The organism is Tannerella forsythia (genome assembly GCF_001006485.1).
Taxonomy (GTDB): Bacteria; Bacteroidota; Bacteroidia; order Bacteroidales; family Tannerellaceae; genus Tannerella; species Tannerella forsythia.
Genome location: NZ_JUET01000058.1, coordinates 403,701 through 487,253, shown reverse-complemented (window position 1 = coordinate 487,253; position 83,553 = coordinate 403,701). Strand labels below are relative to the sequence as shown.

General features: G+C 48.4%; 58 protein-coding genes and 1 tRNA gene (1 of these 59 cut by a window edge). 24 read left to right on the top strand and 35 right to left on the bottom strand.

Annotated elements, in window-relative coordinates; genetic code table 11:
• Positions 1 to 903: 903 nt before the first annotated feature.
• Both Tanf_RS05015 and Tanf_RS05010 read right to left on the bottom strand, forming a co-directional pair.
• Positions 904 to 1,653 carry a LytR/AlgR family response regulator transcription factor gene (locus Tanf_RS05015; protein ID WP_014225368.1) on the bottom strand — a complete coding sequence of 250 codons (750 nt, stop codon included), beginning with the start codon at positions 1,651 to 1,653 and terminating at the stop codon, positions 904 to 906.
• Positions 1,654 to 1,671: 18 nt separating this feature from the next.
• On the bottom strand, positions 1,672 to 2,769 hold the full coding sequence (locus Tanf_RS05010; protein WP_014225367.1) for a sensor histidine kinase: 1,098 nt from the start codon (positions 2,767 to 2,769) through the stop codon (positions 1,672 to 1,674).
• Between the two features lie 373 nt (positions 2,770 to 3,142).
• Between Tanf_RS05010 and Tanf_RS05000 the strand changes: the two genes are divergently transcribed.
• The 4 genes from Tanf_RS05000 to Tanf_RS04985 all read left to right on the top strand — a co-directional run bounded on the left by Tanf_RS05000 (position 3,143) and on the right by Tanf_RS04985 (position 9,732).
• Entirely contained in the window at positions 3,143 to 3,538 is a 396-nt protein-coding gene (locus Tanf_RS05000; protein WP_046825124.1) for a hypothetical protein, read from the top strand.
• Positions 3,539 to 3,710: 172 nt separating this feature from the next.
• Positions 3,711 to 6,101 carry a ferrous iron transport protein B gene (feoB, locus tag Tanf_RS04995; RefSeq protein WP_046825080.1) on the top strand — a complete coding sequence of 797 codons (2,391 nt, stop codon included), beginning with the start codon at positions 3,711 to 3,713 and terminating at the stop codon, positions 6,099 to 6,101.
• Positions 6,102 to 6,320: 219 nt separating this feature from the next.
• Positions 6,321 to 7,808, top strand: coding sequence for an IMP dehydrogenase (locus Tanf_RS04990; protein ID WP_046825079.1), 1,488 nt, complete (start codon positions 6,321 to 6,323; stop codon positions 7,806 to 7,808).
• A 34-nt stretch (positions 7,809 to 7,842) separates the two neighbouring features.
• Positions 7,843 to 9,732, top strand: a complete 1,890-nt coding sequence (locus Tanf_RS04985; protein ID WP_046825078.1) for an ABC-F family ATP-binding cassette domain-containing protein — start codon at positions 7,843 to 7,845, stop codon at positions 9,730 to 9,732.
• A 5-nt stretch (positions 9,733 to 9,737) separates the two neighbouring features.
• On the opposite strand, the gene Tanf_RS04980 is transcribed toward Tanf_RS04985, so the two are convergent.
• The 4 genes from Tanf_RS04980 to Tanf_RS04965 all read right to left on the bottom strand — a co-directional run bounded on the left by Tanf_RS04980 (position 9,738) and on the right by Tanf_RS04965 (position 14,922).
• Complete coding sequence (locus Tanf_RS04980; RefSeq protein WP_041591249.1) at positions 9,738 to 11,024, bottom strand: M64 family metallopeptidase; 1,287 nt, start codon at positions 11,022 to 11,024, stop codon at positions 9,738 to 9,740.
• 246 nt (positions 11,025 to 11,270) lie between these two features.
• A complete protein-coding gene (galK, locus tag Tanf_RS04975) occupies positions 11,271 to 12,410 on the bottom strand; it encodes a galactokinase (protein ID WP_046825077.1) in 1,140 nt (379 codons plus the stop codon).
• 75 nt (positions 12,411 to 12,485) lie between these two features.
• Positions 12,486 to 13,793: an MFS transporter gene (locus tag Tanf_RS04970; protein WP_014225360.1), complete on the bottom strand. Its 1,308-nt coding sequence runs from the start codon at positions 13,791 to 13,793 to the stop codon at positions 12,486 to 12,488.
• Positions 13,794 to 13,839: 46 nt separating this feature from the next.
• Positions 13,840 to 14,922, bottom strand: coding sequence for an aldose epimerase family protein (locus tag Tanf_RS04965; RefSeq protein ID WP_046825076.1), 1,083 nt, complete (start codon positions 14,920 to 14,922; stop codon positions 13,840 to 13,842).
• A 183-nt stretch (positions 14,923 to 15,105) separates the two neighbouring features.
• Here Tanf_RS04965 and lpxZ point away from each other — a divergent pair, with 183 nt between their 5' ends.
• A complete protein-coding gene (gene lpxZ / locus Tanf_RS04960) occupies positions 15,106 to 16,350 on the top strand; it encodes an LpxZ family protein (RefSeq protein WP_080948556.1) in 1,245 nt (414 codons plus the stop codon).
• A 203-nt stretch (positions 16,351 to 16,553) separates the two neighbouring features.
• Here lpxZ and Tanf_RS04955 read toward each other — a convergent pair whose 3' ends face one another.
• Together Tanf_RS04955 and Tanf_RS04950 are read right to left on the bottom strand one after the other, a co-directional pair.
• A complete protein-coding gene (locus Tanf_RS04955; protein ID WP_046825075.1) occupies positions 16,554 to 18,674 on the bottom strand; it encodes a Tex family protein in 2,121 nt (706 codons plus the stop codon).
• A 24-nt stretch (positions 18,675 to 18,698) separates the two neighbouring features.
• On the bottom strand, positions 18,699 to 20,240 hold the full coding sequence (locus tag Tanf_RS04950; RefSeq protein WP_014225355.1) for a phosphomethylpyrimidine synthase ThiC: 1,542 nt from the start codon (positions 20,238 to 20,240) through the stop codon (positions 18,699 to 18,701).
• 213 nt (positions 20,241 to 20,453) lie between these two features.
• Here Tanf_RS04950 and Tanf_RS04940 point away from each other — a divergent pair, with 213 nt between their 5' ends.
• The 5 genes from Tanf_RS04940 to rseP all read left to right on the top strand — a co-directional run bounded on the left by Tanf_RS04940 (position 20,454) and on the right by rseP (position 25,240).
• The gene (locus Tanf_RS04940; protein WP_014225353.1) at positions 20,454 to 21,062 is read left to right on the top strand and encodes a DUF4290 domain-containing protein; all 609 of its coding nucleotides are present in this window, start codon (positions 20,454 to 20,456) and stop codon (positions 21,060 to 21,062) included.
• A 193-nt stretch (positions 21,063 to 21,255) separates the two neighbouring features.
• The gene (rimM, locus tag Tanf_RS04935; RefSeq protein WP_046825123.1) at positions 21,256 to 21,777 is read left to right on the top strand and encodes a ribosome maturation factor RimM; all 522 of its coding nucleotides are present in this window, start codon (positions 21,256 to 21,258) and stop codon (positions 21,775 to 21,777) included.
• A gap of 4 nt (positions 21,778 to 21,781) precedes the next feature.
• Entirely contained in the window at positions 21,782 to 22,660 is an 879-nt protein-coding gene (locus tag Tanf_RS04930; RefSeq protein WP_014225351.1) for a M23 family metallopeptidase, read from the top strand.
• Between the two features lie 6 nt (positions 22,661 to 22,666).
• On the top strand, positions 22,667 to 23,821 hold the full coding sequence (locus tag Tanf_RS04925; protein ID WP_014225350.1) for a 1-deoxy-D-xylulose-5-phosphate reductoisomerase: 1,155 nt from the start codon (positions 22,667 to 22,669) through the stop codon (positions 23,819 to 23,821).
• Positions 23,822 to 23,920: 99 nt separating this feature from the next.
• Entirely contained in the window at positions 23,921 to 25,240 is a 1,320-nt protein-coding gene (gene rseP / locus Tanf_RS04920; RefSeq protein ID WP_046825074.1) for an RIP metalloprotease RseP, read from the top strand.
• A gap of 42 nt (positions 25,241 to 25,282) precedes the next feature.
• On the opposite strand, the gene Tanf_RS04915 is transcribed toward rseP, so the two are convergent.
• Entirely contained in the window at positions 25,283 to 26,323 is a 1,041-nt protein-coding gene (locus Tanf_RS04915; RefSeq protein ID WP_046825073.1) for a 6-bladed beta-propeller, read from the bottom strand.
• Between the two features lie 125 nt (positions 26,324 to 26,448).
• Between Tanf_RS04915 and Tanf_RS04910 the strand changes: the two genes are divergently transcribed.
• Together Tanf_RS04910 and Tanf_RS04905 are read left to right on the top strand one after the other, a co-directional pair.
• Positions 26,449 to 26,691, top strand: a complete 243-nt coding sequence (locus tag Tanf_RS04910) for a DUF4834 family protein (protein ID WP_014225346.1) — start codon at positions 26,449 to 26,451, stop codon at positions 26,689 to 26,691.
• Between the two features lie 134 nt (positions 26,692 to 26,825).
• Complete coding sequence (locus tag Tanf_RS04905) at positions 26,826 to 28,259, top strand: S41 family peptidase (protein WP_046825072.1); 1,434 nt, start codon at positions 26,826 to 26,828, stop codon at positions 28,257 to 28,259.
• On the opposite strand, the gene aroC is transcribed toward Tanf_RS04905, so the two are convergent.
• Positions 28,236 to 29,324 (bottom strand): chorismate synthase, encoded by a 1,089-nt coding sequence (aroC, locus tag Tanf_RS04900; RefSeq protein ID WP_046825071.1) that lies wholly within the window; start codon positions 29,322 to 29,324, stop codon positions 28,236 to 28,238. The two genes, Tanf_RS04905 and aroC, sit on opposite strands and share 24 nt — an antisense overlap.
• Positions 29,325 to 29,342: 18 nt before the next feature.
• Positions 29,343 to 29,933, bottom strand: coding sequence for an FKBP-type peptidyl-prolyl cis-trans isomerase (locus Tanf_RS04895; protein ID WP_041590824.1), 591 nt, complete (start codon positions 29,931 to 29,933; stop codon positions 29,343 to 29,345).
• Between the two features lie 147 nt (positions 29,934 to 30,080).
• On the opposite strand from Tanf_RS04895, the gene Tanf_RS04890 reads away from it, so the two are divergent.
• Together Tanf_RS04890 and Tanf_RS04885 are read left to right on the top strand one after the other, a co-directional pair.
• On the top strand, positions 30,081 to 31,904 hold the full coding sequence (locus Tanf_RS04890; protein ID WP_080948555.1) for an LTA synthase family protein: 1,824 nt from the start codon (positions 30,081 to 30,083) through the stop codon (positions 31,902 to 31,904).
• Positions 31,905 to 31,952: 48 nt separating this feature from the next.
• Positions 31,953 to 33,299 carry a methyltransferase RsmF C-terminal domain-like protein gene (locus Tanf_RS04885; RefSeq protein WP_046825070.1) on the top strand — a complete coding sequence of 449 codons (1,347 nt, stop codon included), beginning with the start codon at positions 31,953 to 31,955 and terminating at the stop codon, positions 33,297 to 33,299.
• On the opposite strand, the gene ppk1 is transcribed toward Tanf_RS04885, so the two are convergent.
• From ppk1 to Tanf_RS04870, 3 genes are all read right to left on the bottom strand, one after another.
• Positions 33,296 to 35,335 (bottom strand): polyphosphate kinase 1, encoded by a 2,040-nt coding sequence (gene ppk1 / locus Tanf_RS04880; protein WP_046825069.1) that lies wholly within the window; start codon positions 35,333 to 35,335, stop codon positions 33,296 to 33,298. The genes Tanf_RS04885 and ppk1 overlap by 4 nt on opposite strands.
• A 300-nt stretch (positions 35,336 to 35,635) precedes the next feature.
• The gene (locus tag Tanf_RS04875; protein WP_014225339.1) at positions 35,636 to 35,842 is read right to left on the bottom strand and encodes a hypothetical protein; all 207 of its coding nucleotides are present in this window, start codon (positions 35,840 to 35,842) and stop codon (positions 35,636 to 35,638) included.
• A gap of 10 nt (positions 35,843 to 35,852) precedes the next feature.
• Positions 35,853 to 36,716, bottom strand: a complete 864-nt coding sequence (locus Tanf_RS04870; RefSeq protein WP_014225338.1) for an SDH family Clp fold serine proteinase — start codon at positions 36,714 to 36,716, stop codon at positions 35,853 to 35,855.
• A gap of 252 nt (positions 36,717 to 36,968) precedes the next feature.
• Between Tanf_RS04870 and Tanf_RS04865 the strand changes: the two genes are divergently transcribed.
• Positions 36,969 to 37,733: an SDR family oxidoreductase gene (locus tag Tanf_RS04865; RefSeq protein ID WP_014225337.1), complete on the top strand. Its 765-nt coding sequence runs from the start codon at positions 36,969 to 36,971 to the stop codon at positions 37,731 to 37,733.
• A 157-nt stretch (positions 37,734 to 37,890) separates the two neighbouring features.
• On the opposite strand, the gene Tanf_RS04860 is transcribed toward Tanf_RS04865, so the two are convergent.
• The 5 genes from Tanf_RS04860 to Tanf_RS04840 form a co-directional block, all read right to left on the bottom strand.
• Positions 37,891 to 39,150, bottom strand: coding sequence for a glycosyltransferase WbsX family protein (locus Tanf_RS04860; RefSeq protein ID WP_046825121.1), 1,260 nt, complete (start codon positions 39,148 to 39,150; stop codon positions 37,891 to 37,893).
• Between the two features lie 42 nt (positions 39,151 to 39,192).
• Complete coding sequence (locus Tanf_RS04855) at positions 39,193 to 40,965, bottom strand: RagB/SusD family nutrient uptake outer membrane protein (protein ID WP_046825068.1); 1,773 nt, start codon at positions 40,963 to 40,965, stop codon at positions 39,193 to 39,195.
• Between the two features lie 24 nt (positions 40,966 to 40,989).
• A complete protein-coding gene (locus Tanf_RS04850) occupies positions 40,990 to 44,361 on the bottom strand; it encodes a SusC/RagA family TonB-linked outer membrane protein (protein ID WP_231964079.1) in 3,372 nt (1,123 codons plus the stop codon).
• Between the two features lie 181 nt (positions 44,362 to 44,542).
• Positions 44,543 to 45,538 carry a FecR family protein gene (locus tag Tanf_RS04845; RefSeq protein WP_080948554.1) on the bottom strand — a complete coding sequence of 332 codons (996 nt, stop codon included), beginning with the start codon at positions 45,536 to 45,538 and terminating at the stop codon, positions 44,543 to 44,545.
• Positions 45,539 to 45,721: 183 nt separating this feature from the next.
• The gene (locus Tanf_RS04840; RefSeq protein WP_014225332.1) at positions 45,722 to 46,261 is read right to left on the bottom strand and encodes an RNA polymerase sigma factor; all 540 of its coding nucleotides are present in this window, start codon (positions 46,259 to 46,261) and stop codon (positions 45,722 to 45,724) included.
• Positions 46,262 to 46,618: 357 nt separating this feature from the next.
• On the opposite strand from Tanf_RS04840, the gene Tanf_RS04835 reads away from it, so the two are divergent.
• Together Tanf_RS04835 and Tanf_RS04830 are read left to right on the top strand one after the other, a co-directional pair.
• Positions 46,619 to 47,317: a M48 family metallopeptidase gene (locus Tanf_RS04835; RefSeq protein WP_046825067.1), complete on the top strand. Its 699-nt coding sequence runs from the start codon at positions 46,619 to 46,621 to the stop codon at positions 47,315 to 47,317.
• A 134-nt stretch (positions 47,318 to 47,451) separates the two neighbouring features.
• Positions 47,452 to 48,102, top strand: a complete 651-nt coding sequence (locus Tanf_RS04830) for a BT1926 family outer membrane beta-barrel protein (protein WP_046825066.1) — start codon at positions 47,452 to 47,454, stop codon at positions 48,100 to 48,102.
• A 167-nt stretch (positions 48,103 to 48,269) separates the two neighbouring features.
• Here the strand turns inward: Tanf_RS04830 and rprY are convergent, their stop codons facing one another.
• From rprY to Tanf_RS04805, 5 genes are all read right to left on the bottom strand, one after another.
• On the bottom strand, positions 48,270 to 48,995 hold the full coding sequence (gene rprY, locus Tanf_RS04825; protein ID WP_014225329.1) for a response regulator transcription factor RprY: 726 nt from the start codon (positions 48,993 to 48,995) through the stop codon (positions 48,270 to 48,272).
• A gap of 19 nt (positions 48,996 to 49,014) precedes the next feature.
• Positions 49,015 to 50,550, bottom strand: coding sequence for a sensor histidine kinase (locus tag Tanf_RS04820; RefSeq protein ID WP_046825065.1), 1,536 nt, complete (start codon positions 50,548 to 50,550; stop codon positions 49,015 to 49,017).
• 303 nt (positions 50,551 to 50,853) lie between these two features.
• Entirely contained in the window at positions 50,854 to 54,534 is a 3,681-nt protein-coding gene (gene purL / locus Tanf_RS04815; RefSeq protein ID WP_046825064.1) for a phosphoribosylformylglycinamidine synthase, read from the bottom strand.
• A 609-nt stretch (positions 54,535 to 55,143) separates the two neighbouring features.
• A tRNA-Lys gene (locus tag Tanf_RS04810) sits at positions 55,144 to 55,216 on the bottom strand.
• Between the two features lie 167 nt (positions 55,217 to 55,383).
• Positions 55,384 to 57,543, bottom strand: a complete 2,160-nt coding sequence (locus Tanf_RS04805; RefSeq protein ID WP_046825118.1) for an HRDC domain-containing protein — start codon at positions 57,541 to 57,543, stop codon at positions 55,384 to 55,386.
• A 545-nt stretch (positions 57,544 to 58,088) separates the two neighbouring features.
• Here Tanf_RS04805 and Tanf_RS04800 point away from each other — a divergent pair.
• The 4 genes from Tanf_RS04800 (at position 58,089) to Tanf_RS04785 (ending at position 66,001) form a co-directional block, all read left to right on the top strand.
• Positions 58,089 to 58,823, top strand: a complete 735-nt coding sequence (locus Tanf_RS04800; protein WP_046825063.1) for a DNA-binding domain-containing protein — start codon at positions 58,089 to 58,091, stop codon at positions 58,821 to 58,823.
• A gap of 1,427 nt (positions 58,824 to 60,250) precedes the next feature.
• A complete protein-coding gene (locus Tanf_RS04795; RefSeq protein ID WP_046825062.1) occupies positions 60,251 to 63,721 on the top strand; it encodes a leucine-rich repeat protein in 3,471 nt (1,156 codons plus the stop codon).
• Positions 63,722 to 64,702: 981 nt separating this feature from the next.
• On the top strand, positions 64,703 to 65,407 hold the full coding sequence (locus Tanf_RS04790) for an SAM-dependent methyltransferase (RefSeq protein WP_046825061.1): 705 nt from the start codon (positions 64,703 to 64,705) through the stop codon (positions 65,405 to 65,407).
• A gap of 21 nt (positions 65,408 to 65,428) precedes the next feature.
• The gene (locus tag Tanf_RS04785; RefSeq protein ID WP_046825060.1) at positions 65,429 to 66,001 is read left to right on the top strand and encodes an acyltransferase; all 573 of its coding nucleotides are present in this window, start codon (positions 65,429 to 65,431) and stop codon (positions 65,999 to 66,001) included.
• Positions 66,002 to 66,009: 8 nt separating this feature from the next.
• On the opposite strand, the gene Tanf_RS13785 is transcribed toward Tanf_RS04785, so the two are convergent.
• Genes Tanf_RS13785 through Tanf_RS04770 form a run of 3 tightly spaced genes read right to left on the bottom strand, consistent with a single transcriptional unit; the run spans position 66,010 to position 69,971 of the window.
• Positions 66,010 to 68,703 carry a DUF5686 and carboxypeptidase regulatory-like domain-containing protein gene (locus Tanf_RS13785; protein WP_052449006.1) on the bottom strand — a complete coding sequence of 898 codons (2,694 nt, stop codon included), beginning with the start codon at positions 68,701 to 68,703 and terminating at the stop codon, positions 66,010 to 66,012.
• A gap of 24 nt (positions 68,704 to 68,727) precedes the next feature.
• Positions 68,728 to 69,576, bottom strand: coding sequence for a carboxylating nicotinate-nucleotide diphosphorylase (gene nadC / locus Tanf_RS04775; RefSeq protein ID WP_046825059.1), 849 nt, complete (start codon positions 69,574 to 69,576; stop codon positions 68,728 to 68,730).
• Between the two features lie 23 nt (positions 69,577 to 69,599).
• Positions 69,600 to 69,971, bottom strand: a complete 372-nt coding sequence (locus Tanf_RS04770; RefSeq protein WP_041590822.1) for a DUF4783 domain-containing protein — start codon at positions 69,969 to 69,971, stop codon at positions 69,600 to 69,602.
• Between the two features lie 196 nt (positions 69,972 to 70,167).
• Here Tanf_RS04770 and rlmH point away from each other — a divergent pair, with 196 nt between their 5' ends.
• Positions 70,168 to 70,641, top strand: a complete 474-nt coding sequence (rlmH, locus tag Tanf_RS04765) for a 23S rRNA (pseudouridine(1915)-N(3))-methyltransferase RlmH (RefSeq protein ID WP_046825058.1) — start codon at positions 70,168 to 70,170, stop codon at positions 70,639 to 70,641.
• 16 nt (positions 70,642 to 70,657) lie between these two features.
• The gene (locus Tanf_RS04760) at positions 70,658 to 71,791 is read left to right on the top strand and encodes a DUF1972 domain-containing protein (protein WP_046825057.1); all 1,134 of its coding nucleotides are present in this window, start codon (positions 70,658 to 70,660) and stop codon (positions 71,789 to 71,791) included.
• Here the strand turns inward: Tanf_RS04760 and Tanf_RS04755 are convergent.
• From Tanf_RS04755 to Tanf_RS13780, 7 genes are all read right to left on the bottom strand, one after another.
• Positions 71,786 to 73,123, bottom strand: coding sequence for a glycosyltransferase (locus Tanf_RS04755; protein WP_080948553.1), 1,338 nt, complete (start codon positions 73,121 to 73,123; stop codon positions 71,786 to 71,788). The two genes, Tanf_RS04760 and Tanf_RS04755, sit on opposite strands and share 6 nt — an antisense overlap.
• On the bottom strand, positions 73,099 to 73,449 hold the full coding sequence (locus Tanf_RS14175) for an acyltransferase (protein ID WP_080948552.1): 351 nt from the start codon (positions 73,447 to 73,449) through the stop codon (positions 73,099 to 73,101). Before Tanf_RS14175 ends, Tanf_RS04755 begins: the two co-directional genes overlap by 25 nt.
• Before the next feature lie 21 nt (positions 73,450 to 73,470).
• Positions 73,471 to 74,733 (bottom strand): glycosyltransferase, encoded by a 1,263-nt coding sequence (locus Tanf_RS04750; RefSeq protein ID WP_046825055.1) that lies wholly within the window; start codon positions 74,731 to 74,733, stop codon positions 73,471 to 73,473.
• On the bottom strand, positions 74,730 to 75,545 hold the full coding sequence (locus Tanf_RS04745; protein ID WP_060831211.1) for a glycosyltransferase family 2 protein: 816 nt from the start codon (positions 75,543 to 75,545) through the stop codon (positions 74,730 to 74,732). The genes Tanf_RS04750 and Tanf_RS04745 overlap by 4 nt, the downstream gene beginning before the upstream one ends.
• A complete protein-coding gene (locus Tanf_RS04740) occupies positions 75,535 to 76,518 on the bottom strand; it encodes a hypothetical protein (protein ID WP_152652239.1) in 984 nt (327 codons plus the stop codon). The genes Tanf_RS04745 and Tanf_RS04740 overlap by 11 nt, the downstream gene beginning before the upstream one ends.
• Positions 76,519 to 76,789: 271 nt before the next feature.
• On the bottom strand, positions 76,790 to 78,214 hold the full coding sequence (gene wzx, locus Tanf_RS04735) for an O-unit flippase-like protein (RefSeq protein WP_046825052.1): 1,425 nt from the start codon (positions 78,212 to 78,214) through the stop codon (positions 76,790 to 76,792).
• Positions 78,215 to 78,216: 2 nt separating this feature from the next.
• Complete coding sequence (locus Tanf_RS13780; RefSeq protein WP_052449004.1) at positions 78,217 to 79,029, bottom strand: class I SAM-dependent methyltransferase; 813 nt, start codon at positions 79,027 to 79,029, stop codon at positions 78,217 to 78,219.
• A gap of 339 nt (positions 79,030 to 79,368) precedes the next feature.
• Here Tanf_RS13780 and Tanf_RS04725 point away from each other — a divergent pair, with 339 nt between their 5' ends.
• On the top strand, positions 79,369 to 81,864 hold the full coding sequence (locus Tanf_RS04725) for an alpha-amylase family glycosyl hydrolase (protein ID WP_052449003.1): 2,496 nt from the start codon (positions 79,369 to 79,371) through the stop codon (positions 81,862 to 81,864).
• A gap of 270 nt (positions 81,865 to 82,134) precedes the next feature.
• On the opposite strand, the gene tamL is transcribed toward Tanf_RS04725, so the two are convergent.
• Positions 82,135 to 83,553, bottom strand: partial view of a translocation and assembly module lipoprotein TamL gene (gene tamL / locus Tanf_RS04715; protein ID WP_046825050.1) — the 3' portion only. Its footprint extends 891 nt past the window's final position; the window shows 1,419 of its 2,310 coding nt (coding positions 892–2,310); its start codon lies off the right edge, out of view; its stop codon occupies positions 82,135 to 82,137.

Sequence of the window (83,553 nt, the reverse complement as noted above, 5' to 3'; positions counted from 1 at the left end):
CCGAATCATGTACCCGGCATGACAATTAACCATTAATAAATAGGGGGCGAGATCATTCAGCCCAATGCGAAGCGTTGGGGAAAAAGACATCGCATCTCGGCGGAGGGCTGTAAGCCTGACGTAACCATTGTCGTACATTTGCACATCCATTATTAATGGTAAACACCAAACAGGGGATCGCGTAATTTGGGTTTATGCGGATTCCAGAGGTGAGGGAGTTTGAGTTTCAACTTTTTCTTTTTCCCAGCTTCTCGCATATCCGACATTTTTTTTATGCGTTTTTCCGTCGGGTCGGTCGTTTTCGTTTCAGGGGCGTAAAAAAGGTAGGGCTTAGGACAAACAAGGTTTTACGGCGAGAATACTACCTGCAATGAAATGGAAGTGTGGAGATTGTCGTCTAAACGGCTTGCCGCTTGACCTTTTTGCCCGTCAGACGCCGGAACTACCTTTGCCGCTGACAACGAACAACCGATCCCGATGCGAATACATAGAATGGAACGTGGAGAGGAACACCGCAGAGGACAGAGCGAAAAAAATGAAAGGCAGTCTTCACAAATAAGACTGCCACAACAATGAACAATAAGATGAAAAATAGAATCAGCTGTCTGAATAGAGAGCCGTCAGAAAAGAAAAACGGAGAAAGTTTCGTCTTTCTCCGTAGATAGTATTACCTTTGCAATAGGTTATTCGAGTTATGCAAAGCGTTGTATATCATTGCAGAAGATAGGTCGCTAAATCATTACTTATGGCATTTTACAACTTGTCAATCAGCTGATAATCAATTGTTTAAATACGAATGATGGATTTCCGATAAAAAAACAAAAAAGATGATTTTATCACGAAAGAATCCGGAAAGATTTCACGGCAAAACATCCTGAGGCAATTAATGAAGAGTGGAGGAAACTACCCGACCATCCACTTTTTAAAGTCCGACGCGCGGTTTTTGCTCACGTAAAGGCGTTCCGGCATCTGCGCATCCAAAGAGACCAGCAAGCGACTGTCAAACCAAACGGTGATGTTCGTCACGCTCTCACGCGCAATAATGAATTGCTTGTTGGCACGGAAAAACATGTCGGGATTGAGGTGCTGCATCACGCTGTCGAGCGTTTTGGCATAGGGATAAACCTTGCCGTCTCTCAGATGCACTGTCGTATTGCTCTCGGTCGTATAAAAAAATGAGACGTCCGAGAGTGTAACCGGAACGAGCTTATCCTTCACAGGGATCAGGATTTTCTGAATGTATTTCCCCGTCGGGGTCAGTTGCGCCTGCTGAGTGACGTACTCTTGCATGCCGCGCTTCGTCAGTTTACGAAATTTCTCTATCGCGCGCCTCAAGGCTTCCGTATCGACAGGTTTCAGGATATAATCGATACTGTTAACCCGAAAGGCATCGAGCGCATACTCGTCGTACGCCGTCGTAAAAATAATGGGTGTCTCGACGGTAATCATCTGAAAAATATGGAACGCCGACCCGTCCGACAGATGGATATCCATGAATATCAGATCGGGTGCATCGTGCGTTTGCAACCATTGAACCGTCTGGCTGACACTTTCCGTCACTCCTTTCACATCAAGGCTATCATCCATCTCGCTCAGTATCCTCCTCAGATTTTCACTGGCTGCTGTTTCATCTTCAACAATTAACACATTCATGGCTTATACAATGCTTTTTTAGGTCAAGGGTAAAATAACGGTAAATATATTGTCTGTCTGCTCAATACGGATATCTTTGTGTACCATCAACCGGAAACGTGCGCTCAGGTTTGTCAGTCCGGTGCCGTTTGTGACCGGCTTTTCCAGTTTCGGATAGGTGGGGTTGGAAACGGTCAGTACCGTTTCGCCCGAATCGCTGTCGCTACGGGTGGCGATAACCATGTGTATCTTATGCTCGCTGTCGATCGCGTTATGCACTACGGCATTATCAACGAGGGGGAGAAGCGACAGCACCGGCAGTTTCATGGCCGTGGCAGACGCCTCCACCCGGATGTCAAACGTCAATTTATCGGCAAAACGGACTTCGAGCAGATAGCGGAACGAATCGAGAAAATTCAGTTCTTCGTTCAGCGTTACGAGCCCTTTCTTGTCGCTCTGCAAAATGAAGCGGAATACGTTCGAGAGCTTGTTCACAAATTCCAATGTCCGCTCTTTGTCGTCGCTTCGGATAAGATACGTCAAACCGTTGAGCGAATTAAAGAAGAAATGCGGATTGATCTGGTTAGCCAGCGCGTCGCAACGACTTTGCAGCATTTCCCTCTTCAACCGCTCAATCTCCAGCTCCTTCTCACGCTGTACCGAATACAAAGCCCCCGCGTAACCGATAAGCACACACAGTACACAGGCCACGACAAACTGAAACAACAAGTGAATGGTGAAGCAATCAACATGCTTATTGATTGATAACGAAATCAGAATATAGAGGCCATAAACCAGTGCCGTGACAGCAGCCGTCAGGAAGATACGTCGGGTAAAAGCAGGCTGTTTGATTTTTTTGATGTTGATGATCAGCAGTGCCCAGATAGTAACGCTAAAAAACAGATAGCGGAAAATGAAAAAAAGCCAGAAACCAGTCAAACTTTCAAAACACACACAATTGATTTTCACACCATTTACAAAAATCTGCATCGCCGCCCCATCTGTTCCGGCACTTTGTACAAGTCTCGGAATATCCCACGGTATCTGAGCAATATTCGGATAAATGATAAAGACACCCATTAACAGTCCGAACAGGAGCAACGCTTGTACCGATGTAATTTTTTTTATTGTAAACATGACGATATTTCTTTGTTTGCAAAGATATGAAAATATTTCGCCCGTTTTTCTAAAATGGAAGGGACGATGAACAGCCTCTTTTTCGTCTTTACCGATGTTTTTTTCGCCTTTGCCTGAAAAATCCGCCAGTTATGCTTATTTCTCTATCTTTTATGGTTCAAACCGTTACAATTCAATCTAAGCCTCACGAAGCAACCCCAAGACCGCTCTTTTTTCGTAATCACTTCCTTTTTTTTCGCGATGCTGGGAAATTGGAAACAAACGCATCCTTTTCACCCCATCTTTGCATCGCAGACAAACGACAACCGGGCCTCATCCCGATAGTCTTTGAAGAATAATAAAAAAGAATATAAACAGTAAAATGAATAGAGTTATGAAACGTTTGAGTTTGGTTGTTACAGCCTTGTTAGTAAGTGTAACCATGAGTTTTGCGGGAAACAGGCATTCGGATCAGCTTCCTGTAGTTATTGATATGACACAGTTGAGTCGCTATTTACAGTTGGATGCACAGCAAGTAAGAGAAGTAGTCGAAATAAACGATTATTTTATGGAGATGCAACAGAAAAGCTTGTCCTATTCCAATAAAGATGCGAGGGAAAAAAAGATGGAACAAGCCATCTATGGTAACCTGAAACTGATGAAGGAGACACTGACCGAAGATCAGTACAGAAGCTACCTCGGATTATTGAATCTGACGTACAATAACCGCAGCAAGAGGCTTCGTGCGGACAGCTTGCAGGAGATGTATTGGGTCAATCAAACCAATTGACCGACGAAATTAAAGATTGTGAGAAGTCCGGGCTTTCACAAGCTCGGACTTTTTGGTATCCAAGAAATTCTATCTCCCTTTCTGTACACCTCTCCTTCGCATACCCCCAATAATGGGGATTGACAAACTTATAAAAGCAACTTATTTTTGCTGTGCAAAAATAAAGGAGAAAATGAAATTATCGGACTTGCATAACGGTGAATCGGGAGTGATCGTACGCGTTACGGGGCATGGCGCTTTTCGGCGACGTATCATCGAAATGGGTTTTGTTCGCGGCCAACACGTGATGTCCGTACTCAACTCGCCGCTGAACGACCCTGTGAAGTATTCCGTGATGGGATACGAAGTATCGCTTCGCCGTAGCGAAGCAGCAATGATTGAAATCCTTACGGAAGAAGAGGCGGAGAAAGCTGCTATGGAAGAAACAAACAATACCCGTCCGAATGCCGTAGCAGGCAATGATATTGTCATCGTACACAACGGCTCCCCGTCTGTAACCCAACGTAAGAACGTCATTCGTATTGCCTTGGTGGGCAATCCGAACAGTGGTAAGACATCGCTCTTTAATATCCTTTCGGGCGGACGCGAACACGTGGGCAATTACGGCGGCGTTACGGTAGCAGCCAAGAACGGACACTTTACATACAACGGTTATAAATTTAGCATCACCGACTTACCCGGTACTTATTCACTCTCTCCCTACTCCCCGGAAGAGCGCTACGTCCGACAGCATATTTTCGATCATCAACCCGATGTCATTATCAATGTCGTATCGGCATCGAACCTTGAACGCAACCTATACCTGACGACCGAGTTGATTGACTTGAGCCAGCCCACCGTCGTTGCGCTCAATATGTACGACGAGCTTGCGACCAGCGGTGCCACACTCGATTACCATCATCTTGGTGCGATGATCGGCATCCCGATGACTCCAACGGTAGCCAAAAATGGGAAAGGACTCCATGAGTTGCTGAATAAGGTCATCGACATCTTCGAGAATCGCAGTACGATCCAGCGTCATATACAGATCAATTACGGTACGGCAATCGAGCTTGAGGTCGACAAACTCTCCCAAAAGATGCAAGCGGCCGACGAACTTCCCTATCAGTTTCCTCCCCGTTATTGGGCACTGAGGATGCTGGAAGACGACAGTGAAGCCGAACGTATGCTCAGTCACTGTGGGAATTATGCCACATGGAAAGATGCGGCACACCAGGCAAAGGCACGACTCAAACGTCAGCTGAACGATGACATTGAGACGACTGTCATTGATTTCAAATACGGCTTTATTGCCGGTGCCTTGCAGGAAGTTTATATACCCGGCAATCAGGATATACAGCGAAAGACGGGCTTTATCGACCGTCTGGTAGCCAACCGATGGTTGGGTTTCCCCATCTTCATTTTCCTGATGTGGCTCACCTTCATGACTACGTTCTGGCTCGGCGCTTTCCCACAGGAGTGGATCGAAACGGGATTCGCTCGTCTCGGCGAGTGGATTGCCTCATCCATGGCAGACGGAGCATTGAAAGATTTGCTCGTGAACGGCATCATTGGCGGAGTAGGTAGCGTGGCCGTTTTCCTACCGAACATTCTGGTCCTGTATCTTTTCATTTCATTAATGGAAGATTCGGGCTATATGGCTCGCGCGGCATTCATCATGGATCGCATCATGCACCGGATGGGATTACACGGCAAGTCATTTATCCCTTTGCTGATGGGATTCGGATGTAATGTGCCCGCCATTATGGCTACACGTACGATCGAAAGCCACAGCAGCCGGTTAATCACGATTCTGATTAACCCGTTCATGTCGTGCAGTGCCCGCCTGCCCGTTTATCTTCTGCTGGCAGGAACGTTCTTCCCGAATAGTGCAGGCACCGTACTCGTCTTGCTTTATTTCTTTGGTATCGGAGTCGCGGTGGTCACGGCACGGTTGCTTCGTTGGGGCGTATTCAAAGCCGACGAAACACCTTTTGTGATGGAGCTTCCCCCCTATCGCATGCCCACCTTGCGCGCTACGCTCAGACACATGTGGGATAAAGGCGAACAATACCTGCGAAAGATTGGCGGCGTTGTACTTGTGGCATCGGTGATCATTTGGTTTCTGAGCTATTATCCGCGTCCGTCGGCCGATGTGTCGGCCGACGTAGCAGAGACCGAAGTAGCCGCTTCACAACACTATGAAAACTCATATCTCGGACAATTAGGGAAGTTCTGCGAACCGGTCGTGCATCCGTTCGGACTAAACTGGAAAGCTGCCATTGCCCTGATCTCCGGCTCTCCGGCAAAGGAGGTGATCGTCAGCACCCTCGGCGTACTGTATCGTAATGAAGATGAAACGACGCTTTCCAATACGCTGCGCACCTCCGGCGATTTCACACCACGTTCGGCACTCGCGTTCCTCGTTTTCGTCCTGCTCTATTTCCCCTGCATCGCCTCGATTGCAGCAATTGCCAAAGAAACGGGAAGCCGGAAATGGGCGGCTTTCTCCATAATCTACAACACGGGGATCGCATGGATCGCTGCTTTTACCGTCTATCACTTGGCAGGTATATTTTTTTGAAGCATTTTCTTTATTGAAGTTTCGCAAGAAAACTTGAAACGTTTGGAGGAAGGTATAAAAAAGCACAAAGAACTCTGCACCTTACAGAAAAGGGAGTCCTATTCATCTAAAAAAGCGCTTTTAAAATCAGTAACCCAATGGCAACAAACACTCCTTTTTGCATATTTGAGTAAAAACGCTATTTTTGTGCAATTTTTTTCGTCTCAAAAGTTATAGATTATGGCTGTTTATTTAGAAGATGTATCCAGAACGTTCGGAGAATACCTGTTGATTCCCGGTCTGACAACCAAACAATGCACTCCCGCGAATGTCTCACTCAAGACACCGTTAGTGAAGCACCCTGCCGGAGAAAAATCGCTTATCGAGTTAAATATCCCGTTTGTTTCGGCTATCATGCAAGCCGTTTCCGGACCCGAATTGGCTATCGAGTTGGCTCGCAACGGAGGACTTTCATTTATCTTCGGATCGCAACCGGTGGAAAGTCAGGCGGAAATGGTTCGCAAAGTAAAGAAATTCAAGGCAGGCTTCGTTGTCAGTGACTCGAACCTGACTCCGGAACATACGCTGGCCGACGTCGTCAAGCTCGTGAAAAGTACAGGACACTCGACAATCGGCATTACGGACGACGGTACGTCGAACGGCACACTGCTCGGTATCGTCACCAGCCGCGACTACCGTACCGAAAAAGACAGCCCGGACATGAAGGTCAAAGAATTTATGACCCCATTCCCCAAACTGATTGTCGGACAATTGGGAATCACGCTGAGCGAAGCCAATCAAATCTTATGGGAGCATCGTCTCAACTCACTGCCCATTATCGATAAAGACCAGAAACTGGCCTACTTTGTCTTTCGGAAAGATTATGACAGCCATCGCAATAACCCCGACGAACTTTCGGACGAAACGAAGAAACTCCTCGTTGGCGCCGGTATCAATACGCGCGACTATAAAGAGCGAGTGCCGGCACTCGTCGAAGCAGGAGTCGACGCTCTCTGCATCGACTCATCCGACGGCTATTCCGAATGGCAACAAGAGACGTTGCAATGGATCAAGAGCCACTATGACATTCCGGTAGGCGCGGGAAATATCGTCGATGAGAAAGGCTTCCGCTATCTCGTCGATGCGGGTGCCGACTTTATCAAGGTCGGTATCGGAGGCGGTTCGATCTGTATCACCCGTGAGCAGAAGGGTATCGGACGCGGACAGGCCACAGCGCTGATCGACGTGGCTCAGGCACGCGATAGTTACTTCAAGGAAAAAGATATCTACATTCCGATTTGCAGCGATGGCGGACTGGTACATGACTACCACATGACCCTCGCTTTAGCCATGGGTGCCGACTTCCTGATGATGGGACGTTACTTCGCTCGCTTCGACGAATCGCCCACGCAGACCCTGCGTATCGGTAACAACTACGTCAAAGAATATTGGGGCGAAGGGTCGAACCGTGCCAAAAACTGGCAACGCTACGACACGGGCGGAGCCGAGACGTTGAAATTTGAGGAAGGCGTTGACAGTTACGTGCCCTATGCCGGCAAGATGAAAGACAATCTCGAGATCACGCTCGGAAAAATCAAGGCTACGATGTGCAGCTGCGGCTCTATCACACTCAAGGAACTTCAGCGCGATGCCCGGATTACGTTAGTCTCATCGACCAGCATCGTCGAAGGCGGCGCACACGACGTGATCCTCAAAGAACAAAGCTGAGAACGGTCACTTTTCGCCCATCGTTACGCACACAATGACACCGTTTCTGCAGGTCGATCATCTAACGAAGAGCTTCGGCGATCTGGTGCTCTTCAAAGACATTTCGTTTGGCATCGCACAAGGCGAAAAGGTCGGACTGATCGCTCCCAACGGGTCGGGAAAAACGACGCTGCTGCAAATCATTGCCGGAAAAGAAGGGCATGACAACGGCAGCATCGTGTTCCGAAACGACGGACAAGTGACCTGGCTGGAACAGTCGCCACGGTACCCCGACGAACTGACGGTGCTGGAAGCCTGCTTCCATTCGCCCAACCGCACCGTGCAGCTCATTGCCGAGTATGAGGCAGCCCTTGCCTCCAATGCCGATGCGGAACGAATGGAAACGCTTATCACCCGCATGGAGCAGAAGAAGGCGTGGGACTATGAACGGAAAGCGAAACAGATTCTCACCGAACTGAAAATAAGACATTTTGACCAGCCGATCGGTACCCTCTCGGGCGGACAGTTGAAACGTGTCGCACTGGCCAACGTTCTGATTACCGAACCCGATCTGCTCCTGCTCGATGAGCCAACCAACCACCTCGACCTCGAAATGGTGGAATGGCTCGAAAACCACCTCAACCGGTCATCCCTCAGCCTGCTGATGGTCACTCACGATCGTTATTTCTTAGACCGTATATGCAGCCGGATCATCGAGATTGACCAAAAATCTCTCTTTTCGTACAAAGGTAATTATGCGTATTACGTAGAGAAGAAAACAGAGCATACGGCGGCCGGCCACGCGGAACTTGCACGAGCCAATAATTTGTACAAAAAAGAATTGGAATGGATGCGGCGTCAGCCACAGGCACGCGCCGGAAAAGCGAAATACCGAATCGATGCGTTTCACGAGCTGGAAGAGAAAATCAAGCAGAAACGGGAAGCCGGAAATGTCAAGCTGAATGTCAAATCGGCCTATATCGGATCAAAAATCTTCGATGCGGTAAACGTCTGCAAACGGTTCGACGATGTGCGTATTCTGGAGAATTTCAATTACACGTTCGCACGATACGAAAAGTTGGGCATCATCGGACAGAACGGAACCGGCAAATCGACCTTCATCAAGATGCTGATTGGTGAAGTCGCTCCCGACAGCGGACATTTCGATATCGGTGAAACAGTGCGTTTCGGCTATTACAGCCAGGACGGACTGTCATTCGACGAGAACGCCAAAGTCATCGACATCGTACACAACATCGCTGAACACCTGACTCTTGGCGACGGAAAAACACTGACGGCATCGCAGTTCCTCGGACATTTTCTTTTCCCTCCGGAGAAACAGCATAACTATGTGTATAAACTCAGCGGAGGCGAGAAACGAAGATTGTATCTCTGCACCATCCTGATGCGTAACCCGAACTTTCTGGTGCTCGACGAGCCGACGAACGACTTCGACATCGCCACGCTGAACGTCCTCGAAGAATATTTGCGTAGCTTCAAAGGCTGCGTGATCGTCGTCTCGCACGACCGCTACTTCATGGATAAGGTCGTCGATCACGTGCTTATCTTCCACGGCAATGCCGAGATTCAAGACTTCCCCGGCAACTACACCCAATATCGCGAATGGAAGGAAGAAAAACTGCGCCGCGAACGCGAGGAGGCCGAAGCATCCCCGAAGCAGGGAGCGGGAACAGAAACTTCGGCACAACGTCAGCGGACGAATGACAAGCGTCGGCTCTCATACAAGGAACGGATGGAGCTGGAAACACTGGAAAAAGAGATCGAAGCCCTGGAGGCCGAAAAACAAACGCTGGAAAATGCGTTATGTAGCGGCACGCTCTCCGTCGAGGAGCTGACCGAGAAATCGAAACGTCTCCCTCTACTCAACAACGAGCTTGACGAAAAATCGATGCGCTGGCTCGAACTAAGCGAAATCGAAGGATAACGCGCCTATTTGTCCGAGAGATAGTCGATCATTTTTAGAATCGCCCGCCGACAGACCGGACAGAAAGGATGATAATCACGCATCATGCAATGTACCATTGGACGGTAAACACCTTTAGCGACATAGCCTCCGCCTTCATATACTCCCGGTCTTGCTTCATTTTCAGCAACAGGCGTGGGGACAGGGGTCTTTTCAGATAACAAATCCTTCCATTTGGAGTCAAAATTTACCAGCGTAGTGATATTGGGCTCCCACGGCTCAAGTTTCACATTGTAAAAATTACCATATGCCACCTCCGATTCGAAATATTCGTCGGCCAGACCGGCAAAACTGTGCCCCAGCTCATGAACAAACACTTTCGCCGTGCGCTCATGATCGGCCGTCCCCATCGCATAGTAGTTATAGATGCCCCCACCGCCATAATCGGATGAGTTGACAAGGATAAAAATCGCATCGCAAGGTACGTTCCATAACGCATCACGGATCGATTTCATATCGGAAGTAGTCAGGTAACGATCCAGACCGAATGTATAAAAGCCCGAACCAAAAGCCGTATTCCGATAGATACCTTTACCGGACAGATCCGTACCCGACTCTTCGGAGGGTACATCAACCGCCCACACATTGAAATCCGAGCGGCGGGCATCGTAAGGAGGGATAGTAAACAGCAACTCCATAAAACGCCGTGCATCAGCTTCGAACTTACCCATTTCAGCTTCCGTATATCCCTCGGGAAGAAACACAAAATCGACTTTTTCCGCCATATCACCCTCGTCTTGCAGACGCCTGACCGGATGATTCTTCAATGCTCCCCGATCGATAAAAATACTCTGCGGATCGACTTCGATTTTCAGTAGCGGATAAAAGCGGTTATCAGCTTTATCGCGTGCCGACAATTCTATCTCAACGGGCTGTTTGGGATACGGCATGGAGAAACTGTTCGTCCACGATTGCTGTTGATTCTTTGCCTGCTCCGTCGTACGCCACTCCTCAAACAGCGTATTGAACCCTCGACTGTATATCAATTGCTTTGTCGCCCGGTCATAGACCTTGACATAATATCCGCCATAACCGAACGGATCAACCAAATTCTTCCTCGGACCACCCCACACAGGCTCCTCACGAAGTTGCTGCAATGCCGCACGCTGTTCCTGTGCATCACCGCTAAGAGCAAAGTCCACACGCAGGCGCTTGGCCTCGAAATATTTTTCAAACCCATCTTGTGAAAAAGCAGTCAGACTGCAAAGAGCCAGCCCGATCATGGCGGCAACGTTACATACCCATGTTTTCATCTTTATGTTATTCATGTTCATGTCATACGTTCGAAAAGAGACATTCTTTGTTGTGAGAATAACTTTTATCGGAAAACAAAAAACTTTTTCTGCAACCTCAAACAACTCTTACGAATCAAGAAGAAGATAAGTAAATTTTCTAACGCATGCAAGCATTTGGACAACTCACTGTTTCCCAAATGCTTGCTTTTTTTATAAAGTTAAAAGTCTGCTAATTTATGAAATTACACAAATAGCAGTCAAGTTTTATTCGCACACTTTGCGAGCCCCGTCGCCGATCACAACGTCGTATACTTTCGGACTGCGGTTATATTTGGCGCGATAAGCCTCTTTGGCTTTCGTAACGAACGGTTCGTACAATTCATCTTTTACCATATTGATCGTACAACCGCCGAAGCCACCACCCATCACACGCGAACCGGTTACACCATACTCATGGGCCATGTTATTAAGGAAATCCAACTCCTCACAGCTTACCTCGTAAAGTTTGCTCATGCCCTCATGCGTTTCGTACATTTTCTTTCCGACCGTCTCGTAATCGCCTTTTTCGAGTGCGTCGCAAACATCAAGTACACGCTGAATCTCTTCAATCACGTATTCCGCACGTATATAGTCTTCATCACTCACTTTTCCTTTCACGGCATTAAGCTGATCGAGTGTGGCGTCACGCAGAAATTCTACGCCGATGGCACGTGCCACGTTTTCGCACGACTCGCGACGTTTGTTATAGGCCGAAGATGCAAGCTCGTGTTTCACGACCGTGTCGAGCAAAACGAGTTTGTACCCTTTCGGATCGAACGGGAAATATTGATACTCAAGCGAACGACAGTCAAGACGCATCAGACTGCCGGCCTTTCCGAAGATCGAGGCAAACTGATCCATGATCCCACATTTCACACCACAGTAGTTATGTTCCGTAGCTTGTCCTATTTTAGCCAGTTCAAACTTGTCGATACCCAAATTGAACATATCGTTCAACGCATACGCGTACACACTCTCCAAAGCAGCCGACGATGACATCCCCGCGCCCAACGGTACATCCCCCGCAAACGCGGTATTAAAACCTTCGAGCTTTCCGCCCCGCTTAATGATCTCGCGACATACACCATAGATATAGCGTGCCCAGCTTGTACGCGGCGCATCGGCCTCTTCAAAGCCAAACTCCACATAGTCTTTCATATCGATTGAATAGGCACGTACCTTATTCGTACCGTTTCGTTTCAACTCAGCCATCATGACCTTGTCGATCGCACCGGGGAATACGAAACCGCCGTTGTAGTCGGTATGTTCGCCAATAAGGTTAATACGTCCCGGAGACGCATATACGGTGCCGGTAGTGCCGTCGAAATGTTTGATAAACCGGCTTCTTACATGTTCTACTTCCATACTGTTAATCCGTTATTATATGATAAAAAATTTACCGCCTCGTCCTTTGACAGGATGAAGCGGCACTTGTCTATATTAATTCACAGGAATATCCTTGTTTACATTCTTGCAACCGATCAGTGCATAGTAGAGGAGGTAAATCAGTCCGGCTACAATTACCCAGTAGCTGGCCATATACCCTATACCATCTTTCATATCCACAATTGCATTTTGCAACAACGGGAGAATACCTCCACCGCAAACCATCACCATAAAAATACCGGAGGCTTTTTCGGTGTATTTGCCTAACCCTTCTACAGCCAGATTGAAGATACCTCCCCACATTACGGAGGTACATAAACCGATCAACACCAATAAAGCTGCACTTACAGGAACTTGCACTAGTCCAAACAGCCCGCTGGCATCATTCTTGAATACAGGCAGATTAATCAACGAGCTGACAGGGGCAAACATGGCCACAAGCGTAAGCACTAATCCTAATCCCGAAGCGACGAGTAACATACTCTTAGCCGATACTTTGCTACCGATCGCCGCCCCGAGCAAACGACCGACAAGCATCAACAACCAGTACGTCGCGGTTACAGACCCGGCAATCGCTTCGGCATTCCCCATGCCACCTAATTGCAACACATCTAAATCAGGGTTTTGAAGCCATTTGTTCAATATGTTCGGGATACCTACTTCAACACCGACATATACGAAAATACCTACCGCACCGAGTATGAAGTGACGGAAAGATAGCGGACTGTATTGAGAAGATTCGGAAGATACTTGTTGTTCTTTATCTTTTTCAGGAATAGCTGTCAGCGCAATCACTAAAAAGGCAAAGGCAAAAATAGCCAGCGCCGCATACATGAGGGGAAACACGTTGCTGATTTGGGCGTTTTTGATTCCTTCCGGAATAAGGATACCTGTCAGAATAATCACAGCCGTACCGCACAACGAATTGAATGAGCCGCCGATCTGAATCAATTGGTTTCCTTTATTACCTCCTCCTCCGAGTGAGTTCAGCATCGGGTTTACTACCGTATTCAGCAAACACATGGAAAAACCTGCGATAAATGCACCCAGCAGATACACGCCAAAGCTTTCCATTGTGCCCGAAAGAGTCTGAATGCCTACACCGGCAAAGCCGATAGAAATCGCAATTAAGGCTGTCTTCTTATACCCAAATTTTTGCAACAGGTTACCAGCAGGATATCCCATCACGGCATAAGCAATAAAGTTGGCAAATACCCCTAATGTACCCATCCAATTGGGCACATTGAACTGAAACTTCAAGATGTCTCCCATCGGAGAGGCAAGGTTCGTTACGAATGAAATCATACCGAACAGGAAAATCATTACGATAATTGGTAATGTGTAATTCTTTTTGTCACTCATAATTCATAGTTCTTTTTAATTTTTTATTAATCTATTATTTTATTCGTTATTCCACAGAAAAAGCGTAGACGGTGGTACTTTCGAACACCTTGTCGGGACGAAGCACGGTCGACGGATAGTCGGGTTGGTTGGGGCTGTCTGGGAAATGTTGGGTTTCGAGGCACAAGGCCGCACGCATCGGATAGCGTTGTCCTTTCTTTCCTTCGAAATTACCGGTCATCCAGTTGCCTGTATAAAGCTGAACGCCCGGTTCGGTTGTATAGGTATTCATCACGATACCGGTCTTGGGAGAAGCACATCGGGCGCAAAACACCGGCAGGCCGTCAGATGCGGCGCGGTTCAGCACATACGTATGATCATAACCTTTTCCGATAATCAGTTGTTCAAACGGCTCATCGATCCGTTCGCCCACAGAGTGACATTCGCGAAAATCCATCGGCGTGTCTTCTACGGTTGCTTTCGGTCCGAGAGGAATAGCCGTTTCGTCGGTTGGCAGATAATAATCGGCATCGATCGCCAGCAGATGGTCTCCGATGGACGGGTCTCCGGCACCGGACAAATTAAAGTATGAATGATTTGTGAGGTTTAGTACGGTCGGCCGATCGGTTGTTGCGCGGTAGGCGATCACCAATTCGTTATCGTCCGTCCAGTGATAAGTCACTTCAACCCTCAGCGTCCCGGGGAATCCTTCCTCTCCGTCGGCTGAAACATATTGCAGCTTGACGGTTTGCCGATCGACTTGCCTCATCTCCCACACGACGGCATTGAAGCCTTTGAGGCCTCCGTGCAAGCTATTGGGGCCGTTGTTGATGGCCAGCCTGTCATAAACCGTTCCGTCGAGCGTGAATCGTCCTTTGGCAATGCGATTACCATAGCGTCCGCAAACGGCGCCAAAGTATGGCTCTTCCGAAGTGAGATAATCATGAATTGAACGATGGCCGGTAACGACATCCGTCAGTCGCCCGTTCTTGTCGGGCACCATCAGTGAGACTATTTTAGCGCCGTAGTTGGTGACGGTCACCTCGACGCCGGATTTATTCGTTAAAATGCACAGCGAAGTTTCTTTTCCGTCTATCTGCGTGCGAAAATCTTCCACACGCAGACCGGATTGCGTTTGATCATTCTCCATAATCAGTCATTTGTTAATTTCGCGTGTAAAATTAGCGTTCTTCTACTGAATGCGACAACTTAAAAAGATGTTATATAGCATGTTTTTATCAAAGTTTTTCGGACGTGTCGGCTAAATTTCTGACATTAGCATACATAGTTCGGCGTAATTTTTTTATGTTTGCACTCGTTTTTTTGAAAAGGCATGATACGATTTCACGGTTTACGAGTATTCTTTTTAAGTATGCTGTTTGCAGGAGCAAGCACGAATCTTTTTTGGTTGCACGCACAGCTTGCAGAAAAAGTGTTCCGTACCGATTACCGCATAACCTCTGAAAATGAACGCAAGCTATTTGTTACATTAGATAACCTCAGCTTCTTTCGGAATGCCGAAAGCACGAGTTTTGCACAAAAGGGATATACCTTACCGGGGTTCTGGTTGCAGCTCAAAGGCGTTTACTATCCGACGGAAAACATCAAGCTGGAAGGAGGTGTGCATTCCGTTTGGTTTTGGGGAGCAACCCGCTATCCGGCCTTCGCATATAAGGACATTGCCGTTTGGCGGGGGGAAGAATCGAAGCATAATGTACATTTATTACCTTATCTGCGGGCACATGTAGCATTGTCGGATCAGGTAGACCTGATTTTGGGCGATCTATATGGCGGAAGCAATCATGGCCTGATTGATCCGCTGTACAATCCGGAACTCAATTTATCGTCAGACCCGGAGGCGGGGGTACAGATTTTATATCATCCGCGCTGGATGGACTTGGATATTTGGCTGAACTGGGAGAGTTTCATTTACAAGCTGGATACGCATCAGGAGGCGTTTACGTTCGGATGGTCTTCGCGGTTTAAGTTCAACTCGCCGGAATCTACATTTCATGTTTATGCCTTGATGCAGGCGCTGGCACAACATCGCGGAGGCGAGCTGGATACGATCAGTAACGGCCAGTCGGTACAAACCATGCTGAATGGTGCGGCCGGCGTCGGGGTCGACTGGAATGTACGGCGCGGGGTGTTGAAGAAGTTGCAGATGGAGTTCGACGCGACCGGGTATTATCAGCATGACGGCAATCTGTGGCCGCTGAAACGAGGCTACGGCTGGTATGGAAGCATGACGGCCGACTTGTGCGACTTCCGCATACGGGCTGCTTACTGGAAATGTGATGATTTTATCTCTCTATTCGGCAATCCGTTTTACGGGGCTATCTCCACATATTTGGATGATGCGGTATACCGACAGCCTCGCATGGTGTACGCAGGAGCCGAATATACCCGCAGATTCGGCCCTGAGTTTTCGTTGGGCATCAACGCCGATGCGTTTTATCGGATCGGGACGCGAATAGTCGATCCGAAGAAACGTCATGATGCGGAGGGAGACCGGTTCAATTATTCGTTCGGAGTCTTTTTTCGCTTTCATCCTTCGTTCTTGATCAAACATTTCTGATTACAATCCAGGAAGTATTGCAATTTATTAACTTTTTATCACACAACACAATCATGATGAAAAAGACACTGTTGATTACATTTTTTTCTTTGATTCGTATGTTCATGCTTTTTGACCGCACAGGACAGTTGGATGTCTGATTTCCGAGAAGGTCGCATCCGGAGTACGTGCAAATCTGTCGGGAAGTACAAAGTAATTCCGATTTACAGCAGCAAACTCAGTCCGACTCGCTTGCGTGCTTCGTCGACTTCGATCACTTTGACGGATACATGCTGATGGAGTGAAACGACTTCCGTCGGGTCACTGACGAAACGATCGGCCATTTGTGAGACATGTACAAGGCCGTTTTCCTTGATGCCGACATCGACAAAAGCACCGAATTTCGTAATGTTCGTCACAATGCCGGGCAGCACCATCCCCAGCCTCAGATCATGGATGTTTTTTACGTTCGGATCGAACTCAAAGATCCGGATGGTTTCGCGGGGATCGCGTCCGGGTTTGCCAAGCTCGGCCATGATGTCAAGGAGGGTAGGCAGACCGACTGTGTCTGTAACATATTGTTCAAGTACGATTTGCTGACGCAATAACTCGTCAGCCAGCAGATCGTCGACACGGCAATGCAAGTCGGCAGCCATCTGCTCGACTACTCCATAACTTTCGGGATGTACGGCCGAGTTGTCCAACGGATTCTCCGCTCCGTCGATCCGCAGAAAACCGGCGCTCTGCTCGAACGATTTGGCACCCATTTTAGGAACTTTCATCAAGGCTTTACGTGAACGAAACGCCCCGTGCTCGGCACGGTAATCTACAATGTTTTGTGCAAGCGTTGCACCGATACCCGACACATACGTCAGCAGATGACGGCTTGCCGTATTCACGTTGACTCCGACCTTGTTCACACACCTCTCGACAGTCTGATCGAGCGACAGCTTCAAGGCCTTCTGGTTCACGTCATGCTGGTATTGTCCTACTCCGATCGATTTCGGATCAATCTTCACCAGCTCCGCAAGCGGATCCATCAGCCGGCGCGCCAATGACACGGCACCGCGCACCGTCACGTCGTAGTCGGGGAATTCTTCGCGTGCAATCTTGGAAGCCGAATAAATACTTGCCCCGTTTTCACTGACGCTGAACACCTGTACCTCCCGGTCGTACCGTATATTTTGGACCAGTTGCTCGGTTTCCCGTCCAGCTGTTCCGTTACCGACCGCGATCGCTTGAATATCGAATTGCTCGACCAAATGAGCGATTTTTTTCATCGCACCCGTGCGATCGTTTTGAGGCGGATGCGGATAAATCGTTTCGTTATGCAGCAGATTGCCTTGCCGGTCAAGACAAACGACTTTACATCCGGTGCGAAAACCCGGATCGATCCCCATCACCCGCTTCTGCCCGAGAGGGGGCGAAAGGAGGAACTGTCGCAAGTTCTCTTCAAAGATACGAATCGCTTCCCGATCGGCTTTTTCTTTGCTTGAAGCCGCAAATTCCGTCTCGATGGAAGGTTTCAACAGCCGTTTATAGCTATCGTCGACAGCCATGCGCACCGGTTCGCCGGCGGATCCCCCCGTACACCCGTACAGTCGGTGCAACCGTTCGAGTGCATGCGTTTCGTCGGGCGAGATATCGACACGCAGGATGCCTTCAGTTTCGCCCCGACGGATAGCCAGCAGTCGATGTGATGAGATACGCCGCAACGGTTCGCTCCACTCGAAATAGTCACGATACTTGTCTCCTTCGACTTCTTTCCCTTTGACGACACGACTGGATATCAAGGCTTCGCGTGCAAAAACGGAACGTACCGCATTCCGTGCGGCAGGATTTTCGTTTATCCACTCTGCAATAATGTCACGCGCGCCGGCCAGCGCGTCATCAAGCGTCGGAACCTCATCCGTGACAAAGCGCATGGCGGCAGTTTCCACATCGTTTCGACAACTCATCATCCTTTTAGCCAACGGTTCAAGGCCTCTCTCGCGAGCGATCTGTGCCCGCGTACGACGTTTCGGCTTAAACGGCAAGTACAGATCTTCAAGCTCTGTTGCCGACCACGTCTCTTCGATTTTTCGCCGTAGTTCGTCGGTCATTTTCTCCTGCTCTTCGATGCTTCCGACAATCGTCTCTTTACGTTTCTGGAGATCGAGCAGGCGTTTGTATTCACCGGAAATATCGGCGATCTGAATCTCGTCAAGTCCGCCGGTTCGCTCCTTTCGATAACGGCTGATAAAAGGGATCGTTGCGCCGTCGTCAAGCAACTGCAAGGTGTTTTTTACTTGTCGCTCGCTGATCTGTAATTTTTCGGCAATCCGTGCCGGAATAACTATATGCATACGTATATTTCTCGATGCTATGCCCTACCATCCGAAAGAGAGGGCGTAAATATCTTCCATACGGCCTTCTTTGCGTGCTTTGCCAAGCGCATTGTCACGCACCTGTGCTCCGGGATGTCCTTTGGCCAGATCGGCCGTATGAGCTGCAATCTTATGAGCGAGGATGCTGGCCTGCACTTCTTCCCCGGTGGGTCGTTCTCTGTATTCTTGCCATATGCTCCCGCCGATAAGCGACGCTCCATACCAGGCAACCTGTGCACTTCCGATAGCCGAGGCAATGTAATCGTATTTGCCCCCAATATCCGTCGTCTTCATGCCCGGGGTATGGAACGGGGCGCCCTTGCAGACATACAGTTGCTCCTTTACATTCGCTTCAATCTTGTTCATCGGCACATGTCCCGGCCCTTCGGTCATCGTTTGGACGTATTGCTTCCATGCTCTCTCGGTCAAATCGCGCATCTCATAAAGTTCGGCAAATTGTGCCCGGTCGTTCGCATCGTAAACCGAACCCGGACGTAATCCGCTGCCGATAGACAATACGGCATCGTACATTCGGAGGAGATCGCAAATCTCATCAAAATACGTATAGAGAAAATTTTCCTGTTTGTGTGCTTTCATCCAACGATGTAGAATCGAACCGCTGAGCGAGGCAAGATGTGTCAGACGGTTATCGATCAGGTCCAAATGTTTTCGATGCATGGCGGCATGGACCACGATGATGTCGACCCCCTGCTCCATCTGTTTGACAAGGGTGTCGCGAAAGATCGGCCAGGTAATGTCCGCCGGTTCTCCTCCGGCTTGGGCCAATGCCTCATACAGCGGGCTGGTACAGATCGGTACGGGGCAGTTGCGCAGCAACCAATCGCGGTTTCTCTTACTCTCGACCGTATCGGATAAATCGGTCAGTACATCCGTACCCAATCGACAATATTCGATCATCCGCATGGTATCCCTTTCATAACCTTCACCCGAAGGGATAAGATCCATATTGATTTTTACGAGGAAACGTTGCCCGATAATCATCGGTTCGGCCTCCGGATGATTGATATTGGCCGGAATAACAGCACGTCCCGAGGCCACTTCCCTGCGCACGTAATCGGGAGTGATGTACGACTTCAAGCCCAAAGCTTCAACCTGCTGATTCTCGCGAATCGCCACATATTCCATCTCCGGTGTGATCACACGCTTCTTAGCATAGCTCATCTGTGAAATCTGTCTCTCGTTCCGGGCATGAAACACCGGTTTGGTTACCGGAAATGTACCCTTCTTCTTCGGCCCGGGAGATGCCTTTCCTTCACGAATCACAATATCTTTACGGCGTCCGTACCATTCTTCCCGTATACGCGGGATTCCTTTACCCATGTAAGGAATATACCGCGGATCGGAATACGGACCGGCCGTATCATAAAGCGTGACCGGACTATTGGATTTGACTGTCTGCTTACCTTCCGCATTGATTACAACCGTATCGGACAGGTAGACTTGTTTCATCCCGACATGCACCTTATCGATCTTGCCGGAGATATAAACTTTGCCCGCAAAAGGGGGCACAGGTTTTGTACTCATCGCTATATTTGATTTTATTTTGTATGGACATGATTTCTTTTCTCGAGACAAAAATAAGCATAAAATATAAAAGATTCGTACTTAATCATCATTATACAAGAAAAATATTTACTTTTATACAAATATTTGCACGAAATATTAAGCGCCTTACATGCTTTTTTTATCCGCAAAAAATAGCTACTTTTGCCGCCAGATTATCATATTCAACTTAAAATGAAATATAACACGACAGAGAAACGACTGGCGTTGCCCGAATACGGACGCCATATTCAAAATATGGTGGATCATTGCATAACGATTGAGGACCGGGATGAGCGTAACCGATGCGCCAATGCGATTATCAGCATCATGGGTAATTTGTTCCCACATTTGAGGGATGTCAATGATTTCAAGCATATTTTATGGGATCATCTGGCCATCATGTCCGATTTCAAACTGGATGTCGACTATCCGTATGAGATCATCAAGAAAGAGAATCTGTACAGTCGCCCTCCCCGGATTCCGTATGGTGACTCACGTATTCGTTATCGTCATTATGGGAAGATCCTGGAACAAATGATCCGGAAAACGACGGAACGAGGAAACAGCCCGGAAAAGGACGTCCTGGTAAGAATGCTGGCCAACCACATGAAGAAAACGTTTATCGTCTGGAATAAAGATACCGTAACGGACCGGAAGATCCTGAGCGATCTGGCGGAATTATCCGACAATCTGATTGTACTGAACGAAGAGAACTACAGGCTGATCGACAACCGTGAAGTCGTACAGGCACAGAATCGCCTGCAGAATCAAAGCAAAAAGCCGTTCCGAAAAAGCCGATGAGTTCGTTTATCATAGAGAGAGGACAAAAATCACAAGACGATACAACACCTCAAGGTGCGAAGGATAAAACTTTGCAAGTGATTTGTGCCGTACCGGCAATATCGAACAGATTGATCGGAGGTATGAGGCAATCGACAAACGAATAAACAGGCTTGGCGCTTGCATTACGAGAGTTTAACGAATGGAATTGGAGATGATACGAAAAGAAAACCTCGCAATGATCGGGCAGTTTACCAAGCCGCATGGCATTAAAGGCGAACTGACGTTTGTCACAAATTACAGCAGGCTATTTGAAAACGCAGACGATCCGTATGTGGTTTGTGAGATGGACGGTATATGGGTGCCGTTTTATGTGGAATCGTTCCGGTCGAAGAATACTTCCTCTCTGTTCGTGAAGCTGGAGAGAGTAAACGATGAAACCACGGCGAAGAAGTTTGCCAACCGAACAGTTTATTATCCGGCCGATGCATTGCCGGAAGAGGATGACAACGAACCATGGACGCGTTTCATCGGTTACATGATGACCGACGAAATGTTGGGGGGAATCGGGACGGTAACGAATGTAGATGAATCCACCGCCAATATTGTGTTTCGTGTCGATGACCAAGGCGAAGAACGATTGATCCCGATAGCCCCGGAAATAATTTGTTCCATCGACGAGCCAGGCAGGCGTATGACTGTATCGTTGCCGGAAGGGATTTTAGATTTGAATTAACGTTATGAGCAAGAAAAAAAAAGAACTGAAAAACAAGAAGAAATCGTTTTGGAAGAGGGTTCGTTTTAAATATAAGCTATCTTTCATTAACGAATCGACGCTCGAAGAAGTATGGAATTGTCGGGTATCGCAATTGTGGTTTTTCTCGGCCGTCTGCGTCTTTGCGCTTTTCATGATCACAATCACCTCGTTAATCATCATCACAACCCCCATACGGAACTACTTGCCCGGTTATTTGGACGCCGAGGTACGCCAAGCGATCGTGCAGAGCGCGATACGCGCCGATTCGTTAGATGCCGTATTAAAGAAACAGTCGCTCTACCTGAGAAATGTTACGGCCATCATGAGCGGAACAATGACCATTGATTCGGTTCACGCCACAGATTCGGCCGCATTTATCAAAGCCAATTACGATATTCCCCGTTCGAAAACGGAAGAAGCGTTCGTCCAAAACTACGAACAGGAGGAAAAATACAACCTGACTACATTGAATGACGGGCCGAGGTTGACAGACAATGTCTTTTTCTATAAGCCTGTGAACGGCACCATCTCCGCACATTACGATCTGGAGAACCGCCACTACGGAGTAGACCTCGTAGCCGGCCCAAAGGAAAGCGTACTCGCTACGCTCGATGGTACCGTGATTTACACGGGTTACGACACCGAATTGGGGAATGTGATCACATTGCAGCACCGGAACGGATTCCTATCCGTCTACAAACATAACCACGCCCTCTTGAAAGAGATCGGAGAGCATGTCGTAGCCGGTGAAGCGATTGCACTGGTCGGTAATACGGGCGAGCTGTCTACCGGACCTCACTTGCATTTCGAGTTGTGGCATCAAGGAACTTCGGTCAATCCGGAAGAATACATTGCATTTTAATTAAAGATGAAGAGAAAAATCGCCATATTGGGTTCGACCGGTTCCATCGGAACGCAGGCATTGGAAGTGATTGAAGAGCATCCCGACATGTTCGAAGCCTATGCGCTTACCGCCCATCATCAAGTCGATCTCCTGATTCGTCAGGCACGTCGTTTCATGCCCGAAGTCGTCGTGATTGCCAACGAACAACACTATCTCGAATTAAAAGAGGCGCTTGCCGATTTACCCGTGAAGGTGTGGGCAGGTGCCGACGCCATTGCGCAAATCGTACGGATGGAGCCGATTGATATGGTACTCACGGCGCTGGTGGGGTATGCAGGTTTGCGTCCGACCATCGCTGCCCTTGAAGCCGGAAAAGCAATTGCACTGGCCAACAAGGAAACCCTTGTTGTCGCGGGCGAACTGATCACAACACTGGCCAAAGAGAACAATGCCCCCATCCTTCCGGTCGATTCCGAACATTCGGCCATTTTCCAGTGCCTCTCCGGAACGTGGAACAATTCGGTGGAAAAAATATGGCTGACGGCTTCCGGAGGTCCGTTCCGCACGAAAACGCCGGATGAGCTGGCGACAGTCACGAAGGAGCAGGCGCTCCGTCATCCCAATTGGAACATGGGGGCGAAAGTCACGATCGACTCGGCCTCGATGATGAACAAAGGCTTCGAGATGATCGAGGCACGATGGCTGTTCGATCTTCTGCCCGAGCAGATCGAGATCGTAGTACATCCGCAGTCGATCGTTCATTCGATGGTACAGTTCGAAGACGGAGCGGTACTGGCGCAGTTAGGACTGCCCGACATGAAGTTGCCCATCGCGTACGCACTGTCGTATCCGAAGCGGCTGAAAACCGCTGCTCCACGATTAGACTTCCGGCAATATGCCTCGCTCACGTTCGAAGAACCCGATATGGAACGTTTCCGTAATCTGGCGTACGCCTTCGAGGCCATCCGTAAGGGAGGTAACATGCCGTGCATCCTCAACGCGGCCAACGAAATAGCCGTTTCCGCTTTCCTCGAAGACCGGGCAGGATTCCTGCAAATGAGCGACGTGATCGCCCGAACAATGGAAAAAGCAATATTCGTTGCCCGGCCGACATACGACGACTATGTACAAACCGATGCCGAAGCGCGACGGATCGCAGCGGAATTTTTAAACAGGTAAAAATGTCAGGCAGGTAAAAAAGTCGGGGTAGAAACCTCTGTGTCTGCCTGCCGATATCGATTGAACAAACAATAAACAAACAAATAAGGAACAGACTTTATGGAAATATTTTTGATCAAGGCCTTACAGCTGATTCTAAGTTTATCGATTCTCGTATTAGTACATGAGTTCGGGCATTTTCTTTTTGCACGGCTCTTCAAAGTACGTGTCGACAAGTTTTACCTCTTTTTCGACCCGTGGTTCTCGATCTTCAAATTCAAACCTAAGAACAGCGATACGGAGTATGGCCTCGGGTGGTTGCCGCTCGGCGGATATTGCAAAATCGCAGGGATGATCGACGAGTCGATGGACAAGGAACAGATGGCGCAGCCACCGCAACCGTGGGAATTCCGCTCCAAGTCGGCAGCACAGCGCCTGCTGATCATGGTCGGCGGCGTACTGTTCAACTTCCTGCTGGCGCTTTTCATCTATTCGATGGTGCTTTTCACGTGGGGAGACACGTACTTGCCGCTCAAGAACGCGACGGACGGCATGTATTACAGCGCGACGTTCAAGGACATAGGTTTCAAAGACGGCGATATTCTTCTTCGCGCCGACGGCGAAGAACTGCAACGTCTCAACGGACACAGCGTCCGTCAGATCGTCAATGCGCAGTCGGTCACCGTGCTCCGCGAAGGTCAGGAGGTGACGATCGCCATCCCGGCCGATATGATGCAACGGCTGCTTCGGAATAAAGATACGTTTGCGAACTATCGCTACCCGATGGTCATCGAAGAGGTGATGGCTTCGTCGGCGAAGGAGGCCGGAGTACTGGCGGGCGACCGTATCGTGTCGGTCGGTGATTCTCTGACGGTCATGTCGTTCGAAGCAAGAGAGGCACTGTATGCTTATCGCGGACAGACGGTCCGCATCGGCGTCGTTCGTGACGGTGCAGAGGTGGTGCTGACCGTACCGGTCGATTCGCTCGGTCGCATCGGCGTTCTGATGAAAATGCCGGCTTCGCTTTATGAGATGACAACGGTAAGGTACGGCTTCTTTTCGTCGTTCCCGGCAGGGGTAAACCTCGGCATCACGACGCTGAGAGGTTATGTGAGCGATATGAAATATGTCTTTACGAAAGAAGGCGCTTCTTCGATCGGTGGCTTCGGGACGCTCGGCAGTCTTTTCCCTGCCGAATGGGACTGGCAGGTGTTCTGGATGCAAACGGCTTTCCTGAGCATCATCCTGGCATTTATGAACATTCTTCCCATCCCCGCACTGGACGGCGGACATATCATGTTCCTGATCTACGAGGTGGTGGCGAGACGCAAACCGAACGAAAAATTTCTCGAATACGCGCAGATTGCCGGGATGATCCTTCTCTTCGGACTGCTTATTTACGCCAACGGCAACGATATCTTCCGCTACTTCTTCCGTTAACATGGGAAAGAAGATGTGCGCAAGCAAGGGAAACGATGCTTTTCATGCTTTCAGGCGCACCACGAATAACACCGGATTATCTGTTGCCGCGCGTTCGGGGCATAAGCGAGAGACGGCTTGCCCCGAACGACAATAGCAGAACTCACTGCCATACACATCGAGCGCCTGCAGGTCGGGCAGATGGCCTGTTTGATAGAAATCGTCCATAAAGCCGTTCTTCAGGCGAAACACGCGCTGTTCAAGCTGGTCGTAGCAATAGAAATAGCGGCTTTCGTCTCCGTTTTTTCCGTTTGATGCCATCAGAAAACGTTGTCCGATGCGAAACGGAAGCATGGGGACGGGATGGTCGGTCGAGGCATGTAATATCTTTTCCAGCCTATTGCCATCGATCAGGGCTAGCGTGTCGGCCAGCAGCTTTTCCGGCTCATACGAAGCGGTGTAGGCATACAGCCCGTGTGGAGATACGCACAGTTCAGGATCAAAATGACTGCTCAGGTGAAAACGTTTTAAATCGACGTCGTACAAAGGTGTTCCGTTCACCACGTCGAACGACACATCGAGCCGGTAGAGCCATTTCTCGATCTTCCTCTCCCCGCCCGATGCCGAGGTAGCGCATTGCTCGGCGGTTGCCCAAAAGTGTCCGTCGTGATACGCGATCTTCAGCAGACTCTGCCACGGCTTTTCGGCAAGAGCTTTGCGACGGACCAGCGTCCCATCGTATGTGAAGAACAGCGCATGCCCACATGTATCGATGGCCACGACCTGCCTGCGTTGCGTATCTACCGCGAAATCGCGGATCGCTGAACATCGGCCATCCCTGTCCGAAGCGATGCGACTGAGAAACCGCCCTGTACGATCGAAACGATAAAGCATCCGGTTGCTGAGCATAAAGAATTCGCTCCCGGCACGTTTCACCGCATCTACCGGCCCCATCCGGCATCGTTCATTCGTCTCCAGCGGAATGGCTACCACATGTTCCGCAATCTCGGAAAGAGAGGCTTCGGCCGTTTCCTCTACCGATACAACACTCCGATTCACACACGAAGCAATCCCCAAAAACACCACCCAATATGCTAACTTCATCGTACGATTTATTTAAAGTAATAACGAAAACCGAAAGAACTTAGTATGGATTTCTTCCTTATGTTTTCATAATTCAAATTTATTCGATAGATTTGTATCTTTAAAATATAAATACAGACCTGACTATGTTCAAGATTTTTTTCTTTATCGTCTTTTTTGCCGTCTTGCTATTTCTGCTGGCAGGATTCTCTATCATACGTACAGTGAAGTCTTTTTTCTTCGGCCCTTCAAACGCTACGCATGCCAAACGTCACACGGCCTCCTCTTCTCGTCGATCCGATCAAGCTTCGGCCTCTCGAACGCCTACTCGAAAAAAAGTCATTGCGGAGGATGAAGGCGAATACGTCGATTACGAAGAAATAAAATAAGGCGTTGATTGGAAATAAAGAGGATATTGCATTCCCGATACATTTTCTTACCTTTGCCTCGTTTCGTCGCTGATTGTTGAGACGATTACGACCGAAAAAACAGAATATCCGTATCAATTTTAAACTACGATTGCATGATGAAAAAGAGAGAGTGGAAATATGGGATAACAGTATGGAGCATCGGGTGGCTCTGCATAGTAAGCGCATGCTCGGACAAAGGGAAAGGCATCATCGACGAGGAAACAAAGACCCAGCGGGTGAATCATTTCATTGTCGATATGATGTCGGACGCTTATTTATGGACCAAGACGGTAAATTGGGATGCGATTGATTACAAAACCGAAGCAAACTCGCAGCAGCTTTTTAAGAAAATACGTCATAAGCACGACCGCTGGTCGATGTTGACAGACCGCGTATCAGAACTCCAAAATGCGTTTCAGGGTGTTTCGACTACATTCGGTTATCAACTGATTTTTGGCAGGTTTTCAAACAAAAACGCTTTGTTCGCTATTGTGCTATTCGTTTATCCGAACACGCCGGCCGAGAAGGCCGGTATCAAGCGCGGCGATTTTCTGGTAGGATTAAACGGTGGAGACATCACGGAAACGAACTACCGGAATCTCTACTATGCCTCTTCTATCTCCGTAAAAAAAGGAGTTCTGGTAGACGGAAAGATAAGCACCGAGCCGGCCGATATTTCGATGAAAGCTGTACAGATGTACGAAGACCCGATTCTGAAAGATTCCGTCATCGTAAAAGGCGCGCATAAAATCGGGTATCTCTGCTATGCGGACTACACGATGGATTCGGAGCCTCGTCTGCTCGAAATATTCTCGAAATTCAAGACACAAGGAGTTACCGATATAGTACTCGACCTGCGTTACAACGGAGGAGGAACGGCACGCACCTCGCGTCTTCTTTGCAGCATACTCGGCCCGCAATCGGCGGTGAAGAAGAAGTCGAAGCTGCTGTCGCAAGTCTGGAACGACAAGTATATGAAACACTGGAAAGAGAAAAAGATGGAAAACCGGATTACCGAATATTTCATTGATACGCTATCCGTCAATATGAACCTCAGCCGTCTGTACGTCTTGACGACACGCCGCACGGCATCAGCCTCGGAATCAACGATTACCGGCCTCCATCCTTACCTCGATCTGGTACAGATCGGCGATACGACAAGCGGTAAATTCTGTGGAGGCATTCTGGTGAACCCCGAAGATTTGTGGGGCAAAGGAAAAGTCAATGATATCAAAGACTGGGGAATTTATATGATGGTATACCGATTTGCCAACATCAACAACGATGAGTTTATAAACGGTATCGTACCCAAGCATGCAGAAAAGGAAAATTACCATGCACTCTACCCCTTCGGAGATGAGCGCGACCTTTTATTCGGTAAAGCGGTTTCGTTGATTACAGGCCAACCCATGGTGAAAGCGCGTTCGCAGGAACAGATTCCTCCTTATACGATTTTGCCGGTAGAAGACCGCCGGGCATTGAACGAAAAAATGATCTCGACCCTGCCATCGGGGATGGAACTCTTAAACTCCCCCTTGGCTGAATGACCGGGCGTTTGCCGCTAACCGGTAATCGAGTACAGTCATCGCCGCCATCGCTTCAACGATGGGAACGGCACGCGGAAGGACGCACGGATCGTGGCGTCCTTTTGCTTCCAATATCGTTTCGTTATAATCCGTATCGACGGTAGCCTGCGGGCGTAAAACGGTAGACACGGCTTTGAACGCCACACGAAAATAGATATCCTGACCGTTGGAAATCCCTCCCTGTATGCCCCCCGAATAATTCGTGCGCGTACTCACTTTTCCGTTATCGTTAAAGAAAAGATCGTTATGCTCCGAACCGCGATAAAAGACGCCATCGAAGCCGTCGCCGTAATCAAAGCCCTTGACGGCGTTGATGCTGAGCATCGCCGCACCGAGCGCCGCATGGAGCTTACCGAAAACCGGCTCGCCAAGACCTGCCGGAACACCCGTAATCACGCATGTGATAATTCCTCCCACCGTATCGCCGTCGGCTTTTACCTCACGAATAAGCGCCTCCATCTCGGCCGCCTTCCTGACGTCGGGGCAACGCACGGCATTGCTCTCCGTCAGGTTCAGGTCATACTCCTTGTAACTTCCTTCCAGACGTATATGCCCCACCTGCGAAGTATAAGCCTGTATCGCAACTCCCCCGTGTCGCAGAATGAGCTTGGCGACAGCCCCGGCCACACATTGCGCGATCGTTGTCCGGGCAGAACTCCGGCCGCCTCCGTGCGGATCGCGAATCCCATATTTCGTTTGGTAGGTATAATCGGCATGCGACGGACGAAAAACGTTCTTCATCTCATCGTAGTCGGCCGGATGCTGGTCTTTGTTTTGAACGATAAAGCCGAGCGGCGCCCCCGTCGTCTTTCCTTCGTAGACCCCTGAAAGAAACTCGACCGTATCGGTTTCGTTGCGTGGGGTGGTGAGCGCCGACTGCCCCGGACGGCGACGGCTCAATTCACGCCGGATAAAATCCATGTCGAGCGCCACACCTGCCGGACAGCCGTCAATGACACCGCCGATAGCTGCACCGTGCGATTCACCGAACGAGGTCAGCCGATAGTATGTTCCGAAAGTATTCACGTCGGGCAGGTTCTACCGTTATCCACAATGACACCCGCCGCCACAGCAGTCGCCGTTCCCGTGCTCATGGCCGCCACACGCGTCGTCTCCACAATCACAGCATCCGCCGCAGCCACCGCTCATCAACCGATTCAGCTCTGTAATTTCCTCCTCAGTAGGATCATGCACATCAATAACCTCACCACTGAAATGAAGCATTTCACCGGCCAGCGGATGATTGAAATCCATCACGACGATATCGTCCTTCACTTCCAGTACGGAGCCATTCATACGATTTCCGTCCGAACTCATCATCGGTACGGTTTCGCCCTCTTTGATATGCTCGCTGTCAAATTTGCCGTCAATCTCGAAGATATGTTTCGGCAATTCCATCACATGATCCTCGTTTCGTTCGCCGTATGCCTGCTCGGGGGTAAGCGAAAAGTCGAATGTATCCCCTCCTGCCAGACCGCTCAAATGATCTTCAAAGTCTTTCAGCATCATCCCGGTTCCGAAAATGAACTTTAAGGGGTTTTCTTTAGTGGCGCGTTCCATCAGTTCGCGCTCGCTGCCTTCTCCTACATTGAGGTCGTAGGTCACTGCTACAAATTTATTCTTTGAAATTCTCATTGTTTTGTTCGTTAATTTATCGTGAAGCGGCAAAGGTAGAAAGATTTGAGGGAAAAGGCAAACGGATATCATATCATTCATTATATTCATTAATTATTCGTACTTTTGCGTGTTTTTAAAAACATAGACTGAAATCAGGCATACCCAATGAGTGAGCATCGTGTGATCCGTAAGTTATCGTCATCCTCTTCCCCTTCCGTCAAAGGGCAGCATGCTTTGCTTTACCTTTTGGGAGGACTGCTGTTTTTCAAATTCCTGTGGTTTGATTTCTGCTGGTGCCTGCTTTCAACCTTCCGGCCGTTTTCATCGCCGGAAACGTACCTCTACGCGGCGCTGGCCATGCTGATCCTGCTGTTTCCTCTCGTAGTCTGGCGTATGGAGCGGACAACCTGGTTCACAGCCATACTGCTCGATATACTGCTCGTCTGTAACCTGATGTATTTCCGAACGTATTACACGGCGATTCCGCTGGACAGTTACTGGCTCGTAGGCAACCTGAAAGATTTTACGGACAGCGTATGGGGATCGTTCAGAATAACCGATCTTGTGTTTCCGCTGTCGACCGTAGCAGCCGCCATCGCTCGAAGGAGAATGAAATGTCCTGCCACCTTGTCCCGAAGCATGAAAGAGATACGTGTCTACGCATTACTCACGGGAGGGTTTGTACTCATTGCCGGAAGTACGCTTTGGCTGCAAGGCGGTTTCAAAAAAGTTTACGAAGCATTGCAGGACTCTTATACGCATACGTGCGGAACCCCGATGTACACCGTATTCGGTTCCATTTGTTATGATTACATGCGAGATGTGGAAACTTATACGCCTGAAGTCGGCATACACATCGAGGATTGGCTCAGGCAACACCCGCCGATGAGCGCTCCCTCCGATACGACAACCCGCACACATTGCATCGTGATCCTTGCCGAGTCGCTCGAAAGCTGGGTGCTTGAGCAGACGGTCGAGGGGCAGGAGCTGACCCCCTGTCTGAATCGCCTGCTGAAAGACTCGACCACCATTTACGCTCCATACGTCGTATCGCAGGTAAAAGGCGGACGTTCGATCGATGCCCAGCTGATGGTGAATACAGGGCTGTTACCCATAGATAACGGTGTCTACAGCCTGAAATATCCTCACTCCACCTATCCCTCGCTGGCCAGGGCGATGAAGCAGAAATACGGGAGTTCGGCCAAGGCGTATACCTTGACCGGCGATAAACCGATGGTATGGAACCAGAGCGTTATCGAACCGGCTTTCGGTTACGACGGTCTGCTCTCGAAAGCCGACTTTGTGAACGACGAACCGGTAGGCCCGCGTTACCGGCCACAGATCGGCGACGGGGCGCTGATGCGCCAGATAGCCGATAAGATACGTCGCAGAAAAGTGTGGGACGACAACGGACAGATGCTGCTGCAATGTGTCACGTACTCCGGACATTTCCCTTTCGTCCTGCCCGAACGGTTGCGACAAGTCACATTCTCCAACCGCTTCCCTCCGCGGATGCGTGATTACATGATGACGGCGAACTATACCGACCGCGCACTCGGACAGTTTGTTGAGCAGTTACGGACTGACGGTATCTACGAACATACGCTCATTGTCATCACCGGCGATCATGAAGGACTTGTCGATATGCGAAGCGAATGGTGTGCAAGCGAAGGAGGACACGGACTTGTTTCCGAAGATCCGATGGTACCGCTCATCATCCTCAACGCTCCGAAAGGGATGCGTTACGAACAGGTGATGGGACAGATCGATATCTATCCGACCCTGCTGCAACTCCTGGGACTGGCCGATTACGCATGGCAGGGATTAGGTTTAAGCATCATCGATACGAATAACAAACGAATAGCTATCGATGCACAAGGAAATATTTACGGTGAAACCGGTCACGTATCGGAAAAGGAAATCCGGCATCTCAAAGACGCATGGAAAGTCTCCGACGCGATCATCCGTTACGACTATTTTGCGCGTTGAATCTCAAAGATACGTACTTTTCAACCTTGTTTCAGCACTTAAAGCAATATGATACTTCCTTCCGAATTTACAACACGTACCCGCCGGTTACTCGATGACGAATATGATCTGCTTGAACAGGCGCTGCAAACGAATCCGCCCGTAAGCATCCGCCTGAACCCGTCGAAGAAATTCGAGGCCGTCGACGGAGAGCGGGTGCCGTGGTGTGAACAGGGGTACTACCTACGCGAACGTCCATCCTTTACATTCGATCCGTTGTTTCACGCCGGCACGTATTATGTGCAGGAGGCTGCCTCGATGTTCGTCGGAGAAGCTGTCAGACAGCTCCTCTCCTCCCCTGCCCGCACGCTCGACCTCTGTGCCGCTCCCGGCGGCAAATCGACCCATCTGCTGAGCGTATTGCCGGCAGGCAGCCTGCTGGTCGGGAATGAAGTGATCCGAAGCCGAAGCCGCATCCTGGCCGAAAACATCACGAAATGGGGAATACCGGACTGCGTCGTAACGAATAACGACCCGAAAGATTTCGGCGCTCTACGCGAACTGTTCGACCTGATCGTGGCTGATATGCCCTGTTCGGGCGAAGGGATGTTTCGCAAAGACCCTGCCGGTCGCGAGGAATGGAGTGTCGCGAATGTCCGGCACTGTGCCGCCCGTCAGCGGAGGATCATCCACGACGTGTGGGACGCACTGAAACCCGGCGGACTGCTGATTTACAGCACGTGCACATTCAACACGGAAGAAAACGAGGAAAACATCGCATACATCGCCGAAACTTTCGGAGCGGAAACCGTACCTCTTGACGTACCTTCCGAGTGGGGCGTCTGCGGGGCTTTGTCCGGTACACTTCCCCTCTATCGCTTTTTCCCGCACCGCACAAAGGGCGAAGGGTTCTGTCTGGCCGTACTGCGCAAGCCGGGCGGGAAAGAACATGCTACCCGTCGTAAACTTAGACAGAAACACATTCCACAACCGATCCCTGCGCAGGCGAAAGAATGGCTTACGGAACCGGAAGCCTATCATTTCGAACGAATCGGGGATATGGTACGAGGCATACCGTCAGCCTATCGGGAAACGGTACAGCTTCTCGGCGAACAATTGCACGTCCTGTCGGCCGGCGTAACGATCGGCGAAGTCAAAGGGAAAGACGTACTTCCGTCACCGGCGTTGGCGTTCAGCACGGCAATACGGCGCGATGCTTTCGTATATGTCGACGTATCGCGCGAGGAAGCCATCCGCTACCTGCAAAACGAAGCACTCACGCTGCCCGGCGAGGTACCGCGCGGTTTTACGCTGGTAACCTGCCGGGATGTCCCGCTGGGCTTTGTGAAAAACCTCGGTACACGTGCCAACAATCTTTATCCCAACGAGTGGCGGATACGTAAGAAGAACGGCTAACAGCCCTCGGTCTTTGCTTTGATGTAGTCGTAAATAGCCTGCTGGGCACGTATGGGCGGTGCGTCGTTACGGACGAAGACATTCCGTAACTGCGCATCGATATGGCAAGCCTTGACGTTATCCTGCAACTGGATATGCAGGATGTCGATCATTTCACGTTTGACGGATGGCGACAGCACGGGGGCAGCCGTCTCGATGCGACGATTCAGGTTACGGTTCATCCAGTCCGACGAAGTAAGATACAGATCTTCCGCCCCATCGTTATAAAAATACCAGATACGCGCATGTTCGAGAAACATGTCGATAATCCGCGTCACACGGATATTCGGACTATACGGCTGGTCGGGCACCAGACAGCAGATACCGCGCACCAACAGGTCGATCTCTACACCCGCCGAACCGGCACGATACAGCTCGTCGATCATTCTCCAGTCATGCAGACCATTCATCTTCAAAACAATTCGCCCCTTCCTGCCGGCTTTCACATGTTCCGTCTCGCGACGAATCATACGAACCAGTTCCGGCACCATGTTGAAACGCGCGACAAGCAGACAACTAAATTGCGGCTCCTGAAGCGTCCCTTCCAGCACGGAAAAGACCCGGTTGATATCGTCGACAATCGCCTTGTTGCATGTCAGCAAAGCCATGTCGGCGTAGATTTTCGCCGTTTTCTCGTTAAAATTGCCGGTACTCACGTAGGCAAAATCCGTCGCTTCTCCTTTACGCAGAATGACAGCCACCTTCGCATGAACCTTGAGTCCCGGAATACTGTAAATGATTTTGATGCCGGCTTTTTTCATCTTTTCGGCCGTACTCATGTTGTTCTCTTCATCGAAACGCGCTTTCAGCTCGACGAACACCGTCACCTTCTTTCCGTTTTGCGCGGCGCTGATCAGCGAATGAATCACCGCTGAGTTTTCGGCTACGCGGTACTGCGTGATCTTGATCTCCTCCACATCCGGATCGAACGCCGCTTCCATCAGGAAACGAAGCAGATAGTCGAACGACTGATAAGGGAAATACAACAATACGTCACGTGCTTTTACGGCGCCAAACATCGACGCCGCCTCTTCGAGATACGGCACGCGCATGGGCGACGGAATCTGCTGTTCGAGCCCCTGACCGACAGGATTCGGCAGTTTGCTCATATCCTGAAGATTCATATAACGGCCGCCGACAACAAGATCATCATCAGCGATATCGAAAGCCTCGCAAATATACGCCAGAAAATCGCGCGGCATGGCACGGTCGTACATAAAACGGCTCAAAGCTCCGATCTTGCGCTTCTCCACCTTACGGCGTATGGCCTGTACAATAGTCTGCGACGTCTCCTCTTCGACGTAAATATCGGCATCGCGCGAAATTTTGATGCTGTAGCATCCGTCCAATTCATAACCGGGAAAAATGCTGGGCAGGTTGTAACGGATCACATCGTCGATAAACATGAAATAGTGCATGCCCTTATGCGGAGGCAAGGCAATAAAACGCGACACCTTGGAATGCGGCACTTTAATAAGTACGTAAAGCGATTCCCCCGTCTCTTTCCGGATGATGCGGGTGATCAGATATAGACGCCGATCACGAATAAAGGTGCGGAAACCTGCATGAATCGTTACGGGAGAAAGATACGGAAAAATTTCCTCGTTAAAATAATTGCGGACAAACTCGCGATGAAACGGCTCCGGCTCTTCACTCTGATAGAGGCAGATCTTTTGCCGACGTAACTCAGGCAGGATTCTTTCGTTGAAAATCCGGTAGAAGGCTTGCTGCTGACGGTTGACCTCATCCGTAATCTCGCTCAGCGTTTCTTCCGCCAGTCCTACGTCTCCGGCCGTAAAAATGCCCTTCATAATCGTACCACGATGTTCGGCCACCCGGATTTCGTAAAACTCCTCTAAATTCGACGCATAGATGGACAGGAAACGAATCCGTTCATAGATCGGAAGCGTTTCGTCTGCGGCCTCGAGTAATACCCGATAATTAAACGACAGCCAACTGACGTCACGTTTAAAATAGCGATATCCTGTCTCTTCCATCACAGGACAAAGCTACACGATAATTTTGAATTTCCCAATTTCCGAACGACTAACCGCTGCTCATCCCCCCGATTTCAACTAAACAAGACATGAAACTTCATCCTATTGTATGGCAATGGGTCGTCATTAACCCAAATTCCGGAATAGATATTTTTTGTAAAAACGAAAATCAACTTTGCACTAATTTGTAATTCATAAAAAAAACAAAGAATTACATTGGACTTACCACAAATCTTCTATACAATAATGCATTGTATCTAGTTATTACGCTCAACTTCTGTTGTGGTGCTCCTCCTTTATTTACGAGTTTTTAAACTGAATTTGCTCTCTGAAAACCTTACCAATGGTGTCTTTCAAAGGAAGTGAATAAGTAGATTTTATGTCTATGCCAATTTTTGACAACTTAGCATAGATTTCAGACAAATCCCCACTCTGTTCAGTAAAATGTTTTTTTTCTTTTGTCATTACCTCTTTCAATTCTTCTGTCAATATTTTTTCAGTTTTCATAATTGTAAGTTTAAAAGAACACTCTTGAATGTACAAACGCTTTATTACCTATCCTTAGTATATATTCGCAAATTAAATCATTATAATTTCTTATTAATTCTCTTAACTCATCATCTCTTGAGTAGTCTTCTATTTTTAACTTAAGAGAACTTGTTAATGTGTCTATACCTATGGAACGACCATGTGAATGCCAAATACTATTGTTGCTTAAATCACGTGCTATCTCTTCTGCACGTTTTTGTTTTTCTTCTAATAAAACAGTCTTTCCATTCGAACTATGCTTGTTCCAATCTTTAAATTTATATTTCACGATCCACTCTTTCAACAAATTGATAGTTAAACTCCTTGCCATTTCATAACTACGAAGCTCTGCTAAGTCTATTTTTTGCAATATCATGAATTCTGCTTCTGTCAATTCACGATTTCTTGATTTCTGTATTAATTCTTCCACTTTATCTAAGTATCCCAATGCAGGAACCCAATTTTTTCCATTGTAAACTTGTGGATCAATAGGTCCAAGTGATGAAGAATAATCCATAAATATTTTATCGCCCGACATGCATAAAATTGTCCCTGCAGACATTGCATAATCTGGAACGACAAAATATACTTCTTTATAGTGAAACCTTATTACAGAGACCATTTTCTCAACAGTTTCAGCACTACCGCCAGGCGTGTTTAAAAGGACAACAAGCCTATCCCTGTTAAACTCCTTGTCCTTCTTGAGTTGTTCTATAAAATCTCTAAATGCTTTTTCTAATGCAGGGTGAATTTCACCGTAATAAAAAATTACATCAGCTTCAAAATATTTCTCCAAATCCCTAAGCCTAAGATTCAGAGTCTCTTTTATTGTCTCATCAAATATCTGCCTCATAATTTATATTACAAATGTAATTCTTATTATCTTTTTAAGTTATAGCCAACGCACAAATTTACATATTTCTTTTATCTTACACTTATATTTTTCGCATATTATTTTATCATCTTTAGAAATATGCTGACTAACGACATTTTACATGCAAATTATTACAAAAATATGAATATCCGTGTTTGTACCTAAAATCAACTTTGTCACCTCCCCTGATTTTTGTAGATTTGTCGGGATATAAATTCACTTTACAGCAATATGGCAAAAACAATATTTATTACAGGCGCTACATCAGGGATTGGTCAGGCGACGGCCGTACGATTAGCGCGAGAGAGGCACAACTTGATCCTCACCGGCCGACGCGGCGAACGATTAGAGAAGTTGAAGAACGAACTGACGCAACGATACGGCTGTAAGGTACACACGCTGTGCTTCGACGTGCGGCGACGCGACGAGATACAGGCTGCCGTCGAGCAGTTGCCCGCTGAATGGCAACGGATCGATGTGCTCGTAAACAATGCCGGACTGGCCGTTGGACTGGAACCACTACATGAGGGTATCGCGGACGACTGGGAACGTATGATTGACACGAATATCAAGGGATTGCTCTACGTCACGCGGGCGATTGCGCCTGGTATGGTCGGCCGACGGTCGGGACACATCGTTAACCTGGGTTCCGTTGCCGGCAAAGACGTCTATCCCGGCGGCGCCGTCTATTGCGCCACCAAGCATGCCGTCGACGCCTTGAGTAAAGGCATGCGGATGGATTTCCTGCCCTACGGTATCCGGGTGACGCAAATCTGTCCCGGCGCCGTAGAGACGGAGTTCTCCGTTGTGCGATTCAAGGGCGACTGCGACCGTGCCGACAAGGTATACGAAGGATACCGGGCGCTGTCGGCCGATGATATCGCCGAAGCCATCTGCTATGCCCTGTCACAACCCGAGCATGTAGATGTGCAGGATGTGCTCGTGCTGCCTGCGGCGCAGGCCGACGGAAAGATGTTTCACCGGATGAAAGCATAAAAACTGTAGCCAAACAAGGTGGTCTTGATCGATTAAACGTCAAGATCACCTTGTTTGGCTCCTAATCTGACACTTGCGTAGTAGAGTAAGCCTGCACGTTGAAATCTTGGGCTCTCTCTGCCGGTTCCATCATGGGAGTGAGCTATCGTTCATCGCCTTATTTTTTTGCGTATGAATCGAATGTCCCGTTCATGATTTTCCTGACGGCTTCCAGATATCCGTATCCGTTGAGCATATCGGGCAGGAGATAACTTCCTTCCACCCACTCGTTCCATGCGTTTATGGTAATCAGCTTCGGCTGTTCGGGATGGCTGTCGGCATATTGTTTGGCCCTGTACAGCAGGGCTGCGAAGCTCTCGGGCGTGTTGTGATAATGCACCACGTCGCGGATGCCTTTGGTCGGGAAGCGCGGCGTGTCGTCCCATCCGATCGATACGCAGGGGAACACGGGGATGTCAAGAAGTGAATCTATCTGCGCCCTGATGTCGACGGCGTTATTCCCGTAGACGATGTAATCTTCGTCTGTCCCACCCATGTTGTACATGGCTACGCTATTGAAGCCCATCTCGTTCACCCTGTCGGAGAATTGTTTCGCATTTTCCGGCGACATCAGAGCCCCCCCGCCCTGATTCCATTGGATATGCAGATCGGGGAAACCGGCCTTTTTGACTTCTTCTCTGAAGTAATCCAGCGCCTGCCGCGCTTTCGTCGCGTCTCCGCCGAAGCTCTCCATCAGTTTGTCGACACTGAATATCGAGAACACAGGACAACCGTCTATCTTGAAGTAGTTCGGTTGTTTGAAATACCGTTCGATCACTCTCTTCACGATTGTCTTATAATTCGCCTCGTCGACGACGGCATTCCACATGAGGGTTGTATCATTCGTAAATTTGTGCACGTTCCAGTAGTTCTTTTTCACATCGTGGTTGGCCCACATAAGATAAAACTGCATGTCGGCATTGTTTTTCGCCTTCAGGAATCCGTCGTTCAGCGTGCTTTCGAGGAAAGGCCCTCCGTCATACCAGTACCAGTCGAAGACAAAGACGTTGACGCCGTAGCGAACGGCCGTTTCGATCCATTTCTCCATGACAGCCGGATCATTGTCCATCTCACAGCCCCACAGCGGGCGTCGGGGCTGGTAGTGCCCGTCGAACCGCGGATTGCCTTTGTTGATGACTTCCCATTCGCCCTTTCCTTCGGGCCAAAGCATGTCACCGAAGCGCTCGTCATGATGGCACGACGGCCAGATATATGCCGCTACGTAATAGCCGTTGTCTGTTCTCTCCTCTGTTTGGCCACCGGCGGCGTTATTCGCATTTGAAGGCGCATTCGTGCAGGATACGAATCCCGTACAAAATAAAACGTACGAGAAGAGAAAGAAAACTGCTACCTGAAATTTGATTTCGAGATATTTCATGATGATTGTTTTTGGAAAATGATACATTGTTTTTTATAAAAGTCACCAGCCGGGATTTTGTTTTAAGAGCGGCATCCGCATCGTTTCATTCAAGGGGATCGGCAAGACGTAATACTTCTCGTCGGAAGTTGGCTCACACCGTACGGATACGATGCGCGTATGAGTCAGCGTACCGTCTTCGGCTTTTATCCACCGCATGCCTGTTTTAAGTTTTGAATTTTCGGGCATGATCTTCCATCGCCGGATGTCGTAGAAGCGGTTTTCTTCGAGTGCCATTTCTATTCTCCGTTCGCGGCGGATACGTTCTCTGAACTGCTCTTTGGTCAGTCCTTTCGGCAGACCGGGCATACCGGCTCTCGCCCTTGTTTTGTCGGCCGCCGCGTAGGCTTCGGCCGTAGGTCCGTTTGCTTCGTTCTCTGCTTCGGCAAGCGTCAGATAAAGCTCTCCCATGCGGTATATACGCCATAACGTCGTGCTCGCTCCTGCCGAGCGTTGCGCCGGGTCGATGTATTTACGGGTGTAGTATCCCGTCGGAGATCGTTGTTTGATACCGGAGATTCCATGCGTACCCCCGACGTAAGACTCGATATAAATATCCTTACTGTCTTTTTTTCCGAAATGGGCGCCGTTATACCAAACAGAAGCGTAGAAGCGCGGGTCTCTGTCGACATAAGGTTTGTTTTCGTCATATCCCGACGTCTGATTGATGATCGGTTGCAAATGTTCGGTATCGGAATAGCCCAGAATCGGAATTGAGCCGTCTTTCATTTCGTAACTGTCGACCAGCTCCTGCGATGGGCAAAGGCCGGACTTCTCGGAAGGAAACGAAGGGATCATGTGCATCAGGAAAACGATTGTTCCGAATCGCCTGAATGTCTGGCCCCCGTATCCCCACGTATCGATCGCTTCGAGTATCGTTTCCCTGTCGTTCGGATGGTCTGACTTGTCGGGGCGAGTGATAAAATATTCCTCATATTTGGGATACAGTTCGTAGCCGTTGCTTTCAAGGGCGGCGACAGCTTCTTTGGCGGCAGCAGCGGCCGCCTGCCATTTCCGGACGTCATCATCCGGATTCCACAGCGGACTTGCGTCGAACAGCAGTGCAGAAGCTTTGATAAAATGCGCAACGGCTTTCGTCATCCGTCCTTGCTCCGTAGCGAACTTGGTTCTGAACGGCAGATTTGGCTCGGCAATAGCCTCGTTGCAGTCTTTTACGATAAATTGTACGATATCGTCGAAAGAAGCACGTTCGATCTTTTCATAATCTTGATCCAATATGATGTCTTTATCGATAAGCGGCACTCCTCCGTAGTTCTTTATCAGGTCGAAATAGTAGTGTGCCCTCAACACTTTGGCTTCGGCAATGTATCGTCCCCGTTTCTCGGCGTTGGGCACATTCGATTCGTTCACCCTTGCAAGGAAAACATTCGCTTTGCGGATACCTCCGTAAGCCGTTCCCCAGAAATCCCGGTCGTTGCGCCTCTCTTTTTCGCTTCCGTGCATAAAGGGAAGGTTGCTTGAGCTGAAATTGCCCTGGTTCCACTGGTGGAGCTGCATCCACGTATCCTGCGGCACCTGGCTGTCGGTCGCATCGTCGGTGTATGACGACAGGAACGAATAATAATGATAGCCGTGCCCGTATTTCCGTACGTATTCGTAGATCGAATTGAGATAGGATTCCGTATAGTCCGTGTTCTTGAAGACATCGTCGAGCGTCATCCTCCCGTCGGGCGTTATATCCAGTACGTCCGAACATCCCGTACATACAATGTATGCTAAAACAATGAGTATCGTTTTCGTTATTTTCTTTTTCATAGCAATTTGCATTTACAGATTAAATTAAAATGTAACGTTAGCCCCTAAATTTACGACTTTTAAAATGGGATATGATCGATTGTCGGTCACTTCGGGATCCCAGTCTTTGAATTTCATCTTGTCCCACGTAAACAGATTATATCCGTTGAGGTATATCCTGACCGATTTGGCGTGGAATTGCGAACACCATTTTTTAGGCACATTGTATCCTATTTCAAGGTTCTTAAGCCTGACATACGAGCGATCGAGATTAAAGAATGTGTTAGGCCGAAGTTCGCTGGCCGATTGTGCGCGCGACAGTGCAGGGAACTTGATATCTTCGCCTGCTGCGGCTCTTTCCGCCGTCCACGCTTTCAAATGGTATTCTCTGAAATCGTACCATTCCCAGGCGCCGCTTCCTTCTACCATACCCGACACTTTGGCTGCTCCCTGAAACAGTCCCGAGATGTCGACATTCTTATACGTTACGCTCAAAGCCAATCCCCACGTGTATTTGGGAATATCGGAATATCCGATTGGTTTCATGTCCTTGTCGTTGATGATTCCGTCGCCATTCAGGTCTTCGAACTTCAAATCTCCCGGGCGAGGCTGTATACCGTCATAGCGGGCGTAGTTGTCGATCTCGGCCTGATCCTTGAAGAATCCGAGAGCATTCAGTCCCCATTGCTGCCCGATCGAGTAGCCTGTCTGGCGATATGGATAGGCATATGTATTGTCGCGTTGCAGCTCGTCGATATAGAGTACCTTGTTATCGTTGTAGTTGATATTTCCTTTTACGATAACGAACAGGTCTCGATGGATGGATTTCGAATAGGTCATTTCAACTTCATACCCTTTGTTTTCTATCTTGCCGAGGTTGAACGGAGCAATGGTCGATCTGGGCACTCCGATCAGACTCGGTAACGATTCTTTCGTGATAAGAATGTTGTCTCTCTTCTCATTGAAGACGTCAATCGTGATGTTGAGGGCGTTGAACAGTCCGATTTCCAGTCCTGCATTGAACTTTCTCGCCGTTTCCCATTTGAGGTTAGGGTTTCCGAAGAACTGTTCCGCTATGGTATGATTGTTCGAGATGCCAGGCGAATAGCCTGCACCCGGTCTTGTAATATTATCCATGTACAGGAAGCGCGTATCTCCGATTCGGTCATTACCCACCGTACCGTACGATGCTCTTAATTTCAACTTGTTGATCGTCCTGACAGCTGATTTGAAGAACGACTCGTTGAACAGATTCCAAGCCCCCGAGACAGACGGGAAAAGCCCGTATCTGTTTTTAGGCGCGAACTGCTCGGAACCGTTATACCCGACATTGAGCTCAAGGATATATCGTTCGTCATACCCGTATGACAGACGGGTCGACAGCCCTCTTACGTTGAAAGGCAACGGGTCGTTCGGTTTGATTAGGGACTGCTGCTGTGCCAGAAGCAGACCCGTGACGGAATGTTTCTTGTCGAAGACACGATAGTAATTCAGCTGAAACTGTATGTCGTAGAATGATTGGAAGGTAGCCTCTTTCTTTGTCGAGAGCGGCGTGTTATCGAAATCGGAGCGAATACGATGGTATGAAATACTGTCGCGCCCGTCAGCCCCTTTTTGATTGGGATCGATCACTTGTTCCCAATATTGATATCCTCTGCTTCCGGTCAGCGTATTAACGGATTTCGTATCGAACGATGCAATAATCTTGGCCGAAAGACCTTTAACGAATGCATCCATGTCATATTGCATGCCGAACGAGGCGTTCACGCTGCTTCTCGATTCTTTCTTATATCCGGAACGGTTGATAAGTGCCCACGGCGACTCCTGATAGCTGCCCGATCCGATCAATACCTGTCCGTCCGGTGTCAAAGGCCCCGGTTGGATAGACGGCCACAAGGTGAGGGTATGGTAAATGATTTTCTCGGAGGTACTGTTCGGTCCGTTGACGGATTCGAAAGTACCGGCTGCATTCAGGAAAGCCTTCAATGTTTTCTGTTTGTTCAGAGCCGCATCTATATTGGCGCGGAAATTATATCGATCCATATAGTTACTCGGATCGTAGCTCTTAGGCTCGGGATCAATTTTCCACTGTCCGCCCTGATGCAAATAACCTACGTTTACGAAATATCCGACATTGCTGCCTTTTCCGTTTAAGGTGAGGTTATATCTGCTTTGCGGTACCCATTGGTTCATCAGTTCCCGTACCCAATTATGGTTTCCGTATACTTCGGGCCAGTCATTTAACCGGTATCTTTCCAATGCATAGTCGGAATACGGCGGCTTGTCGTTGACACCCGGATTCGGCGTGTCGTTGCGCCAGGCCTGATTCTTCAAAGTCGCCCAGTCGTAAGCGTTGAGCGATGAAGGCCAGCGTGTAAACGTCTGCCAACCCGTTTCGGCATTCAGACTGATATCGGGTATTTCGCTCGTTCCTCTTTTCGTCGTAACAAGGATCACGCCGTTAGCGCCTCTGACACCGAACAGGGCTGTCGAAGAAGCGTCTTTCAGGATCGAGATATTGTCTACCTCATTGGGATCGATAGAGGTTATTTCTCGCTCTACGCCGTCGACGAGTATCAGCGGATTCTGTCCGTTGACCGTACCGCGTCCGCGCATATAGAGCATTGCTGCGTCACGTCCCGGCTCACCGCTACGCTGAATAGCGATCAACCCCGGCAAACGACCGGTCAGGGTAACGGCTAAATTTGCCATAGGGCTTTGCTTGATCTCTTTCGTGTTGATGGCAGCCACAGCTCCCGTCAGTGTCGATTTTTTCTGCGTCCCGTATGCAACCACAACGACCTCATCCAACGCCTCGGCGTTCTCAAGAAGTGTGATATCGAATCGGGTTTTGCCGGCCGTGTTTATCTCCTGATCGGTATAACCGATAAAAGAAATACGGAGAACCGCATTATTATCGACACTTAGCGAGAAGTTTCCGTCGATGTCCGTTACGGTACCGTTTGCCGGCGTACCTTTTTCAATAACGTTAGCCCCGATGACCGGTTCTCCTTTCGAATCTTTTACAACTCCTGTTATTCCTTTTTTGGCGGTCTGCTGACTTACGGGATTTTTCTGCGAAACCATTGTTCTTATCGCAACGGCACTAGCCTTCTTCTTAAAAACAGAGATTTGCCTTTCGACAATTGCATGATCCAGATTGGTATCCTCCAAAAGTAAGGAAAGGATTTTGTCAATGGATCCCTTTTGTACGGCAATGTCTATCTTCTTATCAAGCGAACGTTCGGCTTCATCCGAAACCATAAAGACATAATCGCTGTTTTTCTCAATCTCCGAAAAGGCCTGCCTGATGGTCGTATTTTTCAAATTGAGGGATAGCTCCCTTGGCTGAGAATAGACGTTTTCGGCATATAGCGAGAAAATGCCAAGGAAAAGCAACCCAACGGATATTTTCATGATTCTTATCATATGAATGCAATTGGAAGCAACAATATGATTGGGATTTATTTTTTCTACCATAATTTTGTTATGAATTTGTTTTCACATTAAAAGTTAGTAAATGAATTTCATGACCCGAACGATGGGACAGCATCGTCCGGTCTTTTCCGGTTACTTCAGATGTTTTTCTCCATAGGCTTTATCGTTTTTTATTTATACTGATCATCCGGTCGTTCCTTGTATAGGTCGTAGACGTGAGGATAGATACGGAAGTCATCACACTGTCCAGGCTGTTTGACAGAAACAGTTTGCCGGAATATGTCATTTCGTTCATTCGGCCGGGGAGATATTCGAAATCAATATTATAGAATCTTCCCACCTTTTGGAGGATGTCGGAGATCGGGGCTTTTCTGAATACCAGCACGCCGTTTTTCCAACTTATATATTCCGAGACGTCGACAGTCGCTTTTTCCATCCCCGTACCGGTGATCTTTGCCATTTGGTTGGGTGCGAGTTTTAGCGATTGGCCATTTTTATTTACCTGTACGCTACCTTCGACAAGTACAACCGATTGTTCGCTGTCTTCCTTGTAGGCCGAAATATTGAATGAGGTGCCGTATACCCAAACGTTCATTCGGGGGGTATGGACAATAAAGGGCTTTTCGTTCGACTTTGCCACCTCCAAATATAGTTCTCCCTGCATGTGTATTTCCCGTTTTTCGCCGTTGAATTGCGACGGAAATTCCAGTTCGGTGCCTGAGTTTAGCCATATTTTTGTCCCGTCTGCCAATGTCAAGGTAGAGCGTTTACCGAACGGCACGACTAATTTGTTCGTATGGTCTTTCTCCAGCCCCAGTATCATGTCTATGTTCATACCGTCGGTTACGGAGGCGTCACCCTCTGCCGAGAATCTGATTTCGGCACCGGATATGAGCGAAACGGTTTTCTCTCCGTTGATCAAATGAATTTCCATGTCGGGTAATGTTTGTCCGACAATACGGTTTGTCTCTCCCGGCGTGTTCGAATGGAAGAGGAGGGACAGGCCGGATATCATCCCGATCGACAAGACAGCGGCTACCGAAGCTATTTGCAGCATGCGTTTTCGCCTTTTATAGCTACGGATACGTTGTATGATGAGGGAGTATATCGCCTCCTTTTCACTTTTCGTTAAGGTATGTTCTTTCTTTCTGTCCACCGTTAGATTCTTTTTTTGGGGATATGACGTGTCTGTTTTCGTTTGGTGGACAAAAAAAAGATAAAAGACAACAATTTTAACATTCCATCGATTCAGTAGACTTGACTCGGTCGGCCTGATGGCTGCCGTTTTCCCCCTATCTATGCGTTACGTCGGCAGACAGAAAAAGACCTCCGGTTATTTCTAAAATTGCTCCCGCAATTTCTTCATTGTACGATATATTAATTTCTTTACGGAATCGGAGTTGATATTAAGGATCTCACCGATCTCATCGTACCCTAATCCGAGTGAGAATTTCATATACAGGGCTTCGCGTTGCTGTCCGGACAAACAGTCTAATAGTTTCTTGACTTTACTCCTCAGCAGATTGGATTCTTCCGTGTCGATGATCTGGTCTAAGATGTTCTTTTCCGAGATGAAAAAATGGTCCGATAAATCGATATGTTGAGTTTTTACTTCTCTACGAAGAATATCGATCAACCGATACTTATATGATTTGAACAGATAGGCTGTCAGGTTTTTGACCTGTTTCAAGCTGTTTCTTGAAATATACATTTTATAGAATACGTCCTGAATGGCGTCTTTGCATATCTCGTCCCGGAATCCCCATTGAATGCCGTATGAATATAGTTCATCCACATACTCGTTGTAAATAGCGGAGAAAGAGCGGTCGTCGCCTCCTTGCAGGAATTTTTGCCATATCAGGTCTATATTCATCTTCATTATGATATTTTATTCGCCGGTTTCCCTGCTATAGGGTAAGTACCGGTACCATTTGTTTCCTCACGCTGTTACGCATGCTAAATGATCAATAACATTTAATACACTGTTTAACAGCTTGTTTCATTATCGAGAACAACTATCAGGTAATAACGCCGGAATAACGTCCAAATATACGACATATCTCAATGAATCTTGTATGTATAAGCGTATTTATTTTCATACGCTTTTAAAACCTTCATGCGCCCATTTTCGTTCATACGAAATCGCTAAAACGCAAAAAATATCGCGTTGTTTCTCGGCCTATCCGTTTCTGTAGGCTCGGGAAAATCGGTATCTTTGCGAGACGAAACAACAGGCATGAATGAACAGGAGATTTTCGACGAGGTGTTAGGTATGATACGGTTGCGTCGTCATCCGAGAGCCCGCCGATATACGTTACGAGTCGAGAACGGGCAGGTGATCGGAACGTTGCCGGTACGTGGCAGCGAACGTGAGATGCTGGCGTTCATCAGTCAGCATCGCACGAAGTTACAGGAGTTACTCACACGCAACACGACACGACGGTTCGACGAACAGACGGACTGGCAGACGTCGACTTTTCACCTGCGGATTTTCCGCTGTCCACGGACGAGTTTTTATATGACCTTAAAAGAGGGCATACTCCATCTGGCCTGTCCGGAAGCAACAGATTTCGGAAGTGAACCGGTGCAGAAAATCTTACGTGCGATGATCGGTCGTGCGCTTCGTCACGAGGCACTTCGCGTGCTTCCCAAACGACTCGCGGCACTGGCCGCACGTTATGGGTTCTCATACACAAGGGTAACGGTACGCGATATGAGGACACGCTGGGGCAGCTGCTCTTCGGAGCGACGCATCAGTCTGGCACTTTCACTGATGACGCTGCCGGAACATCTGATCGACTACGTCTTGCTGCACGAGTTGTGCCATACGGTCGAGATGAATCACAGCCAGCAGTTCTGGCTGTTGATGAACCGCGTCACGGACGGACAGGCGCAAAAGTTACGCAGGGATCTGCGCAAGCAATCAGTGTGGTAAAAAAAGAAAAACGGACTACGTTCGATAAAGATTCAGGCCCTTGACCAATAAAAACCCGGAGAAAAAAAAAACGACAAAATCATATTTTTTCCGTAAGTTTGCCGCCGATTTTAATAACAAAGTTAAACGAACAAATGAAAAAATTATTGATTGCAGGAGTAACATTAATCTCCGTGTGGGGCGCCGTAAACGCGCAGGAATTCAAGGCAGGAAAAGGGAATGTAACCGCCGACTTGTCCCTTTTCTCAAAAGGTATTTTCGCAACTGAAAGTCCCGTAATGCTCAACAGCGGTATGCTGAAAGGACGTTATTTCATCTCTGACGGAATAGCATTAAGAGGCGCACTTTCATTAATAACTGATTCACAGAAAGATACATCGAACGAAGATGTAACGAAAAAACAAAACAAAAGTCAGATAGGCATGCGCTTCGGCGTGGAAAAACATTTCAGCGGTACAGACAGACTTTCGCCATACATCGGGGGTGATATAGGTCTGGCATATCAGACGCAGTCTTCGTCTTCAAAACCTAAACATGGAGACAAGACAAAAGTAGAAGGTCCGGGTACCTTGGGTTTCGGTATGGGATTATTCTTCGGCGCAGACTACTATTTTGTGAAGAATGTCTATCTGGGTGTAGAAGCCGGTTTGGATTTTGGTACCGCTTCGGTAGGCTCGGTAAAACAGACCACAGGAAGTACTTCTACGACAGGCACGAAAGCAGGAAGCTCAAGTACTGTTTCAGTAGGAGCGAATGCCGGATTTAAATTAGGTTTCGTATTTTAATCATTGCTCCTTTCTGATATTTAGCGGATAAAGACTGTTTTATTCCGAAAGACAATTTTTGAGGGTGTGTCAAACATTGTGTTTTGACACACCCTCCTTTCAAATGAGGCAGCCTCAATAAAACATGCATTTTATTATAAGACAGCCTCTGCCTTGCTCCGATTCTTTTAAAGGATACCGTCTTCGCGAGCCTGTTCTTCGCCCGACTGCGTAATCAGCTTATATCCTTTTCCGTGGATGTTGATAATCTCGATCTCGGGATCATCTTTCAGCAATTTACGCAACTTGGTGATATACACATCCATACTCCGAGCGTTGAAATAATTATCATCGACCCAGATGGTTTTCAGGGCGTAGTTACGCTCCAGAATCTCGTTGGCATGTGCGCAGAGCAGACTTAGCAGTTCGCATTCCTTCGTCGTAAGTTTCGTGATCTTCTCGCCGATGGTCAGCGTCTGTTTTTGCGTGTCGAACATAAAGTTACCCAGTCTGTAGAAAGGCACGTCTTTCATCTTCTTGCCTTTCACGCGGCGCAGAATCGCTTCGATACGCAGCAGCAGCTCTTCCATACTGAACGGTTTGGTCAAATAATCGTCCGCACCGATCTTAAATCCTTCGAGGATATCTTCCTTCATTGTTTTAGCAGTCAGGAAAATGATCGGGATATCGGGATTGATGGAACGTATTTCCTGAGCCAGCGTGAAGCCGTCTTTCTTCGGCATCATCACATCCAGCACGCACAAGTCGTAAGACCCTGTCGTAAAGCCTTTATAACCGGCTTCTCCGTCGGAGAACAAGTCGGTAATGTAGCCTTTGGCCTGCAAGTATTCTCTTAGCAGCATTCCTAAATTTTCATCGTCTTCGCAAAAGAAGATTTTCAACTTTTCGTCCATAATTTCTGATTTTTAATGTTTAGTTTTTAATGAGTGGCAATGTTATAATAAATCGTGTTCCCGATTCCTGTTGTTGTTCGGCACGGATCGTTCCGCCATGATCCTCCACCATCTTGCGCACGTAGGCCAGCCCCAGTCCGAAGCCTTTCACATCGTGGACATTCCCGGTGGGCACACGATAGAACCGGTCAAAAACTTTTTTCAGGTGTTCCTTTTTGATACCGATGCCATTATCTTCGATCGAGATAATCAGTTTACCGTTTTCGCTACGTGTGCGCGCCATGAGTTCCAGTGGCACATCCTTACGGCGATACTTAACGGCATTATCAAGCAGATTGAACAATACGTTTGTGATGTGCATCTCGTCGATATAAACGGACGAATCTTCGGCCTGTAAATCCACGTCGATCGTCCCGCCGTACTTATCTACTTTCAGAGCGAAGGTACTGACAATACCGACCAGCAAATCATTGGCATCGACTTCTTTCAGTTTTAACGTCGCCTTCTGTTTTTCGAACAGCGACATTTGCAGCACCTTTTCTACGAGGAAGCCGAGGCGTTTCGTTTCATCATTAATGACTCCCGAAATATGTTTGAAGACGTCCGGACTTTTCGTAATATCCGTATCACGCAACATCTGTGCAGCCAGTGAGATCGTCGATACCGGCGTCTTCAGCTCGTGCGTCATATTGTTCACAAAATCATTCTTCATCTCCGACAGTCTCTTCTGACGGAAAATAATATAAATCGTTGTGATGAACGTCACCATCAAAATAAAGGAGAACAGCACGGATGGCACGAGGAATGTCACCGAACTCGATATATAGTCCCTTTTCGTCGGGAAATAGATCTTAAGATAATTCCATTTCGACGGCGGGTCGTTCGGGAACAACACGTGGGTGACGACATCGGCAGCCTTCGGCGGTTTCTCATACGCCTCATTCTGATAGATGGTTACGCCATCCTTGTTGACCACCGAAAAAATATACGGAATATTCAGCCCACTGCTGATCAGCTCCGACTTGATGTAATTGTTCAACACCTTGAAATCGACCCGTTCGTCAATAGGCTTCAGGTTCGGTGTATAAATCATACTGTACAAAACATCATCAATCACACCGGCCTGATATTCGTAACGTTTCAACAGTTTCTTCTGCTGTTCTTCGGATGCGCGGATAATCGTATTCTTCGACGGCGCAGAAGTCATTGCGCTGAAACGATTGAGTTCGATATGCTGGATGCTGCCATTCGCATTTTGTACATGCAACTGGTAGCTTTCGCTTTGGGTAATCTTCTGATTGATCTCCATCTGATTGGGAGGACTTTTATACATGAAGCTGTTCCCACCGGACTTGATGTCTTCCTCCAGATACCGATAGACCTCATCCCGTTCGATACTGCCGGACACCTTTTCCAGACAGCGACGTACCGTAGTGTCGAACTGTTCGTTGCTCGTCTTCATGATGATACTGATATAGCTGACCTGCAAATAAAGCAGGCCTGCAAATGCAAATCCCATGACGGTCGCAAGCATCCAAATCGTTGACTTCTTCATTGTCTTTTGCTTCTCCTCGTTTTAATGATAACAAATAACGTGCGTTTTAGTTTAATATTTACTCAAAAAAGGTAAAAAATACGACACCCAACCGTTAATAATAATTAGTAAGACAAATTAAAATTTCCTCTCCTCCTCCTCCAAAAACAATATAAATCTTTTTTTATCAACAACTAAAGAACACTTTTACCAATCTATCTAATTGTTAAAACCGAGACCAAAGAATTCTCGATTCTTCGGTCTCTCAATCGTTTTAGTGTGTCTATTTTCCTGTTTCAAACACCCCGATAGCGGGGTGCAGAATCAGTATGCTTCAATCCATCGACGGGCATTGAGAAACGCCTCGATCCATGGTGTCACGTCGTCGCCGAGGCGGTCGGCGGGATAATATCCGCATTGCCACGGGAAGATGGACCGTTCGGGGTGAGGCATCATGGCGAGGTGTCGGCCATCGGCCGAGCAAACGCCGGCAACAGCCCACGGCGAACCGTTCGGATTGGCGGGATAACCGTCGTAGCTGTACTTCGCCACAATGTGGTATTGCTTTTCGTCGTACGGGAACTCAAACCGCCCTTCGCCGTGCGCAATCCAGACTCCGAGCTTCGTGCCCGATAGTGAGCCGAGCATGATGGAATGATTCTTCGGAATATCCAACCCTACAAATCCCGATTCGAATTTGTGAGAACGGTTATGCCTCATCTTATGCTTCTCTTCGTGTTCAGGATAAAGCAGTCCCAGTTCGGCCATCAGCTGACAGCCGTTGCAGATGCCGAGGCTCATCGTATCTTTACGTGCGTAAAAACGATCGATGGCTTGCTTGGCCTTCTCGTTATAAAGGATACCGGCAGCCCACCCCTTGGCGGAACCGAGCACGTCGGAGTTGGAGAATCCGCCGCAGAAGACGATGAAGTTCACATCTTCGAGCGTTTCACGCCCCGAAGCGAGGTCGGTCAGATGCACGTCTTTCACGTCAAAGCCGGCCAGATAGAGCGTATAAGCCATCTCGCGCTCACCGTTTGTGCCCTTGTCGCGCAGAATAGCCGCACGGACACCGCTCCGCTTACGACGGTCGGCCGTTAGTTTGTAAGATGCGAGCGTCCCGACAAAATCTTTATGGAACTTGTACTCGAGCGGTTGCATCTTGTAGTTCTCGTACCGGTTGCCGGCACATTCGTTCCCACTCTGCCGCATATCGAGCAGATACGACGACTTGTACCAGACATCGCGCATATAATCAATACCGAAATGATAAGTCGTATCATCTTTCGTCACGATGAGATGCCGTTCGTCTGTCGGCCGTGCGATACGTGCGAATCCGATACCGGCCGCCCGCATCTGCTTCTCGAAGACGCTCTTCTCTTTCACCTGAACGAGGACACCCGGATTCTCCGCAAACAGGATTTTAACGATATCTTCTTCGGCTATGGCGTTCAAATCCACTTCCAGTCCGCCTTCGACATTAGCGAAACACATTTCGAGCAGTGCGGTGATCATCCCGCCTGCCGAAATATCATGTCCGGCAAGTATCAACCCTTTGTCGATCGCTTCCTGTACGGCATTGAATGCGTCGCGGAAGTAATCGAAGTCTCTGACCGTCGGCGCCTCACTGCCCACTTTACCGAGCGACTGTGCGAAAGCCGAACCGCCGAGACGGAGAGCATCGAACGAGAAATCGATATAATATATATAGGTATGTTTGTCACGCAGAAGTACGGGCGAAACAATCTTGCGGATGTCGCTCACTTCACCTGCAGCCGAGATAATCACCGTGCCGGGCGAAAAGACTTTGTCCGTGCCGTATTTCTGGGTCATCGAAAGAGAATCCTTGCCGGTCGGGATGTTGATACCGAGTGCGCAGGCAAAATCCGATGCCGCCTCAACGGCTTTGTAGAGCCTTGCATCCTCGCCCTTATTTCGGCAGGGCCACATCCAGTTAGCGCTTAACGAAACACTGGTAAGCCCATCGGCCAGCGGGGCAAAAACAATATTCGTCAGTGCTTCGGCAATCGCCATCACCGATCCGGCGGCCGGGTCGATCAACGCGACTTGCGGAGCATGGCCGATGGAGGTAGCCATACCGGCCTGACCGCGATAGTCGAGCGCCACAGCGCCAAGGTCGCTGAGCGGCAGCTGCAACTCTCCCTGACACTGTTGGCGGGCGATCTTACCCGTTACACTGCGGTCGACCTTGTTCGTCAGCCAGTCTTTGCAGGCTACGGCTTCGAGCTGGAGCACATTTTCGAGGTAGCGGTGCAAATCGGCTTCCTTATATTTTACAGGAGAATATGCTTCGTCGACCGTCTGATCTTCCATGATGGTACGCGGCGGCTTACCGAACATGTACTCGAGTTTGATATCGATGGGGCGTACGCCATCCTGCTGCTCGAAAACAAACTTCATGTCATCCGTCGTTTGACCGACAACGTACATCGGAGCGCGTTCACGTTCAGCGATACGCCGCACACGCTCAACGTCTTTTTCTTTCATCAACAACCCCATACGTTCCTGGCTCTCGTTCCCGATAATTTCCTTCGCCGAAAGGGTCGGATCGCCGACGGGGAGCTTCGACATGTCGATATGTCCGCCGGTCGCTTCGACAAGCTCGGACAGACAGTTCAGGTGTCCCCCCGCTCCATGGTCGTGGATCGAGATGATGGGGTTACTTTCGGACTCGGCGATGGCACGGATCACGTTGGCCGCCCGTTTCTGCATCTCCGGATTGGCACGCTGCACGGCATTCAACTCGATACCGCTTGTATATTGTCCCGTATCGACCGACGAGACAGCGCCTCCACCCATACCGATGCGGTAATTATCACCTCCGATGATCACCACTTTTTCCTTCGGCTTCGGATCACCTTTGAGGGCGTCGCGTTTGTTGGCGTAGCCCACGCCTCCGGCCAGCATGATGACTTTGTCGTATGCATATTTCTTCTCGTTCTCGGTGTGCTCGTAAGTGAGCAACGACCCGCAGATCAGCGGTTGTCCGAACTTATTCCCGAAATCGGAGGCGCCGTTCGATGCTTTGATCAGGATTTGTTCGGGCGACTGATACAACCATCGACGCGGATCGAGTATGTTCTCCCATGAGCGGTTTTCTTCGGTGCGGGGATAGGAGGTCATATATACAGCCGTTCCCGCTATGGGAAGAGAAGCCTTGCCTCCGCCCAGACGATCGCGAATCTCGCCTCCCGTGCCGGTAGCGGCACCGTTGAACGGCTCGACGGTTGTCGGGAAATTATGCGTTTCGGCTTTCAGCGACAGTACGGTATCGATCTTCTTGATCGAGAAATAATCGGGCTTATCGGCCGACAGAGGAGCGAACTGCTCGACGGTCGGGCCGGCATTGAATGCTACATTGTCTTTATAGGCCGACACCAGCTTGTTCGGGTTCTCGGCCGATGTTTTTTTGATCAGAGCAAAGAGGGAATGCTCCTTTTCTTCGCCGTCGATAATGAAGGTACCACCGAAGATTTTATGCCGGCAATGCTCGGAATTCACCTGCGAAAACCCGAACACTTCGCTGTCGGTCAGGTTACGTTTCAGTTTTTTGCTTACTTCGTTGAGGTAGCCCACCTCGTCGGCGCTCAGCGCAAGTCCTTCCTGCTCGTTGTAGGCCGCAATATCGTCGATATACACGATCGGATCAGGCTTCCGGTCGATCGTGAACAGTTGCTGGTCAAGGTTGTCATAGACATGTTGCAACATCGGGTCATGTCCCTTCTCCGGCGAGAGGGGAACATATTCTTCGATACGCGAAATTCCTTCCAGGCCCATGTTCTGCGTGATTTCGACAGCATTCGTGCTCCACGGCGTGATCATCTCACGACGCGGCCCGACAAATCGTCCCTTAACCACATCCGCCTCTACCGGAGTGGCGCCGCTGAACAGCCAGATTAATTTTTCGATATCGTTCTTCGAGAATGTATGGGAGGTCTCTACCGCTAAGACGCTCTTGTCCGACGATTGAAAAAACTGAATCATATATAATTCCTTATGATTAATGGTTATTTAATTACGCCTCAAAGATAGGTAAAAAAAATGGTTCCTTCGAACAAATGACGCGATGAGATGCCGGAATAAACCCAGATTACGCAATAGAAGAAATAAGAATGAATTTAATTCAGGCCTTCAGCCCTCCGAACAAGGTCCGGATGTCGATACCCCACCCTTGCGGGATGGGGCTGAAATAATTCGGGCTTTCAGCCCTTTCGGACAATGGTTAATGGTTATGCGTGGTACACGCCGAATCATGTACCCGACAAATAACCATTGACAATTAACCATTGAAAAACAGCCCTGAAAGGGCGAGATAATTCAGCCCGATGCGGAGCGGAAGCGAAGCGTTGGGGAAAAAGCAATATCCCCGTTGGGAGGGCTGTAAGCCTGACGTAACCATTGTCGTACATTCGCACATCCATTATTAATGGTAAACGCCGAACAATCTATCGCGTAATTTGGGATAAAAGTAAACCCTTTCCTTGCAGTCGTTGTCCCAGGAAGACTTCAGGTGCATCACTCGCCCCCCCCGAAACGAAAACAGGGTCTTACGACAGTGCCGTAAAACCCTATTAAGAAACCTTTTGCATGATGTGACCCCGGAGAGACTCGAACTCTCGACCCAATGATTAAGAGTCATTTGCTCTACCAACTGAGCTACGGAGTCATACAATAACAAAGTCTTTCCCGACTTAGCGAGTGCAAAAGTAGAAGTTATTTTGTTTTCTGCAAACCTTTTTATCGCTTTTTTTTACAGAAGAACATCCAATCAATTGTTTTCTAACCGCTTTTTACTTATGGGCAGTCATACGTCGGCTTCGGCATGAAATGCTTTCACGAGTCGGTTTTTCGCCTCTTTCTTTTCTTCGTATGATCGGAAGTATCGATCAGTGAGCTCAGGCTGTATTTGCGACAATACTCGTTGATAATTTCCAGAAAGCGATCGCCGTATTTCTGTGTCTTAATCTTTCCGAATCCCTTGACACCCATCAATTCCTCGGGTGTTTGAGGGCGCATGTTGCATAATTCGATCAATGTTTTCGTAGCGGCTACGAGATAAGCCGGTGCGCCGGTTTCTTCGCACAACTCTTTCCGTAAGCCGGCCAGCAGCCTGAACAATTCCTGATGCTCCGTTTCCGTCTTCAACTCTTTATGGGCTGCCGCGTACGCGTTGACGGGGCCGGGAGGAGCGGTAAATGTAGCTTTCAGTTCGAAGTAGCGGGTTATGGAAAAACCATCGCCTATCCCCCCAATCAGATGTTTTTTATAGGCCAGACGAGTAAGGATCGTCGTCAGGGCATCGTTATAGTCACGTGCCGACGCACGGCTATCGGTGCGGGCGGGCGATTTCTCCCCTTCGGCGATGAGCGACGTCAAATGCGTAGCAAAATAATCCGAAGCGGCTCTGATGCGTTCGTTTGTCCGTTGAGTATCGGAGGTATGAAGAAGGTATTGCAGCTGTTTGCGGAACGTGGTTGTCACCCGGTTCAGGCGGTCGGTCTGATCCATCATCCGGCTGATGAAAGGAAGCGTTTCGTCATTGAAGGCGTTCTTCTCGTTAACGGTTTGTTCATAGAACCTTCGCATTTCGTAGACCATATCGCTGAAATTGAAGATATCAAACAACACCTGTTCATTGTAACGTTCTTTAAAAACATTGATTTGCGCCTCCAACTCGCGGGCCGAAGGTTTTTGCTGCACATAGCGGACGATGTGTCTGTCGACCTGCAAAGCCTGCGTGTTGAGGGGTGAAGAGAGGACGATGCCCTCGAGCGAGCGACAGCGACTGAGCGCCACATAGATCTGTCCCGGAGCAAACGCGGCCTGCGCATCGATGACGACCCGATCGAACGTAAGTCCCTGGCTTTTATGTATTGTAATAGCCCAGGCCAGCCGTAGCGGATATTGCGTATAGCTGCCGAGCTTATGCTCTTCGATCTGGTTCGTCTCTTTGTTGACGGTGTAATGAATATTTTGCCATGTTTCCCGCTTGACCTCGATCGGTTCATCGTCGGGATCGGTTTTTACCCGGATATGCTCTTCATCGATGTCGGTAACCACCCCGATTTTTCCGTTGTAGTAGCGGCGGGGAGTCTCCATATCGTTGGCGATAAACATCACACGTGCACCTTTCTTTAACTTCAATCGTTCGTCGTTCGGGAAACTTTTCTCCGGAAAATCGCCCTGTACCTGCGCATCAAAGTAAAAAATATCCCGGTCGATTTTGTCCAGTTCCTCATAATTGATACGGTCTGCTTTGGCATTGTGCGTCGTCAGCGTAATATAGCCGTCTTCGTTTGAAGGGCGGAAGTCGGGGATGTAACGGCTGTTAAGGCATTGTTCGCCTGCTTCCGTCAGGCAGTTATTGCGCACTTCGTTGAGCAGGGAGATAAACTGTTCGTTCGTTTGTCGGAAGACACGATCCAGTTCGATAAAAACGGGAGGCTGTTGCCGGACGACCTTGCTCTGAAAGAAATAAGGCCCTTCGTAGAACTGTGAGAGCAATTGCCATTCTTCGTCCGGCACGACCGGAGAGAGCTGGTACATGTCGCCGATATAAACAACCTGTACGCCGCCGAACGGTTCGTTGGCGCGATAACGGAAATGGCGCAACATGGTATCGACGGCATCGAGCAGATCGGCACGCACCATACTGATTTCGTCGATGACGAGAAGCTCCAGCTCTTGCAGTACTTTTCGGCGGACAGTCGTAAGTTTACTCTTCGCAATCAGGTTTTTCCGTCCCTGCGGGATCGGGGCGAACGGAGTGAAGGGCAGTTGAAAGAACGAATGGATCGTGACGCCTCCGGCGTTGATCGCCGCCACTCCCGTAGGGGCAATGACGGCCATCTGCTTCTGCGTATGCTCACGGAGATGCTTCAGAAAAGTCGTCTTGCCGGTCCCGGCCTTGCCGGTCAAAAAAACGGGACAGGCCGTTTGCTCGACGAACTTTTCAGCCAAAGCGTAGATGTCGACAGATGAGTTGGGATTCATACAGAAAGGTAGGGATTGATGCAGATTTATTATTTCGTCCGATTCTATTTTCACTTCGCAAAGGTACATAAAAAGCTTAACCCCCTGTCTTTGGCAACATAAAAAACCGCCGACGAATCGTTTTGAAAGAGAAAAGTCGAGGCGAAATTGAGTAATTTGCTCATTATCTAACTTGGAAAATTGTTATATCTTTGCACCGTTAAGAATAAATAAACAGGAACAGTCTTGATGAAAGGCAAAGGCAGACAGATACTATCGATAACGCTACGGACGGACGCGCACGCCACACCGAACCGTACCTCACACCCTGACCCACGACCGATAACGCCTCAATTTACCTCCTCTTATTTGACGTTTATTAATACACACATAACAACCTCTTACGTCTCCGTATGTCGCATGCGGAGCGATGAGGGTTGCGCATTTTTTCATTATAAAAACAAAGCGATTATGAAAAAGACAGTTTTTCTCGCGGCCGACGGATTCCGGCTGCCCGCAAGTAAGCGAATCCGCAGTAACCAACCTTTTAGCAGGAGGACACAATCATGAGTAAAACAAGGCACACCATCAAAGCGTATCTCTACGACAACCTGCTGACGCCCGACCCGAACGATTTCACCGCCCGCGTCAGCTCCGAACGAAGCCTCTCCGTGGCCGACATCTGTCACTCGGCCGCCACCCGCGGCGGAGCCGACGTCTCCGACGCCGCCATGAGCCATGCCGTAGAACTCTTCCTCAAGGAAATGGCCTATCGCCTGTGCGACGGTTTCGCCGTCAACACCGGCTATTTCACGGCCATGCCCGTCGTACGCGGCGTATTTCTGAATCCCAACGAAACGTTCGATCCGCAGCGTCACACGCTCCAGTTCCAGTTTACGCAGGGCGAACTGATGCGTCGCGAGATCGAAGACGTCGAGGTTAAGATTATGGGCGTAGCCGAGACCGGACTGTATATCGGTCAGGTCGAAGACATGAAGAGCCGCACGGTGAACGAGGTGCTCACGCCCGGGTTCAACCTGCGCGTGACCGGAACGAAGCTCCGCGTGGTGGGCGACAAGCCCGGCGTCGGCATCTTCTTCCGCGAGACGGCGACGAACACCGCCACCAAGGTGGACGAAGGCGACATCGTGGTCAACAACCCCTCGGAGCTGATGATCATCATCCCCGCCCTCCCCGCCGGGACGTATCAGTTGGAAGTAACGACGCAGTATTCGACCGGAAACAAGCTGCTTAAAGAAGTACGCTCTGCCGTATTCGATCGGCCGCTGACCGTCAAATAACCGCTATTTTGGGAAAGCCGCTTTCCCAATACGGGGAAGGATGCTTTCCCAGTACTGGGAAGGATGCTTTCCCAGCACGGGGAAAGGTGCTTTCCCAACGGCTCCCCTTTGTCATTCCGAACGCAGTGAGGAATCTCGCGAGGAAGAGGAAAGAGATTCTTCGCTTCGCTCTGAATGACAAATTAATGGTTAATTGTCAATGGTTAATGGTTATGCCGGATACATGATTTGGCGTGTACCACGCATAACAATTGACAATTAACCATTGACCATTAATTCCGTCCTTGGGCCTCGGGCAGGCGTCGGATGTAATTTCAGCCATCAGCAAACAGCCGTCGGTATGCCGTGTAGGGGCGAACCTTGTGTTCGCCCTTTTTTTGTGTGGTGTCCGAACGCAAATGGCGCGAATGGCGCGAATGGGCGCAGTACGTACCATGTACCACGCATAACAATTAACAATTGACCATTAACAATCAATTGAATTATGTTATGCCGTGTAGGGGCGAACCTTGTGTTCGCCCATTCCGTGTTCGCCCACCATGGCATTGATATGAATATCCCTCCAGGTGTAATTTCAGCGGTCAGCAAACAGCAAAATTGAGCAATGTATTCATTGTATAACTTAAAAATCTGTTATATCTTTGTACCGTCAAAAATAAAAACAGGGCCGGGTATGAAAGGCAGAAACAAACAAACACTATCGATAACGCCACGGACGGACGCGCACACCGCTCCGAACCGTGCCTTGCGCCCTGACGCCCGACCGGGCAAACATCTGCTTACCCCTCCCTATTTAACATTTGTTAATGTCCATATAATAACTTCTTATCTCTCCGTATGTCGCATGCGGAGCGAGGGGTGTTGCGTATCTTTTCTTCATAAAAACAAAGCGATTATGAAAAAGACAGTTTTTCTCGCAGCCGACGGACCCCGGTTGCCCGCGAGCAAGCAAATCCGCAGTAACCAACCTTGTAACCGGAGGATGCAATCATGAGTAAAACAAGACACACCGTAAAAGCGTATCTGTACGACAACCTGCTGACGCCCGACACGAACGAATGGTGCAAATCAACATAAATAATCGCGTTCGTCAATGGGCCTCGGGCGGTGAGCCGGCGGAGCGATTCCCCACCCTCACGGGATAGGGCTGAAATAAAACGGGTTTTCAGCCCTTTGTACCCCGTGCAGGCAGTGATAATGGTTAATGGTTATGCGTGGTACACACCGAATCATGTACCCGGCAAATAACCATTAACTATTGGGAAACAGCCCCGTACGGGCGTTGGATGTTAATCGGCGGTGATCGCGGGCAAACACAGAGTGGGCGAACACAGAGGTTCGCCCCTACGCGGCATACCGACGGCTGACTGCTGAACGCTGACAACTGATAATTCAACACATTACTAACATTTAAATTATATCAAACAATGAAAAAGAAAATGTTTACTTTATGGATGACGGGTCTCTTCTTATTGTTGACGACCCTCGGCGCTGCGGCGCAAAACAGCGGAACCACCGGACCGCTGAACTGGAACTACGACACCGGTACCAAGACCCTCACCATCACCGGAACGGGCGCCATGCCGGACTTTGCCAACGCAGACGCACAACCTTGGAAGGATGTCCGGAACGAGATCGAGAAAGTAAAGATCGAGGCCGGCGTAAAGAGCGTCGGGGCGTACGCCTTTAGGAATAGCGCTGCGCTGACAAGCGTTACCCTCCCGGCGGGTGTCCAAACGATTGGAGAGGCTGCCTTTAACGATTGCGCGGCGCTGACAAGCGTCACCCTCCCGGAGGGTGTCCAAACGATTGGGAAGTACGCCTTTTCCGGTTGCTCGGCACTGACAAGCATCACCCTCCCGGGCAGTGTCACTGCGATCGGAGAGCAGGCCCTTGGCAATTGCACGGCACTGACGGACATCACCGTGGGGTGGGCTACGCCGCTCGGCATCGATGCGAATGTCTTTCACCCCAGCGTGACGCTCCAAAACATCAAGCTGCACGTGCCCGCCGGCCGGACGAAGGCTTACCGCGGGAAGGACGTGTGGAAGACGTTTGGGAAGATCACGGACGGGACTATCACCAACAGCCCGCTCGACGCCACCCAGACGTGGTGGGAGTACGACGACGCCACCCGCACCCTCACCGTAAGCGGCACGGGCGCCATGCCGGACTTTGCCGACTTTGACCATCAGCCCTGGAAGGATGTCCGGGAGAAAATCAAAACCGTAGTGATCGAAGCCGGTGTGACCAGCATCGGAAATAGGGCCTTTACGGGTTGCGAGGTGCTGACAAGCGTCACGCTCCCGGAGAGCGGCCTTGAAACAATCGGAGAGAAAGCTTTTATGGGTTGCGAGAAGCTGTCAAGCATCACCATCCCGAAGAGCGTCACCACGATCAAAGAGCAGGCCTTTTTCTCTTGCTATGCGCTGGGGGGTGTCACCGTGGAGTGGACGGAGGCCGAATCCATCCCCAACCTCCCTGCTTCGGCCTTTAGCTACCCCAAAGGTAAAGTGCTGCACGTGCCCGCCGGTACCGCGGAGATTTACAAAGCGAAGGACGAGTGGAAAAAGTTCTTCATCATGGATGGAAAGACTGCAGGGGGCAACCTCGCGGGGCTGCACTGGGCGTACAACGACGAAACCAAGACGCTCTCCATCACCGGTGCGGGCGAGATACCGGACTATAACTACCCGGAAGAGCAGCCTTGGTGTGCTTTCGGGGGGAAGGCGCAAACCCTAACCCTTGCAGAGGGCGTCAACAAGATCGGGAAGAATGCCTTCGCGGGTTTCCAGGTGCTGCCAAGCATCACCCTCCCGAAGAGCGTCGCCACGATCGGAGAGAAGGCCTTCGAAAATTGTCACAAGCTGACGGACGTCACCGTACCATGGACGGATAACAACATCCCCATCCCCGATGGGAATGCCTTTGATCTTCCCGGATTAGTGCTGCATGTGCCCGCCGGTACCGTGGAGACTTATAAAACGAAGGACGTGTGGAAAAGGTTCTTCATTATGGACGGGAAGACCGCAGGGGGCGACCTCAGCACGGGGTTGCACTGGGCGTTCAACAACGAAACCAAGACGCTCTCCATCACCGGACAGGGCGAGATACCGGAGTATAACAACTCGGAGGATCAGCCTTGGCATGCTTTCTGGGTGAAGGTGCAAACCGTAACCCTTGGCGAGGGCATCACCAAGATCGGGAAGAGGGCTTTATGTGAACTCAGGAAGATGACAAGCATCACCATCCCGAAGAGCGTCACCGAGATTGGAGAGAGGGCTTTTGCCTTTAGCAAGTCGCTGACGAACTTCACCGTAGCGTGGAAGGATGCCGGATCGATCCCCGACATCCAAGCGAATGTCTTTAACGACGTCACACTCTCGGACGTTACGCTGTACGTACCCGAGGGCATGGTCGATACCTACAAAGCGAAGAACGTGTGGAAGGATTTCGATATTCAGGAGACGCCTCCCATCTTGTCCGCCGCCCTGACCGACGCCGCGCCGATGGCCTGGACTGCCGGCAGCACGAAGCAGATCAAGGTGCAGGGCAATAAGAAGTGGAAGGCTGCCATCCCCGCCGCAGCGCAGACGTGGCTTGAGTTTGCAGGCGGCGACGGCATAACGATCGTCTCCGAAAGCCCGGACACGACGCTTACGGTGAAAGCTAAAAATGCGAACGGCATTACCGCGGCACGCACGGCTACGCTCGATTTCGTGTTTGAAGACGGCAGCGGCCCCGCCACGCCGGTTACCGTCGCGGTGACGCAGGAAGCTTTTTCTCCCACGCTCTCGGTAACGCCCGCCACACTCACGTTTACCTTTGACGGCGAAGATAAGGCGCTGACCGTTACGGCTAATCGGCCGTGGACCGCCCAATGCGACGCGTCGTGGATCACCCTCTCGGCCACTTCGGGCACAGGCAACGGCACAATCACCGTCACCGCCCCGGCCTACGAAGACGAGCAGCCCCGCACGGCTAATATCTTCTTCGTCTCCGGCGCGCTGAAAGAAACGGTTACCGTCACGCAAAACCCCAAACCCGGGCCCGCCTTCGTCGCGCTCGATTATACGGAACTTACGCTGCCCGCAGGCGCCTCGCAACGCCTCGTCGTAACGGCCTATCCCAAAGACGCGGATATCAATCGCGACGTGAAATGGTATTCCTCGAACAATGACATCGCGACCGTGAGCAGAGACGGTACCGTCACCGCCCTCGCGCCCGGACGGGCCGATATTACCGTCGTGGCCAACGTCGGCGGACAGCAGACGGCCTGCCGCGTGCGCGTCGTACCGGCCGAACAGATGGTTTCCGTCACGTCGGGAGGCGATAACACGTTACGATTGGCCTTAGTGGCACCCTCCGATGCCGACTTTACGCTCTCGTTCGATGTCGATCTGCCCGAAGGCTTTGCCCTCGACGCCAAGAAGACCGCGCCCGACGCGTCACTGGCCGCGAGCTATACGCTCACCATAACGGGTAAGCACGTGGAAATGAAACCCAACGGTCTGCGCTCGGGCGGCACGATGGAAAAACGCAACCTGCTGACGCTCGCCTGCACGGCCGCACCCGGCACGTCGAAAGGCACCTACAAAGCCGCGCTGCGTAACCTCACGTTCACGCCTACGGCAGGCTACGCGCTGCAGAACATCACGGTGCCGTTCACGTTCACCTACACCGTGGCCAATCAAACGATCGACGGCCTGCGCGTCTACGCCGCCGGCGGTGCGCTGCGCCTCACCCTGCCCAAGGCCGAGACGGTACATATATATAATGTAGTAGGTTCACTCGTTCGCACGATGAACGCCTCCGCCGGCGACCATGTTCTTCCGCTGTCCTCCGGCATGTACGTCGTGCGCGTAGGAGAACGGGTAACCAAAATTCTTATAAAGTGAAAAACGAAGAGTGAAAAGTGAAAAGTAGTCAACAGTAATTAATGTTGTCAATGTAGGGGCGAACCTTGTGTTCGCCCTTTTTTTGTGTGGTGTTGGGTTATCAGAACGCAAATTTCGCAAATGGGCGCGAATGGACGTAATTCAATTGTTAATTGTCAATGGTTAATTGTTATGCGTGGTACACGGAATCCGAACACCACCCTCTGTCATTCCGAACACCGTGAGGAATCTCGCGAGGGAAAAGGAATGAGATTCTTCGCTTCGCTCTGAATGACAAATTAATTGTTAATGGTCAATGGTTAATTGTTATGCGTGGTACACGGAATCCGAACGCCACCCTCTGTCATTCCGAACATCGTGAGGAATCTCGCGAGGAAGAGGGAAGAGATTCTTCGCTTCGCTCTGAATGACAAATTAATTGTTAATTGTCAATGGTCAATGGTTATGCGTGGTACACGCCGAATCATGTACCTGGTATGACAATTGACAATTAACCATTAACAATTGAATTATGTTATGCCGTGTAGGGGCGAACCTTGTGTTCGCCCTTTTTTTGTGTGATGCCGGGTTATCAGAACGCAAATTTCGCAAATGACACAAATGGGCGCAAATAAACGCGTTTGTCATTCCGAACGCCACCCTTTGTCATTCCGAACACCGTGAGGAATCTCGCGAAGGAAAAGAATGAGATTCTTCGCTTACGCTCTGAATGACAAATTAATTGTTAATTGTCAATGGTTAATTGTTATGCGTGGTACACGCCGAATCATGTACCTGGTATGACAATTGACAATTAACCATTAACAATTGAATTATGTTATGCCGTGTAGGGGCGAACCTTGTGTTCGCCCCTACATTCATAAACAACTAAACAAACATCCGAAGGACTGTTTCTTACCCCGCTTTTTGCGGAGGCTCGCGGTACGTGAATCCTTTTTTTTTATGTACTTTTGTGCTTCGTAAAAGATTGTTGAACAGAACATGGAAACGGCTCTTTATCTGATTCCGGTCACCCTGGGCGAAACGGAACACTACAAGGTGCTACCGGCGTATAATCGCGAGGTGATTCTTGGTATCCGCCATTTTGTGGTGGAGAACATACGCACGGCGCGCCGGTTTCTGAAGAAAACGGAACCGTCGCTGATGATCGACGAGTTGCATTTCTACGAGTTGAACAAACACACCTCGCCGCACGTGGTAGCCGGGTACCTGACACCGCTGGCCGCGGGCGAGTCGGTCGGGATAATCTCCGAAGCGGGCTGTCCGGCGGTGGCCGACCCCGGGGCTGATATCGTAGCCATCGCGCAGCGCAAAGGGTATAAGGTCGTTCCCCTCGTTGGACCTTCTTCTATTCTATTGACGATCATGGGCTCCGGATTTAACGGACAGAGCTTTGCCTTTCACGGCTATCTGCCCATCGATGCGGCGCAACGCGCAGCACGGATCAAAGCATTAGAGGCGCGCATCTATTCCGAAAACCAGACGCAACTCTTTATCGAAACGCCTTACCGAAACGGCAAGCTACTGGAGGAGTTGGTGCGAATATGCAGGCCGTCGACCCGATTGTGCGTGGCCTCGAACCTCTCGTGCGAAGACGAAATGATACGCACGAAGCCCGTAAAAGAATGGGGCAAAAATGCACCCGACCTGAACAAAAAACCGACCGTTTTCGCACTCTACAAATAAGGAATCTTTCACTTTCAGCAAATGGAATATCAGGCACATGAAACAGCCGTTATCGACGCAGGATGCAGCATCGGACAGGGAACGAGAATCTGGCACTTTTCACACATCATGGCCGGCTCGACGATCGGCCGTGACTGCACGATCGGGCAAAACGTCGTCATCTCGCCGGGAGTATGTCTGGGCAATGGGGTCAAGGTGCAGAATAATGTCTCGGTCTATACCGGCGTGACGTGTAAAGACGACGTTTTTCTGGGACCGAGCTGCGTGTTTACGAACGTTATTAATCCGCGTAGCGCCGTCTCCCGCAAGCATGAATTCCGGCCGACTCGTGTAGAGAAAGGAGCGTCCATCGGAGCGAATGCGACCGTCGTATGCGGGTGTGTCATCGGCGCCTATGCGCTGATCGGAGCAGGTGCGGTGGTAACGAAAGATGTACCGCCCTACGCGCTGGTGGTAGGTAATCCGGCACGTCAGACGGGCTGGGTGAGCGAATACGGTCATCATCTCGACTTCGATGACAAAGGACTGGCCGTCTGTCCCGAAAGTCATCAAACCTATCGGTTAACCGACGGAAAAGTTACACGAGAATCTTAACGCCCGTCCTACTTCAACCATTGCAGCAGGGGCAGACTGACGGTGAAGCCCACGGCATCGTAACGGCCGTTATTAAATCCGGCAAAAACACCGATCCGTCCGGCTTCCGAAAAGCCGACGGAATACCCTGCCTCACTGTAATTCCGCCCCGGAATCCAGAGTGAATGCACGTGTAACGCTTCATCAAAAAGATAGTTTTGCATAAAACGTATATGCTTGAGGAGCAAATAATCGGAAGAGAACATCAGATGTGCCTGCAACCATTTGTCATTCGCCGCATAACGATAGTGATCAATCAAGTTGAAAGCCGTTTGCATCGGACGATCGACAACATACAACTCACAGGTGATGAAGTGCTTAAAATCGGGCAAATAGAGTCTCTCTGCCGACGGAAAAATACCGGCATCGACTCCATAAAAGAATCGATTGAAAAGGTTCAGTTTGACGGTCTGCATCACACTGGCCGAGAGCATCGTAAATGAGGCATTCCGTGTATCTCCGAACGGGATACCTTGCCGATAATAAAAGCTAAAAGTCGGATAGTCGGAATACGCGTAGATTTTCCGCCCCTCCTGAATCCGATAATAATAGCGCGGCGTATACCGCAACTGTATACCGGCGATCCAAGCCGTATGATCAGGCATCGGAACCGAAGCATATCCGTGAGGGAGATTGGAATGCGGAGTCTCTCCGAAGATACGATAAGATGTATGGTTCTCGAGGGTTGACCGCCGTTCGTAATGCATCGTCGCCGACAGTCGCAGTCCGTTCGCCACATCAATGCGATGCGTAACGTCGGCAAACCGCATACGATACAGCTTGGCACTATTCGCGGCGAACAACAACGACGCAAAGGAGTTAATCAATCGGTTCGTACCGTTCTTACCCGCATAATCTTCCGTGATATCTCCACCCGAGAGTTCAAGTTCTCCATGCCGTATGGGATCGTAACGAAACGCCGTATTCACTTGCCAAACAAGCGCCTTACGAGCTGTTGTGTAATAAACCTCCGGAGAGAAAGTAATTGATCTATCGAGAGGGAGATCATTTGAAGAGGAGGAGATGACGACTTCGCCCGAAGCGCCTTTCGGATTCTTTCGCGTAAAGTCCATCTCGAAAGTAAGGCGCTGTCCGATCCAAAAGCCGTCGACAAAATTGTATTCCGGTACTGCCCGGAGCAGACCGCCATATCCAAGCCTTGCCCGCTTGCCCAACTTGATCTTTTCACCCATCAACGATGCCGACATCCATTTCCCGAACGTTCGTCCTTTCAGCGAATCGCTTTGGTTCTCTTTCCGGATTTCATTTTTCAGACTGTCCTTCCATCGGTAGCTGAGGATTTCATCTGTCTGCAACGGCTGCGTACGTATTTTCTTCCAGTAGTTGGTATCACGTAGCAGGGTTAGCGAATCGCGCGTAATACGAACGGTGGAGTCCCACGATTGAAGTTGAAGACTTTTTCTTTTTTCTTTGATTTCGGGTGTCTCGGCAGCGTCCTGCATCAATTGTGCCATCCTGTAAGCGTCGCGGGTCGTCAGTTCCTCCTTGGCAGCCAACTCCTCCAGTTTTTTACGGGCTTTCAACTGTTTCTTCGTCGTTCGTTTCGTTGCGGGCAACACCGACTGTACAGGGAGCATCGGCTGGGCGGCCTGCGCTTGTTTCTCGTTCACATCGACCTGCCGATATTGAACCGAAGAATAGTATTTCCCTTCGACCTTTATGCCGAGCATATTGATCTTCATACTCATATCATAGGCCGTGGGCAACCACACATCGGGTTTGACTTCATGAAACGACACATGATTACGAAAACTCACTCCCATCTGTTTAACGGTGAAATCGATATGTTGCAGATTCCATGTACCGTCCAGAATATAAAGCCATCCGTTCACCAACTGCGTGTTGTTCTTCTTCGGTAAAACCCTGATTTTATTGATTACCCGATTCCCTTCGGTCGTGACGCCTTCCAACACGAATTTGTAGTACGTGAAAGCTCCCGGAGCCAATGGTGAGGTTACGCCGAACAGTTCGGGGGCGTACACGTTGCTGGTCACGACATTCATCGCCATTTTTTCATCGTCGAACTCGGCAGGAATCGACGAAGACAATGCGACGACTTTCTGGTCGTAGGTATTCGGCGCTTTAAATTTCACCTCATTTTGCGACTCCATCAGAAAGAGCTTATTCGAGAGGTTCTTTATCTTCGTCTTCTGCTCCCCGATAAGGACAGAGCCCAAAGACGGCAACTTACCCGTTTTGAGAGTCCCTTTGATATAGACATCCGCCTGATAAGCTTTAACCTGAAAACGATAAAAAGGAGCATGTGCAATTGCCTTGCGCATAATGGCATATGCAGGATCCTCCCCTCTCCCATCGACAACGACTTCCCCCAATGAATACGCTTTCTGTTGCAACGTTATTCGCAGAGGCGTTTCGGAGTCGGAAATGGTAAACGGAAGGATTTGTTTTTCGTATCCGAGAGCCGAAAATTCCCCCACATAACGCCCTTGCTCCAAATGCGACACAAACTCACCTTGCTCATTGGCGACAATGCCTAATGCAATCTCACGAATATAAACCGTTGCGTACGAGATAGGTCGTCCCTCAGTATCGGTAATCGTTCCCTTTAAACTTTGCGCCTGTGAAAAAACGGCCGAAAAACATAGCCCCACCAAAGGAAAGAGAAGAAGAAGTTTTCGCATATCACATGCCAACCGCTCCACTCTTTACACGGCTTTAAGGCTCATGTCAAGACTTTGGATAGAATGAGTCAGTGCCCCTACCGAGATATAGTCTACTCCGCATTCGGCATAATCGCGTAGCGTGTCGAATGTAATGCCTCCTGACGACTCCGTTTCATAACGACCTCCGATACGCCGTACCGCCTCACGAGTATCCGACGGACTGAAATTATCGAGCATGATGCGATCTACTCCTCCGACCTTCATTACTTCGTCCAATTCTTTGAAGTTGCGGACTTCAATCTCAATCTTGAGTTTTTTTCTCTTTTCTTCCAGATAGCTCTGTGCCCGTGTAATGGCCTGCTCGATCCCTCCGGCGAAATCGACATGATTGTCTTTCAGCAGGATCATATCGAACAACCCGATACGATGATTGACTCCCCCTCCGATACGTACCGCCTCCTTCTCAAGCATGCGCATGCCCGGAGTTGTTTTGCGTGTATCCAACACCCGGGTCCTCGTGCCTTCAAGCGCTTTCACGTATCGGCGCGTCGTCGTAGCAATGCCGCTCATACGTTGCATCACGTTCAATACCAATCGCTCTGTTTGTAGAAGAGACTGCACCCTGCCTTCGACCGTAAACGCAATATCTCCTCTCTTCACTTCGGCCCCATCGCAGATAAAAATATCCATCCGCATATCGGGATCGAAATGCTTGAAAATACGTTGCGCCATTTCTACACCGGCCAACACACCGGATTCTTTAATAATCAACCGACTCTTACCCATCTCGGTCGAGGGAATGCAACACAAGGTCGTATGGTCGCCATCGCCGATGTCTTCGGCGAAGGCGAGCGTAATCAGTTCGTCAATCAGTTGGTCTGCACTTTTCATTTGAATAATCCTGTCTCTTGCACTTATTCGATACGTATCGACTGAATAAGTGGTTTACCTTCTTTCACTATATACGTAATATTTACACGAAATTCTTTCGTCGATGTCTGCAACTTCCCGACAATAAACCCGCAGTCGCTTTTATCGGCATGATGTGCGACGGTAAATCCGGACGGTTTATTGGATTGAAAGAACTGAGTAAGAACAGCCGTCGCATCAGCTCCGCTACCTTTTTGCGAAACATTAGGGACCGCAATATCTACTTCCGAGTTCATATTATTCGCTAACATTGTGGCATCACCATTCTTAAATGCGTTAGATACCAGCGTAATGTCTACAGCTTGCATACTCAAGACAGAGAGAGCACATACGAATATAAAAACCAATTTTCTCATTGCTGTTTCCTCCTTACTTTAATATTCTTAATTACAAAAGTATCTATTATTTTCAAAGTCGGGCGTTAAAAATGGAAAAAACGCTCCCAAAATAAGTTTAGAACGCTTTCCATCAGCAGATTGCATTCGGTTAGTTTTTTTTATGGATTTACAGTAAAAAATATGTCTTATCTTTACTCGGTCAAATTAGAATCGAATGAATATTGTACTTCTCACAGTCGGTAAAACGGAAGCTTCTTTTTGGAAAGAGGCTTTGGCAGAGTATCAGCGGCGCTTGCAGCATTATGTACCATTTGAATTACAAGCACTCCCAGAGGTAAAAAATACAAAAAATCTGACGATGTTACAACAAAAAACGCAGGAAGGAGTTTTAATACGGAAAGCAATGCAGGCCGGCGATTGGTTTGTGTTATTGGACGAGCAAGGAAAAGAATATACGTCGATGCAGTTTGCAGCTTATTTGGAAAAGAAAATACAAATCGTATCGAGGCGTCTTGTATTTGTCATCGGCGGACCGTATGGCTTCAGTGATGAGGTATATCAAATGGCCTCCGAGCGTTTATCGCTCAGTAAGATGACTTTCTCACATCAAATGATTCGTCCGATATTTGTCGAACAGCTTTATCGAGCAATGACCATCCTCCGTGGTGAACCGTATCATCATCCGTAGGAAACTGTAGAAATAAATGAAAATTGCAATTTTAGGGACTCGTGGTATCCCGAATAATTATGGAGGATTCGAACAGTTCGCCGAATATTTATCTGTGGGATTGGTAGAAAAAGGTCATGACGTGACAGTCTATTCTCCTCACTTCCATGATTACAAAGAACCTGTTTATAAAGGCGTCCGAATAAAGCATATATGCAGTCCCGAACATGTGATGGGCAGTTCTTTCGGAAGTTTTTTCTATGATTATGCCTGTTTGAAAGATGCCTTGAAAGAAAAAGAGAAGTTTGATATCTTATACGAACTTGGATACACAAGCGTCGTCCCCTCCTATATATGGTTCAATGTAAAAAAATTAAAAACGCCTGTTCTTATTACGAATATGGATGGTTTAGAACACCGGAGGCCAAAGTTTAATCGATGGGTACGTTGTTTTTTACGCTGGGAAGAAAAAATGGCAATCCGGTATAGCTCACATATTGTAACTGATAACAAGGCAATTCATGATTACCATTTGGCTAAATATGGAAAAGAGAGTAAATTTTTAGCTTATGGTGCATGTATGAACAGGCACTATCGGGAACAATATCTCCATGAGTTTAATTTGACCGCCTGGAATTACCTGCTGGTGATTGCCCGGATGGAACCTGAAAACAATATCGAGATGATCATTAAAGGATATCTTGAAAGTAATATGAGAGATAAGCCGTTAATAATTGTCGGCAGAATCAAAACATCTCATGGCAAGTATCTGGTTAACAAGTACCGTCAATCTGCAGGGATACGTTTTATAAACGGTATATATGATTTCGAGAAGTTATGCGCGTTACGGCATTTTTCTTATCTTTATTTTCACGGACACAGTGTAGGCGGAACGAATCCATCCCTATTGGAAGCCATGGCTTCCGGATGTTTCATAGCCGCACATGATAATGAATTTAATCGCTCGATCTTGAAAGAAAATGCTCTTTTTTTTCATCATCAGGAAGATATTTCTCGAATATTGAGCAATATGTCAACATTGAGCCCCACCACAAAAAACAGGATTATTGCTTGTAACTTGAAAGTAACTCAAAATGGCTATTCATGGGAGAAACTGATCAACGATTATGAGGCATACTTCTTAAGGCTATTATCAGAGAACCGTTTATAAAGAGCGGTATAATGAGCTTATTCTATGGATATGCTCATCTAAAGAGAATGTGTTTTCCTTAGATAAGATCGTTTTATTATACGCTGACAAGATAGACTCATCGCTTAAAATCCATTTGAGTTTACTGTTTAATTCATCGGGAGTGTGAAAAATAAACGTTTCGTCATAGGTCTTGATGATATCTTTCGCACCCACTGTCGCCGAAACCATCACAGGGACGCCGAACGAGAGAGCTTCTAATACGACTAATCCAAATGTTTCATAACATAAAGACGGTACGATCAACATATCCATACCGAAGAAGATCTCTGCCAATTGTTCTTGTTTGTATGCGCCACAATAGACGATACGGTCACAATCGGCATCAATGCCTGTACGATTCCCCCAAGCGCTTAGTTTCCAATTATGAATTCCTTCTTCCTGTAATGCCGTACATACCTCTTTTAGTAAGGGAAAACCTTTGTAAGGCGACAAGCTCCCAATAAAGCCCAATCGAAAGAGGGAACGATCAAAACGTTTGATTACTTTCCGGTCAATGATTGCAGCGTGAGAAATTGGGAAGATTGCAAAATTTCGGATTTCCGGCAGATAAGAACAATAGACGTTTTGAGAAACCGTACTATTGAAGTGAAACAGGTCGATTAACCCATAGATAGATTGATAGTAATCAAACATATCGGCATAATCTTCCGTTTTAAGATCACACTTTTTTTTTCGCACGAGAGTTTCTCTTTTTGTGGGCATACCGTGCGGTAGATATTTTTTAAAATAGGCCAGTCCTTTAAGATTTCGAATACGCAGGAAGATGTTGCTCGGAGCATCCTGGTTGCATGTTGCGCAAAGAGAAGGGGAATGACGGGTACATACGTTGCCTGAATGATCTACAAAATTCACTTTGGGACATAATCCGAAATAATCGTGTGTTGAGAAAACAATCTTAACTCCTTTCCTTTTCAGAAAAAGAAGTAACTCATAAGGTAACCCCATCAAGGTATGAAGATGAAAGATCTCAGGCTGTGTTTGTGCATAAAACCGGTCTAATTTTTCCTCAGATAATGTATTCGTGTTTCGCGTAATGCTTGCCGGCGATTTAACCCCATGCAAAAGAGGAACAATCGATGGATTCTTGATTTCATATACCTTGACCTTTCCGTAAGAGCGGCGTCTTACGATATGTCTTTTTGTGTTGATAAGACTGATATCGCCGGGGTATAATAAGCTAATTTGATCTTCCGGTTTTTTGCTCTGGGCTTGCATCAGATCAGAGGTGTAACGGGTCAATCCTCCACTGCGATAAGGAAATAAGCCTAAGGTGTAGTGCAGGATGCGCATGTAGGTTCTCTGTATTTTATGATTTTTGCCGGCACTCCTCCAATGATACAGTTTGCCGGAAATTGGGTTGTAACAACTGCTCCGGCAGCTATCACACACCCATCACCGATAGAAACCCCGTCTAAGATGGTAACTTTCGCTCCTGTCCAGCAATTTCGGCCAATAGAAATACCCTGATGTGTAACTCCTTGGAATCTGACAGGAGGCTCCACGTCTGAGAAGATATGGTTTTCAGCATGCAAACTGACATAATTTCCGAATATGGTATCATCTCCAATCGTTATCCCTCCGGCACAGCCCCAAAATCCATGTGTCCCTAAACCCATATTGTTACTTAGAAGATCTGATTACTCACACGTAAGCATCATATCGTCATATAACTTATTAAATATTTGAATTCGCTTATCCCATCTGAAATTTTGCGCACACCGGGTCACTCCTTCCGCCAGCGTTTTGAGTTGTTCCGGATGCTCCATAAAAAACATTATATGCCGGCTGATATCCGAAACGATTTGTTTCGACGAATCAGTTGGGATTCGAATCCCACACTTATTACAAATAACATCGTGCATCCCGCAATGATCTAATGACATCGTAGGGACACCATACGACATCGCCTCCCATATTGTTGTAGGGTTTCCTTCCGACAAACTGGTAATAATATGTAAATGTGAAATATTGAACAAATTAAAAACTTTTTCCCGATTAATCTGTCCGTGCCATTGGAGAAAATGCTGAATCTTCTTTTTTGAGGCAAATTTTTCCATCTTGTTTTTCAAGCAACCGTCACCTACAATATGTACGATTATGGGACTGTCGGGAGGCAGTCGAACCAGAGCTTTTAACAAGAGAATTAATGCTTTATTGGCATCAATCCGACCAATCCAGATAAAGTGCAACTTTGATCTGGTAAATTTATCGGGATTAGCGTGATGAATTTCTCCCACAATCCCATTTTCAGGCAGCCAATAACTTTTTACATGATGAATCTTTTCTATTTTTTGTTGATTGGCCATCGTGGCCGTCAGGAGTACATCACATCTTCTCAATGCCTTTTTAATGCGTGGCGAAAGGTGTAATTGCACTTGATTGGCCAAAGTGCGGCATAAAAGTTTAACTTTGCCGGAAATGGAACTTACGCTTCCCCATAGCCGGAAAGGTATGTCATTCGTTCCTCCGATAGGTCCCCAAATATATGGGAGCTTTATCTTCCATAAATAGCCGGGTTCCCGATAACCAATAGGGCTTATGTAATGAATGAGATCGATTTGTTCTTCTTTTAATATTTCTTCCGCCTTCTTATATACAGATTTATGCCACTGTTTATATGCAAGATAAAAGGTATATACCAAAATCCCCTTTTTATTGAAATAGTTGATCCAGTTTGTTGATTTTTTAGCTTTTACAAAGACAAATCGAATATTGGGCAAAGGGTTTTTCTGCATATATGTCTCCAACTCCCCCGTATCTCCAAGATGATCTCCGGACGTACCATACAGCACTGTGAGTTGGTGATACTGGCTCATATGTGTTATATAATTCCATGCGACCGAATATTCTGATCCTCTTATCGGTGAGATGGCATAAGCTAAAACTAAAATATGCTTCATTTCCAGACATGTAAATAGGCAAGACATTTCTCCTTCCAGCTCCAACGATGGGTAAAAAGCGTAAGCCGAAGTATCCCCATCAAAGTCCTGAAGCCAAGTTTGGATACTCCTCCATAATGCTTCGCTATGTAACGGTTAAAACTTTCTTGAGCGATCAGAAAGCGCCTAAAAGTAAGCCTTTTTGAGGCAAAGCTCCCTCCTTCCAAATGAATGATGCGAACTTCAGGAAGTATAATACGTTTTAATCCAAGCAAGTCCATCCGTTTCTGTAAATCAACCTCCTCATAATACATAAAAAATTCAGGATCAAAGCCATTTAATCGTTCAAACGTAGCTTTGCGGATAAACAGGTCTGCTCCGGAAATAAAGTCGACAGAAACAGGTTGAGAAGGAACAGTAGGAATCGTCGGACGATGGAACAATTTATTTAAAACATATTTCACCTCTGTTTGAGGAGATGGAAAGCGACTGTATGAAAAAGAGACTTGCCCTTGTTCGTTCAGCAATATTCCGCCCACTGCTCCAACTTCTTTATTCCTTTCCATATAATAAAAAAAGAAATGGATTGCATTATTTAACAAAAGAGTATCTGAATTAAGAAAAAAGAGATATTTTCCCCGGGCTTCCAAGGCTCCCTTATTATTGGCCTTCCCAAAACCCAGGTTTCGATCGGAAGAGATTACTCTGACCCCTGCAAAATGCGTTTTTATATGCGCGACACTACCATCCGTCGACGCATTATCTACCACGATAATTTCGTAGTTGACATCTCTTGTATGCATCCGTATGGAATGCAGACAGTCACACGTCATTTGTCTCGTGTTGTAATTTACGATGATTACAGATACGTCCATCAAGATCTAATTTGTACTGCAGAGATAGTCCGCAAGCAATCCACAAAATGACACTTTCCGGATTAAATATTCCTGTGATCGAAACATTCGTAACATATAATCCCAATGCGGAAATGATCGGAAAGGATTTCCAGAAAGGGAGCGTCCCATCATCCTGTGATAAATCTCTATCTTTTCCTTTTAAAGATAAACGAAGGAGTAGCAAACCGAAAAGAATATAGACAGTCATGCCTATCCATCCGGTTTTTAGAAGGATATACGGATAACCGTTATGCATAATCGGAATGTGGCGTATATTCAGCGGGGTATACGATCCCATATCTACCGTGGCACCAAAGCCTTGTCCGCCTAATCGTTCTTCAAAATTTCCTTTTCTGATCGTTCTCATCGTCATATAAGCTTCATGTCCCCTGTAATTTTCATTGATTTCAATTACATTCTCTGCCGGTTGGATCGTTATCTCTTCGGGGGCCTTCAATAAAGCTTCAGCAAAACGACTTTGAGGATTTGACAAAAGAAATACCGATAAGATAAGTCCCCCAAAAACAAGATACAGTAAAATATAATGTTTCCGATGCTGGAACTTTACGTATAACATCATAGATAAACTAATGACAAAAACGAGCAAATCGGTTCGTGATGCGGAAAGATATAAGGATAACAAATTAATCAACAAGAGCCCCATCCATGCTCGAAAGTTTGAAAAAAGTACAGCTCCGAAGAACAGCTTATCGCATAAAAGAATAATGGCAGCCACACCCGTGGCCGCAAAGCCTGTGACAGAAAGAGACTCACGTGCTTCTCTGGGAGCTGTAAGCGCCGTATATCCATAGTTATTAAACATATAAAAGATAAGGTATAGAGAGCACATGCTTCCCACCCAAGCAATTGCACGTAAGGAATCCATCCGATCATAACGTCTCGCGATCATACTTCCTAATAACAGGTATAGTATAGGATTCAAAAAATAATACATATCTTTAAACACCTCATAAAATGCATACCGAAACAAGCCATTTATAATTCCAATAATCACCGGAAGAAGCAATACATGCGATAATTTGATGATTCGTCGATCCGGACGAATGTATAACGAAAGAATGAATATCATGATTTGTATGGCAGTTAGCAGATTATTGTTTTTTGCTAAAGGTGCAAGACAGATCAATAAGATAATGATCGTTAGCCTTAGTTGTTTCGATTTATACATAAAGGGAGAAAAAAGAGCGATTGACCTCTTGACAGCCAATCCGTATAAACCTCATCCAACTGATTCCAAATTCTTTTAACACCATCTGAGGCCATTTCCAGTTTTGGTAAGCCAGTTGAACTATTCCGGGAACAAGAATAAGAAAAAGAATACCGGTTCGGGAAAATAGAATCAGCAATCCGTATCCGATTAACGTACACAAGCCGGAAAGCAATGCCGCATTAAAGAATGGGATGTGATTCGCTGATGAGATGATGTTTGCAAAACAACTATGATTTGCTTCCAACAATCTGATTAAACAATAGACAACCAGAATATAAGAAGCCGGCAGTACGGCATTTGACTGAATAACAGACAAGAGTTTCGGTGCTACCCATACGAGTAATATCGCACCGATGATAAACAGAGGATAAAAGAGCACCATGGAAGATGCAAATTTTTTGATTAGCATCTCCCTGTTTCCCGTCACCCGATAAGATGCAAAGGCCGGTGTTTGTATGGTGATAAGTGTAGTGGATACAAGCGCAATAACATTACTTAGCTGAATCATCAGTCCATAAGAGCCAACTTCTTCAAGAGGAAGATATAGACCGGATAAAAACACTCCCAGTTGTGAAACTACATATCCTGCAATCGTGATAAGGCTTAATTTACGGATATTAGGCCATGAAACAGATAAGACCGATCTGATCTCGGAAAAAGAAACCTCCTCTTGTATTTTTTCTTTCAGTCCGTCCCTGTAAAAATAGAAATGAGCCAAGAAACGTCCGATGATCGGCGCTAACAGGTTTGCCACCGCAATACTTATCAGTCCCAGATCACAATAAACCAAACCGATCGCAATACACATATTTAGCACTTTGGTAAGCACAAACGATTTCTGAGACTCTTTGATAAATCCTCTGCCAATCAGTAACGAATGATAATATAAGAGATAGATCGTACAAAAGACAGACAGGCAAAAAAGAATCCAAATCCACATCATGTTGTTCACCGTAGCAAAACGGTCTGTTACGATATACATGTAAAATGTACCAACGGATAGTAACAGGAGCCCTACTCCGAGAGCAAACCGTTTATACGCATATTGTGTCGCGCGGATAACGGATGATAAGAGCCTGTAATTAACACTTCCTCCCGTATGTAGATGGTCATACCCTTCTTTTTTTAAGACATTTGCCCCATTAAAGACATACGTAATATTCCGCGTAAATTGAGGAGAAAAGCCTGCATCCAACAAAGGAATAAAAGCGCTAATAGATAATAGGATATAATTTATCCCGATCTCCTGACTGCTTAACTTATGCAAGATGGCCGGAAGAATCAGGATACCTGCTCCGATAGATAGGAATTGAGAGAGATAACTCCATAAAATGTCCTTTTTAGAAATAGAAACAGGCTTTATGCTTTTTTTCATTATCATTTTACTTGTTGCCAGAAACGCCGGATTCGTTTGTTCTCTCTAAGATGCTTACTCGAAAAAACGACTCGCCGTATAACTTCCGACACGATGATTTTCAGATAACGTACGAATGATATCTTATATGGTTTCCGCCGGTATCGTGTGTCATTCTTTTTCTCCCATCTGTCGACAAACTGATAGACGGCACTGTCCGGCGTCTTTGCAATCGCCCATGATGCCCCGATATGCGAACTGTAATATTTATGGAATTCGGAAGATGAAGGATACATCAGTATCGTATCTTTGTTATCCGTACAGATTAACCCGCATTTGCCGGTCATATCCACCAGGCTTTTTCGTGTAAAAAAACGGATATGAGTATCATCCAGCAGTCCCATGTTTTGATATTCGAATTCACCCTCCAGTAGAGAAAGTATGATCGACGAATGTCCGATATTGGGTACAGACGTCAATATACAATCCCCATAGCGAACAACGGTCTGCAAGGTGCCAAGAGGGTCTCGGAGGTGTTCCAGCACATCGGCAAAGAGAATGTAATCGAAATATCGGCCTTGCAGCTCCTGTTCCCAACTTCCGGTATCGATATTGGAAACAATAACTTGCTCGGCATATAAAGCAATCGTCTCGGCCATAACAGGATTAATCTCGACAGCTACCACATGGCAATGAAGTTGCTCCTTCATGTATCGGGTCATATATCCCATGCCCGGTCCGAATTCCAAAACGCGGGAGTTCGGCTTTACCCACATCAATATCTGAGGAATGTTGTTCGGAGTATAAACGATTTGATCCGTTCCGTATATTTTCATCTGACAACTAATTACACGCGTTCTCGTCACTCCCATTTGCAATGAGGGAATAACCGCTTAAACAGACCTTTAAATGGTCGGGTAATATTCGGGCAAAAGTACAAAAGTTTCCTTTAAATCCAAGCACTTGAGATAAAAAACACAGAAAGGACTTTGCGCTCTTCATCGCTCTACCACACCCTTTTTCTACCCTTTCCGGAATGCTAACCTATGACCATCTTTTCTATGGATTTTCTTTGCGGATATGGCTCAAAGAATTCGTCAAAAGAACACTGATTGATAAATAAATTGTATTTTTGTTCTATTGATAACACTTTAGAACCCATTAATTTTTATAGGATGAAACGGTTTCTTTCTTTATTCTTATTTCTCCTGACATCGTTCGTAGCGATGACGCAGGTGACGACCGACCCTGCCATTGTGACGGAGGTCGGAACGGTGAAAATCATTTTCGATGCGTCGAAAGGAAATGGCGGACTGAAAGGATATGCCGGCCCTGTTTATGCCCATACCGGCGTGATCACGGACAAGAGCACGAGCGGAAGCGACTGGAAGTATGCTCCTTCGTGGGGAGACAATCAGGAAAAATACAAACTTGCTTCGTTGGGTGGCGACCGATGGCAACTGACCCTTTCGCCGAATATACGAGCCTATTACGGTGTGCCGGCAGACGAGAAGATTCTTAAGCTGGCTTTCGTTTTCCGCAGCGGCGACAAACAAAAAGAAGGGAAGGGAGAAGGCAATACCGACATCTTTGTGACGCTGAACGAGCAGGCGTTTGTTCCTGCGGTGCCCGAGCGTAAGCCGCGTCCGGAGGGAATAACAGACGGCATAACGTATCGTGAAGACGGCTCTGTCGTGCTTTCGCTCTATGCGCCCGGCAAGCGGCACGTGCATCTTCTGGGCGACTTCAACCGCTGGACAAAGAGCAACGACTGGCAGATGTACCGTGACGGTGATCACTGGTGGAGAACAGTCGGCGGACTGAAGAAAGGTGAAGAATATGCGTTCCAGTATCTTATTGATAATGCATTCAAGGTTGCGGATGCTTATGCCGAGAAGATACTCGATCCGTGGAATGACCGTGCCATTCCCGTCACCGTCTATCCCGACCTGAAACCTTATCCGATGCAGACGGAAGGCATCGTTTCGGTGATGCGTACGGGAGCAGAGCCGTATCGATGGCAGACGACCTGCTTCGACCCGACGGCTGCCGACCGGCTGGTAGTCTATGAGTTGCTCGTTCGCGATTTTACGAAAGAGGGAACGATTACGGCAGCCATCGGCAAGTTGGACTACCTGAAAGCCATGGGCGTGAATGCCGTCGAGCTGATGCCCGTACAGGAGTTCGATGGAAACGACAGCTGGGGGTACAACCCGTCATTCTATTTTGCACCCGACAAGGCCTACGGTACGCCCAACGACTATAAACGCTTCATCGACGAAGCACATGCACGGGGCATGTCGGTCATCCTCGACGTCGTCTTCAATCATGCGACGCTGTCGCATCCTTTCGCACGCCTCTATTGGGATGGTGAGACGGGGAAGCCGGCCGCCGACAATCCGTGGTTCAACGTCGACGCACCCCATCCTTACAACGTGTTCTCCGACTTCAATCACGAATATTCCGGTACGCGTGAATTTTTCAAACGGGTATTGAAGCATTGGCTGACGGTCTATCGTGTCGACGGCTTCCGGTTCGATCTGACGAAAGGATTTACGCAAACGAAATCGACTGAAGCTACGGCTTCCCGCTATGATGCGTCACGTATTGCGATTCTGAAAGATTACCATGCGCATATTCGGAAAATCAACCCGAAAGCATATACGATCCTCGAACATTTCTGCGAAAACAAAGAAGAAAAGGAACTGGCCGACGACGGGATGCTGCTCTGGAACAACATGAATCACGCCTATTGCCAGTCGGCCATGGGCTATAAGGACGGCAGCAGCCTGAAGGGCGGCAGTGCAACCTCGCGCGGCTGGAAAGAGCATCGTCTGATGACGTATCAGGAAAGCCACGACGAAGAACGCACGATGTACAAGGCGAAAACGTGGGGCATCCCGCCGGTCAAAAGCGATGAGGCGACACGTCTTCGTCGGGCGGCGCTCAATGCGGCTTTTCTGCTGTGTACACCCGGCCCGAAGATGATCTGGCAGTTCGGCGAGTTGGGCTACGATTATTCGATCGAAGAGAATGGCCGTACAGGACGTAAGCCGGTACGGTGGGACTATTACGAGGAGATGCACCGCCATGACCTGTTCGATACGTACACCCGGCTGCTCGCTTTGCGCCGGAAATATCCCGGGCTGTTTGCTTCACCTGCATCGGAAACGATGAATACCGACGCATCGGACTGGGAGAACGGCCGGCGTATCGCACTGCAACATGCAGAGGCCGATCTGCTGCTGTTAGGCAATTTTACCGACAAGCCTCTCTCTGTCCCGGCACAGTTCCCGACAACAGGAAGGTGGAAGGATATCTTCAGTGATGCCGCTGCATTTCTGGAAATCGGAGCAACCGATAAGAACCGGGAAGTGCTGCTTCAACCTCACAGCTTTCATCTTTATCTCCGTGAACCGGGGTTGTCGCCTAACGAAAAGATCGAAGCCGTTGCTCCGTGCGAGATTCGTTTGCATGAGGGGGCGATCGCCGTCCGAAGTGCAGAAAAGATCAGCCGGATAAGCCTCTATTCATTCGGAGGCTGTCTGCTTCGCGCCGCCGACCGTGCCGGGAGATTGGATGTAGCAGATATTTCGTCCGGCATTTATCTGGTTACGGTGCGTACCGCAAGCGGCGAAGTCTACAGCCAAAAGATCGTTATCGACCGGTAGTCATATATCGGTTTGCGCCTCGCAAAATTAACGTAGCCTTATTGCGGAATATGTTCCGGCTTAAACGAAATTCGGGACATTACAGGGGGAGGAAAATTTTGACACGCGAGCCTTAAAATCCGATAGGCATAGAAAAAAATCCGATAGGCATAAAAAAAAATCCGATAAGCATCGGATCCGGAACTTATGCCTGTCGGATTCTTTTCGGTCGGGTATATCATAAATCGGACGACTGTTTGGAGTGTACTGCCAAAACCCAAACGGAGACGATCAGAAAGGATAACCGAGTGCCAGATGGAAGCCGAGCGCATCTCTGAGAGAGGGAGCATTAAAGTATCCTCGGCGGTCGGTCGAGTAAGGGAAATGCAGTGCATAACCGATGTCGAAGCGAAAGACGAGCACGTCCATGTCGTAACGAAAACCAACACCGGTGCCCGTCGCGATGTCGTTGAGGAAATGTTTCCATTTGAGCTGACCGCCGGGACGTGCCCGGTCGTTACGCATAAGCCATACATTTCCCATGTCGAGATAAACGGCTCCATCCAGATCACCGACCAGCCGGAAACGGTACTCGGCATTCGCCTCGAACTTGATATCGCCGATCTGGTCGATATATGCATACGGATTGTCACGATCGGGGGCAAAACGTCCGGGGCCTACGCTGCGGATCGTAAAGGCGCGGATGCTGTTTGCTCCACCTACGTAGAACTGCTCGCCGTAAGGTGCTTGTAAGGTGTTGCCGTAGCTGTAAATCACACCTCCACCGACACGGAAAGCAAGCCGGTGATTGCGGTTAATGTAATGGTTGTAACGAAGCTCGGTCGTGACTTTCAGAAACTGTGAGAACGGATTACCCAGAAGCCTCTTTTCGTCGTTAAACCTGCGACCGAATAAGGCATAGGCGCCGGAGAGGAGATTACCGGCCTCGGAGACGGAGAAACGCCACCACGTTTTACTCCGTTCTTCGCGTACAGACGAGTTATCGAGCGTGTACGAATATTCGATGGCAGGAAAGAACTGATCCTGCAGGCTCTGGCGTACCGAGGGGTTGAGGGAGACAATGCTGTCGAAGCGTTGAGTTGTATGGAGCAAACGGGAAAATGTCAGTCGGACAGGCGTGAAGGTATGGCGGCGTATCGGATTCGGCACAAACTCGTATGCGAGGCTTCCTCCGAAAACGAGCTGTCTGAAAAAGTGCGCCCGGTTAAGCTGTGAGATTTGTGCGTCCATGCGTGTTGAGGCAGAGAAATCGTACGCGCCTCGTCCCAAGCGTGGAAGCACGAGGCGTGGGAAAGTCAGCGTACCTTTCGCTCCTACCTCGTAATTGTTCACCATCCCCGTATGGCCGGCTGCACGGGCTCCCGTCTGCCACTCGTATGAACCAAACAGTGAAGCCGCCAGTGTCTCGCCTCCGCCGAACATGTTGCGGCGTGTAACGCCAAGTACGATGCCGGGACCGGCGTAGTTATTGTCGTTCATCGTCGCCTTGATCTCAAACCGGCTGTTGAACGGATAATCGTATGACGTATAGATTTGAACATTCATCGTATCGGATGTATGAGACGAGTCGGTGGGCATATATTGCATGTCGGTATAACGGAAGATGCCAAGCCTGCTTAGGGCAAGCTGTGTCTCGGTCTGTTTTTCGAGCGAATAAAGTTCGCCGCATGTAAACTGTAATTGCTTGTA

Bases quoted from the DNA above. Each gene is read 5' to 3' on its own strand.
- Tanf_RS05015 (WP_014225368.1), bottom strand. From the start codon at position 1,653: ATGAATGTGTTAATTGTTGAAGATGAAACAGCAGCCAGTGAAAATCTG.
- Tanf_RS05010 (WP_014225367.1), bottom strand. From the start codon at position 2,769: ATGTTTACAATAAAAAAAATTACATCGGTACAAGCGTTGCTCCTGTTC.
- Tanf_RS05000 (WP_046825124.1), top strand. From the start codon at position 3,143: ATGAAACGTTTGAGTTTGGTTGTTACAGCCTTGTTAGTAAGTGTAACC.
- feoB (WP_046825080.1), top strand. From the start codon at position 3,711: ATGAAATTATCGGACTTGCATAACGGTGAATCGGGAGTGATCGTACGC.
- Tanf_RS04990 (WP_046825079.1), top strand. From the start codon at position 6,321: ATGGCTGTTTATTTAGAAGATGTATCCAGAACGTTCGGAGAATACCTG.
- Tanf_RS04985 (WP_046825078.1), top strand. From the start codon at position 7,843: ATGACACCGTTTCTGCAGGTCGATCATCTAACGAAGAGCTTCGGCGAT.
- Tanf_RS04980 (WP_041591249.1), bottom strand. From the start codon at position 11,024: ATGAAAACATGGGTATGTAACGTTGCCGCCATGATCGGGCTGGCTCTT.
- galK (WP_046825077.1), bottom strand. From the start codon at position 12,410: ATGGAAGTAGAACATGTAAGAAGCCGGTTTATCAAACATTTCGACGGC.
- Tanf_RS04970 (WP_014225360.1), bottom strand. From the start codon at position 13,793: ATGAGTGACAAAAAGAATTACACATTACCAATTATCGTAATGATTTTC.
- Tanf_RS04965 (WP_046825076.1), bottom strand. From the start codon at position 14,922: ATGGAGAATGATCAAACGCAATCCGGTCTGCGTGTGGAAGATTTTCGC.
- lpxZ (WP_080948556.1), top strand. From the start codon at position 15,106: ATGATACGATTTCACGGTTTACGAGTATTCTTTTTAAGTATGCTGTTT.
- Tanf_RS04955 (WP_046825075.1), bottom strand. From the start codon at position 18,674: ATGCATATAGTTATTCCGGCACGGATTGCCGAAAAATTACAGATCAGC.
- Tanf_RS04950 (WP_014225355.1), bottom strand. From the start codon at position 20,240: ATGAGTACAAAACCTGTGCCCCCTTTTGCGGGCAAAGTTTATATCTCC.
- Tanf_RS04940 (WP_014225353.1), top strand. From the start codon at position 20,454: ATGAAATATAACACGACAGAGAAACGACTGGCGTTGCCCGAATACGGA.
- rimM (WP_046825123.1), top strand. From the start codon at position 21,256: ATGATACGAAAAGAAAACCTCGCAATGATCGGGCAGTTTACCAAGCCG.
- Tanf_RS04930 (WP_014225351.1), top strand. From the start codon at position 21,782: ATGAGCAAGAAAAAAAAAGAACTGAAAAACAAGAAGAAATCGTTTTGG.
- Tanf_RS04925 (WP_014225350.1), top strand. From the start codon at position 22,667: ATGAAGAGAAAAATCGCCATATTGGGTTCGACCGGTTCCATCGGAACG.
- rseP (WP_046825074.1), top strand. From the start codon at position 23,921: ATGGAAATATTTTTGATCAAGGCCTTACAGCTGATTCTAAGTTTATCG.
- Tanf_RS04915 (WP_046825073.1), bottom strand. From the start codon at position 26,323: ATGAAGTTAGCATATTGGGTGGTGTTTTTGGGGATTGCTTCGTGTGTG.
- Tanf_RS04910 (WP_014225346.1), top strand. From the start codon at position 26,449: ATGTTCAAGATTTTTTTCTTTATCGTCTTTTTTGCCGTCTTGCTATTT.
- Tanf_RS04905 (WP_046825072.1), top strand. From the start codon at position 26,826: ATGATGAAAAAGAGAGAGTGGAAATATGGGATAACAGTATGGAGCATC.
- Tanf_RS04895 (WP_041590824.1), bottom strand. From the start codon at position 29,933: ATGAGAATTTCAAAGAATAAATTTGTAGCAGTGACCTACGACCTCAAT.
- Tanf_RS04890 (WP_080948555.1), top strand. From the start codon at position 30,081: ATGAGTGAGCATCGTGTGATCCGTAAGTTATCGTCATCCTCTTCCCCT.
- Tanf_RS04885 (WP_046825070.1), top strand. From the start codon at position 31,953: ATGATACTTCCTTCCGAATTTACAACACGTACCCGCCGGTTACTCGAT.
- ppk1 (WP_046825069.1), bottom strand. From the start codon at position 35,335: ATGGAAGAGACAGGATATCGCTATTTTAAACGTGACGTCAGTTGGCTG.
- Tanf_RS04875 (WP_014225339.1), bottom strand. From the start codon at position 35,842: ATGAAAACTGAAAAAATATTGACAGAAGAATTGAAAGAGGTAATGACA.
- Tanf_RS04870 (WP_014225338.1), bottom strand. From the start codon at position 36,716: ATGAGGCAGATATTTGATGAGACAATAAAAGAGACTCTGAATCTTAGG.
- Tanf_RS04865 (WP_014225337.1), top strand. From the start codon at position 36,969: ATGGCAAAAACAATATTTATTACAGGCGCTACATCAGGGATTGGTCAG.
- Tanf_RS04860 (WP_046825121.1), bottom strand. From the start codon at position 39,150: ATGAAATATCTCGAAATCAAATTTCAGGTAGCAGTTTTCTTTCTCTTC.
- Tanf_RS04855 (WP_046825068.1), bottom strand. From the start codon at position 40,965: ATGAAAAAGAAAATAACGAAAACGATACTCATTGTTTTAGCATACATT.
- Tanf_RS04850 (WP_231964079.1), bottom strand. From the start codon at position 44,361: ATGAAAATATCCGTTGGGTTGCTTTTCCTTGGCATTTTCTCGCTATAT.
- Tanf_RS04840 (WP_014225332.1), bottom strand. From the start codon at position 46,261: ATGAAGATGAATATAGACCTGATATGGCAAAAATTCCTGCAAGGAGGC.
- Tanf_RS04835 (WP_046825067.1), top strand. From the start codon at position 46,619: ATGAATGAACAGGAGATTTTCGACGAGGTGTTAGGTATGATACGGTTG.
- Tanf_RS04830 (WP_046825066.1), top strand. From the start codon at position 47,452: ATGAAAAAATTATTGATTGCAGGAGTAACATTAATCTCCGTGTGGGGC.
- rprY (WP_014225329.1), bottom strand. From the start codon at position 48,995: ATGGACGAAAAGTTGAAAATCTTCTTTTGCGAAGACGATGAAAATTTA.
- Tanf_RS04820 (WP_046825065.1), bottom strand. From the start codon at position 50,550: ATGAAGAAGTCAACGATTTGGATGCTTGCGACCGTCATGGGATTTGCA.
- purL (WP_046825064.1), bottom strand. From the start codon at position 54,534: ATGATTCAGTTTTTTCAATCGTCGGACAAGAGCGTCTTAGCGGTAGAG.
- Tanf_RS04805 (WP_046825118.1), bottom strand. From the start codon at position 57,543: ATGAATCCCAACTCATCTGTCGACATCTACGCTTTGGCTGAAAAGTTC.
- Tanf_RS04800 (WP_046825063.1), top strand. From the start codon at position 58,089: ATGAGTAAAACAAGGCACACCATCAAAGCGTATCTCTACGACAACCTG.
- Tanf_RS04795 (WP_046825062.1), top strand. From the start codon at position 60,251: ATGAAAAAGAAAATGTTTACTTTATGGATGACGGGTCTCTTCTTATTG.
- Tanf_RS04790 (WP_046825061.1), top strand. From the start codon at position 64,703: ATGGAAACGGCTCTTTATCTGATTCCGGTCACCCTGGGCGAAACGGAA.
- Tanf_RS04785 (WP_046825060.1), top strand. From the start codon at position 65,429: ATGGAATATCAGGCACATGAAACAGCCGTTATCGACGCAGGATGCAGC.
- Tanf_RS13785 (WP_052449006.1), bottom strand. From the start codon at position 68,703: ATGCGAAAACTTCTTCTTCTCTTTCCTTTGGTGGGGCTATGTTTTTCG.
- nadC (WP_046825059.1), bottom strand. From the start codon at position 69,576: ATGAAAAGTGCAGACCAACTGATTGACGAACTGATTACGCTCGCCTTC.
- Tanf_RS04770 (WP_041590822.1), bottom strand. From the start codon at position 69,971: ATGAGAAAATTGGTTTTTATATTCGTATGTGCTCTCTCTGTCTTGAGT.
- rlmH (WP_046825058.1), top strand. From the start codon at position 70,168: ATGAATATTGTACTTCTCACAGTCGGTAAAACGGAAGCTTCTTTTTGG.
- Tanf_RS04760 (WP_046825057.1), top strand. From the start codon at position 70,658: ATGAAAATTGCAATTTTAGGGACTCGTGGTATCCCGAATAATTATGGA.
- Tanf_RS04755 (WP_080948553.1), bottom strand. From the start codon at position 73,123: ATGCGCATCCTGCACTACACCTTAGGCTTATTTCCTTATCGCAGTGGA.
- Tanf_RS14175 (WP_080948552.1), bottom strand. From the start codon at position 73,449: ATGGGTTTAGGGACACATGGATTTTGGGGCTGTGCCGGAGGGATAACG.
- Tanf_RS04750 (WP_046825055.1), bottom strand. From the start codon at position 74,733: ATGAAGCATATTTTAGTTTTAGCTTATGCCATCTCACCGATAAGAGGA.
- Tanf_RS04745 (WP_060831211.1), bottom strand. From the start codon at position 75,545: ATGACGTGTGACTGTCTGCATTCCATACGGATGCATACAAGAGATGTC.
- Tanf_RS04740 (WP_152652239.1), bottom strand. From the start codon at position 76,518: ATGATCGCGAGACGTTATGATCGGATGGATTCCTTACGTGCAATTGCT.
- wzx (WP_046825052.1), bottom strand. From the start codon at position 78,214: ATGAAAAAAAGCATAAAGCCTGTTTCTATTTCTAAAAAGGACATTTTA.
- Tanf_RS13780 (WP_052449004.1), bottom strand. From the start codon at position 79,029: ATGAAAATATACGGAACGGATCAAATCGTTTATACTCCGAACAACATT.
- Tanf_RS04725 (WP_052449003.1), top strand. From the start codon at position 79,369: ATGAAACGGTTTCTTTCTTTATTCTTATTTCTCCTGACATCGTTCGTA.